The sequence below is a fragment of the Burkholderia sp. MR1-5-21 genome (assembly GCF_053427715.1).
Genome location: NZ_JBSAXD010000028.1, coordinates 1 through 114,404, shown reverse-complemented (window position 1 = coordinate 114,404; position 114,404 = coordinate 1). Strand labels below are relative to the sequence as shown.

Below are 114,404 nucleotides of genomic sequence, written 5' to 3'. Positions count from 1 at the left end.
AACGGCAGCGGATTGCGCGACCAGATGATCATCGCGGCGGTCTGCAGCAGGATCGACACGCCGATCGCGGTGATCAGCGGTGCGAGACGCGGCGCGCGGCGCAGCGGCCGGTATGCGACCCGCTCGATCGTGAAGCCGACCACTGCGCACACGGCCGCCGCGATGCCGAGGCCGATCGTCAGCGTCGCGACGTTGCCGAGCCCGGGGAAGTGGTTCTGCAGCACTGTGATCGCCGACAGCGCGACCATCGCACCGATCATTAGTACGTCCGCATGTGCAAAGTTGATGATGCCGAGAATGCCGTACACCATCGTGTAACCCAACGCGATGATCGCGTACACACTGCCGAGCACCAGCCCGTTGAGGATCTGCTGTATGAGAATGTCCACCGACGCTCCATAGCGCCCCACTTGTCGGGGCAAATTGAACGAACCCGCCAGCGCCAATCGCTGACATAACAACGCAAGACGAACCCCTTCCCGGAAGCACGCCAACAGGGCTACCGAAACGCCCTCCCGCTCCCTGGCCGCGCCCCTCCTTCGCCCTCAAAAATCTCCGAAAAAAATACTTTTTGCAAACTTTTCGCGTCGCGTATAGTTGCGTACAGGGGTTGACGCGAGCCATCACCCAGCACCACAATAAAAGACAAACACCTTATAAAACAGCATCTTATGCGTCACAAACGCAATATCACGAGGTGCTCCAGCGGAAAATTAATTTGTCTCTGTTGACAGCACTGTAAGACGTCACTCATCATATGTCAACGAACAAAAAGACAGCCACTCGGCGCACGTCGGAGACCGTGTGCGGGGTTGACAAGGATCGTGATGGGCAGCCTCTACGCCCCCACCACAATCCGGTGTTCGTAAATCGCGAATCCGCCTGGCATACGCCAGGCGCATGCAATGGTTTAAACAGGAGAGTCATGGTGGCCAGTCACGACAAGGCACGAGTCGGTGTTGATATCGGCGGAACCTTTACCGATGTCGCGCTTGAACTCGGTGGAAAGCTCTTTTCCACCAAGGTCCTTACGGATTACACGGCGCCCGAGCGCGCGATCATCAAAGGCGTCAGCATCGTCGCAAGCAAGGCCGGCATCGAGCTGAAGGACATCGGCGTCATCATTCACGGCACGACGCTTGCCACGAATGCGCTGATCGAGCGACGCGGCGCCAGGACGGCCTTCATCACGACGGAAGGATTTCGCGACACCATCGAGATGCGAACTGAAAACCGGTTCGAGCAATACGATCTGAACATCAAGCTCCCGCCGCCCCTTATCGAACGCTGTGACCGCTTCACGCTGAGCGAGCGCATCGATGCGCAAGGCGGCATTCTGCTCGCGCCGACCGACGTAAAAATCAACAGCGTCGTGGATCGCATCGAGCAAGGCGGGTACGAGAGCGTCGCCATCGGCTTCATCCACGCCTATGTCAACGGCGTGCATGAGCGCATGATGCGCGACGCAATCGAGAAGCGACTGCCAAATGTCTCGGTATCGATTTCGAGCGAAGTCTCGCCGCAGATCCGCGAATTCGAGCGCTTCAACACGGTCTGCGCGAACGCGTACGTCCGCCCGATCATGAAGTCGTATCTGGATCGCCTGCTTGGCCAGGTTCGGGCGGCCGGCGCCGTGTGCCCCATCTTCATCATTCACTCGGGCGGCGGCATCGTGTCGATCGAGAGCGCATCGGAATTCCCGGTGCGTCTCGTCGAATCGGGACCCGCTGGCGGTGCAATCTTCGCCGCAAATATTGCCGCGCGATACAGCCTGGACACCGTGCTGTCGTTCGACATGGGCGGCACCACGGCCAAGATCTGCCTGATCGACGACTTCACGCCCACGACCGCCAACACCTTTGAAGTCGCGCGCACTTACCGCTTCAAGAAGGGCAGCGGCATGCCGATTTCGATTCCGGTCGTCGAGATGGTGGAAATCGGCGCGGGCGGCGGCTCGATTGCCTCGCTCGACGTCATGAGGCAGATCCGTGTCGGCCCGCATAGCGCCGCGTCGGAACCCGGCCCCGCCTGCTACCAGCGTGGCGGCATGCAACCGACGGTGACAGACGCGGATCTTCTGCTCGGTCGTCTCGACCCGAACAACTTTGCCGGCGGTTCCATCCCGTTGTCGACCGACAACGCTTCGCGCGCGATGCTCGACGACATCGGCGCAGCGCTGTCGCTCAGCGCAGAAGAAGCGGCGTACGGCGTCGCCGAAGTCGTCGACGAGAACATGAGCAATGCCGCCCGCGTGCACGCGGTCGAAAGCGGCAAGGACATCGGCGACTACACGATGATCACGTTCGGCGGCGCCGGTCCGCTGCACGCGGCGCGACTGTGCGAGAAGAGCGGCATCGGGAAATTCATCGTGCCGCCCGGCGCTGGCGTCGGTTCGGCGATCGGATTCCTGCGCGCTCCGTTCGGGTACGAAAGCGTTCGCAGCGCAAGCATGCGCTTCAACGACTTCGACGCGAACGCACTCAACGAGATCGTCGAGCAGCTCGGCACCGAGGCGATCCACTTTGCGCGCCAGGGTTCGGGCGACGTCGAACCGGTAGTCGACGTGAAGGCCTTCATGCGATATGTCGGTCAGGGATGGGAGATCCCCATCGCGATTCCCTATCGCCAGTTCGGCGCAGACGATCGCGCCAACTTCTCCGAGCTGTTCACGAAGGCCTATACCCAGTTCTTCGGTCGACCGATCGACGGGCTCGATATCGAGATCGTGAGCTGGGCAGTCAAGGCAAGCTCGCCCCTGCCGCCGGTGGAGCGCCTGCAATGGGTCGATAGCCTCGATCCGGTCAGCGCAGCGAAGTCTCGCAAGATCTTCGACGCAGCGCTACATCAATTCGTCGATGCTGCCATTGTCGAGCGCGACACGCTGGGCGTGGGTGAAACGGTCGTCGGTCCGGCCATCATCGTCGAACCCGAGACCTCGACCCTCGTTACGTCCTCGTTCAACGCCACAGTACAACCCGACGGCTGTTTGCTCGTGACGTCCAAAGCATTGACTGCTGCTACTGCGAATCAGGAGTAATCATGTCCCTCAACAATATCGACACCATCCACATGCAGGTCATGTGGAACCGCCTGATCTCCGTCGTCGAGGAACAGGCAATGGCCCTGATCCGCACCGCGTTCAGCACCAGCGTGCGCGAAGCAGGCGACCTGTCCGCCGGTATCTTCGACAAGCGCGGACGCATGCTCGCGCAAGCGGTCACCGGCACGCCGGGTCACGTCAATACGATGGCGGAAGCCGTCGAGCACTTCATGAACGAGATCGGCGTCGACCGGATGTACGAAGGCGACGTCTATCTGACCAACGATCCGTGGCGGGGAACGGGGCACCTGCACGACTTCACGGTCGTCTCCCCGTCATTTCTCGACGGCGAACTGATCGGCTACTTCGCCAGCACCGCGCACGTGGTGGATATCGGCGGCCGCGGGTTCGGCCCGGATTCGCGCGAGGTCTACGAGGAAGGCCTCTTTGTCCCGATCATGAAGCTGATCGAACGCGGGAATGTCAATCGCGACCTCGTCAACATTATTCGCAACAACGTTCGCGAAGCGGACAAGGTCGTCGGCGACCTCTACGCCCTCGCCTCCTGCAACGAAACGGGCCACAAACGTCTGCTCGAAATGCTGAAGGAGTTCGGACTCAAGGATGTCGAAGGCATCGGCGAGTTCATTCTCGCGCGCAGCCGGGAAGCGACGCTCGAACGGATCGCCGCGCTTCCGAAGGGCACGCAGGCCAACGAAATGACGCTCGACGGCTACGACACGCCTGTCAGGCTGAACGTCACGCTGACGGTCGCCGACGATCACCTGCTCGCCGATTTCGCGGGATCGTCGCCAGCCAGCCCGTTCGGCATCAACGTGCCGCTGCTGTATGCGAAAGCCTACGCGTGCTATGGCCTGAAGTGCATCATCGCGCCGGAAGTGCCGAACAACGCGGCGTCGCTCGAACCGTTCCGCGTGCGGGCGCCGGCCGGCTGCATCCTGAATGCGCAACGCCCGAGTCCGGTTGCAGTGCGGCACGTGCTCGGCCACTTCGTTCCGGATCTGGTTCTCGGCGCACTCGACAAGATCCTGCCGAACCGCGTGCCGACCGAAGGCTCCGGCGCGCTCTGGAATCTGCACGTGAGCGCCCGGCCGGCACGCGAGGATTCGGGCCTCGAGGGCGCAGAGATCCTGATGTTCAACAGCGGTGGTACCGGCGCCCGGGCCGAACTGGACGGTTTGTCGGCGACGGCATTTCCGAGCGGCGTCCATGCGATGTCGGTCGAAGCGACCGAACAGGTCGGGCCGATCGTCGTGTGGCGCAAGGAGATGCGCTCCGGCTCGGGGGGCGCGGGCAAGCACCGTGGCGGTCTCGGCCAGATCGTCGAAATCGGGCCGCGCACCGGCTATCAATTCCGCTTCAACGCGATGTTCGACCGCATCGACCACCCCGCTCGCGGCCATGCCGGCGGCAAACCCGGCGCGGCCGGCCAGGTCACGTTGTCTGACGGGACGAAGATGAAGGGCAAGGGCACGCAGGCAGTCGGCGAATATCAGCGTGTCGTGCTGTCGCTGCCCGGCGGCGGCGGCGTCGGTTCGCCGGAGCAACGCAGCAAGGAAGAACTGCTGCGGGACATTCGCAACGAATACATCTCGGAAGCGCAGTTGCGCGACGACTACGGCATCACGCTCGACGCATTGAATGCGTCGGTCACCCAATAAGGAGCAGCCCCATGACTGACATCACCAAACCGCCGTTCAAAAACCTTCTGATCACGGGCGCGGGCGGTGCGCTGGGCTCCGTGCTGCGCGAGACGCTGCGCCCGTACGCCGAAACGCTGAGCCTGAACGCTCGCCAGTCGCTCGGCGACGTGCGCGAGGGGGAAAAGCACTTCATCTGCGATCTCGCCGATCGCGACGCGGTGTTCGAGATGCTGAAAGGTGTCGACATGGTTATCCATATGGGTGGCGCACCGCGCGAAAACACGTTCCAGGTCATCCTCGACTCGAACATCGTCGGCAGCTACAACATTTATGAAGGTGCGCGCCAGGCGGGCGTGAAACGCGTCATCTACGCAAGCTCCGTGCATGCGATCGGCTTCTACGAATGCACGCAGACGATCGATTCGAACGTGCCGCAGCGGCCCGACAGCCTGTACGGCGTCAGCAAGACCTTCGTCGAAAACCTGTCGCGCTACTACTTCGACAAATTCGGCATCGAATCCGTCTGCCTGCGGATCGGTTCGTGCTTCCCGAAGCCCGTCGACCGCCGCATGCTCGCGACCTGGCTTTCGTACGACGACTTTTCGCACCTGTGCATCCAGTCGCTGATGACGCCGAGCGTCGGCCATATGATCGTGTACGGCAATTCGAACAACAGCGCCAACTTCTGGGACAACACGCAGGCCGCCTATCTGGGCTATCGCCCGAAAGACACGGCCGACGTCTATCGCTCGGAGGTGTACGCGAACACGGGCGTGCCCGACCCGCGTCATCCCGCCGTCCGCTTCCAAGGCGGTCAGTTCGCGGCTGATGGTCACTTCGAGGATCCGAAGGTCGACTGAGCACCTCGACCGGGCACGACATTTTTGGAAGGCAAAGAGATGGCACAGCAAGCAGCGAAGGCTCACTATGACGTCGTCATCGTGGGTGGTGCGGTAGTCGGGAGCGCGACGGCTTATTTCCTCGCGAAGAATCCCGATTTCAAGGGCTCGGTGCTCGTCGTCGAGCGCGATTGGACCTATGCGCAGTCTGCGACAGCTTTGTCGAGCGCATCGATTCGGCAGCAATTTTCGAATCCGCTGAATATCAAGATCTCGCAGTTCGGGACCGAGTTCATTCGCAACTTCGACGAACTCGTCGAGGTCGACGGGGAGGCCCCGGAACTCGGCTTCAAGGAAAACGGCTATCTGTATCTCGGCGATGCGAACGGCGCACCGATGTTCGAGCGCAACTACAGGACGCAGCGGGAAAACGGTGCCGACGTCGTGCTCCTCGACCCGGAGCAGCTCAAGCAGCGCTTCCCGTGGCTCAACACGAACCAGCTGATCAACGGCGTCTACGGGCAAAGCGGCGAAGGCTGGTTCGACAGTTACGGCCTGCTCCAGGGCATGCGTCGCAAGGCGCGTTCGCTCGGTATCGAGTATGTCGAGAACGAGGTGGTCGACCTCGTCCGGGAAGGATCGCGCATCACCGGCGTGAAGCTCAAGACCGGCGAAACGATCGGATGCGGCCTGATGGTGAATGCGGCTGGCACACGCGGGCCGGCAATGGCTCGACTTGCGGGCCTGGACATTCCCGTGGAACCACGCAAACGGTGCCTCTTCGTATTCGACTGCCGCACCCCGCTTGCGGGCACGGTGCCGCTCACGATCGACACGACCGGAATCTTTTTCCGGCCGGAAGGGCAATACTATCTGACGGGCTGCTATCCCGACCCGGACCCGCTCGCGGACGTCAACGACTTCGATGTCGTCCACTCGGAGTTCGACGAAGTGATCTGGCCAGCACTTGCCGAACGCATCCCAGCATTCGAAGCCATCAAGGTCGTCAACTCGTGGGCCGGACATTACGACTTCTGCATGCTCGATCACAACGCCATCATCGGACCGCATCCGGAGGTCACGAACTTCTTGTTCGCCAACGGGTTCAGCGGTCACGGCCTGCAGCAATCTCCCGCGGTCGGCCGTGGTCTCAGCGAGCTGATCACCTATGGCGAGTACCGGTCGCTCGATCTCGGGCCGCTAGGCTACGAACGCGTCGTCGAGAATCGGCCGTTCCTCGAGGAAGGCGTGATTTGAATTCGCTGCGACACAGGAAAAAGGCAAGACCATGAATGCTCAACCGTACAAAGTTGCGCTCGTCACCGGCGCATCGAGCGGCATCGGACGTGCAATTGCACACCGGCTGGCCAGGGACGGCGTCAAGATCTACGCACTCGGACGCGACGCCGCCGCACTCGACTCACTGGCGAATGAATGCAACGCGACTCCGATTGCCGTGGATTTGCAGGATACGTCGCCGTTGCAAGCGTTGTTCGAGCGCGTCGAGATTGACGTCGTCGTCAACAATGCCGGACTGCTGCCGGCGATCGCGAATTTCGCCGAATGTTCGCCGACGGACATCGACCGCATGATCGATGTCAATCTGCGAGCGCCGCTGCACATTGCCCAAATGGCCCTCGAAGGCATGCTGAGGCGCAAGCGTGGCCACCTGTTCTTCGTCGGCTCCAGCGCTGGCCGCTTTCCACATCCGAACACCGCCGTGTACGGTGCCACGAAGGCCGCGATCAGTATGTTCTGCGACTCGCTGCGCTGCGACCTGCTCGGCAGCAAGGTTCGCGTGACCGAGATCGCGCCGGGCCGGGTTCAGACGAGCCTGTATCGCACGGCGCTCGGCGAAGCCGGCGCGAACGAGAAACTGTACGACGCCTATCGCTCGATTCAGCCGGAACACATCGCCGAGCTGATTGCGACCGCCATCGCGCTTCCCGACTACGTCGACGTTTCCCGGATGGAAGTGTTCCCGACGGACCAGGCGGCGGGCGGGTCGCAAATTGTGTCGGTCAGCTAGTCACCGCTTTTAGGAATGGAGAAATCCTGATCATGAAGAACCAACGCGTTGTAATCGTCGGCGGGGCATCCGGCCTCGGCTTGTCCGTCGCAAAATTGATGCTCGCCGACGGTGTCGAGCGAATCGCGCTCATCGACAAGAACGGCCCGCTGCTCGAAGAAACCGTCCGCAACCTGACTGCCGAAGGCCACCAGGTCTTCGGCGCCGAAGGCGACATCACGCGCAGGGACTCCGCTCACGCCGTCTTCAAGCACGCGCTGGAAGCACTCGGCCGCGTGGACTGCCTCGTCAACAGCGCCGCAATCTATCCGCGTCGTCCGTTGCTCGAAATCTCGGACGACGAGTGGGACCTCGAGAACGCCGTGAACATCAAGGGCACCTATCACATGATGGTTGCCGCAATCGAGCACATGCGCGCACGTCCGAAGGTGGAAGAGCACGTCGCGGGCCGCATCGTGAACATCACGTCGGTTGACGCGTTCAAGGCGCATCCGCAGAACGGACACTATGCCGCTACGAAGGCCGCGGTCGTCAGCCTGACCAAGTCGTTTGCTCAGGAAGTTGCGAAGGATGGCATCCTGGTCAACTCGGTTGCCCCCGCTGGCTTCGCAACCGACCGCGCGAAAAAGCTCGGCTTCCTCGGCGAACTCGCGGCCGCCAATCCGCTCGGCCGGGCGGCGGAACCCGAAGAAATCGCGCAATGGGTCGTGATGATGGCGAGCAGTCGCAACACTTACGCGACCGGCGAAAACGTCATCGTCAGCGGCGGCTATATCTACGCATGACGTAAGTCAAAGGACCGACACCCGCTTCGCACGAGTCTGCGCAGCGGGCGCCTGCATCGCCGCGACTATGTTAAAGTCATAATATGTCATACGGCGCAGGTCACACACAGACAACCGGGCGCCGGCGCGGTATGCCTGCATCCGACAATTGCAGAGCCTTCCTATCCTGTGTGGAGCACCCGGAATGTCTCTGGACGCTGAAACTCTTCTGAAGAATGCTGCAAGCTCTGGCCGGCGTCGCAGCCTGACCGAGCTCGTCATTCAGGCACTGAACGACAAGATCGACCGCGGGGAATACCCGCGAGGCTCCAAACTGCCGACCGAGCCTGAACTGTGTTCGGAATTCGGCGTCAGCCGGACCGTCATTCGGGAAGCGGTCGCCTCGCTCAAGCTCGGCCGCCGCTTGATTGCACGCCACGGCGTTGGCGTGTTCGTCGCCGATGAAACGGACCCGTCGTCGGAAATGAGCTTCATCGATTCGACGACGCTGAATAACTCTATGCACGTGCTCGAGCTGCGGATCGGTGTCGAATCGGAAGGCGCAGCCTATGCGGCCCGGCGGCGATCCGAGCCTCACCTGAAAGCGCTCAAGGAAGTCTATGCGCGCATGGAGATCGTCGCGATAGACAACGATGCCGAATGTGCCCGTGCGGACTTCGAATTCCATCTGGCCGTCGCAACATGCTCGGAGAATCCCCACTTCGTGGCGATCCTGCGCTCGCTTGGCCAGGAGATCATCGGCGATCTTCGGCTGAAGCACGCGAAAGCCAATCTGAAAGAGCGCAAGACTTATATCAAGCGTATCCAACGGGAGCACGGCGACATCCTCGAAGCCATCGAACGTCAAGATGAAAGCGGCGCACGTCGAGCAATGCGGCGCCATCTGCACGAGAGCCTCGAGCGCTACCATCACTTGACGAGCAGTCGCCCGGAATAATCCGATCGGAGGCGATCGCGACAGCCCGGAATCCAGGCTGTTGCTGCATCGCCAGCCCTGTCGCCGCAGGTCAATGGCGCTCTCGCCCCAGCAGCGCAATCGCCGCCACTCGAATCGATCATCCAATCCGTTCGGCCGGAATTCAATCGCGATTGAAACGCATCGACACCCGTTACGGACAGGTACGTGTCGATCGAAGCGACGGCACGTGTGGATCGCCACACCAGCAACGATAATCAGTGGCATCCGATGTACGGCATGTCCGATCCGATTCGCTGCCAACCATTGCAGAAAAAAGGCGGCTCCCGGACCACTCGCCCGGGAGCCGTTCAAGTCTCGCTTGGAGGACGTCTCTGGAATCGGCTTTAGAACCGGTGACGCAGGCCGACAGTCACGATAGCTTGTGAACGCTTCCCGGCGTCGATGTCCATCGATCCGATCACGGCTTGTGCGGAACCCGCACCGTTCTCGCCAGTCGCATGCCCGTACGATGCCACCGTATAGACGATACCGTACAGCGTGACCGTACTTTGCGCATATGCATGCGCAGCAATCATGCCCGCTGAAACGGCCGCGGCCCTAAGATATGGATTCCTCATTTTATCTGCCAAGCCCCCTGTTTCGTTTATCTTATGTTCTAGCCACTTGCTCCGACGACGACTGCGTCACCTTGCGCTGAACCGCCGTGTCGAAGTGCTCCCTACCGAGCCGATCCCGTCAGTTCTTGATCGGTTCAACCTTGTCGCCATATGCAATGGCCTGAGGCACCCATTTTCCGCCGATCACCTTGTAGAACGTCGCGGCGGGATCCTTCATGTCACCGTTCGGCATGAATGCAATGTTTCCGGAAACGCCTTCGAACGACACCGATTTGATGAGCGGCGCGTAGACCTTGGGATCGGTCGAATTCGCCTTCTGCATCGCATTGATCAGTACCCAGGTGGCGTCATAAGCGGATGGCGAATAGGCAACGACGCCCTCGTTGTACTTCGCCTTCATCTTCTGATCGAAGGCCTTTCCTGCCTTGAGTTTGGTCAGCGGCACGCCGTAGTCCCAGGACACGGCACCTTCTGCACTCTCGCCGGCCACTTTCAGGAACGTATCGTTTTCGAAGCTGCCGCCACCGAGCAACGTTGCCCGGATACCCAACTGGCGCATCTGCTTCATCACCATGCCAGCCTGCTGATCCAGACCTGCCCAGAACACCACGTCCGGGTTGAACGACTTGATCCGGGTAAGCTGCGCGCGGAAATCGACCGCCTTGTCGGTCGTGAATTCGCGGTCGACGACCTTGCCGCCAGCGGCATTCACACCCTTGACGAACTCGTCGGCCATGCCTTGGCCGAACGCGGTCCGGTCGTCCATCACCGCGATGCTCTTGCCCTTCAGCGTCTCCACGGCCGAATGACCTGCCAGTTGCCCCATCTGGGCATCCGAATTCGTCACGCGAAACACGGTCGCGAAGCCCTGCGAGGTCAACGTCGGATTGGTCGCCGTCGGGGAGACCATCGGAATCCCGGCGTTGTAGTAGATCCGCGACGCGGGCACGCTGGTGCCTGAGTTGAAATGCCCGACGATGCCAGCGACTTTGGAGTCGACGAGTTTCTGCGCGACTTGCGACCCCATCCGCGGATCGCCCTGATCATCCTCCGCATCCAGGACGAAATGCACGGGCTGACCGCCGATCACGAGTTTCTTCGCGTTCGCGTCATCGATAGCCAGTTCGACGCCTCGCTTCAGGTCGGCCCCGTAATGCGCTGACGCCCCAGTCAGCGGCGCGGCGAAGCCAATTGTGATATCCGCGGCGCTGGCCGCATGGCTGAACGACAGTCCCGCTGTAGCCAGCGACGCAGTCATTGCAATGTACTTAACGGAAAACGAGATCTTCATACGACACCTCAGTCAATTTGAGTAGGCCAACGCCGCCACATCAATGTTTTTGTCATACAAATACATTTCGACCGCTCACGAACAGAGCAGATCTAGCGCACTCCGCCCTTCCGCGCCGCCGAATCAGCGTGGGTTGGGGAATTCCAAATCAAGCCGCGTGGGGCAGCTCAGGCATCAAAGTATTAGGTGAGACGTCATATGTCAACAACTCAAAAAAAGACCCTTGATAGGGGTTTCCATCGATGATGGGCGTCTGGATCGAATAGGGAACGGCGCACTTGCAGCGCGGGTGTCGGCTATAACTACACTCGCTGACGGGGCCGGCTTCCGCGCGCTACAACCAGGTCAACCTCGGCTGCGACTACGCGCTGCCCAAGCGCACGGACCTGTACGCGCTGTTCGGCTACCAGAAGGCGAGTGGCCGGACGCTCAACGCGAGCGGCGCGATCGTGAAGGCCGCGGCGTCGGTCGACTCGTGCGGCGTGAACTCGGGCACCGACATGCAGGAACTGGCGATCGTCGGGATCCGGCACAAGTTCCGACTGCTTCGTCCCGGCGCGGGCGCGGGCGTTGCAGCCTGCGCCGCGTCTACGCCGAAGCAGCCCGATGCCGCATCACCGGCGCTTCCCACGACTGCGACCGGTCGCGGCTCGGCGGACATCCGAATCTCGCCTTGTACACGCGAGAAAAATGCTCGATCGATTCGAAGCCGGTCGCCGCGGCGACCTGCGACACGCTCAATTCGGTCTGCTGCAACAACTGATGCGCGGTGGCGACCCGCAAGCCCAGGTAGTACTGCAATGGCGCCGTCGCAGTATGCCGCTTGAATTGCCGCTCGAGCTGCCGCGTGGACAATCCCACCGCCTGCGCGAGCGACTCGCACGATATCGGCTCCGACATCGACTCGCGCATCAGCCGGATCGCTTCCCTGACCGACTCGCTCATCGGCGCCGGAACGGTTTCCGGTTCCGCGAGCTGAACTTCGTCGGTGCCGCGCGGCCGCGCATGCAGCAGATGCCGGGAAATCTCCTGCGCCAGCGCCCGGCCGTGCTCCAGGCCGATCCATTCGAGCATCATGTCGACGATCGCCGCGCCGCCCGCGCACGTGATCACGCGCGGCTCGATCGTATAGAACCGCGTCGTCGCACGGACCTTCGGATACGCTTCCTGAAAGCCCTCGACGTTGTCCCAATGCACCGCCGACGGACGGCCGTGCAGCAGCCCCGCCGCCGCGAGCAATTCCGTGCCGGTCTCGATCCCGCCGATCTGCACGCCGAACGCGAGCTGGTTCTGCAGCCACGTCCGCACGCCGCGGTGCTTCGCATGCCGTTGCGCCTCGAAGCTCGCGATCACGAAGATCGTCGCGAATGCGCCGCTTTCGGCAGCGATCGGCCGGGCCGGGGTCGACATCCCGTTGGTGGCCCGCACCGGCTCCCCATCGACGGACAGCACGGTCCATTCGTACAGCACACGCTGGCTGAGCCAGTTCGCGAGCGACATCGCTTCGATCAGCAGCGCGAGCCCCAGGTGCGAGAACTGGGGCATCACGAGCAATCCGACGCGGCGCGGCGCGTGCGCGGCCGGGAGTCTCGTGGACGGTGGCGGGTTCTGAGCGGTCATGTCGGTTTCGATCGGGGGCGGGACTGGCTGGCCGGACACGGCATCCGGTCAGTCGCACTCTGACGCCGATCCCGTCCGATGGCTTGATGAAATCCGACATTCCGATGTCGGATTCCGTCGTCCCGATTCCTCGCCACCGCTGACGAAGCACGTCACGCGCCGTCGCATTCGATCAAGTGCGCGGCAAGTGCCCACCTTATAGTCAGCTCGCGTTCCGTCCGAATCAGGCACGCGACAATCAAATTCGAAGCCGGCCCGATGCGCCGGCACCGTTCTCCAACGACACGGGAGCCCGACATGCTCACAGCGACTCAGCCCGCTCGACCCGGCCTCGCCCACCGCGAGATCCGTGCGGATCTCGCCTGCGCGTTCCGCTGGACCGCGCGCCTCGGCATGCATGAATCGATCGCCAATCACTTCAGCGTCGCCGTCTCCGACGACAACCGCACGTTCCTGATCAATCCGCGCGGCCGCCACTTCTCGCGGATCCGCGCGAGCGAACTGCTGCTCGTCGATGCCGACGATCCCGATACGATCCGCCGCGACGATGCGCCCGACATCACCGCATGGGCGCTCCATTCGGAGATCCACAAGCGGCATCGGCACGCGCGTTGCGTAATGCACGTGCATTCCCGATACGCGACGGTGCTGTCGTGCCTCGCGCAGCCTGCGCTGCCGCCGCTCGACCAGAACTGCATGCGCTTTTTCGAACGGGTTGCGGTCGACACCGGATTCGACGGCATGGGCCTCGGCGACGAAGCGTGCCGCGTGGCCGACGCACTCGGGGACAAGCCCGTGCTGCTGATGGGCCAGCACGGCGTGATCGTTGCCGCGCCGTCGGTCGCGCAGGCGTTCGACGATCTGTACTACTTCGAGCGCGCGTGCGAAACCTATGTGACCGCACTGCAAACCGGCCAGCCGTTGCGATTCGCAACCGACCGCGTCGCACGCAAGACGATGACGCAGTGGCGCGACGACTACGCCGGGTTCGCCGACCAGCACCTGGCGGAGCTCCGGGCCATTCTCGACGAGGAATCGCCTTCGTACGCGTGGTGACACAAGCGGCGCGTGGTTTTTCCACGCGCCGCCGCATGAGGATTGCCGTCGTGACGGTTGCACCGGCCCGCCATCGCGGGCGCCGGCGCTTCATTCGCATACCTTACCAGTCAGTCGGACGAGCGCACCAAGGCATTCGAACGCATGCTCAATTGGCGTTCAGCGCGGTATGGACGGCCGCGCCCGCATCATGTCCGTCGAACGTGCTGACGCCGGTGAGCCAGTCCTTCAGCACCGCCGGATGCTGGGCCAGCCACGCCTTCGCAGCGGCCTCCGGCTGCTTGCCGCCGACGATCGCCTTCATCACCTGATTCTCCATGTCGGTCGAGAACTGCAGATTGGCGAGCAGCCGCGCGGCGTTCGGGCAGCGCGTCGCGTAGTCGGGGGCCGTCATCGTGTACACCTTCGCTTCCCCGTAATTCGGGCCGAACAGATCGTCGCCGCCGGCCAGATAGCGCATCTTGTAGTCCAGGTTCATCGGATGCGGCTCCCAGCCTAAAAAGACGATCCACTCGTGATCGCGAATCGCACGCTTGACCTCGACGAGCATCCCCGCCTCGCTCGATTCGACGAGCTTGAACTTCCCGAGGCCGAACTGGTTGCCGCTGATCGCCTTGTGAATCAGTTCGTTGCCGTCGTTGCCGGGCTCGATGCCGTAGATCCGGAATTGCAGCTTGTCCGCAAACTTCGCGATGTCGTCGAACGAACGCAGCCCCGCGTCATACGCATACGCGGGCACGGCGAGCGTGTATTTGGCGCCGACGAGATTCGGACGGTCCAGCACCTTGACGGCCCCGCCATTGACGAACGGCGCGCTGACGGAATCCATCGACGGCCGCCAGTCCCCGAGGAACGCGTCGAGCTGCCGCGACTTGAGTCCGGCCAGCGCGATCGGAATGGAGGCCATCGTCTTGGTCGGCTGGTAGCCGAGGCTCGCGAAGACGGTCGAGGCGAGCGCGGTGGTCGCGGCGATATCGGTCCAGCCGATGTCCGCGAACCGCACGGCGCGGCAGGTTGCCGGTTCCGCTGCCGACACGCTGCTCGCCCAGACGGCGGCCAATGCAACACATCCGACGCATTTCTTGATGTTCATCGTGACTTCTCCACGCAGGTAAGGGGGACGGCCCCATTGACGACGTGACCGGACCGCCGGCCCGGTCAATGCACCGAGCCGGCATCCGGCCGATCCGAGGGTTTGCGACAGCACGCGGCGCAGTTCATCCCGTCCGTCGCGCCGCGCGGCGACGGTACACGGCACACCTGCAGTGCGTCGCTACAGGTCCAGCACCAGCCGCGTCGATTTCGCACGCGACACGCAGACGTAAATGACGTCGTTCCGGCTTTTCTCGCCGTCCGTCTGCAGGCAGTCGCGATGCTCGGCCTCGCCTGAGAGCAACGTCACCGCGCAGGTGCCGCAGACGCCTTCTCCGCAGACCGAATCGATCGCGATCCGCTCGCTGCGCAACACGTCGAGGATCGAGCGGTCCGGCGGCACCACCACGCAGCGGCCGCTGCGCGCCAGTTCCACTTCGAATGCCCGTGCATCGCTTTTCGCATCGTCGCTTGCCGGCGCGGCCGCGAAGCGCTCGAAGTGCACCGCGCCGGCGGGCCAGTCGCGCGCCGCGTCCAGCACGCTGTCGATCAGGCGGCCGGGCCCGCATACGTAGACCTGCGCGCCGCGCCGTGGCACACCCAGCAGCGCGCGCAGGTCCACCTCGCCGTGCGCGTCGCTGAAATGCAGTCGCGTCGTCCGCCGCAACGGCCCGCTCTCGATCGCGTCGAGCAGCGCGGCGCGTTCGCGCGCGCGCGTCAGATAGCACAGCGTGAATCGCTTGCCGATCGCGGAGAGCCGCCGCGCCATCGGCAGGATCGGCGTGATCCCGATGCCGCCGGCGATCAGCACGTATTCGTCCGCATGCTCGTCCAGCACGAAGTGATTTCTCGGCGGCGACAGGCGAACCGCGTCGCCGCGCGCGAGCCGCTCGACGATGTACGCGGAGCCGCCGCGCGAACGCGGCTCGCGCAACACCGCGATCCGGTAGGTCGAACCATCGGCCGCGCGTTCGACGATCGAGTACTGGCGCACCGTGCCGTCGGGCAACCTGACGTCGAGATGCGCGCCAGGCTCGGCCGGCGGCAGCCGCGCGCCGTCGGCCGCCGCGAATGCAATGCCGCGAATCTCGGGCGTGAGCATGGCCGCATCGACGACGATCGCGTCGATGCCCACGCGTGCCGGGGAAGAAAGGATCGCTTCCATCGTGCTCACCGTTGTCGTGTACGCCATTCGGGATGCATCCACACGGGCGCCGACGCTGGCGCGAGCGCCGCGCGCCCGAGCACGAGGTCGCTGCCCTTCTCGCCGATCATCACGGTGGGTGCATTGGTGTTGCCGCTGACGATCGTCGGCATGATCGACGCGTCGATCACGCGCAGCCGTTCGATCCCGTGCACCCGCAGATCGGCGCCGACCACGGCTTCCGGGTCGTCCGCCGGCCCCATCTTGCAGGTGCCGGCCGCGTGATAGCCCGTTTCGGTGATCTCGCGCGCCCACGCGTCGAGCGCGGCGTCGTCGGTCCTGGCCGGCCCCGGCGACAGTTCGTCGCCGAGCAGATCCCGGAACGACGGTTGCGCAAGAATCTCCCGCACGAGGCGCACGCCGGCCCGCATGTCCGCGCGGTCGCGCGCCGTCTGCAGGTAGTTGAACAGGATCTTCGGCGGCGTGCGCGGGTCGCCCGATCGCAACGTCACCGCGCCGAGACTCGTCGGACGCATCAGGTCGATATGCACCTGGAACGCGTGCGCACGCACGCTGTCGACACTGCCCGGCTGCACCGCGAGCGGCATGAACGTCAGCTGCAGGTCCGGATGCTCGACGCCCGCCCGCGACCGGATGAACGCGCCCGCCTCGAAATGATTGCTCGCGGCGAGCCCGGCCCGCTTCGCGAACCACGTCGCGCCGGTCAACCATTTGCGCGGCGCGACCGTCCACGGGTAGATCGATACGGGCTTCCGGCACAGATACTGAACCACCGTGTCGGGATGGTCGGACAACCTGCGTCCGACGCCCGGCAGGTGATGCCGCGCGCGGATGCCGGCGCTTTCGAGTTCTCCGGCCGGCCCGACGCCGGACAGCAGCAGCAGTTGCGGCGTATTGATCGCGCCGCCGCACAGCAGCACTTCGGCGTTCGCAAAGACCTGCCGCGTCGCGCCGTTGCATGCGTATTCGATGCCGATCGCGCGCGCGCCGTCGAACAGCACGCGCAGCACGAGCGCCCCGGTCTGCACCGTCACGTTGCCGCGTTCGAGCGCTTCGGCGAGATAGCCGCGCGCGGTGCTCCAGCGCGACCCGCCCCACGTCGTGCGATCCACGCGGCCGAAGCCTTCCTGGCGGTAGCCGTTCACGTCGTCCGTCGACGCATAGCCCGCATCGACGCCGGACGCGATGAAGGCCCGCGTGAGTGGCGTGTCCGTATTGCCCGCCGTGACGCGCAGGTGACCGCTGTCGCCGTGGTACGCGTCCGCGCCGAGTTCGTGCTTCTCCGCGCGGATGAAATACGGCAGCACCTCGCGATAGCTCCAGCCCGTACACCCTTGTTCGGACCAGCCGTCGTAATCGCGCGCGTGGCCGCGGATATAGACCATGCCGTTGATCGACGACGATCCGCCGAGCACGCGTCCGCGCGGCGTCGCGATGCGCCGCCGGTTCAGGAACGGTTCGGGTTCCGAATGGTACTGCCAGTTGTAGCGGCTGCCGCCGACCACGATGCCCATCGCGGATGGCATGTCGATCGACCAGTGCCGGTTCGACGGACCGGCCTCGAGCAGCAATACCCGCAGGTTCGGGTCCTGCCCGAGCCGGTTGGCCAGCACGCAGCCGGCCGATCCGGCGCCGACGATCACGTAGTCGTAGTCGCGGCGCACTTCATCATTTGCGTCTGGTTTCGTCATGGCTCGCTTGCAGTTGAACGTGATCTTGAGGGTCGCGCGTGCACGTCGCCCGGCGTGCTTCGTCCACGCTTCGTCCGCGCGCCGGCATTCGTCACGCGCCGTGAATGCCGTCGTGCACGAGCGTATGGAAGTGATGCACGAGGTGTTCGCTCTCGTTGCTGCGCTGCGGGTCGATCACGTAGCGTCCCTGGTTGTAGCCGACCGAATGCAGCCCCTTCTGCACCGTGATGTTCAGGCGAATGTCCTCGGGGCCGAGGTCCGCGTTCATCCAGTCCATGCACGCCTTCGTCACCGCGGGCATCTCGTCGTGCGTCGAGTAGTAGCCGAAGCGCAGCAGGGTCTTCTCCGCTTCGAGCGGAATGATCAGGAACGTCGCGAGGAAGTCCGAGTACGGGAACGTATAGAACGTGTTGTGCGGCCAGATGCCGATGTTGAAGAAGCACTCGTCCGGATTCTTGTCGGCGAGCGGCACGCCATAGGCGGTGGTCGCGTCGCGGTTCGCCGGCGCGATATAGGTCCACCACTTGTCGTGCTGCGTGAGCCGGTAGCCGGCGAAGTCGATCAGGCCGGCGAGCTCGACATGATGCGGGCCGGACAACGAGAAGTGATACCCCTCGATCGAGTTGTCCATGATCACCTTCCAGTTTGCCGGCACGATCACGTCCTTCTCGTCGAGCAGCCGATACGCATCGAGCCGCGGAAACACGCGCTTCATCTCCGCGTCGGCGCCGGGGAACAGGTCGCGCATCGACGGCGCGTTCGGGTCGAGATTGAAATAGTAGAAGCCGCCCATCTCCTCGACGCGCACCGGCGGAATGCGATGGGCCGCCGGATCGAAGCCCTCGATGCGCTCGGTACGCGGCGCGCTGCGCAGGCTGCCGTCGGCGCCGTAGCACCACGAGTGATACGCGCAGCGGAACACGCCCTTCTGCACGCCGCGCCGCGCGTCGACGAGGCGATTGCCTCGATGCTGGCACACGTTGTGGAACGCATGCACGTTGCCGTCGCGATCGCAGGTCGCAATCACGCTCTGGTCGAAGATGTCCGTCATCACGTATTGTCCGGGCGAACTCAGCTCCGACTTGTGCCCGATCACGTGCCATGCGGACATGAAGATGCGGTCGCGCTCGGCCGCGAACAGCGTTTCGTCGTAGAAGTACCGCGACGGCAGCGTCAGCGCGTTTTCCGGGCGCTGCTGCATCCAGCGGTCGGCGCTGACGAGATCCTGCTTCTTCACAACGGAGATGGTTTGCATGTTGGGGCTTCCCGTTCTGTTCGTTCATCGGAAGAGCGGCGTCGATGTCGGCAGGACATCCGCCATGAAGCGAACTGTAGGGGGGCTGATATTGCCGCACTTGATGTAATGCGACGTCGCGATGTCGGTCCGGGATTGTGCGATGCGCTCGGCGTGAACCGCAGAAATCGAAGCGTCGTGACGTGATGTGGTGATCGGGTCCGTCACGTGAAAATGGAAACGGCGGCGGGATGACATCCGCGCCGCCGTTTCAGGATTGCGCGCCGCCGCGTTGATCGGAACGCGGCGGCGAACCTGCAGACACCGCCTTCAAGGAATCATGTGCGCGTGATCGACACACCGCCGTCGACCAATGAAGCCGTCCCCGTCACGAAAGACGAATCGTCGGACGCCAGGTAGAGCGCCGACCGGGCGATCTCCTCCGGCTTCGCGACTCGCTTGAGCGCGTGCAGGCCTGTCACGAACGCCTGCGATTCGGCCGTGTCGTTCATGCCGCGATACATCTCCGTGTCCACGGCGCCCGGGAGGATTGCGTTGACCCGCACGCCCTGCGGACCGTATTCGGCTGCGAGCGCTTGCGTCAGTCCGATCAGCCCGGCTTTGCTCGCAGCATAGGCGGCGGTCCCCGGGAACGCGAACGAATAGCCGACGAACGTCGACGTGAAGATGATCGACCCGCCGCCTTGCTTGATCATTTCAGGAATCTGATGCTTGGCGCCGAGAAACGCGCTCGTCAGATTGGTGGCCAGTGCGGTTGACCAGCCCGCTTCCGAGATCCCGGTGGACGGTCCCATTTCACCGAGCATCCCCGCGTTGTTATACGCGATGTCGAGACGGCCGAAGCGGCTGACGGCGAGTTCGACCAGCGCTTTCGCGAATGCTTCGGACTGGACATCTCCTGCCAGCGACACGGCCGTTCCGCCATCGCGAGCGATCTCCGCCACGAGCGCGTCGAGCTCGGCTTCGCGGCGCGCCGCCACGACAACCTTCGCGCCCTCTGCGGCGAACAATTTTGCGGCCGCTCGACCAATACCTGCGCTGGCGCCCGTGACGATCGCGACTTTTCCTGTCAAGCGTTGCATGTTCAATCTCCTGCGTCATTGATGGACCGATGCCCCATGCGTCGGCTCCGTGAGTGACACTATATGATTCAGCTCTTGCAATAGAAAGATCAAAAATATGGCGCTATCATTCAGTTTTTGTGAATGACAAGCGAACGGATATGGACCGGCTGCGCGCATTTGAGGTCTTCATGACCGTGGTGAATCGGGGCAGCTTTGCGCGCGCGGCCGATGCGCTCGAAACGTCGCCCGCGAACGTGACCCGCTATGTGAACGAACTGGAGGCGCATCTCGGCACGCGATTGCTCAACCGCACGTCGCGCAAGCTGTCATTGACCGAAGGCGGCGAAACACTGTATTCGCGATGCAAGACGATCCTCGAAGACGTCGCGGAAACGGAAGGACTCGTGTCTGCAACATCGATCGAACCACGCGGACGGCTGCGTATCAATGCGCCGGTCAGCTTCGGCATCCTGCATCTCGCGCCGCTATGGCCGCGGTTCATGCAGCGATATCCGGACGTCGAACTCGACATCACGCTCATCGACCGCGTCGTCGATATCGTCGACGAGGGCTTCGACCTGGCCATTCGCATCTCGCGCGCCGGCACGGCCGACCATGCGGCCCGCAAGCTCGCGACGTCGACAAACATCCTGTGCGCGTCCCCCGACTATCTGAGGCGCAGCGGACATCCGGCGTTGCCGGCCGACCTGCTCGCACACCGATGCATCGGCTATACCTACGCCGCCACCGCAGATACCTGGCAGTTGATGGATCACGACGGCAAGACGCATGCTGTCGAGGTCAACTTTCACATGCGCACCAACAACGGCGACACGGCACGCGCGGCGGCGCTCGCAGGGCAGGGCGTGATCTGGCAGCCCACGTTCCTGATCGGCGACGATCTCCGCGCGGGCAGGCTCGTTCGGGTGCTGCCTGAATACCGCTTGCCGGACATCGACGTTCTCGCGCTGTATCCGAGCCGTCGCCACGTGAGTTCGAAAGTCCGTGCGGCAATCGATTTTCTGGTCGACGCGTTTTCAGGCGTGCCACCGTGGGACAGACCGTGAACGGACATGACCGTCGTGTCTCGCGTATCGGCCGACGCGACGCGGCGACGGCGGGAATATCGATGACGCAACCCGCGTTCCGTTGCCGATCGGCGCGCGTCGTGCAGTGGCCCGGGCGCGCTGTGTAGCGTTTGCGCTGTGTAGCGTTTGATTAACGCAGTGGCTGCCGCCACAATCATGAAGTCCGGTCGGGAGCAAGCGCCGAGTGATCCACTTGGCTGACGAAAGAACGCGTTGACGCCCGCAAGGATCTGTCCTTCACGATATGGTGCGAACAATGGTTACCATTCGGGGCAAGTCCAGGTTCAGCCTCTTCCTGCGCACCGGGATGGTTGCATTGGCGTATTACGCGGGCGCAAAGATCGGCCTTGCCTATGCGGTCGTGGGCGGCGCAGTCTCGCTGGTGTGGCCGTCCAGCGGCATCGCGCTGGTTGCGCTGCTCGCGCTGGGCTTCGCCGTTGCCCCGGGCATTGCGATCGGCTCCTTCCTGGCCAACGTGTCGGGGGGCGTGCCCGTAGGCGTGGCCGCGGTGATCGGCACCGGCGCCATGCTCGGAACGTTGACGGCAGCCATATTGTTGAACCGCGCGGTCCGCTTCCAGCTCACCCTCGATCGCATCCACGACGTGCTGGCCTTCATCGGCCTGGCTGCGGTGGCAAGCACGGCAGTCAGTGCACTGATCGGCGTAACCGCGCTGTTTGGCGCGGGCCTGGTGCCGCCTGCCGGGTACGGCTCAACCTTTCTGAAATGGTGGCTCGGCGACATGATGGGCGTCCTGGTCGTCGCTCCGCCCCTCTTCAGCATCCTCACGTATTCGAACCCCGTGCGCTCCACGGAGCAGGCCATCGAGGCGTGCGGACTGGCCGTCGCGACGTTCTGGGTGAGCTACCTCATCTTCGACGCCCCGCAACTTGCCGGGCACGGCTACTATCCTGCCGCCCTGGCGATCTTTCCGTTCATTGTCTGGGCGGCGCTGCGCTTCGGTCACCTGGGCATCAGCATCACGACCTTGATGGTCTCGGTCGTGGCCATCTGGGGTACCACCCACGGCACGGGCCCGTTCGCCGCCGACACGCCGGTGGACAGCCTCGTCGGATGGTGCATCTTCGCGAACGTCGTGGCGATAGCCGGACTGCTGCTGGTGGCGGCACGCGCCCAGGAGCAGCGCGTCCTCAGCCTGCTGCAGGCCTCCCGCATCGACCTGGAACGGCGCGTGCAGGCGCGAACCGAAGATCTGGAGAAGACCAACAAGGACCTCAAGGAGGAGATGGCGCAACGCCGTCTGCTGGAAGGCGAACTGATCCGGATCGGCGACCAGCAGCAGCGGCTCATCGGCCGGGAACTGCATGACGGACTCGGCCAGCACCTGACCAGCCTGGGTCTGTACAGCGCCGCGCTGAACCAGAAACTGCAGAGCCTCGGCCACCCGGCTGCCGCCGATGCCGCAACCATCGTCGGATTGGTGAAGCAGGCGTCCTTGATGACCCGCAGGATCGCCCATGGCCTGGACCCGGTCGCCATGGAATATGGTGGCCTTGCGGCCGGACTGCATGGGCTGGCGGAGACGGCTCGCACGCTCAATGGCGTGGAATGCGTGCTGCAGATCGCGCCGGATGTGGACTTGCTGGATCCGCTCACGCAGATCAACCTCTACCGCGCGGCACAGGAAGCGGTCAACAACGCGCTGAAATACAGCCAGGGCCGGCGCTTGTGGATCGACCTCGAGCGGACAGGCGGCATGCAGACGCTTTCGATCAGTGACGACGGCGTCGGCCTCGGCGAGGAAAAGATGGCGCATGCGTCGGGATCGGGACTTCACAACCTGCGTCACCGGGCAAGCCTTCTGGGCGGCTCCTGCACCGTGACCCGCAATGCTTTCGGCGGCACCACGGTCGCCATCCGCTATCCGCTGCCGGAGGGCCCGGGCGATGCACGTGAACTCGCCTAGTCCAGCCCCTGCGACTCGAATCCTGATCGTGGATGACCACCCCATCATCCGCGAGGGGATGACGCACCTGCTGAATCTGCAAGGGGACCTGAACGTCTGCTGTGTGGCCGGCAGCGCCGAAGAAGCGCTGGCGGCGATGGCCTGCCGGCCCGACATGGCCATTGTGGACCTCAGCCTGCAATCGGACTCCGGCCTGGATCTTGTCAAGACGCTCCGCCACCGCCACCCGGATCTGGCAATCCTCGTCCTCAGCATGCATGACGAAAGCCTGTTTGCCGAGCGCGCGCTGCGCTCCGGGGCAAATGGCTACCTGATGAAACTCGAGGCCACGGACCACGTCGTGAGCGCCATCCGCGAAGTGCTGGCAGGCAACATCTATTTGAGCGCCGCGATGCATGAAAAGCTGGCGCGGGCGCTCACGGTCCCCCGAAAAAAGCAGGAGGGCCCGATTGCGAACCTTTCGGAACGCGAATTCGAGATCCTGCACCTGATCGGACTCGGCTTCAGCAGCCGCGAAATCGCCGAGAAGCTGAATCGGAGCGTGAAGACCATCGAGGCGCATCAGGCCAACATCAAGGAAAAGCTGAATATCCGTAACGGCAAGGAGCTGATGCGCTTCGCCATTCAGTGGATCGACAGCCAATAGGGCGGCGCCCGTCCGCTGAATAAGGCAATCCCCTAGCCTCGTTTACGAAGGGCGCCCGATTCAAGCGCATGCGATCAGCGCATACAGTACATGGGTACCTGCCGGCGTGCCGCAATCCTTGGGCGTTGTGGGCAGGCGCAACCCAAACGCTTGATGGGGCCGCCGCCATGAACACCAAATTCCAGCGCACCATTGTCGTTCTGATTTCCGCACTCGTTCCCCCGACGGCCCGCTACCTCTGGCCGCTGTTTCGAGGTATCGCGGTGACGTGCGTCGTCGCGGGTCATGCGCTGGCTGCGCAGGCGGCAGGCGGGATCACGGGCGCCGGCTCGAGCTTCTTCGATCCGCTGATGCAGAAGTGGGCCGCCTCCTATTACGACAGGACCGGCCAACAGGTCAGTTTTCGCCCCGTTGGCTCCGGGAACGGCATCGATCAGCTGAAAGCGGCGAAAGTGAAATTCGGCGCGTCGGACATGCCGCTGAAACCCGACGAATTACGCGCATCGGGACTCATCCAGTTTCCGGTGGCGGCGGGCGGCCTCGTGCCGGTGGTCAACCTCGACGGCATTGCCGCGGGACAGCTCCACTTGACGGGCGCGCTGCTCGCGGACATCTACCTGGGCAAGATCACCGAATGGAATGACGCGGCCATCAAGGCGGTCAATCCTGGCCTCGCGCTCCCTGATCTGAAAATCGTCGTGGTGCATCGCGGTGATCGCTCGGGGTCGACCTTCAACTGGACAAACTACCTTTGCGCGGTGAGTGCGCAATGGCGCGAGCAGGTGGGCAGCGGCCTGACGGTCAAATGGCCGGTGGGGGTCAACGCCACGAACAGCCAGCTCGTCGCTACCTATGTCCGGCAGGTCAAGGGCGCGATCGGCTATGTCGAACTGGCCTACGCCGCGCCGGCGCACCTCGCCCATGCGATCGTCCAGAACCAAAGCGGCGCGTTTGTCGAGCCATCGGCCGCAAGTTTCAAGGCTGCGGTCGAATCCGTGGCGTGGGGCGGCGACGATGATTTCTACCAGATCGTGACCAATCCGCCTGGCGACCAGGCCTGGCCGATTCCTGGTGTCGTATTCATCCTGATGAAAGCCGATCCCAAGGACGAGGCTGGCTCGGCCGCAGCACTGGCGCTGTTCCGGTGGGCCATCGTCCAGGGCCGGGGAGACGCAGCCGCTCAAGGCTACGGTACCCCGCCGTCAGACCTGGTCGGGGAGATAGAAGCGTATTGGGCCCGGAAACTGGCCAACGGGCAGCAAGCCGGCGCCGTGGCCATGGTCGGCGCGCTGAAGAGCCGGGCAAGCGTGACCCGCGACACCAAGGCGTTGCCGCGAGGCTTGTGAGCGCACTTCACGATCCGAATCGACAAATCTGCCGGAATCGTGCGACGGGTGTAACAGACGGCGCCCCGTCGCATCACGCTGGAGGACTGACCATGCACGCACTCGACATCATGACTCCGTCCGTCGTCACCGCCACACCGGACATGACGATCTACGACGCGGCGAGACTGTTCGTCGACCACCATATCGGCGGCATGCCGGTCGTCGACGCGAACGGACAGGTCGTCGGCATCATCAGCCACAGCGACCTGCTGCATCGTGTGGAGAACGACACATGCCGCGGGAAGCGCCCGTGGTGGCTCGAATTCCTGTTGTCGTCGCCCCGCGAACAGGCTGCGCGGTATGCGAAGGAGCACGGACATGTCGTCCGCGACGTGATGTGCTCCGAGGTCGTTTCGATTGCCGAGGACATGCCGCTCCAGCAGATCGCGGATCTGATGGAGCGCAGGAATCTCAAACGCGTGCCGGTGCTGAAGGACGGCAAGCTGGTCGGCATCGTGAGCCGCTCGAACCTGATCCGCGCACTCGCCAGCGTCGCACCGGCCGCGGACTCGGCTGTGCACGACGATGCGAGCCTGCGCGACGCGATCGCCCAGGAAATGCACGGGCAGAGCTGGGGGTTGCCGAAGCAATGCGTGCACGTGAAGGACGGCGTCGCCCATCTATGGGGCGTGATCGAGTCCGACGAGCAGATGCACGCGATCCGCATCGCGGCCGAGGGCGTGCCCGGCGTCAAGCGCGTGGAGAGCCACCTGGTGTCGCCGAGCATCGTTCCGACGCTCTAGGGTTTGTTCACGCCTATACCGTACCGGGCCCTAGTCCGCACGCGGCCGCCAGATGCGTGCGCCGGCCGGGTCCCGGCTCGGTCCGAGCAGTGCCGCCAGCGCGAAATCCGCGAGCTTGCCGAACGGCGCACGCAGCAGACTCGGGAGACTCCAGCGGCCCTGAACGAACACCCCCTTGGCGTGGCTCATTGCACGGAATCCCTCGATGCCGTGATAAGCGCCCATCCCGCTCGGCCCCACGCCGCCGAACGGGAGGTCTTCCTGCGCGACATGCAGGATCGTGTTGTTGATGCCGACATTGCCCGACGTGGTTCGCGTCAGCAACGTTTCGCAGTCGCCGTTCCGGGCGCCGAAGTAATAGAGCGCAAGCGGCCGCGGGTGGGCGTTCACGTAGTCGATGGCCTCGTCGATCGTGCGATACGTGCGCACCGGCAGGATCGGCCCGAAGATCTCTTCCTGCATCACCGCGGTGTCGTCACTTGCGCCGACGATCAACGTGGGCGCAAGCGTACGCTTGCGGTTGGCCGCGTTCTGCGGACTCACGCCCGCCTCGATCACCCGCGCGCCTTGGCGTCGCGCGTCGTCGACGAGCCCTCTCAGGCGATCGAAATGCCGGTCGCTGACGATCGACGTGTAGTCCGAACTGGTTGGCCCGTCCGGATAGAAGCGGGCCACCGCGGCATCGTATTGTGCGACGAATGCGTCCAGATCGTCTTCGTGAACCAGCGCATAGTCGGGGGCCACGCAGGTCTGCCCGCCGTTCGACAGCTTGCCGAACACGATGCTGGACATCGTCCGGCCATCGACATGGCCCCTCGCAACGATCACGGGGCTCTTGCCGCCCAGTTCGAGCGTCACCGGCACCAGGTTGTCGCTTGCGGCCTTCATGACCTTGCGGCCGACCTGCGTGCTGCCGGTGAAGATCAGATGGTCGAACGGCAAGCCGCTGAAGGCCGCGCCGACCTCCGGGCCGCCGAGCACGACCGCGACTTCCTCGCTCGGGAAGGTGTCCGCGAGCATCCGCCGGATGACCTCGCTGGTGCGCGGCGTCAATTCCGAAGGCTTGAGCATCGCGCGGTTGCCGGCGGCCAGCGCGGTTGCGAGCGGAATGAACGTCAGCGAGAACGGGTAGTTCCACGGCGCCATCACCCCGACGACGCCGACGGGCTGGTATTCCACATGCGCGCGCCCGGCGCGATAGAAGATCCCGACGTGCCGGCGCTGGGGCTTCATGAAGCGACGCAGGTTTCGCGTCAGGTAATCGATCGCCTGGATCACGCCGACCAGTTCCATGATCGCCGTCTCATGGCGCGAACGATGCCCGAAATCGGCATTGACCGCCTCCTCCACGTCGCGGCGATGAGCGAGTACCGCGGCGCGCAGGCGGGCGAGCCGCGCCTTGCGCTGCTGCACGCTCGGCGGCCCCGCCCGGACGAATGCGCTGCGCTGGCGGGCCAGCAACGCCGCCGGGTCGATGCTCGAGCTGGATTCTGCGGAAACGGCCATGTTGCACCTCACGAGGTTGCGTCAATGTAGACACTGTCAACTTGCTTGACGCGGATGATAGGATCACAATGTGTTCCCTGTCAACATGGGAGCAACACGATGCCGTCAGACGCAGACGCCGGGCAAAAGACCTATCACCACGGGGATCTGCGGCGCGCGATCATCGAAACGGCGCTCGACACGCTGCACGAGCAACAGGGCTGGCAGTTCACGCTGCGCGAGATCGCGCGACGGGCGAATGTCAGCCACTCCGCGCCGTACCGGCACTTCCCGGACAAGGCGGCATTGCTTCACGAACTGGCGCTGATCGGGTTCGATCGCCTGCGTGAGGAGCTGGCCGCGGCCGTCGATCCTGCGTCGGAAACCCCAGCGGTCATGCGTGCGCTGGCGTACGCCTATCTCGCGTTCGGCAAGCGGAACCCGGATCTCTATCGCCTGATGTTCGCCGCGGATGCCGGGGAGCCTTCGGATATCCATCTCGATCCGCGTACGCAGGCGCCCTTCCTGCTGGTCGTCGACATCCTTGAGCACGGTCAGCGAGCCGGCACGATCCGCGCGCGCCCTGCGCTTGGCCAGGCGACCGCCTGCTGGGCGCATCTTCATGGCCTGACGCTGCTCGCGATCGACGGACGGCTGGTGCGCGAGAAAGTCGGCGATCATGCGATCGAAGATGCGTTGACGACGTTGCTGGACGGACTCGTGCTGCCTGACAAGCGCCCCGGCGCGGGAAAGACAAAAAGGTCTTGACCTTTAACTTCACTTAAAGGTTATGGTTTTCCTCGGCAAGCGTATCGAGGCCATGGGTATGTGTTCTGCCATCCGACAAAACGGCGGCCCGTCGAAGACGGCCGCCCGTGGCCGATGAAGAGGAAATCGCATCATGACCAAGCGCATCCTTCATGTCGTCAGCAACGTCGCGCACTACGCCGACCCGTCGCAACCGACCGGCCTGTGGCTGTCCGAGCTGACCCATGCCCATCACATCTTCGCCGCGAAGGGGTATGAGCAGCGGCTCGTGAGTCCGAAGGGCGGCGCGTCGCCGCTGGAGCCCCGCTCGCTCAAGTGGCCGCACGCGGACGCTGCCGCGAAAGCGTGGCGCGCCGACAAGGCCAACCAGGCGCTGCTCGCGACCACTGCCCGGCCCGACGAGATCGATCCGGCCGATTTCGATGCGATCTATTTCACCGGCGGCCATGCGGTCATGTGGGATTTTCCGGACGATGCCGGGCTGCAGCGGCTCACGCGCGAGATCTACGAACACGGCGGCATCGTCTCGTCGGTCTGCCACGGCTATTGCGGCCTGCTGAACACGAAGCTGTCCGACGGCACGCTGCTGGTCGCCGGACGCCGGGTCACCGGCTATTCGTGGGTGGAAGAAATCCTGGCCGGCGTCGCGAAGAAAGTCCCGTACAACGTCGAGCAGGAGATGGAGCGGCGCGGTGCGCGCTATGAAAAAGCGCTGCTGCCATTCACGTCGAACGTCGTCGTCGACGGTCGCCTGGTGACCGGCCAGAATCCGCAATCGGCAAAGGCAACGGCAGAGCAGGTCGCGGCACTCCTGTGACGCGGGCGTCCCGCTCACGTGCGGGACGCGACGTGACGCGTCGGCGACCACCTAGGACCGGGTCGTCCGGCGCCGAGCCGGCTTGTCGCGTTCCCCGGCGGCGGCTTCCTGGCCGGGGCGTGCCGTCGTCTCCTGCCGAATTTGCGGCAGCAGTCCCCTCGCATGGGTTGCGCAATCGAGCGTAGGCGGTTTCGCCCCGATTTCAGCGATGAGCGACACGACGTGCGCCTTGCGACGCGCAAGCCATGTTTCCAGCGCCTCGATGTCCTGCACCTTGCGGCAGAGCGCGTCGAGCAACGAACCGCATTGCCACTGCGCGAAGTCGGACGGAATCAGCGTGCGAATCTCGTCGAGACTGAAATCCGCCTTCTGCGCAGCCGTGATCAGATCGAGCACCATCGCCGCTTCCGGCGGATAGGTGCGATAACCGTTCGCTTCCCGCTCGACGAGCGTCAACAGGCCGATGCGTTCGTAGAAGCGGATCCGCGAAGGGGTAAGGCCAGTGCGTTCCGCCAGTTCCCCGATCTTCATGTTCCCGATGCTCCCCGGTCGAATCGGGTCCGACCATCAAACCAGCCGTGACAGTATCTTGTCTCCTCAAATTGATTCGGATTCCGACATTTCTTTTCTTCCCGTGTGGCCCGATCGCTTACCGCCGAGTCACGTCAACTCGAAACGCAACCCCGCATGGCGAACCAGGCGCTCGATAAAGCGCTCGTCGAACATCGTCGCCGGCGTCCAGAAGCCGCCGCCGCGCCCTGCCTTGGCGCCGTCCCTGCAGCAATCCAGTGCGAGACTGATCGCGGCCTGGCCCAGCATCTTGCCCGTGGAGCCGTAACCCGGATCGCGATCCCCGGTGACTTTGACGCGCAAGGTTCGCCCGTCGCTGGCGCGGCCGAAGAAACGCAAATCGTAGCGGCCGGACAACTGGGCCTCGGCGCTCGGGCCCTCGCCGGGCTTCGGCAGCAGGAAGCGCTCCATCAGGCTGCGCACCGGCTTGATGACGACGCCCACCATGAACGCACCCAGGCCGGCCACCATCGCTACGGCGGCGAGGCGGCCTTTGAGGCCCGTGCCGGTCATGACGGCTTCGTCATAGGTGAACCGGCTGCCATAGGCGTTGCCCGCAAGCGCATTGGAGCGATGCACGACGCGCTCGTTGATGGCCGCCATCACGAACGGGGCGATCCACGCATCGCAGTCGCCGTCGAATTCGGCCGATCTGACCGCGTGCTGCCGCACCGTGAATCCGTGCGCTTTCGGGCACAGCGCATAGGGATCGAGCAGCTCCCTGCGCAACGCGGGATCGGCCGCGGCTTCCCGAACGACGTTGATCACGCTCGCCACCGTTCCGCCCGATGCCCCGCCCTTCAGCGTCCTGACGCGCATCTTCACCTGCGCGGCCGGCGCACCCCATTGCCGGATGGCCTGTTGCTGCAGGAAAAAGACGCCCATGTCCGACGGAACTGAATCGAAGCCGCAACAATGGACGATGCGCGCCCCCGATTGCCGAGCCGCAGGCTCGTACTTTTCGATCATCCGCTTGATCCACTGGGTCTCGCCGGTGAGGTCGCAGTAGTCCGTGCCGCTTTCCGCGCAGACCTTGACGAGCGGCTCCCCATAAAGCGCGTAGGGCCCGACGGTGGACACGACCACCCGCGTTTGTGCGCACATCGCTTGCAGCTGCGCTTCGTCGGCCGCGTCCGCGACGATGATCGGCAACGACTGCCCCGCCGCGCCCAGCGACTCCCTGACCTGCCTGAGCTTCGTTTCCGACCGGCCGGCGATGGCCCAGCGCAGCGTGTCGCCGTCGCCCGACAGATGTTCGGACAGGTATCGGGTCAGGATCTGCCCGACAAAGCTGGTGGCGCCAAACGCGACGAGGTCATAGGCCGGCGTGGTCATGGACGATTCCTTCTGAGCGGGAGAGTCGAGGGCATCGCGCCGTTATCTTTGCTTTCCGGGTCCATCGAAGGTCTTCAAAGGCGTCGGCAGATTCAGGACCAGTTGCGCGTCCTTGACCACGTCGAGACGAACGATGGTGGATGCGCCCAACCCATCGAGCAGCTGGCTCAGCGGACCGCCATGCCGCACCAGCTCGACGTCTCGCGGCAACAGGCGCTGCGCGAACGACAGCGTATTGGTCTGCACCGAGCTCTGGTGCCATTCGCCGTCGATCAGATTGATCATGGTCGTCGTGCCCATCCGCGATTGGGGCGCAACGGTGCTCAGCGCAGGCAGCGGCGCGCGCAGGCTGAGATCCGGCCGCCCCCCCGGACCGGCGATGCGCGCGCTTGCGTCGGCGCCGATCTTCACGTCGATATCGGCGAGCCACTTGGGCAGCTGATAGCCGTATACGCCGCGAACCCGCGCGATTTCCGTCGTGACGGGAAGCGCCAGCACATGCGCAACGAAGCTCCGGCGGCGCATGGAATCGATCAGATCCAGCGCGTGCGACCCTCGCGCGCCGGGCCTGCGGATGACCACCGCGACGGACACTTCGTCGTACGGATCGTTATCGCAGACCGAATACGAAAAGAACGTCAGTGCCACCAGCCCATGCCCCGGAAGCGCCCGCAGCGGTTCGAGCGGCACCGGCAGCATGGCCCGCAAGCGTTCGAGAGGTGCAAGGAACAACAGCTGGATGTTGCTGGAACGGTAGTAGAAGTTCGGCGCCCATGTCGGGCCCACCCTCGACGCAACCAGACGCTTAGGTATCCGACGGAAAAAATCGATGTTCCCCGCGGCAGGATCCCGCGCCACCTCGTCCAGGTCCGGATTCATCCGGAATCGGTCGTAGTATCCGCCTTCGGGCACGTCGACCTTGTGCGGCCCGAATTCGACCTGTGTAAACCGCCTGTCCATGTTCGTTGCCTCTCCTCGATGATCGACCGTGGCAGGCAACGCCCGAAGCCTGCTGACTCACTGCCGTCAGCAAGCACTTTAAGATTGAACTCAACTTCAAGGTCAAGGGCCCGGATAGAGGAACGATTCGGTCGTCGCTTCGGCGACTTGCCGGCAGTCGTCCTTTCGTCGAATCATTTGGCGCTCGAGCGACGCCCCTTGCCCCGTATCGCCACCACCCCTTGATCGCGCAAGCGATCCATCACCCAGCGGGTCCGCTCGGAACAGTTCAATTCGGTCGGCCTGTTCCTGATGCTGTCGATGGCGACGAGCAGTTGCGCCTTGTTCTCCTTGAGGCGCTTCTGCATCGCGTCGATTTCGGCGACTTTCCGTTCGAGCGCTTCCACCAGCCCGTCATGCTGCCAGTTGCCGGCCCCCACCGGCAGCAGATGACGGATCTGCTCGAGCGAGAATCCTGCGCTCTGCGCGCTGGAGATGATCTCCAGCATCCACACTGCGTCCTCGGAGTAGTCGCGATAGCCATTCGTCCTGCGTTCGACGGCCGTGATCAGCCCTTCTGCTTCGTAGAAACGGATCCGGGATGCCGTCAGGCCGCTGAGCTTCGCCAGCTCCCCAATTTTCATGCTTGCCTCGTCAGCGTGTTGACATTAAACCTAACTTTAATCCTAGAGTCGGTGCGTCGCCAAGCGAGGCCGACGGCTGCATCCGTCGGACATGCTGCCGCTTGCCGCGACACACCGTGGCCAGGCGCGAGCGAATGATGGCGCCAGTCTGACCATTGCGGCAACGCGGCCTGCCGACTGCCACGTTGTCCTTCGTTCAACCCGCCATCGTCAGGAGCGCCACGTCATCACTGATCCGCAGCAACCGGAAAGCACGTCATTGATTGATATTGCCCACTGAACAGGAGCAAACATGGGATACGTCACAACGAAAGATGGTGTCGACATCTTCTACAAGGACTGGGGTCCGCACGACGCACAGGTGATCTTCTTTCATCATGGCTGGCCGCTCAGCGCCGACGACTGGGATGCCCCCAGATGCTCTTCTTCCTGGCCCAGGGCTACCGCGTGATCGCGCACGACCGTCGCGGCCACGGACGATCCAGCCAGGTCTGGGACGGCCATGACATGGATCACTATGCGGACGACGTCGCCGCGGTCGTGAATCACCTCGGCGTCCAGGGCGCCGTCCACGTCGGCCATTCCACCGGCGGCGGCGAAGTCATCCACTACGTCGCCCGTCATGGGGAAGACCGCGTCTCCAAGGCTGTGCTGATCAGCGCCGTTCCGCCGCTGATGGTCAAGACCGAGAGCAACCCCGGCGGCCTTCCCAAGGAAGTGTTCGACAACCTCCAGGCCCAGCTCGCGGCGAACCGGGCGCAGTTCTATTACGACATTCCGGCAGGCCCCTTCTACGGCTACAACCGTGACGGTGCGAAGCCGTCGCAAGGCGTCATCTGGAACTGGTGGCGGCAAGGCATGATGGGGAGCGCGAAGGCCCACTACGACGGCATCGTCGCCTTCTCGCAGACCGACTTCACCGAAGACCTGAAGAGCACCACGATTCCCGTTCTCGTGATGCATGGCGACGATGATCAGATCGTCCCCTATGCCGGTTCCGGTCTCCTGTCGGCGAAGCTGGCCAGGAACAGCACGCTGAAGACCTATGCGGGCTTCCCGCATGGCATGCCCACGTCCAACGCCGAAACGATCAACGCCGATCTGCTCGCGTTCATCCGCAGCTGAACGCAACGGATGCCAAGGGCCGCCCCCTGGCATCCGCGTTCCCTGCCGGCCCGGCCTTCGGTCTGCAAGCGCAGGCTGAAGGCCGCCTGCTCCCCGCTACCGCAACCCTACCCGAAGCCGCGCGTTCCGAACCTCAAACAAGGCGTTGACATTAAAGTTGACTTTAACCTTAAAGTCACGACATGCTCAAGCGAGGTGCCCCCATGAACGTGTTCGGCATCGGCACGGCGCTGGCCATCGATCCGAATCTGCCGCGCGACTGGCGGCTCGGCAAAGACAACGCGCCGCAACTGTCGCCTGTCGCTTGGAAGAACAAGGCATTGGCCTCGCTCGCGAACATGGCCGCCGTCAAGTTCCAGCTGCGCAAACTCAGTCTTGGCAGGACGCCCGATCCGGAGGTATCGCCGGTGCGGGCGCTGATCCTGCAACAGTTGGCGAATGCATGCCGGACCCGCCAGTACCGGCGCAGGATGGCGCAACGATCCTGATGACGATTCCGACGGCACGGCGGCGCGGTCTGCCTTTACCGTCGGATACTCGCGCGTCGACTGACCGGGTTGCCCATCGTGCTGCGGCCCATTCAGCCTTGTCTGCCTATTGAGACGATGCTTGTCAGGCCGAACCGCAGACCGCCCGGTGCCCTCGCAGCACGCTTCATCGAACTGCTCAAGGCCGAACGCGATGCCATTACGCCGGACGCGTAGCGCATTGGAAAACGCGGCCAATACCCCGCGCGTGCAGGGACGACCGATTTGCCGTCGATACCCGCCACTCGGTCGACGCCGAGTGCAAAGACTCTTTCAGGTCGGCTTCAGCTGACCGCGTCGGGCGGGTGTCGGCCATGTCCGGCCGTTGGCCAATCGAGGACCTCAGCCACTCGGACGTCTCTTGTATCCTGTTAACGGACATCGAGCGCTGCCTTCGCTCTCTACGCGGCTTCCATTCGGCGGTATTTCAATACATTCGATTGGGGATTTCGACCGTGAACCTCGCTTCTTGGCCGTGAATGCCCGCCTGTCGCCCTGACCAATGGAGCCGCAATGGCTCCGATTTCTGTAGATCAAAAGGGCAATGTCGAACGTGTCAAGCGTTGTCCCATCCGTGGCAAAATGCACTGTCAGCACGCTGTTCGGGCGGCGCTTATGCCAAACGCGACAGGAAGTCTGTTTATGGACGACGACGCGCATGCCTTTAACGGGCTCCGCCCCCGATTGCAGAAGATTGCCTATCGAATGCTGGGGTCTGTGGCCGAAGCCGAAGATATCGTGCAGGACGTCTGGCTGCGTTGGCATGCGGCGGCCCGCGAGAGCATCGATAACGCGGAAGCGTGGCTCGTCGCGGTCACGACACGGATGTCCATCGACCGTCTGCGCGCCGCGAAGATACAGCGCGAACACTACACGGGCATCTGGTTGCCCGAGCCGCAGATGACTGACTCACCCGCTACACCCGAGGAGGTCACGGAGCGTGCAGACGACGTCTCCGTGGCATTTCTGACGCTGCTCGAGCGGCTGACGCCGGAAGCGCGGGCAGCCTTTCTGCTGCGCGAGGTGTTCGACGCGGACTACGGGGAAGTCGCTGAGGCCATCGGCAAGACGGAGGCGGCGTGCCGGCAACTGGTAAGCCGTGCAAAAGCGCAACTGCGCGATGAACGCCCGCGTTACGAAGTGTCGCGCGAAACGCATCTTCGCCTGCTGCGGACCTTCGCGCAGGCGCTGGAGGACGGCGACTTCCATGCGATCAACGCGTTGCTGGCCGAAGACGCGATGCTGATTGGCGACGGCGGCGGCAAAGTCCCGAGCTCCCCACTACCGATGTTGGGGGGCCGGCGCATCGCGCAGCTTTTCTACGCGCCGTCGCTGCGTTATGGCAGCGAACTCAGCGTCAAGCTCGTGGTGCTCAACGGCCAGTGGGCGCTGCTGCGCTTTATCGAAGGCAAGCTCGAATCGGCACAGTCGTTCGAAACGGACGGCAAGCGCATCGTTCGTATCCATGTACAGCGCAACCCTGATAAGCTCGTCCGCATCGCGGCCGCACACTCCAACGGTTGAACGCCGATCACTCTCGGGCGCGGACGCGTCTCAACTCGTCGATTGGCGCCCCGCGTACAACACGGTGAGTCCGTTCGCATGCCTGTCACGAAACGCCGTGCCACCTACGATGACTTCTTGCGGCCGATGGTCGCCAACAGCGCCCGCGAAGCCCGGGGGCTCACTCATCGTAGCCGGGAGAAGTCACGACGCAACGTATCAACTACATTCAGCAATCGCCGGAGCTGTTCAAGAGGTTCCTCGAACTCAGCAATCTGCTGAAGGACAGCGCAATCGAGGAATCGATCCGTGATCTCGTGTCGGTCCGGGCGTCGCAGGTCAATGGTTGTGGGTTCCGCCTCGACGCGCACGTGAATAGAAGCCGACGGACCCTGTCACAAACGGCGGCGCTCGTACGTCTAGTCGTGCATGGACTCCACGACTCGCGCTTACATGTCAGATTACCCATCACGCCGCCTCTTTGTCGGCGCGGACGATCCGTTCGCAAGCAGCTTTGCGACCAGTTACGCCTGCGTCGTTTGCTTTCTGGCCGTCGCCAATGCAGGCAGCTTTGCCCGCGCGGGTGATCGCCTTGGCATCGGCCGATCCGCGGTCAGCCGCAATGTGCAGAAACTCGAGGCTCAGCTCGATGCGCGTCTTTTCCAGCGCACAACGCGCAGCACGTCGCTCACGCGCGAAGGAGAGCTTTTCTACGCGAACTGTCAGCCGGGCATAGAGCGCATCGCCCAGGCGCTCGAAGACATGCGGGAGCTGCGCAGTGGGCCGCCTCGCGGTCATTTGCGCATCGGCGCCACACCCGGCTTCGGCCGCAAGATCGTCGCGCCGCTGCTGCGCAGTTTTCACACACAATATCCCGAAATCATGCTGGAACTGCTGCTGAACGATCGCCCCGCCGACTTCACTGCCGATCGTATCGACGTCTCGTTTCGAGACGGACGCATGGAAGACAGCGGAATCGTCGCGCGGCAGCTGATCCCGATGCAGTTGATCGTCTGCGCATCGCCTGCCTATGCACGGATTCACGGCTTGCCGCACCACGTCGACGACTTGCTCGGCCATCGCTGCATCAACTTTCGCACAGCGTCGGGCCGCGTCAGGGAGTGGGAATTCAAGGTCGACGGTCTTGCACAGCGGCGCCGGCCTGTCGCGCAACATACGTTCAACGATGTGGATCTGATCCTGCAGGCAGTGCTCGACGGGCTGGGCATCGCGCAGTTGCCGGCCTATCAGGTGTGCGATCTGCTTTTCGAAGGCGAGTTGATCAGTTGTCTCGCGCAGCACGCACCCGAAGACGGCGGCCATTACATTTGCTATCTCAGCCGCAAGAATCTACCTGCCCGAATCCGTGTGTTCATCGACTATATGACCGAGCACGCGAGGGCGGTCGACCTGCAGCGTCTGACGACGATGACGACGTTATCGACCATCGAGTGACGACACCCCGAACGACGATGCGTTCCCCGCGTCTTCGCCTCTGCCAGACAAGCCGCGATTGATCTTCCCCATCGTTCCGTGATGCGCTTTAGCACGTTTCGTACCCCGGTGCTGGTATTGGCAAGTTCCAGCGAAAGGTTGCCTATCAGATTGGTGCCGACGCGGCAACTGAGTGCGCAACGTGGCGACACTACCGGCACCCTGTGTCGAAGTCTAGGATTCTCTCCAGGTAGTTTCTGCTCAGAATGTTTCGACGCAGGTTCGGTGAGTTCAACCTCCGCCTACTGATGAGGGGAAAACATGACGCAAGGTCTCAACTACTTTCAGCAATCCCCGGAACTGTCCACGAAGCTTCTGGAACTCTACATGCTGCTCTAGAGCGGCACCATCGAGGAGCCCATCGCTAACCTCGTCCAGATGCGTGCGTCTCGCCATTCATAAGCAACGCGCTCACGTGAATGAGCGCCCATCCAACGCCGCCGAGTGCGGTCAAGAAAGGAGTATGACCTATGTCTTCAAATAATCGCAGCCTCACCAAGGGCGTGGCACGGCGTAACTTGCTACTCGGCAGCGCTGCCGCAGCTGGCTCTCTTGTCGTGGCTAGCGTGCAGAGCCCGGCAATGGCCGCTCCGTCAGCAAAGGAGGCGCATCATGCAAAGGCAGGCGGGAAGGCCTCTGGCAGCTACATCGCGACAACCGACGGCGCGCAGCTCTATTACAAGGACTGGGGCGCTGGTCGCCCCATCGTGTTTTGTCATGGCTGGCCACTCAGTTCGGACAGCTGGGAATCTCAAATGATGCTCGTTGCATCGGACGGGTATCGTGCAGTCGCACATGATCGTCGTGGCCACGGCCGTTCAAGCCAGTCCTGGACTGGCAACGAGATGAACACTTATGCCGACGATTTGGCCGCCGTCTTCAACACCCTTGACCTGCGCGATGCCGTACTCGTGGGTTTCTCCACGGGCGGGGGCGAGGTGGCTCGCTATATCGGCCGGTACGGTACGCGGCGGGTCTCCAAAGTCGTGCTGGTTTCGGCAGTGCCGCCCTTGATGCTCAAGACGCCCGCCAACCCGCTTGGCTTGTCAATTGAAGTCTTCGATGGCCTGCGCGCCGCCCAGCTCGCCAATCGGTCCCAGTTCTACAAAGATGTGCCGGCCGGTCCGTTCTATGGCTTCAACCGTCCCGGAGCAAAGCCTTCGCAGGGGCTGATCGACGCTTGGTGGGCCCAAGGCATGCAGGGCGGTCACAAGAACACTTATGACTCGATCAAGGCGTTCTCGGAAACTGATTTTACCGAGGACCTGAAAAAGATCGACGTGCCTACCCTCATTATCCACGGCGACGATGACCAGATTGTCCCCATCGATGCCGCCGGACGCGCTTCGGCAAAGCTGATCAAAAACTCCAAGCTGATCGTCTACCCCGGCGCACCGCATGGATTGACGGATACGCATAAGGAAAAATTCAACGCCGACCTGTTGGCGTTCATTCGTAGTTGAAAGCCCGTCGACTCGATGGCTGACATTGCTTTTCGGTGCCGGCAGCTAATCCATCCAATCTGAGAGTCAATTCCCATGTGCAACCACCACAATTGCTATGCAGACCCCGTTGAACCGGCTTTGCCCACGAGCGATCTGACACTGGACCTCCCGCGGACGGCGCTGGTGGTCATTGACCCGCAAATCGACTTCATGAGTCCCGAAGGGCGTAGTTGGGAGGTCGTCGGCGAAAGCGTGACGGAGCAAAATCTGGTGCCCAACCTTATCCGCCTGTTCCAGGCTGCGAAGCGGGCGGGTATCACCGTCGCCATTTCTCCCCACTATTATTTTCCCCATGATCACGCATGGAAAGTGCACGGTCCCGCCGAGAAGTTTCAGCATGCCTTGGGCATGTTTGACCGACCTGGCGCGCTGACGCTGGACGGCTTTCAGGGTTCGGGGGCAGATTTTATGCCAGACTTCAAGCAGTACATCGAGGATGGAAAAACCATTATCTGCTCAACGCACAAGCTGTACGGCCCACAAGCCAATGACCTCGTTTTGCAGTTGCGCAAGCAGCGCGTCGATCAGGTGATCCTTGCAGGAATGGCCGCCAACCTATGCGTCGAGTCCCATCTGCGGGATCTGCTGGAGCAGGGCTTCGAAGTTGCGGTTGTACGCGACGCAGTGGCAGGACCGAAGGTGCCGGAAGGCGACGGATATCACGCGGCGCTAGTCAACTTCCGCTATATCGCGAACGCGCTCTGGGATACCGACGAAACCGTGCAGCGGCTGGCAGGAAGTGTTCGCGCAGCGGCGTAACCCCAGTGATTTCGATGTATGCCGCCTCCCCAAATTTGCGTTGCAGGCGACGCTATTCGCCCTTCGCAGAAACTCATGCAGTGCAGAGTTGACGGCAATGAACAGGATGGCGAAGCACCACCTATCAAACATGATCTTCGTCTGCTCAGGATCATGGGATGCCATCGATATACGTAACCATGGGGAGGCGGACACATGAATGTCTGGTTCAAAGGAAGAGAGATAATAAAAATGTTTAAGATGCCTTCACGCTACAGCCATTTCGCCTATGGCGTTATCCAAGCCGGATTAACCTGTTCCATCTCGGCGGCCATCGCAAGCATTCCATTTGCAGAAAAAGGCTTGTTCTTTCAGCAATGGCTCATGTCTTGGAGCACTTCCTGGCTTACCATGGTGCCGGTTGTTTTATTGGTGGCTCCGTTTGTTCGACGTATGGTAGAGAGAATGACAACCAATTCTTAGCATCACGACGTCGTCAATAATTGGATATCAAAGTACGTTCTTCTAAATTGAATTGGGATGAACGAGCACGGGAACTCGAGCCTCCACTATGTCCGAGGAAGAAGAAGCCCGCATGGTTGCCGTGCTGGGCGAGGTGTTCGACCTGGCGCGCAATGGCGATGCCACGACGCTGGCCGCGCTGATCGGGCGTGGCATGCCGCCGAACCTGCGCAACGAAAAAAGCGACACCCTGGTGATGCTGGCCGCGTATCACGGCGACGCCGGCGCACTACGCACGCTGCTTGAAACCGGCGCGTCGCCGGACCAGCGCAACGCGATGGGCCAGACCCCAACCACCGGCGCCGCCTGCAAGGGCTTCAAGGACGTCATCGAAATCCTGCTCGCGCACGGCGCCGACGTCGAAGGCGCTTCACCGGACGGCTGCACGGCGCTGATGACGGCGGCGATGTTCCAGCGCACCGAGATCGTGGATCTGCTGCTCGCAAACGGCGCCCATCCCAATGACAGCCATCCGTGGCAAGTCAGCCGAACGGTTCCGCTAAAACCCGGCGCCTAAACAAGCAGACGCCTTCTCGATAGAGGCGCGCCGCAGCATCTCGTACTTCATCTGTAAGGCATCGCGCGGATCGCAGAAGTGCAGGTGTTGCCGCGACTGGCCAGCATGACCAAACAATCGTCGCCGCACTGCGGTGGCACGAATATCCGATGGACCGTGGGAGCCGTCGCTAACCTTACGCTCGCCCCAACGGCCGAAGAGGGTCGGCACCAGCCGATCGAGCAAGACGGTAACCGGCCAGCAGGCGACGTTCGCTATCACTGAGTCGGTGTCATTCAGCCGATCCACTTCACGCATCGTGATCGTGATCGTCCCAGTCGCGTTCATCGCCGGCGCTCCCTGAGCATTTTCATTTAGCGGAAACGCGACATAATGAAATGGCCAGCCCGATCCCAGCGACCGTTCTACGATAGGGAGTTCGGTCCAAGGTAGCGGAGAGCGTCATGAGCGAGGTCACGCTGATCGGCATCGATCTGGGCAAGCATCTCTTTCATCTGCACACGCAGGACGCGAAGGGACACGAGATATTCCGCAAGAAGCTCGCGCGCGCGCAGTTGCTCCCGTTCTTCAGCAATCTTGCGGCGGCAACCTTCGTCGTGGAAGCGTTCGCCGGTGCGCACTGGTTGGCCCGCAAGCTCAATGCAATGGGTCACGAAGCGAAGCTGATCTCGGCGCAGTACGTTCGGCCTTCACGTTACCGTTCACACACGTTTTCGCTCTGGCGCCCGCGTAGGAGAGAAAGAACAGCTTCATCATCGGCTGTGAGCAGGTTCGTGCCCACGAGCTTTTCCTTACACACCGCTTCAGCCAGGCGCCGACCTCGATACTGCATGAGCCATCGGACAGGCCACACCCGCGCGGTCCCGTCAGCGGACGCGGTCACCACCCGCTGGCCGTCCGGGCTGAAGACGGCGGAATACACCCACCCCTGATGCCCGCTGAGCAGCGCGATCATCTGTCCGGTTGCCGCGTCCCACACCCGCGCGGTCTGATCCGCGGACGCGGTCACCACCCGCTGGCTGTCCGGGCTGAAGGCGGCGGAATAAACTGCTCCCTGATGCCCGCTGAGCTGGGCGATCCGATTGCCCGTGATCGCGTCCCACACCCGGCCGGTCCCATCCCAAGACGCGGTCACCACCCGCTGGCCGTCGGGGCTGTAGGCGGCGGAATCAACCGGCTCTTGATGCCCGCGGAGCAGCACAATCTGTTTGCCCGTGGCCGCGTCCCACACCCGCGCGGTCTGATCCGCGGACGCGGTCACCACCCGCTGGCCGTCCGGGCTGAAGGCGGCGGAATACACCCACCCCTGATGCCCGCTGAGCAGCACAATCTGTTTGCCCGTGGCCGCGTCCCACACCCGCGCGGTCTGATCCGCGGACGCGGTCACCACCCGCTGACCGTCCGGGCTGAAGGCGGCGGAATACACCCACCCCTGATGCCCGCTGAGCCGGGCGATCTGTTTGCCCGTGGCTGCGTCCCACACCCGCGCGGTCCGATCCGCGGACGCGGTCACCACCCGCTGGCTGTCAGGGCTGAAGGCGGCGGAATAAACTGCTCCCTGATGCCCGCTGAGCTGGGCGATCCGTTTGCCCGTGGCCACGTCCCACACCCGCGCGGTCCTATCCCCGGACGCGGTCACCACCCGCTGGCCGTTCGCGCTGAAGGCGGCGAACACAACCGGCTCCTGATGCCCACCGAGCAGCAAGATCTGTTCGCCCATCGCCGCGTCCCACGCGCGCGCGGTCCGATCCACGGACGCGGTGACCACCCGCTGGCCGTCCGGGCTGAAGGCGGCGGAGTTCACCGGCCCTCGATGTCCGATGAGTTGCGCGATCACCTGGCCGGTCTCCGCATCCCACACCCGTGCGGTCTTGTCATCGCACGCGGTCACCGCGCGCCGGCCGTCCGGGCTGAAGGCGGCGAAGCTCACCGGTCCCTGATGCCCGACGAGCGGCGCGATCAACTGGCCGGTCGCCGCATCCCACACCCGTGCGGTCTTGTCCGCGGACGCGGTCACCACGCGCCGGCCGTCCGGGCTGAACACGGCGAAGAAAACCGGACCCTGATGCCCGGTGAGCAGCGCGATCAACTGGCCGGTCGCCGCGTCCCACACCCGCGCGGTCTTGTCGTCGGACGCGGTCACCACGCGTCGGCCGTCCGGGCTGAAGACGGCGGAGAAAACCGGTTCCTGATGCCCGGTGAGCAGCGCGATCAACTGGCCGGTCGCCGCATCCCACACCCGCGCTGTCTTGTCCGAGGACGCGCTCACCACGCGCCGGCCGTCCGGGCTGAAGACGGCGGAGAAAACCGGTCTCTGATGTCCGATAAGCGACGCGATCAACTCGCCGGTCACCGCGTCCCACACCCGCGCGGTCCTGTCCGCGGACGCGGTCACCACCCGCCGGCCGTCCGGGCTGAAGGCGGCGGAATACACCCACCCCTGATGCCCGCTGAGCAGCGCGATCTGTTTGCCCGTCGCTGCGTCCCACACCCGCGCGGTCCTATCCCCGGACGCGGTCACCACCCGCCGTCCGTCCGGGCTGAAGGCGGCGGAATACACCCACCCCTGATGCCCGCCGAGCAGCGCGATCTGTTTGCCCGTCGCTGCGTCCCACACCCGCGCGGTCCTATCCCAGGACGCGGTCACCACCCGCTGGCCGTCCGGGCTGAAGACGGCTGAATCAACCGGCTCCCGATGCCCGCCGAGCAACGCAATTTGCATTGATGCGTGCGCGCCACGCATGAGTTCCAGTTCTGCTTCGGCCGACCCCGGCGAAAACCAACTCTTCCCCATCGCCAGCATGGCGAAGCGCATTCCGCGGTCATAAAGTCCCGCGTCGTTCGCCGTCATCGCGGCCGACGCCAATACAACGGAAGTCTGGCGTGCGACCGCCCGAGTCCGGTGAATGATCCACCCACCTGTCACAAGCAGAATGAACGCGATTACGCCCATCAGTACCTGGACCTTCGCACACCGACGCACGACCCTATCGCGTTCCATCCCACTCGAATCCTGGTCGCCGTTCCGCCTATTGAGAGGGACCGTGAATTTTGAACACGTTGTAGCCTGACGGTGAATCAGTGAACAGCATAAATACGACGTCGTCGCTGTCGGCTCGTCCAAGTGCCATGTGTGCGCACTGGCTCAGGCCAACAGCGGGGTCCATCTTTCGCATGGCGCCAACGGACCCGGATGGCGTGATCCAGACGATCGAGTTCTTGCTGTCAACGTCACATCCCCTCATGAAGTAGCCACCGGCGCGCAACGGGGACTGGCGATCAGCAAGACGCAGGTAATGAAATCGACTGGATTGCGCTTGGCTGCAGCGACCCAAGCTGCAGTGTGTGCTTGCATGGCCGCTCCATGTAATGAATGACTGATTTTCGATTGCGACCAGCACCTTGGCACTATTACCCTCGTTTGCACAGGAGCGGAATGCAGCGAGGATGACCGACTCCGGCCATGCTCCGCCAGTCGACAATCTTCCGGGACGTTGCGCACGTTCGACGTTATCGTCAGCGACTCCAGGCCGCCGCCATTCACAAGGATTATTGTGGTACTTCGCTTCGACATGCCAGCGCGTACTTACCCGGCGTCGTCACCTCACCAAGGCCTGCGGGACGACGCAGCGAGATCTCGCCATCAAGCAAACCGGGGGTGTCGAATGCCCGGTGCCGTCTACAGAGCTCGGCAAATGGCTACTGAATCGCCGAATGGCGATTTTCAATGCGCACAGGAAATCGCGTCGGGCGAACCGCCATCGGTCAGATTCGATGGGTAGACCCCATGACTTCGGAAGCGGTCGTTAGTGTCGGGCCGGTCCGACCGACCGGTCCGGGTCGAAAACACGCGTTCATGGGGCGGAAAGCCGACGTTCGGCGTTGGTGGCGGAGAGATGGCCGGTATAGGAATCTGAGCGGACGCTCGGGGTAGCCAGTGTGGATGACCGCAACGGCCGACAACGTGTCGGCCGCCGCGGACTCATGGATGGTCGTTGGACCTCGGAAGCCGCCGCTGATGACGCGACCGATCGAGTCGCGGTTGAGGGTCCGTTTCGATCCCCAACTTACTCCCGATCGATTCCGGCGGCCGCCGCGCGTAGCGCCAGCAGATAGCTCTGAATCCCGAAGCCGCAGATTTGCCCGCTGACGACGTCCGCGAACACGGAGCGATGCCGGAACGGTTCGCGCGCGTGGATATTCGACATATGCAGTTCGACGATGGGACAGGTCAGGATAGCCAGCGCGTCACGAATGCCGTAGCTATAGTGCGTCCACGCGCCGGCATTGATCAGCACGGCATCCTGGCGCGCGTCGAAGGCACGATGAATGCGCTCGCACATGGCCGCTTCGCTGTTCGTCTGAAAGGATTCCACGTGTACGCCGAGTTCCGCCGCGAGGGCTTGCAGTCGGGCGTCGATCTCCGCGAGCGTGATCGTTCCGTACTGCACCGGATCGCGCTTGCCGAACATGTCGTGATTGATGCCATGCAGCATCAGAATCTTTTTCATTCCGGATTCCTTTGTAAATTCAGTCAAACGGTACGGTAAGCCGGTCGATGACCGCGCCGGTTTCGGGACGGACGCCGCGCCACCAGTCGAACGCTTCGGCCGCCTGTTCGACCAGCATGCCGACGCCGTCCGCGATCCCGCGCACCCCCGCATTCTTCGCGAGCCGGAGAAATGGCGTGAGCCGCTTGCCGTACGCGAGCTCATAGGCCGTGCCTTCCGGACTGAACACGCTCGGCGGGACGGGCGGCAGGTCGCCGGTGAGACTGGCTGACGTCGCATTGACGACGAGGTCGAAACGTCCCGACGCTTCGAGATCGGCATAGCCGCAAGCGCGCAGCGGACCGCGTCCGGCAACGCGTGCCGTCAGCGCCCGGGCTTTCGCGACATCGCGGTTCGCAATGACCAGCTCCGCCGGGCCGGCCGCGAGGAACGGCAACAGCGCGCCTCGGGCTGCACCGCCGGCGCCGAGCAGCAGCACGCGCTTGCCGGCCAACGGCAGGCCGAGATTGACTTCGATGTCGCGAACCAGTCCGATGCCGTCGAAGTTGTCCGCCAGAATGCGTCCGTCCTCGAACTTGAGCGCGTTGACCGCACCCGCCAGCGCCGCGCGCTCGCTGCGCTCGTCCGACATCGCAAATGCCTGCAGCTTGAACGGCGCGGTGACGTTCATGCCCTTGCCGCCCGTCGCGGCGAATGCCCGGACCACGTCCGCGAAAGCGCCTTCCGGTTCCACCGGCCCTTCGATCGCCGTGTAGTTCATGTCCTGCTGCGTCTCCTGCGCGAAGAGACCGTGAATCAGCGGAGATTTCGTGTGTCCGATCGGATTGCCGATCACTGCATACTGGTCAGTCATCATTGGCTCGCTTTCGAATAGAGAACACCGTCGGCCTGCATCGAATCGATCTCGACCGGCTCGAACCCGAGCGAACGCGCGACTTCGGCGTTGTGTTGCCCCAGGTCGGGCGCGACGTCGCGAATCGTCGTATCGCAATCGGAGAACCGGAACGGCAGGTTGGGCAGGCGCAATGTCCCGTAGCGCGGATGCTGCTGCTCGACCACCATGCCCCGCGCCTGGATCTGCGGATCGGCCAGCACCTCGTCGATGCGCTGCACTTTCGCGCATGGAACGTCGATGCCATCCAGCAGTTCGAGCACCGCCGCAACGGTGCGGGCCGCCACCCACGGCTCGACCACCGACAGGATCTCCGGCCGGTGCGCATTCCGCCCGACGCTGTCATGGAACCGCGTGTCGGCGCCGAAATCCGCCGGGCCGCCATGCGCTTCGATCAGCGCTGCGAAGCGTTTCCACGCGTCGTCGACTTGCGCCGCGATGACGAGATCGCCGTCCGCCGCGCGGAATACGCCGTAGAGCGTCGAGGTCGGCATGTCGTGTCCGGTCTGTTCGGGCAGTACGCCCTGCAGCGTGTAGCACTGCACCGCGTATTCGTGCATCGACACCAGCGTGTCGTACAGCGCCATGTCGATGTGCTGGCCGCGGCCGCTCTTTACGCGGCCCAGCAGCGCGGCATTGATCGCCGCCACCGCGTGGATGCCCGTATACATGTCGCCCAGCGAGATGCGCAACAGCGGCGGCCGCTCGCCGGGCGTGCCGACCATCTGCATGATGCCGCTCTTCGCCTCGGCGATCAGCCCGAAGCCCGCGCGATGCGCATCGGGACCGGTGTGTCCGTACGCCGAAATCGAACAGTAGACGAGGCGCGGATTGCGTGCCGACAATTCGGCATGACCCAGCCCAAGCTTGTCCAGCGCGCCCGGCCGGTAGTTCTCGATGAACACGTCCGCCGAGTCGCACAGTCGTTGCATGAACGCCTTGCCGCGCGGATCCTTCATGTTGACGCTGACGCCCCGCTTGCCCATGTTGAGTTGCAGGAAGTAGCCGCTTTGCTGGTCGTCGAGCACGGTCGCGTGCTGGCGTCCGGCGTCGCCGGTGCCGGGCCGCTCGACCTTGATCACTTCCGCGCCGAGCGCCGCGAGGCAACGCCCGACATACGGGCCGGCAAGAAAGTGGCTGTAGTCGACGACGCGAATGCCTTCGAGAGGACGGGCCTGCATCAGCATGCTCCCGGACGGCGCGGCACCATCAGGCGGTGTTCGCCGCGCTGGACCACCTGGTCATCCTGATTGATCAGCTCGGACGGCAGCACGACGATGCCCCAGCCCGGGCGGCTCTTGCTTGCGCGCATCGAGCCGACGCGAAACTTCACATGCAGCACGTCGTCGACCTTGATCGGCAGCAGGAAGTCCCAGCTCCAGCCGAGCGACATGCCCGGCAGGAACCGGTAGTCGCTCTGGGTCTTCAGGCCGTCCGCGATCGACAGCCCGAACAGGCCATGTGCGACGAGGCAGCCGAAGTGGCTCGCGTTCGCATAGTCCTCGTCCACATGGACCGGCGTGTGGTCGCCGGTGAGTTCGGCATAGGCGAGAATGCGCGCCTTCGTCACCGTGTAATGCGGACTCACGCATTCGTCGCCCTCGCGGGCGTCGTCCCAGTATTTTTCGACGATCGTCATGGTTATGCCTCCGCGCGCGGGTTGATTGCCAGCGCCTGCAAGACGCAGGAAGCGGGCCTGGCCTGAATCAGTTCGACCGCGAGACCGTCCGGCAGGCGCAACCAGTTTCGCCCCTGCGGCATCTCGGTCACGCCGAATCGTTGCGCCGCGGCCAGCGCGGTCTCGAGGTCTTCGCACATCACGCCCAGATGGGCGAGCCGGCCTTCGGGGCCGTCATGTTCAGGCGAGTGAATGAATTGCAGGCCGCCGAGCGTCCAGTACTGTCGCGGGGCGTCGAGCGTGCCGTCCACTTCGCGCATGGCCATGCCCAGGACTTCCTCGAAGAAACGGATGTGCCAATGGATGTCCTTCACCCAGATGGCAACGTGCTCCAGATAGGCTTTCGGCGCGTTCATGCGGCTGCCTCCTCGCGTTGCCGGTCGGCCATCGCGCGCTCGATCCCCTTGATGCATGCGACGAGCGCCGCATTGACCGGGGTCGGCACGCCGTACCGCTGTCCCCAGCGCACGACCGAACCGTTGATGAAATCGATCTCGGTGACCGAACCCTTCTCCAGGCTCTGCAGCATCGAGGTCTTGAAGGCGGCGGGCAGCCCCTCGGCGGCAAGCGTCCAGGCCTGTTCGGGCTCCGTCATCGACAGCCTGACGCCGGCCGCCCGCGCGGCCGCAATCGCCTCGGCCACCGCCGCGAGCGACGTCGCCTTCAGCAGCGGCTCGTCATAGAGCTGTCCGTAGGTCAGGCCGGTGACGCCGGTGAGCGCACCGGTCGCAACGTTGACCAGCAGCTTGTCCCACATCGTGCCGACGATGTTGTCGCTGACGCTCGTCGCGAGGCCGGCCGCATTGAACGCATCGGCGATCGCCAGTACGCGAGGCGTGATGCGGCCGTCGAGTTCGCCGATATAGGTGTACTTGCCGACCACGCCGGACTCGATGTGGCCCGCACCGCGCAGCACGCCGCCGACGTAGGTCTTGCCCGCGAGCACGCGCTCGCGGCCGACGACGTCGGCGAGAATGTCCTCGTGTCCCAGGCCGTTCTGCAGCGACAGCACGCACGTATCCGGCCCGACCAAGCCTTGCGCGCCACGGATTGCCGACTCGGTGTGGAACGACTTGACCAGCACGATCACCAGATCGGCGGCACCGACCTCGTCCGCTTGCGTCGTCGCCCGGACGCGCACATGCCGGGCGCCGCCGGCGTCGTCGACCCGCAAGCCGTCGCGACGCATCGCATCGACATGCGCGGGCGAGCGGTCGATCAGCCAGGTCTCATGGCCGCCTTCGGTGAGGGTGGCGCCGATCGCGCAGCCGAGTGCGCCGGCGCCCAGAACTGCAATCTTCATTGGCTTCTCCTTGACGTGTCACCGTACGATAGGAGTCGCCGCACATACCGGCAATGCAATGACTACAATGATGCTATTGCGATAGACAATAACGCCATGCTTCCCGACGACCTGCCCGACCTGAAGCTGCTTCAGCTCTTCGATCTGCTGTACGACGCGCGCAGCGTCACGCGTGTGGCCGAGCAACTGGGGCAGAGTCAGCCGACGATCAGCATCTGGCTCGGGCGCTTGCGGGAATACCTTCACGATCCGTTGTTCATTCGAACGCCCGGCGGCATGGCACCGACCCCGCAGGCCGACGCGCTCATCGGGCCGTGCCGGGAAATCCTCGAGTCGTTGCGGCGCTTCGCTGCGTGGGAGATCGCGTTCGATCCCGCGACGGCCCAACGGCGGTTTCGCATCTGCATGACCGACGCGAGCCACATCACGCTGCTCCCGCGGCTGCTGGCCCATGTTCGCGCGCAGGCACCGGGCGTCCGGCTGGAAGCCGCGCGGATAGACGGCAACACCGAACGGGCGCTGGAGTCCGGCGAGGCCGACCTTGCGATCGGCTATGTGCCGTGGCTCGGCGGTGGCATCTACCAGCAGAAGCTGTACGACCAGGACTGGGTGTGCCTGGCCAATCGCCACCATCCGAGGGTCCGCGGCCGGCTCGGCGCAAAGCAATATCGAGCGGAAGGGCACGTGACGATTACGGCAGGCACAGGCGCGCAACTTCTCGAACAGGCGTTGATGCGGGAGCGCATCGAGCGCCAGGTGGTGCTGGAGCTACCGGGGTTCCTGGGGTTGGGGGCGATCATCCAGAGCACCGACCTGATCACGACGCTGCCTCGCCATATCGGCGAGACGCTTGCCCAGGCGAACGATGTCGTGGTTCATGCGTGCCCGATTCCGGTGGAGGGGTTTGCCGTTCGGCAGCACTGGCACGCGCGGTATCACCATGAAGCCGGAAATCGCTGGCTGCGCAGCGTGGTGGTTCAGTTGTTCGCGAGTCCGCGTTAGGCGCGGCCCCTCGCCCTTCCACAACGCGAACTTGCCGTGCGCGAGTCCCTGCTTCGAAAAACACCGCTGCCGGGGCGGAATCGCGCATGCGTTCTGAAAGCTGCCGAGCGTAGTATTCGCGGACCAAACGTCACGCGCCATGTCCGACGACCCGCGCGCCGCTCCGCCACACAGCATGGGACACCATGCAACGGCTCGGGCGACACGGTACCGACATGGCTACTCGCACACTGACGCCGGCATCAGCGCCGGCACGATTTCAGAGGCACGAAATGGAAACATACGTCTTGCTGGGCTGCGGATTCGGTCTTGGCTTGCTGATCGCTATCTGGGGAATCTGGTCGCTCAAGTAAGCTGCACATCATTCCGGCGCATACCACGCCTGCCAAACATACGCCAGGCCGACCGGCATTGGCAAAGGCGACGCTCGCGCTGCTCAGCGCGGTGCCCTCATGGAGAATGATGGAAGTCGCGGTGAACAACGGTCTGCCCGTTCCCCCGATCGACATCAGGCATTAACGAACTCGCCACCAGCCACTCTGTCGAAGTAACGTAGCTGGAGTTCATCGCATGAGGCCGCTTTACGCTACCGTTGCCCTGGTCGTGCTTGCTGCCGGCTGCTCGTCAGTGCCGGCCAACCAGCAAGCCGCCCGGCAGATCCCGCCCGAGACGCATCCATGCGCCCCGCGAGCCAGTCACTGTGCGACGCTCGCGGCCGCCACATCAAAACCACCCGTGCTCAGCGTTGGCGTCAGCGATCCCGATACGCAATTGATCCTGCCGTGGTTTCTCACCGACATCATCAACGCAGTCAACACGCACCAATCCGCCGGTGACTTCCTGCATACGATAAGAAGCGGCTTCTGACCCTCGTCGTTCCGCCTGGTAGTGCAAATCCGGCCCGGGAGGGTGTCCTCGAGCTCTGCCATGCGCGCGCGAATCTCAGCCAGTCCGGCCGCGCGCCCCGCCCGAAACGACGCGCCAACGCCTGGGACAATGCGCCGGTGGAAAACTACCTCACGCCAGTCGACCACGAAGTCCTACGCATCGCTGTATGAGATGCTGTACGCGATACCGAGGCAGGGTCAGTCATGCGCTTGCGCCTATTTCGACGCCTGCGCGACCCCGAGAACCGTCCATTTTCCGTTCTTTTCCTGGAAGAGCGTGGCATACGCAGCCTGTAGATCGCCATTCCTTTCGAAGGCTATCTTGCCGCTCACACCGTCAAAAGATATGTCGCGCAGCACCTCGATATACTTCTTCGGGTCTGTCGAATCCGCTTTCTTCATCGCATTGATAACGGCCCACGAAGCATCGTAAGCCTGAGGCGCGAACTGAACGATACCGACGCCGTATCGCGCCTTCATCTTCTTGTCGAGGTCCGCGCCTCGCGGCATTCTCGAAAGAGGCAAGCCGTACTCCCAACTGTACATTCCTGTTGCGCCACTGCCGGCAAGCTTCAGGAAGTTTTCATTTGTGAATCCACCCTCGCCCATGAACTTCGCGGCAATTTTCAGTTGCCGGATTTGCCTGGCGAGCCCCGCCGCCTGCACGTCCTGTCCAACGTAGAAGATCAGGTCCGGCGAAGCACTCTTGATCGTCGTCAGGATTGCCCGAAAATCGATCGCTTTGGAAGTCGTGTATTGTCTTGTGACCACCTCGCCGCCAGCCATACGGACCCCCTTCGAATACTCGGTTGCAAGGTTCGTCCCGTAATCCGTGCTGTCATCAATAACAGCGATTCGTTTCGCCCTCAGGTCCTTTACTGAGTAATTTGCGGCAAGGACGGCCATCTGGTCATCGTTGTTCATGGTTCGAAACGTCGTCTTGAACCCCTGCGCTGTGTAGACCGGTGAGCTGGATGCCGGCGAAATCTGCGGAATGCCCGCGCGCGAATAAAGCGCCGATGCTGCGATCGAACAACCCGAATTGTGATGACCGACGACGGCGCTGACGCCTTCGTCGACGAATCGCTGTGCCACCAGGACGGCCGTCTTCGGATCCCCGGCGTCATCCTGGAAGTCCACGTCGAATCGTATCTTTTGCCCACCGATAACGAGACCGGCCTGATTGGCTTCATCGAACGCCAGCCGAGCCCCATTTTCTTCGTCTTTCCCGTACGAGGCGGAGAATCCGGTAAGCGGCGCCGCGAAGCCGATCTTGACGACCTTCACGTCGTCCGCGCGAGCGCTGGCCATCATGCCGATACACGTTGCCAGAACCACAACCTGAAAAAACGTCCGACCTGACATCTCGATCCCCTGTCACTGTTTACTTCAGCGATCTCGCGACCTGTCTCCTGTGCGTCGCAGCTGCGGCGAAATGAGTCGTATAGCGATGCCTGGGTAAAGTGATTCGCCACCGGAACACTTCGCGTCGACCTCGACAAGAAGTGTCCTTCAACAAGAAAAAGCGGCTCCGCAAACTATCGTTCGGGAGCCGTTCAAACCTGCTTGGAGAACGCCTTTAGAACCGGTGGCGCAAGCCGACCGTCGCGATCGCCTGCGAACTTTTCCCCGCATCGACGTCAATCGAACCGATCACCGCTTGTGCAGGACCCGCGCCATTCTGGCCCGTGGCGTGGCCGTACGATGCCACGGCATAGACGTCCGTGCGCTTGCTCAGATTGTAGTCTGCGCCGATGCTGAACTGATGGTATTTGGCCGACGAATCACCCAGCGACCGCAGGTAGTTGTAGCCGATTTCGGTCAGCAGCGCCGGGCTCACTTGCCACACCGCATACACCGACCCGTTGTGATATTTCTCGGACCGGTTAAACGCCGATGCCGCATCCGGGTTGTATTGCGAATAGCTGTAATAGCCGCCCAGCGTAAAATTGCCAAGCGCGTAGCGCCCGCCCGCACGCGCAATGTTGACCGAACGCGCAGAAGCGTACGCGGCATTGACGCTGCTGTTGAACAGGGAATCGGCCGAGGTCTTGGCCCGTTGTGCGACGGAGCCGTTGCCATTGTCGACGTGCAGGAAGCCCGCCGCTACCGCCAGCGGCCCGTTCGTATATGCCGCAGCACCGCTGTACGTCTGCCCGGAGCCGATCGTCCCGGCTACACCGCCAAACGAGTACATTGCGGAGAGCTGCAGACCCGACCAGCTCGGACTCGACCACTTGACCGCGTTGTTGATACGAACGCTATTGTCGGCGTTATCGATATCACCCGGCGACGAGAAGAATCCACCGAGGTAGTTGTCGCCCTGCACCGGCTGCACGAGGTCGATCAGCGGATCGTACTGTCGGCCCAGCGTGACAGTGCCCCAGGTGCTCGCATCGGACAGCCCGACATACGCTTGCCGTCCGAACATGCGGCCACCTTGACCAAGGTTGCCCGAGGTGGAGTTGAAGCCATTCTCGATCTGGAATATTGTCTTCAGCCCGCCGCCGAGGTCCTCGCTCCCCTTCAACCCCCAGCGTGAACCGGACTCGGTTCCGCTGGCCATCATGAACTGCGTCGATTTCCCGCCACTGTTATGGATGTACATGAAACCGGTATCGACAATCCCGTAGAGCGTCACGGAGTTGTCCGCATGAGCATGCGATGCGAAAACACCGACTGCCACGATCATTGCTTTAACGCACGGACTTTTCATTTGTTCCCCTCAACCCTGTTACTTAATTAATACTACTTATTAAATCACCCACGGCGCGCTTTTGCTTTGCCTGCTCGATACGTTATCGGGGGTGACGCTTGGTGATTCCCGCCCGCCATCAATAGACACGTTCGACCTTGTCACCAACGTCTGTCGATTGAGGCTTCCACTTTCCGTCGACTACCTCACAAAAAAAGGCGATCGCCGGATTCTCCAAATCGTTGTCGGGCAGCAACCCAATACTCCCGGAAGTGCCGCCGACCGCCTCAATCCTGGAGTTTGACCATCCCGCGCAGCTCTCGAGGAAACAGAAGATCACGCGCGAAAGAGTCATCCTGCCGCAGCAAGTCAGCGGCCTCCGGAACGCCAAAGTATTCCAGGAACAACGGAGTCTGCAGTATCAGCATGTCGAAGCCCGGCAGGACTGTATTGCCTCGCGACATCGCCGCCTGAAGAAGCGGAGTCGGCTGATTCTTCATGAGGATGTCGCAAACCTGCGCCCCCGAGTCCAATCGATCGGGCGGCACGGGCAGCGGGTCGGTCGGCTTGAGGCCCAACGGGGACGCGTTGATCACGAGATCGAAGCCCGCCGGATCGTTGTCATTTTGAACCGACGTGTTCACGCCATACCGCTGTTCGACGGAAAACGCGAGTTCTTGTGCTTTTCGTGTCTCCGGGTCGAAGACAGCGATCCTTGAAACGCCTGCTTCTGCCAGCGCTGTCGCGATCGCGGAGGCCGCGCCGCCCGCACCGATCAGCAAGACAGCTTTGCCGCGATACTTCAGGGAATATCGATCCATCGACTTGACGAAACCAAGCCCGTCAAACAGATCACCCTCGAGCTCGCCCTGCTCGTTTCGGCGGATCGCATTTACCGCATTGGCAGTCGCCGCTCCCTTTGAACAGCGGTCAACCAGCTGTGCCGCTGCAGTCTTGTGGGGAATGGACAGCACCATGCCGCGCGTCGTAGTCGACCGAAAAAGCGAACGAACCGTATCCACCAGGTTCTCGGGCTTCACGTGAAGAGGGACCATGACGGCATCCATCCCGCAAAGCGGAAGCACTTTATTGAAGATCTCAGGTGTTCTAACTTGATCGATAGGATCCGCGACCATGAAGAAAACACCGGTTTTTCCGGTAATCATATGAACTCAATGTAAAAGAGGACCGCACATCTTGCGGAAGTTCGTCGCCCGGGACTGGCGAACGGCAGCAGGCCATCCGGGCGACGAGTCAAGGTGAATCTGCCCTTTTCAGGGGTTCGGGAATCCCTCGCCCCATGTATCGCTGAGCATGAACCCCTCGGCAAGGGGATCATCCGGGTCGACGCCCAGTTGCTCGACACTGTAAATCCACGCCCGCCCAGTCACCCGCGGAAGGACAGCAGGCCTGCCTCCGACTTCCGTGCGCCCCAGAAGCTCCACTCTGAATTCGCTACCAATCGTTGAGCGCGATGTCAGCGGGATGCCGACATCAACCGTCCCTCGCGCTGCAAGCGTCGCCAGATTCGCCGAGCTACCCGTACCGCACGGTGATCGGTCGACACGTCCGGGCGGCAATGTCGTGCAGGTTTGATATGTCGCCTCATCCACTCGATTGCGGAACATCACGTAGGCGATCTGGTTGATCTGCGGATAAAGGGGATGCTGGACATCGACCTGCGCATTGATCACGCTTCTCAAGCTCACACCAAGATCAGCAAGCCGGCGCGCGTTCCGAGGTGCGATTTCAATTCCCAGTTGGTCCACGTCGACCAACGCGTAATAGACACCACCAAAGGCGATGTCCACCTTGATCTCGCCGAACGCGTCGGTCGTCACCGGCACATCCAGCATTTCGACAAATGCCGGAACCATGTCAAGCGACACCCCAACGCAACGACCGTCCCGGCACGTTGCCCGCGCGGTAACGAGGCCCGCTGGCGTATCCAGGACCACGGTCGTTTCCGGCTCCTGCATGGGAACCATGCCCAGTTCAAGCAGCGCTGTCACCACGCAAATCGAATTGCTGCCAGACATGGGGTGTGCCTTGTCCGACTGCAGGACAATGAAGCCCGCGTCAGCTTCCGGACGCGTGGGAGGCAGGAGCAGATTGACGGACATCTGAAGGCAGCCGCGCGGTTCGAGTACGACGAAGCGCCGCAAACTGTCGTCCACTTCGTTGATGTAGTTCATCTTGTCCAGCATCGTCTTGCCCGGGATGTCGACAACGCCGCCGGTGATGACCTTGCCGATCTCACCTTCGCAATGCACACCGACCACCTGCAAACTCTTCTTCCAGCGCATGATTCACTCACTTCGGTTAATTTGTCCGCGGCCTCGACGCCACGAAGCCTGAAGCAGAAAGGCATCTTGCAAAGTAGCCGGCCCCGGTCCCGCAGGCCCGCTGTCCACGCCGGCTACGCCTCAGCAGCTAAAAGCGATAGGCACTAAACGGCGTCAAGTCCAGCTTCGATGGACGACCTGCGGCCAGATCTGCGATCAACCTCCCTGTCGTCGCGCCAAGCGTCAGGCCAAGCTGTCCGTGGCCGATCGCCAGCAATACGTTCGGCAGCCGCCGGGAGCGGTCAATAATCGGTTTCGTGTCGGGCAGGAAAGGACGATAGCCAACACCGAATTCCCGTTTGTCAGTACGCAGTTCGGGCAAGATCCGCTTTGCCTTGTTCAGGATGATCTCAGCCCGCTCGAAGTTGGGCGGAGCATTGCGACCTGCGAACTCGATCGTCCCTCCGATCTGAAGACCTCGCGTCATCGGCGTGAAGCAGAACCCGCCGTCCGCATAAATCACCGAATGCCTGAACTCAACCCCAGGATCGGCCAGAAGTGTTTGATAACCGGCCACACCTTCCAGCGGCACATTGACGCCCAATTGGGTAAAGAACCGACGCGCCCCAACCCCGGCTGCTACGACCACGTGTGATGCAGCAATCCGTTCGCCGTTCGAGAGCGTGACCCCGGTTGCTCGTCCGGACGATTCGTCAATACGGTCAGCACCAAAGCGAATACGTCGCCCGCCTTGTGACAGGAAGCTGTCGGTCAGCGCAGAGATGAACCCTTCAGTATCGTTGACGAAGCGCCACTGCGGCAGGAGCAGCCCATGCGAAAATCGCCCGGCCAGCGCCGGCTCGAGATCGGCGATATCGGATGCACCGAGCACCTCGGACGTGAAACCGAGCGACTGTCGAATCTCGTTGTGGGCCCGCTCGCGCTCGATCCCCGCGGCGCTGTCAAAGACCTCCATGATCGGTCGTTGCACGAGCAGCGCCTTGTCGCCGCACGCGTCGAGCAAAGGCGCGTAATCTGCAAACACCTCCTGCGTCAGCGAAGCCATCGCATGCGCGATCTCGCTGATACGTGCGTGAGTGGCGCATGACATGAATCGCAGAAACCACGGCAGGATTTTCGGCAACGCGCTCGGGCGCAGTGCGAGCGGCCCGGTCTGATCCATCAGCCATCCGGGAACCTTCATCAGGATGCCGGGTTTGGATAGCGGAATGATCTCCCCGACCGATAGCTGGCCGCAACTCCACTTCACCGTGCTATCCCCGATGTCGGCAGGGTCGACAAGCGAGACCGAATAACCGTTGCGCTGCAGATACAGCGCGCAGCACGTCCCGACGATGCCGCCGCCGATCACGACGGCGGACACCTTCTCGGCAGACTGCGCATCCGGGATGGAAGTCTGGACAATCGCGTTCAATTGACGAGCTCCAGCAGGTCGAAACCGTGCGCATAAGGTTGCGCGTCGTCCACGTAGTGCTCGCCGCGGCCCGTGATCCACGCACGCCCTTCGATACTCGGGTAGACCGCATCCAGCCCGCTCTGCAAACGGGTTGCCGCTTCGACACGCCCGATGAAATGGCTGCCGATGATGCTCTCGTGCTTGAATGTCTGCCCTTCGGCAAGCAACCCTCTCGCGAATCGCTGCGCGACCCGCGCGGAGGTGCCGGTGCCGCACGGCGAGCGATCGACGATACTGCCGCCGGCGATGACCACCGCACGTGCGTCGGAATCCGCCGCCAGCGGTTTCCCTGTCCACATGCAATGCTTGACGCCCCGAATCTGCGGGTGATCGGGGTGGACGACGTCGAGCGTTTCGTTCACGCGCCTTTGCATCGCGCGGCCCCATTCGAGCAGTTGCTCCGGCGTGAAATGCTCGCAGCCCGGATAGTTCGGCTGTACCTCGACGATCGGATAGAAGTTTCCGCCATACGCGATATCGACGACCAACTTGCCGAAATACGGATGCTCGATTTCGACGTCGCGGTGCAGAAGAAAACTCGGCACGTTCGTGAATCTCACCGACGTGACACGTTCACCGTCCCATTCGTAGCGAGCGGTCAACTGCCCGGCAGGCACGTCGACGACGACCGTGCCAGGCTGCTTCGGCACGACAAGACCCGACTCGATCGCAAACGAAACCGAGCCGATCGACGCGTGCCCGCACATCGGCAGACAGCCCGACGTTTCGATGAACAACAGGCTCATGTCGGCGTTGTCGCTGATCGGCGGATACAGGATGGTCCCGGACATGTTCGCATGGCCGCGCGGCTCGAGCGTCAGCGCACGACGCACCCAGTCATGGTGCTCGATGAAGAACAGTCTGCGATCGCCCATGGTCGCGCCCGTCAACGCGGGCGCCCCGTCGATCACCATACGGACCGGCATGCCTTCCGTATGGCCTTCGATGCATTTGAATACGTGTTTTGTCATTTCCGACGCCTCGTTCGTGACAGTGAGAGGGTTGGGTTAATAGGCAAAGCGCCTGAGCAGCCGCGACTCCACCACGCCAACGAGTCGCGTGAGCGGAAAAGCGACGGCGAAATAAACGAGTGCAACCGTCGTCAGGAATTCGACCGGATGCGCCGTGCTGTTGGAGATGTTCTGCCCGACGAACATCAGGTCCGCGACGCCTACCGACGAAATGAGCGCACTCTCCTTGAACAGGCTCACGATGTTCGACAGCAACGGAGGTATCGCTCGCAGCAAGGCCTGGGGGAAAATCACATAAAGAATCTTTGCGTGCGGCGTGAGGCTCAGCGCGATGCACGCGTCGTGCTGCTCGGACGAGATCGATTTCAGTGCGCCGCGGAAAGTCTCGCTGGTGATGGCCGCCATGTAGAGCGTCAGCGAAATCAGTACCGACAGAATCGGCGGAATCGGCAACCGGAACACGACCGGAAAGCAGAAGAACACCCAGAACAGCTGGATAAGCAGCGGCGTGCCGCGGAAGAATTCCACGTAGAGCGACGTCAGCCTCTTGAGCCAGCGCGATGGCGACATGCGAAGAAGACTGAGGGTGAATCCGCAGAGACTGCCGACAACAGCACACGTACTCGTGAATGCGAGCGTCAGCCCAAGGCCTTTCAATAGCACCTGCCAGTACGGCAGCACAATCGAGAAATCGAGAGACATGTTTTGCTCCTCAGCGCTGCATCGCGGCATCCTGACGACGCTCGATGACGTGAACCAGCCGGGCGATCGGCAACGACAGCGCGAAATAGATCAGCGCAACGACCGAGTACGTTTCCAGCGGCCGATAAGCCTCGGTCGCAAGACTCTTGGCGACGTACATCAGGTCTGCAACTGCGACGATCGCGACGAGCGCGCTTTGCTGCAGCGTACCGATGCCGTTGGTCATCAAGACCGGCATCGCGCTGCGCAGCGCCTGCGGAAGCACCACGTAGAACGTGCGTTGCCACGGCTTCAGTCCTAGAGCGACGCAGGCATCGAGATGCTCTTTCGGCACCGCCTGCACACCGGCGCGATACGCTTCGGCATTGAACGCGGTCAGGTTGAGCCCGAGCGCAAGCACGCCCATCGCAACAGGGTCGATAAAGACGTCGACCATCATCGGGATGCAGTAGAAGAACCAGACAATCTGCAGCAGTGCAGGCGTGCAGCGGAAGAATTCGATGAAGAGTTGAGCCGGCCACCGCACGATCGGCCAGCGGCTCATCACGACGAGACACAGCAGGAAGCCGAGCACGATGCCCATCATGTTCGCCGCGATCGCGAGCTCGAGCGTCACCCTCAAGCCTTCGAGCAGCTTGCCGACGCTGCCGGCCAGGAAATTGAAATCGAAGTGGTAGTTCATCGCCTCGGCCTCAATCGAGATGCAGGACTTTCTCGAGGAATTCGCGGGTGCGCAATTCCTTCGGGCGCTTGAACATCTCGGCGGGCGCCCCTTGTTCGACGATCTTGCCGCCCGCGCAGAACACGACGCGTGTCGCGATATCGCGCGCAAAGTGCATGTCATGGGTGACGATGATCATCGCCATCTTCTGCTCGGCGAGTTTCAGCATCACGTTCTGCACTTCTATGACCATCTCCGGATCGAGTGCCGACGTCACTTCATCGAACAGCATCAGCTTCGGCTCGAGCATCAGTGCACGAGCGATCGCGACGCGCTGCTTCTGTCCGCCGGACAGTTGGCTCGGGTACGCATGCAGCTTGCTTTCGAGGCCGAGACGCGCGAGATACATGCGGGCACGCTCCGTCGCCTCCGATTTCGACATGCCTCCGGCCTTTACCGGCGCGAGTATCAGGTTGCCAAGGACCGACAGGTGCGGAAACAGCGTGTAGTGCTGAAACACCATGCCGATCTGCTTTTGCAGCTTCGTGTCGATACGCTTCTTTCGGCCCGAGTCGGCACCATGGATGTACGGCTTGCCCTGGAACGCGATCTCGCCGCCCTGGATCCCCTCGAGCCCCATCATCACGCGCAGCAGCGAGCTCTTGCCGCTGCCGCTCGGGCCGATGATCACGAGCCGGTCGTCGGCACGCATGTCCAGGTTCATCTTGTCCATCACGACGAGGTGCTCACCGTAGGACTTGCATACGTCCCGAAGATGAACGAAACCACCTCGATTCGCACTGTTGACTTCTTCGATTGCGGGAGCGGATGTTTGCACGACTTTCACATGGGATGACAACATGGAAACTTCCTCTATCGAAACGCTCATCGGGCACTCGAGGTTCGAACCTCGCCTGACGACTCGGACCCGAGACCTTCAGATATGCCGCGTAATGCGGCATGGCAATCTCTCGCCACGCCGCCAACTCACGATATTCACTTGCCTTGCGCGAGCGTTTCCTTGATCGACGCCGCGAGCAAGCGGTCCCTGTCTCCCGACTTGATTTTTTCGTCGATGAACTTGTTCAGAACGGCGATATCGGCCGCAGGCGTGTCCTTCCGAACACCGAAACAGATACCCTGTTGGGCGAGCGGCGGATTCGGTTTGAAGACAACCGCCCAGTCCGGATGAGCTTCGGTCAGAAGTCGGTTCGTCATGATGTCGTCAGCCAACATGTCGGCGCGCTTCGACATGATTGCGAGTCTCGTCTCGTCAAAGCCCGGCAGCCGCATGATTTGCGCCTGCTTCAGCACGCCGGAAATGGCCTTGTCCTGCGCGGTACCAGACATGACCGTCACGATGACGCCAGGTTTGTCGATATCGGAGATGGCTTGAATGGTCTTCGGAAGTTTCGGATTGTTCTTGTTGTATGTAAGGGTAACGCTGTAGTCGATCGCAGCCTTGGAAAAGGAGATGGCCTTTTCACGTTCCGGCGTGTCGTTGAGCGACAACGACATATCCCACTTGTCGGACTGGAGACCGGCGACGATGTTGTCCCACGTGGTGTCCACGAATTCGACCTTCACCTTCAGGACCTTTTCCCCGAATTCCCGACAAATGTCAGAGAACATCCCGCTGTACTGGCCCGTCTTCGGATCGCGCATGACATATGGCGGCGAGGTCGCGGCACCGCAGCGAAGCACGCCGGCTTTCCTCACGCTCTGCCAGGTGGAACTGTCTTGCGCGTGTGAAGGCACGCTCGCGAACAGCGAAGTGAACACCGCGCCGCACACGAAAGCGTGACGCAACAATCTGGACATCCGAACCATTTTGAACCCCTCAAATGAAAGCAGTCCCCACCGGACTCAAACAAACGGCACATCACGCCGCTATTCCAAATTTTCGTTCAACGTCGCACTCGCATCGGGACGACAATGAATCTCCACGTCCCTTACGTTGATCGGTAACGCAGTTACTTAGTTTTACTTATTACAATACGAAGACAACGCAGATCCATTTACCCGACGCAATCCTTATCTCCGCCGCCTGCCCCTCCTCGAAGCTGCTTCCGATTCCTGGTCGACGATCTTGCGACCGTCTTCGCTTCATCCCGGTTGACGGGCGAGAGCCAAAGTCTTTCACGAACGCTTTGCGCTACTTGACGACGACCCCACCGTGCCGTCCGCTTCCACTGGCCACCCAAGCACAGGACTGGGACGGGAGCAACCCGTGCCTCGAGCCCCGTATTGGGCGACTGACGCCATATCCAGTGCAGCGTCCGTCCACATACACATTGTCGACCAAATGACGACATAGTCAACCGGAAAAAAAATGTTCGCCTCTCCGTGTGTCCACCCGCCCTTTCTGGGCAAGCCTCTGGCGTCATAGCTAGGGGAAACCCGATTCGGAAATGCACCTAGACCAGAGCCCGTTGCTTGACTCCTTTTGGGCCCGATGCAATGATACGTCGACATTACGTCGACCAAGAATCGGCAGATGAAGGACCGTGATTCGGGCTCGGAAGGCGCCCCTTTTGCTTGCGCGCGACAGGCGCAAAGGCCGGCCCGACAAGCTGAGACGTGAGCGCGGAGTGGCACGAAAGCACGCGCCTCAACCCGCATGGAGATGTAGTCGCTTACGGCTGCCCCGCAGCAAAACCGCAATTGACACATAGGAGGCTACATGCCAATCATTCGCCTTGAAATGCTTACCGGCAGAACACACGCGCAAAAGTCCGAACTCGCTGACGTCTTGACGCGCGAAACCGCGCGCATTGCGAAATGCGCGTTATCGGATGTGCAACTCGTGATTACAGAGGTCGACCGTTCGATGTGGTCGGTAGGAGGAACGCTGACTGAGCCGAAGCCGGCACACTTGACCGCACAGTAAATCCGGATGCGTCACAGCGGTATGTGACGCATCCGGATCGCACGATACGAACAGCCGTCGCGCTGTCTGCCGAGTCGCCCGCAGAGAGGCGGCTTTGCGTTGCCTTTTGCCTGGCAACTGACTCAAGTTGCGACCGGAGTCGCCGCCGCGCTAGCGAACGCTGGCGTTGAAGACAGGTCACTCCGCAGTCGTCGTCGACTTCTCGCGAGAGGCCGTATTGTAGGTAAGAGGCACACTCGCAGTAAGGTTACGGTCCATGAATTGCATGAATCGTCCCTTGAATTGCACCGCGTGCCGATGTGCACTCTCTTCCGCTTTGTCGGCGTCACCCCGTTCAATCGCTTCGACCATGTCGGTATGGTCGCTCGCCATTTCCTTGACGCTGATATCCGGGTCCAGGGCCTTGAATTCGAAGTGAAGGTGCAGCATCCGCCGTCCTTCGTCGAGTAAACGCCGGTAGAGATCGGCGAAGTAGATATTTCGCCCCGCCCGCGCGATCGTCATGTGGAACTCGTAATTGGATTCGATCATCGGGAGGCTGTCACCCAACTTGATGCTCGCGGCGATTCCTTTTTCGTAACCTTTTTGCGCTTCCCGAATTTTGGCGAGATCAGCCGCTGTACGATGCAGCGCGGCAAGACGCGTCGTTACGCGTTGCAACAGATCGAGCGCATCGAGATATTCAGGAATCCGGGCGAAATCCATCGGAGTCACAACGGTACTACGATTGGCAAGAATCGTTACCAGACCGTCTGCCGAAAGGCGGACCAACGCCTCCCGAACGGGTGAGCGCGACATCTCGAAACGTTCCGCCAAACCCACCTCGTCCAAAGGTATGCCTGGCGCAAGCTTCATCGTAAGAATCTCGTTCCGCAGGGTTGTATAAACCCGGACAGCGCCTGTTTCTTTGCCCGTGTGATTTTCGACTGGTGACCTGGCCATGTTACGTTTCCTGAAATTCAGCTCCGGACGCAGTGACGTTGCATGCACGAGCCGAGGTGTTCGGCACCCCGGAAGGGCACCCGAGCGAGGTCCCTCACCAGCTCGAACAGACCATCGTAGCACATCCGCCATCCGGCCCTTACGGAAGCCGGGGAAGCCGGCCCCACCCCTGCGCGTTCAGTTTCGCACGGGTGGCGACGCTCTCCGTGGGCTCTTCGCCCACCGACGCTGCCGGCAACGACGAGTCGGTTCCTGGGGGAGTCGATCAATCCATGCGAACACGAGACAGCTGCCATCGCACTCGCATATCAACGAAAAACGGTCGACTCACGACAGGTCGCAATGGCCGGGTTCCAGCAGATTTCCTCCCGAGGATTCCCAACCATCGTGTCAGGGCTGCGACGCATATGCCGAATAAGCAGTTGTGACAAGCCAGCCGCAATCGACCGGAAGGGTGACCCCGGTAATCGCGGACGCCTCTTCGGAACATAGAAAGAAGATAGCGGCAGCGACCTCTGCGGGACTGACGAAGCGCCCGAGGGCCGACTTCTGGATGACAGCGTCGGGATCACGTTCCCCTGACTCGATCCGGGCCTGCATCGCGGGAGTCAGCGTATAACCCGGAGCCACCGCGTTGATCCGGATTCCCTTGGGCCCCCACTCCGCAGCCATGACTTCCGTAAGCATCTTGAGGCCCGCTTTCCCGACCGCGTAGCCAATTTGGGCAGAAGGCCTGAACGTCGTCAAGGAACACAGATTGATGATCACCCCCTTTCCGTTTTCGCACATGGATTCGCCGAATGCACGCGAAGCCAGGAGGGTGCCTCGGACATTGATGTTCATCAGACGATCAAACTCGGCCATATCCATTTCGAGCAGACGTACCGCGTTCTGAAGAACGCCGCCCGAATTCACCAATGCGTCGGGCACACCGTGAGTCCTGAGAACCGCACCCGCGAACTCGTCGATCGATTTATCGCTCGCAAGATCCACCGGATAAAACACGACGTCGCGTCCGGCCTCACGCAATTCGTTGGCAACCTGTTGCCCCCGCTCCGCATTACGGTCGCCAATGACGACCCTTGAGCCTGCCTCCGCGAAGCGGCGGGCCGTGGCCTCGCCGATACCGCTTGCCCCGCCAGTCACAACAACCAGATTCGAATGGGTGCTCATGTATGAACCTCAGTAAGTGGCTGAGAGCGTCGACACGTGGCAAGTCGGGATGCGTACCTGCACAACCATCCGGACCAACAGGCCGACTTCTCGCCTGGACACTTTGCATAATCACAGTCGATCATGTGTCGACAATGATCGGATTCCGGGCACTGGATGTCAAGGAATCCCGGCCGAAACGCACGTCGTCTGCCGGCATGGTTAACCACTACCGATCCTCTGAGACCCTTTAAGCACGGTGGTTTTCGGCTGGCCCATCTCATATTTCAATTTTTGGCAGCTTGACATTGTCGGCATTTAGTCGACAATGCATCCACAGTGTTGTGTGACGGGTGGAGGTCGGTCGTGGCGGTTCTTAATTGGATGCTGGGTTCGACTACCGCTGCACTTTGTGCCGGCAGCCGGATGAATGCTCAGGCAAGCGCGCACCTCTGGCGACAAGGCGGGGCGAAGCGCGTGGTTCTGCGTCACACCGAGGCAATCGCAGCACCGGATGTGAACAGCGTGATCCAGAGGGGTCGGAACCTGTGGAGATTCGCCGCTCCTTGCCGTCGATTCGCCACCAAGGACTTCAGCGGGAGGACCACGATGGTACGTAGATGCTGGAAACGCCTTGTGGCCGGTTTGCTATCCGTCCACGGAACGGCTGTGACTTACACCCGGCCAGCCTGGCATTACGAGCGCGAGGCACTTTACGACCGAGCCGACCCGAAGACCCGCGATGCGTTCACGTCCATCGACGGCATCGACAAGGGCGAGACAGAGAAAGCGACGCAATAACCGCACACCGCAACCCAAGACGCTCGTACCGGCATTCACTTTTACATTTCGGACTCCCGAGCGAATTATTCAACGCACGCATTCTGAGCAATTACTGGACGGACGAAACTATGGCAAGCGCACGCATCGGCGTAGACATTGGCGGAACTTTTACCGACCTCGTACTTCTCGACGACAAAGGTCGGGTTACCTTCACGAAGGTTTCATCGACCCCCGCGGCTCCCGAAGAGGCTGTTCTGACGGGTGTCGAACGCATCCTGAAGCAGGCCGGCCTCAAGACGGACGACGTCACGGAAGTCCTCCACGGCACCACGGTCGGCTCGAACACCATGCTTCAGAAGGTCGGCGCGAAGTGCGGCCTGATTACCACGAAGGGGTTTCGCGACGTTCTCGAGATCGGGCGCGTTCGCACACCCACGATGTTCGATTTGACGTGGGACAAACCTGTTCCGCTGGTGGAGCGCCGCTACCGACTCGAGGTCGACGAGCGCACGCTGGCGTCCGGGGAAGTGCATCGTCCGACGCCTGTCGATGAAGTGCTGAAAGCCGGTGAGTTCTTCAGAAACGAAGGGGTCGAGTCCGTCGCGATCTGCTTCATCAACTCGTACAAGAATCGGGAAAACGAGGCGGCTGCCCTCGCCGCATTCCAGGCGCACTTTCCCGAGATCAGCGTCACGGCATCGATCTCGGTGCTGCCCGAACTTCGCGAGTACGAGCGCACGTCGACGACAGTCGTCAATGCCTATGTTCTGCCTGCGCTGCGCACCTATCTTCAGCGCCTCGAGAGCGGCCTCGAGCGTATCGGCGTAAGCGCACCACTGCTGGTGAGCAATTCGAACGGTGGCCTGTCCAGCGCACGCGTCGCGCAGGATACGCCCGTGTTCTTTATCTCGTCCGGCCGGTCCGCCGGTGTGGTCGGGGCCGGACGCCTCGGCGAAGCACGTCACGATACCGATCTCGTCGTATTCGACATGGGTGGCACGACCGCGTCGGCGTCGCTCATCCATGATGGCCAGCTCGCGCGGACCAACGAATATGAGTTTCGCGCAGGCATCTCGACACCGAGCCGCTTCATCAAGGCCGGCGGTTACATGATGCGCGTTCCCACGATCGACGTCGCCGAGGTTGGCAGCGGTGCGGGCTCGATCGCCTGGATCGATGCGGGCGGTCTCCTGAATGTGGGTCCGATTTCGGCCGGTGCCTATCCGGGCCCTGTCTGCTACGGCATCGGCGGCGAACGCCCGACCGTGACCGACGCCAACGCCATCCTTGGGTTCCTGCCGCAAAAGCTCGCCGGGGGAACGATGGAACTCAACCTCGCCGCTGCTCGCGATGCCGTCGACCGGATCCTCGCCAAGCCGCTCGGCATCTCGATCGAGGAAGCAGCCGTCGGCATCCGGGAAGTCGTCAACGTGAACATGGCGCGCACCATCAAGGCAGTTACGGTGGAGCGTGGTGTAGACCCGCGCGATTTCACGCTGATGGCCTTCGGCGGCTCGGGTCCCGTTCACGCCTGTGACCTCGCCCGCACCCTCGAGATGAAGCGCGTCGTGTTCCCCGCTGCGCCAGGTGTGTTCACTGCGATGGGCATGCTCGCAGGCGCCGTGGAGCGCTACTTCCTGCGCCCGTCCCTTCACCTTCTCGATACGCTCGATCTGGATGCGCTGGCACTGTGCATCTCGGAGATGCGGGTAGACGCCGCCAAGGCGCTCGCGGACGAAGGCTATACCGCCGATCGCATTCAATACGTGTTCGAACTGGATATGCGCTTCCGCGGCCAGGATTATGAAATCCCGGTGCCAATCCCGGGAACACTCGACGAAACCGCGCGGGAACAACTGCGCAAAGGCTTCCGCGACGCCTACACGGCAATGTACGGATATGCGTCGAACGATGCGATCGAATGCGCGAATGTGCGGCTCCTCGCCCGCGGAATCGCGACCAAAACGCTTGATTTCCGCGACATCCGGAGCACAGCAAACTCAACCTCGGAGCACACGCGCGCCAGCCGCCGCGTCTATTTCAACCGCGAATCCGGATGGGTGGATACGCCGATCGTCCCGCGCGCCCTGCTGGACAAGGAAATCGTCGGCCCGGTCATTCTCGAAAGCTCGGATACGACGATCGTCATTCCGCCTGGCTGGCGCGTCGGCACCGACACGGTGGGCAGTGTAATCGCATCGCTCGACTGAATCTCAAAGGAGTAGAACATGACACAACGTAAGGTCGACCCCATCACTTTTGCTGTCGTCAAGAATGCACTGGATACGATCGTCGACGACATGGCATTTGCCGTGATGCGTACCGCACGGTCACCGATCATCCGCGACGTCCTCGACTATTCCGTGACGATGTGCGATGCAGCCGGCCGGATTCTCGCGCAGGCCAAGACGGTCGCGCTGCACCTCGGCGCGGTGCCGGACGCCGTCGATGTGGTCATCAAGAAGTTTGCGCACAATGTCCAGCCCGGCGACGTGATCATTTTCAATGATCCGTACGAAGGCGGCATGCACCTTCCGGACATTTTCATGTTCAAGCCGATCTTCTTTGAAGACAGGCTTCAAGGCTTCTCCGTCGTCATCGCGCACCATTGCGACGTGGGCGGTCGCGTTCCGGGTTCCAACGCTGCCGACTCCACCGAAATCTTCCAGGAAGGGCTGCGCATTCCGCCCACGAAGCTGTATACGCGGGGCGAAGTGAACGAGACGCTGGTCAGCATCATCAAGAAGAATGTTCGTCTGCCCGACCTGGTGATGGGCGACCTGGACGCGCAGCTGGCCACGTGCAACATCGGCGAGCGCGAAATCGTGAAGATGATCCAGCGTTACGGCGAAGACGACCTCCGCCAGTATTTCGACGAATTGCTGGACTACGGCGAACGTCTGACCCGGCAGGCGATCACGGCGTGGCCGGACGGTGTCTACGAATTCACGGACTACATCGACAACGACGGCTTTACCCAAGACGCGATCCCGATCAAGTGCGCGATCACCGTGAAAGGATCGAGCGTGTCGGTGGACTTTGCAGGTTCGTCGCCGCAGGTGCGAGGCGCTATCAACTCGACGCTGTCTTTCGTGAAATCGGCGACCTATCTCGCTATCCGCTGCGCACTCGAAGCGGATGTGCCGAACAATGCCGGCGTCTATCGATGCATCGATATCACGGCACCCGAAGGGTCGATTCTGAATCCGCGACTGCCCGCGCCCGTCGCCGCCCGGGCGCTGACCGGCTACCGCGTAGTCGACTGCGTGTTCGGCGCGCTGTCGCAAATCGCACCGACCAAGGTCATGGCCGCCGGTGAAGGCGGAAACACCGTCATCGCGCTCAGCGGATACGACAAGCAGGCCAGCGAGCCGTTCATCCTGGTGGACATGATCAACGGCGCCTGGGGCGGACGCTTCAACAAGGACGGTATCGAAGGCGTGACGAATCCGTCTCAGAACATGTCGAACATGCCGATCGAAACGCTGGAAGCCCGCTATCCGATCGTCATGGAAGCGTACGGTTTCGCCGACGATTCGGGCGGCGCAGGCGAGTATCGCGGCGGACTCGGCCTCGTCCGGGAATACCGGATTCTGGCCGAAGAAGTCGTCGCCCAGATCCGCTCCGATCGCAGCGACCACGCGCCCTATGGCCTCTTTGGCGGGAGCACGGGCGCCACGTCGAAGAACTTCCTTCGAACGGAAGGAAAGACGGAACCGCTGCCGAGCAAATTTACGATGACGCTCCATCGCGGCGCGACGATCCGTCACGAACAGGCCGGCGGCGGTGGCTACGGCGACCCGACGAAGCGTTCGCTCGATCTGATCGAGGCTGATCTTGCAAACGGAAAGATCACGCGCGAGTACGCGCAGCAGTTTCACAAGGTTGCGTTCAAGGGCGAGAAACTCGATCGTGACGCGTCCGCGAAATTGCGCGGCGCCCTGGTTTGACGAGGTCCGAGATGAGTTTTGATCTTTCGCGATTTGCAATCAACCAGATCACGACGCCAAAGTGGTCGATGCCTGAGGCGCTGGAAGGATACAAACGCCAGGGCGTGAGCGGCATCGCTGTCTGGCGTCACTTCCTGGAAGATTACGGCGTCGCACAGACACGCAAGCATCTTCGGGATCTGGAAATGTGGGTGCCGTCGCTGTGTACGAGCGAATGGTTCAACGTCTCGGTGGCCAGCAGCATGTCCGGCGCAATCGATACCAACCGGCGATTGCTCGATGCAGCGGCTGAAATCGGCGCCGGCTGCCTGATGATGGTGGTCGGCGGGATGCCTCCGGACAGCAAGGACATCGCAGGCCAGCGCGCGCGGGTGCGCGATGCGCTCCTCGAACTTGCCCCCCATGCGCGGAAAGTCGGCGTCAAGCTGGGCCTCGAGCCGCTTCATCCGATGTACGCAGGTGACCGCAGCGTCCTCAACTCGATCAAGGTGGCAAACGACCTCTGCGATGAGCTCGGTGACGCCGCGGGACTAGTGCCCGACGTCTACCACTGCTGGTGGGATCCGATGTTCGAAGCAGAAGTCCGGCGTGCCGGCCCCGACCGGATCCTCACGTTTCACTACTGCGACTGGCTGGTGCCGACGCGAAATCTTCGCGATCGCGGCATGGTCGGCGATGGTGTGGTCGACATTCCGCGCATCAAGGGATGGCTTGACGAAATCGGCTATACGGGGCCGTTCGAACTCGAGATCTTCTCCGAGCTCGACTGGTGGGAGCGGCCACCTGAGGAAACGACGCGCGTCGCAATCGAGCGATGCGGTCCATACGTGCAGCAAATCCCTTCGCTTGGAGGTCAATGATGGGTGCAAGTCTCGAACAGCGGTTGCGCAATCTCGGCATCGAACTTTCCACTCCCGTCACCCCGGGGGCCAATTTTGCCGCGACCAAGCGGGTGGGTAATCTGCTTTATGTGTCCGGCCAGGTTCCGGTGTCCGGCGGCGTTGACCAATACGTCGGCAAGCTTGGTGCAGATCTTTCCCTCGAAGAGGGGCAGGCAGCCGCCCGAATCTGTGCGATCAATATCCTGACGCAGGTCAATCGGGCGGTCGGCGGTGATTTTGATCAGGTTGTCGGCTGCGTCAGGCTGGGCGGGTTCGTCAATGCTGCCGCGGATTTCAAGGACCACCCCAAGGTCGTGAACGGTGCATCGGATCTGATCATCGCCATCCTCGGCGAAGCCGGGCGCCATACGCGCGCCGCAGTCGGATGCAACTCCCTTCCTCGCGGCGTAGCCGTGGAGGTCGACGCGATTTTCGAACTGGCTACCCAGTAATGTCCGCGAAGAGGCGCTGTTGCTCGACAGTTCCTCTCCGACGCCGGCCCCCCGCGAAAGGCTGCCGACAGACACTGACCATCGAAAGTTCTTTTCTTACCGGAACACAACGAGTGTCCTAGCATGAAAAAGATTCGGAATACAGATCAAATACTCTCGCAAGGCGATGCGATATCCAGGCGAATCGTGCTCGAGATTGCCGACCGGACACTCGAGAAGCTGGACAGCTATCAGCGGATCCGGAGCATCATGCGCATGGAGGGCAGCGTGCTGCATATCGGCACACGCTCGTGGGATCTCGCGCGAAAGCGCAACGTTTATCTGATCGGCGCGGGCAAGGCCTGCAATCATATGGCGATGGCAGTGGATCATGTTTTGGGTGACCGCCTGACTCAAGGGATCGCCATCGTCAAGATCAGCGAAGAAACGGACCGATTCAACAAGACCGACGTATTCGTCGGCGGGCATCCGCTGCCGAACGCAGAAGGTCATCGCGCATCGAAGAAGATCATCGAGCTCGTCGATCAGGCTGGCCCCGACGACCTGTTCATTGCGGTGATCAGCGGCGGCAGCTCGGCATTGATGTCCTGTCCGATCGACGGCATCACCCTGCAGGATGAGATCGACACCACGGACGTGCTGCTGAAATCCGGCGCAGGCATTTACGAAATCAATGCGGTGCGTCGTCATATCTCGGCCCTCAACGGCGGAATGCTGGCGAAGCGCATCCAGGCTGTCGGCGCCGAGCTGATCGGTTTCGGCATCAGCGACGCGGTGGGCTCGCCTGCCACGGGCGATATCGCCGTGCCGTATGCGGCCTACAAGAGCACGCCGATCGGCCCCGACATGACGACGCTGGACGATGCGCGCGACACGATCATCAATCGCAATGTCGCGGATCGCCTGCCCAGGAGCGTCGTCGACTATCTGATGAGCGCAGGCCCGGAAGCGGAAACGCCCAAGGCATTCCCCGACAACACCTATTTCCTGCTCAACACGCTGCCGGATTCCTGCATTTACGCGAAGGAAATCTGTGAAGAGATGGGTATTCCGGCGATGATCGTGTCGTCCTTCCTCGAGGGCGAAAGCCGTGACGCCGGGACCTTCTTCGCCTCGGTCGCGCGCGAGATCCAGACATACGGCAACCCGATCAAGCCACCCTGCGTGCTGCTCAGCTCCGGCGAGGTCACGACGCTGATCGGCGACAACAGCGTGATCAAGGGTCATGGCGGCCCGGGCCAGGAAATGACCGTGAGCTTTGCGATCACGGCGGCCAAGACCAACGGGGCCTGCCTGCTGTCGATCGATAGCGAAGGCACCGATGGCACGGCGAAGGTCGCCGGCGGGATCACCGACTCCACCAGCTTCGACGCTGCGGCCAAAAAAGGAATCAGCCTGTATCAGGCACTGCGCGAGCACAGTTGCTTCGAGGCGCTCGACGCAGTGGGTTCTACCGTCTTTACCGGTAATACAGGCACCAACCTGTGCGACCTGAACATTCTTTATGTTCCGGAACTGAATGGGGGTGCCTGACATGGAAGACAGAATCGCATCCGTCCGGGCGCAGCAGATCATCGATTGCAAATGCCGTCCCGCTGTCGAAGTCGAGATCCGCACCGAAGGTGGCGCGATCGGTCGGGGCGCAGCGCCGACCGGCACCTCGGTGGGCATGCACGAGTCGTACGTGCTGCGGGATGGCGACCCTTCAACCTACAAAGGGCTCAGCGTTCATAAGGCAGTCGACCTCGCAACGAATGTCATTGGCCCGGCGCTGATCGGCATGAACGTGTTTGACCAGCGCGCCATCGACGAAAAGATGATCGCCCTCGACGGCACGCCCGACAAAAGGCGACTCGGCGGCAATACGATCTACTCGGTATCGATTGCGGCTTTCCGAGCAGCGGCGGACGCACGCTCCGTCCCGCTCTACAACCACATCGCAGGCCGCGACATCTGGACCGTGCCGGTCCCCTGCTTCAACGTGATCAACGGTGGGCGATACGACGGGTTGACCCAGGCATTCAACGAGTTCCTGATCGTGCCCTACGGCACCGACAGCGTCGATTATTCGATCGAGATGGCGGTGGCGGTATTCCAGAAACTCGCCGATGTGCTGACGGAGTACCTGGGGCACAAGCCGCACACCGCAAGTTCCTACGGCTACGCCGCACCATCGGACGACCCCGAAATTGTCCTGGCGCTGATGCAGAGAGCCATTGACGCATGTGGCTATACGGGCCGGATTGCCTTTGCGCTCGACTGTGCGTCGAGCGAGATGTACGACAAGGAAAGCGGCACCTACCTGCTGAAAGGCAAACGGGTGTCGTCGGACGAACTGATCGCCTATGCCCGATTTCTGACCGAAAGGTTCAACCTCGTCTTTATCGAGGATCTGCTCGATGAGAACGACTGGACTGGCTACAGCAAAGCGGTTCGCGAACTCAAGCGGACCATCGTACTCGGCGACGACCTCACCGTGACCAACCTCGAATTGCTGAGGAAGGCATACGAAACGCGCGCGGTCGACGGCTTCATCCTGAAACCCAATCAGGTCGGCACGATCACCGAGGCAATGGATGCGTATCGATTCGCCACGGCCCACGGGATGATTGCCGTGCCGTCCGGCCGCTCCGGTGGGGTCGTGGACGACGTCGTGATGGATTTTTCCGTTGGCCTCGAAGTTCCATTTCAGAAAAATGGCGCGCCGCGCTCGGGAGAGCGCATTGAAAAGCTGAATTTTCTGATGCGGGCGAATGCGCGTAATCCCGGTTGCCACCTCTACGACATCTCGCAGTTCCTCAGATTCTGACGCGGCGAATCTGTCGGCGATCAGCGCCACTCCCTATCACCTACTTGAAAGAGGTTAGCCAAATGTATCCGAAGATCGACTTTCTCTACCTTTCCGAACCGGACATGATTGCAGCCGGCGTTCTCGATGCCGAGCGTTGCGTTTCCGTTTGCGAGGAGACCTTCAGCCTGCTCGGCAAGGGCGATTACCTGATGGGTGGCGCCAATCACAACAATCACGGGATGAACATCGTCTTTCCGAAGGAGACGAAGTTCCCGAACATGCCCGTAGCGGGCCCGGACCGCCGCTTTGCCGCCATGCCCGGCTATCTGGGCGGACGTTTCGATGTCTGCGGCAACAAGTGGTACGGCTCGAATCACGCCAATGCCGACAAGGGACTGCCGCGCTCGATTCTCACGATGATGCTCAATGACAAGGACACGGGCGCGCCGCTGGCACTCATGTCGGCGAACCTGCTGAGTGCCGCGCGAACCGGCGCGGTGCCTGGCGTCGGTGCAAAGTACCTGGCAAACAAGGATGCGAGAACGGTTTCGGTCATCGGCTGCGGACCGATCAACAAAGCATGCTTCACCGCGATCATGACCCAGCTCGGCGCGGTCGGGAAGGTGATCTGCTTCGACGTCTTCCTGGACAAGGCGAACGAGTTTGCCGGCTGGGTCGAGGAGAAATACGGCATCAGCGCGATCGGCGTCGACGAGGCCGAAAAGGGTTTCCGTGATGCTGACGTGATCACCGTCGCCGCGTCGCGCCTGAAGCCGCTCTACTTCAAGGACGAGTGGATCAAGGAAGGGGCGACCATTCTGGTGTCGGGTCCGTTCAACACCGACGAATCGTTCCTGACCCGTTGCAAGATCGTCTTCGATCACACCCCGCTGCAAGAGGCGTATGTCGAGGACGCGATCGCGTCCGGCAACAAGGAAGCCTACTACAGCGGCGTGATTGGCGGCCCGTTCTACCGATTGATCGATGCCGGCAAATTGCCCTCGCTGGCGGATTCGACCGGCTTGGGCGATGTCGTCAACGGCGTGAAACCCGGCCGGGAGAGCGCCAAAGACCGGGTAATTTTCATTGCCTGCGGCATGTCCGTCTTCGACATCAGCTGGGGTTTCGAAATGTGCAAGAACGCCCAGCAGAAAGGGATTGGCCAATCGCTGAATCTCTGGGACAAACCCAGCGGCTTCTGACTTGCGCCACCTCATGCCGCCCCGGCTCTGCCGGGGCACAAGACTCGCGCTGCATGCCGGCCATCCAGTCACGCCTGGTTTGGCGAATCTGTTTGCCGACGACATTGTTTCGCGGACTTTCGACTGACAAGGTTCAACGTGATGGTCACGTCCTCCTATCGAACTACTCGGTCGGCAAAGCGGCCGGAAGACGCATCCGGTACAACGAAACCGCCTGTATCGCGAGCGTGCAAAGAATTGCGCTGCCGTATGCGGCAAGCATGTTTGTCCGCGTCAACATCATGCTCAGCACATAGAAGAACGACGCAAAGCCCACCAGCCCCGCGACCATGCCGCGTATCAATTGCTGCGCGGTCGCATGTCCGCTCATGCGGTGAGCGAACACCACAAGAATGATCAGCATGAACGGGAACGACGCGAGCACGCCGCTCGCTTCGGGCCCGACATAAGGCGCGATCAGCGTCACGCTGATCACGAGGCCGGCGATCAGCACCATGCGCAACGGCAGATCCCACCAGGAGGGAGCGAGCCTGCCGGTTCTGGTTGTGTTGTTCGAGATGAGATTGAGCGCGAGCGCGACGGCCAGGATGGTGACGATGAACAGGCCGATTTCCGGCAGCGCGCACCATTGCAGAAAGCCGGCCACGACGGAAAACGCAGCACAGGCGCCCGCCAGCGCCACCGGCCATCCACGGGTCGCCAGTCGGCAATAGGCCATGCAGAAGGCGACCTGTGCCGCTGTCGCGATCAGCGATCCCGCCGTGGCGTGCGCTGCAAACGCAGATCCGTGCTCCAGTGCCAGGAACACCGAGATCGGCCCCGACGTGAGCGGCAGGCTCACCAGAAACCCGCCGACCGCCTCACCCCAGCGGCGAGCGGCCATCGTTGCAGCCAACAACAGCAGCGGCGTGACGAGAAGCTTGAAAACAAGAAGATTCATGATCGGCAAATCAATACGAAAAACGGGAACTTTGAAGATCGCACGGGGCGTCACTGCTTCAAACGTCAAGCGCGAGCGCCATTCCGAAGCCAACGAACCTGCCACCGCCAGACGCAATTGAAACGCCATCCATCGCGGCCAACGACGCCGTGCGGCTACGTGCGGATATTGACGACGGCTCACTTGCCTGACAAACCATTTGTCGTCATATAATGCGTGAGCAAAACTCACACATGTCCCGACCGTGTTCGACCGGCTCCCCCCTCTGCAAACGCTGCGCGCCTTCGAAGCAACCGGGCGGCTATTGAGCATGACGCTGGCGGCGGACGAACTGCACGTCACGCACGGCGCGGTGAGCCGGCACATCAAGACGCTCGAAAGCCATCTTGGCATCGCGCTGTTCCAGCGCCTGACCCGGCGGATCGTCCTGACCGAAGCCGGCGCCGAGTTCCTGCTGGCCGTGACCCGCGTGCTCGCCGAGCTGACGAAGGAATCGGAACGCCTGCGTGCGCATGACAACGTTGCGCGCCTGAAGATCAACGCGAGCGTCTCCTTTGCGAACAAGTGGCTCGCGCCGCGACTGCATCGGCTGAAGGCCCTCCACCCCGAACTCGACATCCACCTCGACGTAACCGACACCTATGTCGACCTGAACGACGGAGACGTGGATGTCGCGATACGCTATGGAAGCGGCCGCTACCCGCGCGTGCTCGCCGAGCGGGTTCTGGAAGAGACCGTGACACCGGTCTGCAGTCCTGCCTATCGGGCAAAAATGGGCGGCATGGCGTCCGTGGCAAGCATTGCCGGCTGTACGCTGCTGCACGAGGACCGCATGCTGGCCAACTGGGAGCAATGGCTTGTGCTGGCCGGCGTGGCCGGCGTGCGTAGCGATCGCGGTCCGGCCTACAGTCACGGAAGCATCGCCATCGAGGCAGCGATCCGCGGTGAAGGCGTCGCGCTGGGGCGCAGCGTGATCGTCGCGGACGACATTGCGGCCGGGCGCCTGGTTGCGCCCTTCCCCCAGGTCCGCCTGAAGGCCGAGCGCGGCCACGATCTCGTCTATCGCATCGGCAACCGGGACGACCCGAAGGTGTGCGCGTTGCGGGACTGGCTCGCCGACGAGATCCGGCTGTTTCTCGCTCAGTCCGAGTGATCCCGACCGCGCCCTTCAGCGCCGTGTGCCATGCGCCGACGGCGCACGACGTTTTCTCTTCCCGGCCACGCGTGCGGCATTGGCGTCCGCATATTCGCGGATCGTGTCGATCAATGCGCGCAGCCCGGCGGGCACATGGCGCCGGCCCGGATAGTACAGGCACAACCCGTCCAGCGCCGGCGTCCAGTCTTCAAGCACCCGCACCAGCGTGCCGGCCTCCAGATCCGCATTGACGTTCCATTCGGTCAAGTACGCGAGGCCAAGCCCCGCGCGCGCCGCCGCAAGCATCAGGCCCGCATCGTCCAGCGTCATTGCGCCGTCGCCGTCGATGCGCAACGTCTCGCCGTGTCGCTCGAACTCCCACTGGTAGATGGCCCCGCTCGGCATCCGGCTGCGGATGCATCGGTGCGCGGCGAGATCCGACGGTGTGCGTGGAGGCTTGTTCCGCGCGAAATAGGCCGGACTGCCGACGACCGCAAAGCGCTGCCTGTCGCCGAACGGCACGGCAATCATGTCCTGCGGCACGGATTCCATCAGACGAATGCCCGCGTCGAATCCTTCGAGCACGATATCGATCAGCCGCCCTTCGGTGACGATGTCGAGCTTCATCTCGGGGTAACGCTCCAGAAACGCGATGAAGACCGGCATCACCTGATTCGCCGCGCCCGCCGACGTATTGATGCGCAACGTGCCTGACGGCGTGTCGCGAAAGCTGCCGGCCTGCTCGAATGCGGCCTGAATGGTCGACAGGGCCGGCGCGATGCTGCGCACGAACTGGTCTCCCGCCTCGGAGAGCGACACGCTGCGGGTCGTGCGATTGAACAGCCGTACACCGATGCGCGCTTCGAGCGCAGCCACTGCGTGGCTCAGCGCGGACGTCGACACGCTCAATTCGGTCGCCGCCGCGCGGAAGCTGCGATGCCGCGCAACGGCCAGAACGGCTTCCAGTTCGCCAAGTCCGGAGGTTTTCATTGTCCTATTCTGCTCAACAAGTCATCCACGATTGTACGGCTAGTCAGCGCAATGACGACGGCCTATCTTGCATGAACGACAACGCATTCCTGGACAGACCATGCAGACCATCGACCAGATCTACATCGACGGCGCGTTCGTGACGCCGCACGGCGACGAGCGCTTCGATCTTTTCAACCCGTCGACCGAGCAGGTGATCGGCCGCGTGCGGCTTGCCGACGCCGACGACGCGCGCGCCGCGATCGCGGCGGCCAAACGCGCATTCCCGGCGTTCTCGCGCACGGACAAGCTCGAGCGTGTGGAGATGCTGCGGCGCATGCATGCAGCCGTCGCCGCGAAAGAGGATGAGCTCTTCGAAGCGATCATCGACGAATACGGCGCCCCGGTGTCGCGCGGCCGCTGGATGGCCCGTCACGCGAGCGACGTGCTGCTGGAAGCGGCGAGGACCCTCGAGCAGTATTCGTTCGTCCGCCGCGCCGGATCGGCCGAGGTGGTGATGCAGCCGCTCGGCGTCGCCGGGCTGATCACGCCGTGGAACAGCGATGCGGGCTTCATCTGCGGCAAGCTCGCGGCGGCGCTCGCCGCGGGCTGCACGGCCGTGGTCAAGCCGAGCGAGATGAGCGCGATCCAGACGCGCGTGGTCACCGAGGCACTGCACGAAGCGGGTCTCCCGCCGGGGGTGTTCAATATCGTGACGGGCCGCGGCGACACGGTCGGCGCGGAGATCTGCTCGGACCCCGACGTCGCAAAGCTGTCGTTTACGGGATCGACGGCCGTCGGCAAGACGATCCTGCGCACGGCGGCAGACACGCTCAAGCGCGTGACGCTGGAACTCGGCGGCAAGTCGCCGATGATCGTGCTCGACGACGCGAACTTCGACGAAGCCGTGCCACTCGCGCTCGAGGCCGGCTTCATGAACAGCGGACAGGCATGCATCGCCGGCACGCGCATTCTGGTGCCGCAGGCCAGGCTTGCGGAATTCGAGGCGAAAATCGCCGCCGCGGTTGCGGACTACCGGTCCGGCGACCCGCGTGACCCGCGCACGCGCATCGGCCCGATGGTGAGCGAGCGGCAATGGGAGCGCGTGCAGCGCTATATCCGCATCGGCATCGACGAAGGCGCACGCCTGATTGCCGGTGGCGACGGGCGTCCCGATGGCGTCGACGCGGGCTGGTTCGTGCGTCCGACCGTGTTCAGCGACGTACGCAACGACATGACCATCGCGCGCGACGAGATATTCGGACCGGTGCTGTCGATCATCGCATACCGCGATACCGACGAAGCGATCGCAATCGCCAACGATACGCGCTACGGCCTGCAGGCGTACGTCTGCTCGTCCGATGCCCGGCGTGCCAGCGCGGTGGCGGCGCAGATCGAAGCGGGACGCGTGCTCGTCAACACGCTCGCACATGAACCGGCGGCGCCCTTCGGCGGCTTCAAGCAATCGGGCATCGGCCGCGAATACGGCACGTTCGGGCTCGAGGCGTTCCTCGAACCGAAGGCGCTGCTGGGCACGGCGTGATCGGGTTGCATGCCGGCACGACAGCGCGATCAGGGCGTCCAGCGATAAACGGTGACGCTGGAGCCCTTGACGTTGTTCTTCGTGACCACGTACTCGCCCGTCGATCGTCGATACGCCCTGATGCCGTACATCGAATCGAGCGCGCTGCTGGCGTCCACCGTCGTGCTGCTGGTGTTGACCAGCGTGGTGTCGAGGTTGCCTGTCGCGAGATTGAAGGCGTCGACGTTCGGCTTGGCTTGCCCGCTGCTGCTGTACCAGTAGCCGACGAACAGATGGTTGCCGGCCGCATCGATCGACTTGGCGCCGGAGCTCGTGAGATTGATCACCGGATTCGGCGTGGTGGTGTTGCCCGCGCTCCAGCCGTGATACACCTCGACCCGCGTGCCGATCGCCGTCCAGTCGGTACTCCCGACGATGCCCTGCGCGAGTATCATCGTGTCGCTGTCCGCGAGGTAGATGATGCGCGTCAGCGGCTGGATGCTCTGCGGAATGCGGATCGGAACACCGGGTCCCCACGTCGGCTTGCCGGTTGCGTCGAAACCGGTCAGCGGGTAGTGGTAGATGGAACCGGTCTTGTCCAGACCGGCCCACACGCCTCCGTTGCTGTCGACGCAGAATCCGTTCATGACCCGCTGGGTCGTATTGAACGCCGGCCCCGGAATCGACGCATCCGGAATCGCGATGTAGCCGTTCGCCGCGTTGAAATGGAAGAAGTAGAAGACCGCCGGGTTCTGGCCGGACGCCACGAGGATCCGGTTCGCGCCAACGGCGACAAGTTGCCCGAAATGCTCGTCGCGCTGCGGATCGTTCACGTTGATGCGCGGATCCGACGGGTAGGTGAACGGGTCGACGGTGTTCGCGACGAACGTGCCGCCCGCGCTGCCGGTATAGATGTTGGTGCCACCATAGAACAACGCGCCATCCGTGACCGGGTCCGGCGCGGCGACGCCCTCGAAGTTGAGGGACTGGAGTGTCCACCGCAGGTTGCCGGCACCGTCGTACGCGTGAATGTCGGTGCCGCCGTCGCGGCCGAGGTCCCAGCCGCCGCCCCACGGGTTGTTGAGCACATAGAGGTTGCCGGCGGTGTCCCTGCCGATGCCGGCGATGCGGGTGAAACGCTTTGCGCCGACCTGCCCTTTGATTCCCGTCGTGGTGTCGAGATAGCCGCCCCGAATGCCGAACGTATCGGCCAGCGCCGGCCTGCCCGTGAGCGTGTAGCGCTTGATGTTCATGTCGGGGCCCTCGTCCCCGACCATCAGTTGTCCCGATGACGCATCGAAATAGAGCGCCGACGGCTGCGACCCGCCTGGCATCCGGATCGTGTTCAGCAGCGCGCCGGTCGGACCGAACTCGACGATCGTGCCCGCACGCTTCTGGGCGACCCACACGTTGCCGGCGCCATCCACGGCAAGCGCACCGGGGCTCGACAGGTTGATGTCGCGCTGCCAGACACCGTCGGTGGTGTAGATCCGGACGCGATTGCCATAGAAGTCGCTCGCGTACAGAAGCGAGCCCGCGGTGGCGAGTCCGGTGACGACGTCGACCCGAGGCTGGTCGGTCGACGCAGTGACCTGAATGAGACGATCGCGCATCCGGGTGGTGCGGTTGTATCGCCCCACCGCGCCGCTTCCGTACGACTTGTTGTACTGGAGCGCCGCGAAAATCGAGGTGGCATTGCCGGTGATGGCGCTGCCCTGGAATTCACCGTGTACGCCGATCGAGCCGGCGCTGCGGCCGTTCTGGTAGATGGCGACGCCGCCCTCGTATTCGTCCCACATGGAGGCCGTATAGATCACGCCTTCGGGCGCGACCCACATGGCACGCGCGGTATTGCCCACGTGGGCCGCGAGCGTGCCATAGGTATTCGCCAGCCAGTCGGTGGTGTTATACGCGTGACAGGCCGGTGCAATCGTGGCGATCGCTGCGGCGAGAAGCGCAGCACGAATTTGTTTTTTTTCGACCATGAGTGATGCTCTCCTGAATTTGGCGATCATTCACGTGAATGGTTGGCCAGCCCGATTTATTGAAATCCGTGATCGGTGAAATCTTCCTCGAGACCATTCAGCGCAGTCTGTATGACGTGCAGCGTAACGTCGTCACGTTGCAGCGCGATGATGACCGCTTTAATTTCAGACGAATAGCAGGCAATTCGCGCCGCCGATTTTTTTCGATTTATTTTCCGGGATATTCCGGCGCTTCGTTCGATTCAATGCATTCCTTACGGTCACAAGTACCTTTTCCCGGAATGCATCGCGCGGGTCGCGAGTAATTTTTATCCGTTCGATACCGGCGTCGTGGTTCGAAAGCCCGCGCCGCAAGCAGCCGTTCGACGATGTTGACCTGCGCAGCCCACAGACGTTAGGATCGTCGTCATGCTCGCTCAAACCCGACTCCCCTCTTCGCTGGTCCGTGCATGTTGTCCGAACGTGCCAGGGGGAAGATGCGTCTAGCGATCTAGCTACGCATTCATTCAATTGCCTACTGGCCGCCCGTTGCAAAACCGGCGGCCTTTTTGTTTTGGCCCGACACCTTCGGGACGGAGAAACTCGATGCCGCTTGCGCTGTATGACACCTGGTCGCGTACCGTGCGCCCGTTCACGCCCATCGACGCCGGTCGGGTCGCCCTGTATTGCTGCGGCCCCACCGTCTACGACCACGCGCATATCGGCAATCTGAGAACCTACGTGTTCGAAGACATCCTGCGTCGCGCACTGATGCGCAACGGCTACGACGTCCGGCACGTCGTCAACATCACCGACGTGGGTCATCTGACTTCCGATGCCGACGAAGGCGAAGACAAGATGGAAAAAGGCAGCCGGCGGACCGGCGAGTCGGCGTGGGCCATCGCCCGGCGCTATACCGACGCGTTCGTCGCGGACTGGCGCGCGCTGAACCTGCTGGAGCCGACGGTATGGTGCCGTGCAACCGATCACATCGCCGAACAGATCGCGTTCATCGGCGAACTGGAACGCGGCGGCTATGTGTATCGGACCGATGACGGCATCTATTTCGATACGAGCAGGCAAGACGACTACGGCTTTCTGGCGCGACTCGACCCTGCTGGCCTGCAGGCGGGCAAGCGCGTCGCAGTCGGCTCCAAGCAAAACCCGACGGACTTTGCGTTATGGAAGTTCAGTCCGGCGGACGTCAAGCGGCAGATGGAATGGGACAGCCCGTGGGGACGCGGCTTCCCGGGCTGGCATATCGAGTGCTCGGCCATGTCGGCGAAATACCTCGGCGTCTGGTTCGACATCCACTGCGGCGGCGAAGACCACATTGCCGTGCACCACAGCAACGAGATTGCACAGACCCAGGCGGCCCACGGCACGCGGCTCGCGAACTTCTGGATGCATGGACACTTTCTGACGCTCGATGCCGACACGAAGATGTCGAAGTCGAGTGGCGATTTTGTTCGTCTGGAAACGCTGCAGACGCGCAACATCGACCCGCTCGCATACCGTTACCTGTGCCTGACGGCGCATTACCGGAGCAAGCTGCATTTCAGCTGGGCGTCCGTCGAGGCCGCGCAGACAGCGTTGAACCGGCTGCGGCAGCTCTATTCCGGGTGGCCCGAAGGCGGCCGCGTCGATCCGGATTTCGCCGCGCGATTCGACGCCGAAGTGGATGCCGACCTGAACCTGCCCAGGGCGCTGGCCGTGCTTTGGGAACTCGTCAAAAGCGACCTTCCGCCGGCAACCTTGAGAGCGACGGTGGACAGCTTCGATCAAGTACTGGGTCTTGGGTTGCGCGACTGGATGCCGGTTGCATCCGACGTTCCGGACAGCATCCGGGCGTTGCTCGCCGAGCGCGAGCGGGCCAGAGCGGAAAAGGACTGGGCAAAGGCCGATGAGATACGGGAGACGCTGAACGCGCAAGGCTGGCGAGTCGAGGACGGCAAGGAAGGACAACGCGTGGTCGGAATTCAACCGGCTCCGGTTGATGCCAGGAAAGCGTGACCGTAGCGTCAGCGCACGCCTGCGAGACCCGCGACGCGCATTCGTTACGCGCACGGGCAGACCTGTCATCGTTTATCGAGCCATTCACCAAACGACTCGCGTGTTCGGCAAGGCCGCCTTGAGCTCATCGACGTTGCTGGCCAGGGTGCCATAGAGAACGAGCTCTCGCAGTCCGGTCAGGCCTTTCAGTACCTCGACGTTCTGGACCGGCGTATTGGCGAGATAGAGTTCCTGCAAACCGGTCAGCCCCTTTAACGCATCGACGCTCCGAACCCTGGTGCGGAAGAGATTGAGCACCTGGAGGCCCGTCAGGCCACTCAGCGCATCGATGTTTTCGACCCGCGTGTCGGCGAGATTGAGTCTTCTCAGTCCCGTCAGGCCCTTCAGCGCATCGATGTCCGTGACTTGCGTGCGCGCGAGCACGAGCGTTTCGAGCTGGACCAATCCCCGCGTCGCAGCGACGTTCTCGACTTTGGAGCCGTCGAGCACGAGCGTGGTCAGCGCGGGCATTTCCGTCAGCAAATCGATGTTCCGGACTGGCGTGTTTGCCAGATAGAGCGCCTGCAGATCGTGCAGCTTCTTCAACGCATCGATGTTCTCGACTTGGGTCTCGTTAAGGTCGAGCGTCTTCAGGGTGGTGAGCCGGCCGAGTGGCGCGATGTCGCGGACATTCCTGGCACCGCCCAGTTTGAGTGTTTCCAGGTGAGGCAGTTTCCCGAGCGCGTCGAGGTCGCGAACCTGCGTGTCCCGAAGGTCGAGTTGCCGCAGGTCGGTCAGGTCCTTCAACGCATCGAGATTGGAGACCCGGGTCTCCCAGAGATTGAGCGATTGCAGGCCGGTCAATCCTTTTAGCGCAACGATGTTCTCGACTTTGGTGCGATGGAGTACAAGATTCTTGAGGGAGCGCGCTCCCTTCAGCGCATCGATGTTCCAGACCGGGGTGCCCGTGAGGTCGAGCGATTCCAGGCGATCCAGTCCGTTCAGCGAGTCGATGCTGTCGACCTCGGTGTCTGCCAGATTCAGCTCGAGCCTCAGGCCGAGCTTTCGCAGATGCGGCATCGCGGCCGCGACCTGCGCCGTCGTCGTTTCCGGCTTCGCCCGCAACGCCAGGCATCCTGAATCGGGCGCGGTACCTGATCCACCGCTGTCATTGCAGGTGCCCCTGGTAAATCCCAGGTCGGTCAGCGCCCGTTCATCCGATTTTTCCCGCAAAGGGCCGAAGACCGCCAGCAAGCTCGCGAGCAGAATGCCGATGCCGCCGCCGATGGCCCATGGCCTGGCACGACGCCAAGCCGATGTGCGCAAGCCTTCAGCAGCCGGCTTTGGGTTCGAGGGTGGGGTTTCGGCCACGCCGGTCTCCGCTTGTCCAAGGTTGCCTCCTTTATACACGAACAGCGAGGCCGTCCTGCGATGCAGGCGTCTGCAGGAGCACCGCTCTGCCAGGTTGACGTCGAGGTGGCGCCAAGTCGACGTCCGGCGTGGGTCCGCTGCGGCTGATCGCTTTTGAACACGCCGTCCGACGCGCAGGCTACCCATTAGGGTGGTGCGCGGCCGTCGCGCACCTGTCACTGTGGATCCACTCGTCTGCGCTTGCCGGTCCGGAATCTTCACGCCGGCCGGGCGAGCGAAGCGTCCATTCAGGTAGTACATGGCAGGAGTCGTCGCATGGAAACCCCAACCCCCAGCGCAAATCCCTTGCAGGATCTTTCCGACAACCTGGCGGCCATCGCCGAGCGGGTCGGTCAGCATGTTGTCGCGGTGCACGGGCGGCACCGCTTTCCGTCCAGTGGAGTAATCTGGCAATCCGGCGTAGTGGTCACGGCAGCGCATACGCTCAGGCGCGAGGACGGCATTGAAGTCACCCTGGCCGATGGCCGCACCGTGGCGGCCGTCCTGGCGGGACGGGACCTTGGCACCGACCTGGCGGTGCTGAGGCTTGACGGTGTGGAGCTGAGCCCGGTTGAGACCGGTGACGCGCGCTCCCTCAAGGCAGGCCACCTGGTGCTCGCGGTAGCACGCGTGGACCGGCTCGGCACGAGCGCGGATTTCGGTGTCGTCGGCACGGCCAGCGGTCCGTGGCAGACCTGGCGCGGCGGCCGGTTCGACGCCTTCGTGCGGCTGGACGGCGGGCTGCGCCCCGGATTCTCCGGTGCGGCCCTGGCGGATATGCAGGGGCGGGTCATGGGCCTGTGCACGTCAGCGCTCGCGCCTGGAGCCGGCATCGTGATTCCGGCGTCGACCGTGGCGCGCGTGAGCGACGAACTGCTGAGAAAGGGACGTGTGTCGCACGGCTACCTTGGCGTGGGCACACAGCCGGTGAACGTGCCGCAGGCGTGGGTGACGAAGCTGAATCTGGCTTCCGAGCACGGGCTGCTGGTCGTTTCGCTTGCGGCGGGCGGGCCCGCGGAGCATGCCGGGGTGCTGATCGGGGATGTGCTGATCGAACTGGATGGCAAGCCGTGCCGCGACATGGCCGACATGCACGCTGCGCTGGGCGGCGACCGGATTGGAAAGCCGATGAAGATCGGGCTGATCCGGGGCGGCGAGCGCAGCGAATGCACGGTCACGGTGGGCGAACGCCCGCAACGGAATGCGTGCCGCTGAGCATCGTGCAAGCCGTCGCATGTCGGGTGCCGAGATGATACAGATGAGCCCGGTCAGGGTCGCCGTCGTCGCCGCCTCACCGCAAGCGCGGGCGAGCCTGCAGGCGCTTGTCGACGCAGCGCCCGCGCTGGATTTCGCGGGAAGCGCGGCCGACACCGCTGCGATCTGCGACCGCTTTGCGGGCGAATTGCCGGATGTGGTCCTGGTCGAACTGGAGCCGCAGGGCGGCGACTTGCCGGCACCGGGAGCGGATCGCAGTCTCGCAACGCCGGCGCTCGTCCTGCTCACCGACGACGCGGACAGCGACTGGATTCATGAAGCGCTGGCAGGCGGCGCCACGGCGCTGCTGCCGCGCGGTGCGACGCCCGGCGAAATCATCGCCGCGATCGAAGCTGTGGCCGCGGGCCTTTGCGTGCTATCCGCGGAGATCCTCGCGCGGCTGCTGGCGGAGCGCACGGCGCCTCGCCCGCCGGCATCCGCGGCGCTTGTCGAAATGCTCACCCCACGCGAGCTCGAAGTGCTGACGATGCTCGCCGAAGGGCTCGGCAACAAGGAGATCGCGCACCAGCTCGACATATCGGACAACACGGTGAAGTTCCACCTGTCCTCCATTTTCGGCAAGCTCGGCGCAAGCAGCCGCACCGAAGCCGTCATGCAGGGCATGCGACATGGCCTCATCATGATGTAGTCGGAAGCCACGCGCTGTTCAGGAAATCCGGATGCCGGCCGTTTTGAGGATTGCCATCGCGCTCCGGCAAGCCAGATCAAGACGCGCCGGAGCGTCGAGCGATGGGAGCGGCATCTCCACACTGATTGCGGTGCGCCGTCCCGACGGGAGCGCTTGCAGTAACTCGACAAGCGGCAACGTGCCGGCGCCAGGCGCCAACCGCCCGTGGCGGGCTTCCGCAATCGTCGCCTCGTCACCCACGGGCGCTTGCGCGGACGCATCGCAAAGCTGGACGGATCGAACGACATCCGGACGCAATCCGGCCACATCGTCGGGTGTCCCGCCGGATCGCGACAGATGCAATGCATCGACAAGCACAGCACCGTTAGCCTTGCCTGCACCTTCAACGACAGTGCAGGCCTGCTGCAGCGTCCCGACATGGCGCCACTTCATGAACTCCATATCGACGCGCAGCCCAAAACGGTCGGCCAGGTCACACATCGCTGCGAAGTGTTCAATCAGGCGGCTCAAATCGGGATCGTCTCCCGACACAGTCACTGCACGAGCACCGAGATCCGCTGCGGCTTCCAGCACAGCTTCATACGATGACACGTCGATGTCCGGCACGAGCTGAATGAACTCGATGTCATGCAGCGCAACGCCTTCGCTTTTCAGCAGACTCCGCAACGCGATATGCGCCGTACTGCCGACCTTCGTCGGATACGCGGGCGCGCCGACTGCAACCGGGACGACGCGCAGGCCAACCGAACCGAATCCCGCTCTTGCCGCCTGCCTGACGAAAGTGACCGGCTCGAGTTCGAGCGCAGTGAGGTGCGCAACACCAAAGTCTTGCGGGTTCAATATGTCGCTCTCCCGCCCGTCAGGTCGAATGTGAAGCCGGTCGTGAAACTGCATGCCGGACTGGCGATCCAGCTGACCATGTCGGCCACTTCATCGGCTTGAAGAAGACGCCCCATCGGAATCTTCGCCTTGCTGGCTTCGATATGTTCCGTCGACATCTCGGCGAACAGCTCCGTTTCGACCATCGCGGGCGCGACGCAGTTGATGAGTACGTTATCCTTCGCCAGTTCTTTCGCAGCCGCCTTCGTGAATGCGATGACACCCGCCTTGGCCGCTGAATAGCCCGAAATGAACTGCACCCCCTCTTTGCCCGCAATCGAAGCGACGTTGACGATCCGTCCGCCACCACGCTTTTTCATGTGCGGTACCGCAACCCGACAGCCGTAGAACACGCTGTTCAGGTCGACGGCCAGCACACGCTCCCAGGCTTCGACGGGATATTCCCAGCACGGCGCAACCGGACCGTTGATCCCGGCGTTATTGACGAGTATGTCGACCTGCCCCAACGTCTCGACGGTGCCGGCAAACGCCTGCTCGACGGAAGCGAGTGACGATACGTCGACCTGTTGCACGCAATCCGGCGAAAATCCGATGCGCTGTGCGTCGCATCCGTCGGTGTTGAGATCCCAGATGGCGACGGACGCGCCTTCGGCCTTGAGCTTCCGTGCAATCGCCAGACCGATTCCGCGTGCTCCGCCCGTCACGACTGCAACCTTGCCTGCGAGAGAATTCCGATTCATTCCGTGTACCTGCCTTAGACGATGGGTTCGTCGAGCTCGATTCGCTTGATGTCGCCGACGATGAAAATGTATGAGAGCGCCCCGATCGACGTGACCGCCGAGATGAAAGCCAGCGCGTACACGAACGATCCGGTCGCGTTGACGATCAATCCGATGACGAGCGGCGTCACGATGCCCGCCGCGTTCGCAAACAGGTTGAAGATGCCGCCGCTCAATCCGAGGAGCCCCTTGGGCGCGATGTCCGAGACGATCATCCATGCGAGCGCCGACATGCCTTGGGCGAAATACGCGCAACAGAGAATGGCGATCACGGCCGCAGTGGAATCGACATAGTTCGCGAAGACGATCGTCGATGCGGCCAGCAGGCCGAAAATGACGGGCAGTTTGCGCGACCAGTTCAGCGACACGCCCCGGCGCAGCAACGCATCCGAAATCCAGCCGCCCGCCAGCGTGCCCACCGACGCTGCAATGAACGGCAGAACGGCAACCAGACCGACTTTCAGCCACGGCATATGGCGTTCCGTCACGAGATAGGTCGGAAACCAGGTCAGGAAGAACACGTTGGTCGAATTGCACGCGAACTGCCCGACGCAGATGCCGGCCATGCTGCGACGCTTGAGCAGCGCGCCGATGTACGACCAGCGGAAGTGCGTATGCTGCTTGCTGCCGTCCACGACACCGCCACCGCCGGCGATGTAGTCCAGTTCGGCCTGGTTGACCCGCCTTGATTGATGGGGCTCCCGGAAGCGCGTGGCCCACACGAGTCCGAACAGCACGCCGGCCGTTCCGACAATGCCGAACAGCGCCCGCCAGCCGTACCGATGTTCAAGCCAGAAGAGCAACGGGCTGAGGAACGCGAGACCGATATATTCGGCGAACGTGTAGATCCCGGTCGCTCGGGCCCGCTCGCTTTGCGGAAACCAGATCGCGACGACACGACTGTTGGTCGGAAAACACGGCGCCTCGAATATGCCGATCAGCAAGCGCATGATCAGCAGCGACACGAAGCCCACCGCGAGCCCCTGAAGCCCCGTGAAGAGCGACCAGAGCGTGAGCGCAAAGAAGTAGGTCCACTTCGTCCCGATTCGATCGAGCAGAATGCCGCCCGGAATCTGCGACGCCGTGTAAGTCCACGAAAACGCCGAGAAAATGACGCCAAGCAATGCCGGCGTGAGCCCAAGATCGTGACTCATGCTCGGCGCGGCGATTCCGGCGACACTTCGGTCCAGATAGTTGATCATCGTTCCGATAGCCAGCAGCGCGAGAATGCCGAATCGCACGCGAGAGCGTCGGGCGGTTGCTGCGACCCTGGCGGTCGCAGCCGGGGAATGAGTCGCCGGGTTCATCGTGTCTCCAGATTTGTTTGGCTGTGTGCCATTCTTTCGCGCCGGCCAGGTACATTGCACAATGCCCGCCACACGCTGTTCCACACGACGTCCTTCGATCGGAACGGTTGTCCGATCCAGTCCGTCAGGGCCAATAGTAGGAAAGTCCTCGCGCCCTGTGCTATACCGGAACGGCGGTAGGCTATAGCCTCAGGTTATTACCCGGCGTTGACCCCGATGCGCTTTAAACTCAGACAAATGGAAGTGTTTCGAGCGGTGATGCTCACCGGCTCGATCAATGCAGCCGCAAAGATGCTGTTCGTGTCCCAGCCGGCCGTCAGCAAGCTCGTGTCACACATGGAAACGACACTCGGGCTGCGGCTATTCGAACGGACGAAGAGCCGCCTGGTCCCGACCGAGGAAGCACATGCGCTCTTTCGCGAGGTCGAGCAGGTCTATCAGGCAGCGCTGCGGGTCGACGAGTTCGCACGCGCATTGGCGCTCGGACCGACGAGTTTGCTGCGTGTCTGCTGCAGCGACGTGCTCGCGACGTCAGTCGTCGCGCCAGCCATCCTCGCGTTGAAGAAGCAGTTGCCGGGGCTGACTATCGACTGGCACACGTCGTTGATGGGAGACATGCCGCAGGAAGTGCTGAGCAAGACCGTCGACATTGCGATGTCGGCGTTCCCGATCGAGCATGAGCATCTCGAATCCGTACCATTCTTGCGTGGAAGAATGGTTTGCGTGATGCCGCATCGCCATCGCCTGTCGTGCAAGAAGGCTGTTTCATTGGCCGATCTTGTCGATGAGAGCATGATCCTGTATCGACGCGACATTCCGAGCGGAACCATGATCGCGCGTGCGTGCCAGCAAATGGACGTCGAACTGAAGTCGGTCGTGGATGTCACTCGGGCGGAGCAGGCGCTCGCGCTTGTGCATGGGGGGCTGGGGCTCGCGATTGTCGACGAGTTCTCTGCACGGCGTACTGATGTCGATGTCAGACCACTCGTCGAGGACCTGGAGTTCGTATCGACATTTGTCTATTCGAAATTCGTACCGCCCTCTCGCAATGCGTCGTTGCTGATGGACGCGACACGGAAACAGGCGCACGCCCTCGGACGGCAGATCACGCCGAGAGCAAGCGCCAAATGATGTTCGGGGAGCAAATGATTGTCCAATGCTGGTCCGGGGCCTTGCATCGCGAAAGAACGGCTGCATTCACGACCGCCCTTCAATCGAACACCAGAGCAACATGACAATGCCTGCCGATCCCCGACCCGCCGTTCTCGCCGATCGCCAAGCAATCGAGGAGATCGTCCGCCACGCCATCGGGCAATCGCACGAGTACGGCCAGACCGGCCGTCGTTGACGCTACGCCAAGCTGCCTCAGCTTGCCGAAGAGCATAGTATGTCGTGAGCATCGTGAACATTTCCGTGCACGACGTTCCCGACACGAATCGCCCAGCGACGACCGCCACGACGACGCCAGCCACACTGCGAGGCTTTCCCGTGAACGACCCGTTGCGCCTTCAACCCGGCACGCTCTGGCCCGCCGTCCTGCGCCAGGCCGGGCACGCATTGGCCTGCGGTGCGCTGCGCCCGATCGAAACCACGCAGACGACGATCGACGACGGCGGCGTGCGCTTTCTCGTCCGCGAGGTGTCGAGCCTTGCACGCAAGGATGACGAAGGCCAGAAACGGCAAGCCCGGCAGCCCTCGGAGCGCGGCTCGATCGATCCGTTTCTGCCGTGCGACCCGGATCTCTTCGTTGCCGACATCACGGACACGCACGTCGCGGTGCTCAACAAGTTCAACGTGATCGACCATCATCTGCTGATCGTCACGCGTCGCTTCGAGCCGCAGGAAGCACTGCTGACCGCGGCGGACTTCACCGCGCTGTTCGCCTGCATGGCCGAGTTTCAGGGCGTCGGTTTCTACAACGGCGGCGCGGCGGCCGGTGCGAGCCAGTCGCACAAGCATCTGCAGATCGTCCCGTTGCCGTTTGCAGCGGGCGAGCCCACGCCGCCGATCGCGCCGCTTCTCGCTTCCGCACGCGACGACGGCTCGGTCTGTGCCGTCACGGGTTTCGCGTTTCCACACGCGTTTGCAAGGCTCGCGCTGTCACCCGGCACGCCGCAGACCGACATCGCGCAACGCGCGCTCCGCGTCTATCGCGACCTGCTGGATGCCACCGGTCTGCATGCGATCGATGTCGCCGGCGAAGCGCATCAATCCGCGCCCTACAACCTGCTCGTGATGCCGCAAGGCATGCTGCTCGTTCCGAGATCCATCGAACGCATCGACGGCATTTCGATCAACGCGTTGGCCTTTGCCGGATCGCTCTTCGTGCGTGACGCCGCGCAAATGCAGGTCATCAGGACACTCGGCCCGATGACCGTGCTGCAGCGCGTCGCAGGTGCGCCCGCTGCGGCATGACGGATCACACCCCCCCGCACAGATGTAACCGACTCTGACTGACCCGCCGCATCGAAACCGCCTCCCGTCCGGGTCGCATTCCCATGTGCCTGTCCGATGCCGCACAAAGCTGGTCGTGGCGATGGTCGCGCCCTGTGAAATGTGCGCTTACAAGTCGCCACAAGTTCGCGCGCCCGTCGTGGGTAGAGTGGTTTCACGTAGTTCGGAACAAGGAGGCTTCGATGCGTGTACGTTCCATTTTTTTCCCGCGCGGCATGGGTCGCGCTGATCGCAGGCAGTGCCTGGCTGACCGCGGGTCCAGCGATTGCTCAGGAAGGCTCGCGGCCCGAACCGTACGGTCAGGTGCAGCGGATGCCGGCCGACGTCAACGTCACCATCGGCATGCATGGTGACCGCTATTGGGATGGCCATCGATACTGGCGCCATGATGAATGGGCACATCGTCATCCGCACGATCGCGATCCGTGGCACCAGGACGACGACCCGCGCATGCGGCCTCATTACGATGAACCGCATCGCTATTGATCCGCTCATGAGTTGAAGCCTGCGAGCCGGGTACACGCGGAAGGCACGCGTGTCGTCGTGCGCCACGAGATTTCGCCGATGCCGTCAGGCAATGTCCGAGTCACGTACGGTACTGAAATCACGGGCCCGAACGCGGACGAATCCGGCCCTGTCGCTACCGGCGATTTCGGTGATGTCTTGACGGCGTTGAATTCTCTTGTGGAGCGTGACACCGCAGACTTTGATGGAAGCCGCTCATAGGCTGGGATCAACCGGCATGGCCCGTGGGTTTCAGTTCCGGTCAGGGCGACGCACAAGCAACCGCTGCGCGCCGATGCGCGTCGACAACGCCGAGCCGCGGTCGAGCAGGAACGCCATCAGCCGCTGCGGATAATCCGCTCGGGCTGCCGCGCGGACGGACGGCCGCTCGGCGAGCCGTTGCCGCCACGCGGCGACCTTCGGCACGCCCGCGAAGAAACCGAAGTCATCGATCTGCTCGAACACATCGAAGTAGCGGAACACCGGACCGAAGGCGGCATCGACGATGCTGAAGCGCTCGCCGCCGAAATACCGACCGGCACCCAGAGCACCCTCCAGTTGCTCGAATCGCGCGTGAATGTCCCGCGCGTTTGCGTTCAGGGACGATTCGTCCGCAGCGGTGTAGAAGCCCCAGATCGCATTCAGCAGCGCCGACGCAAACTCGATCCACGCGCGGTGCTGCGCGCGTTCGAGCGGGTCCCGCGGATGCAGACGCGGTTCCAGCGTTTCGTCGAGATAGTCGCAAATCACGGCCGACTCGAAGATCGGTATGCCAGCGACGACCAATACCGGCGTCTTGCCCAACGGTGAAATGTCGCGAAACCAGTCCGGCTTGTTGCTCAGATCGATATCGGTGCGCTCGAACGAAACACCTTTTTCCGTCAGCACGATGACTGCGCGCTGCACGTACGGACAGAGCACATGGCTGACGAGGTGATACGGGATTGGATTCATGGCCGTGCCTTTCCGGGAAGTTGGCAGTTCGCGCCCAATTTAGCATTGCACATACGCGCTCCATATGCGCACAAGTACAATCATCCATTGCACAAGTGCAATGGATGACGAACATGGAAATGCGATTCAAGCTCGGCGCCACGGACCTCGAAACCATCCTGACGCTCACTCGCGCCGGTACGCTGGCGCAGGCCGGCGAGCGACTGGGCGTGGATGCGTCGACGGTGTTTCGCAACCTGCAACGGATCGAGCGTGGCTTGGAGCAGCGCCTGTTCGAACGCACGCGCTCCGGCTACCGTGCAACGGAACTCGCGCTTGCACTGGCCGAGCACGCGGAGCAGGTGGAAGTCCAGATCGAGTCGGCCCGCTCGATCGCGCAACACGTTCCCGAGCAGGTAGCAGGTACGGTTCGCATTTCCACGACCGACACGATCCTGCACGCGCTGGTGGGGCCGGCGCTGAAGCAACTGGAAGCCACTCACCCGCTGCTGGCGTACGAACTGCACACGGGTAACGAAGTAGCCGACCTCGGGCGCCGGGACGCCGACATTGCCGTTCGCGTCACCACGCAGCCGCCTGAACACCTGGTAGGCAAGCACGTCGGCGCGATCCAGGTTGCGCTTTTCGCGTCCGCGCAATGCGGCGCTGCGCCGCGTTATGAAGACGTCGTAGCGGGCAAGGTCCGCTGGATCGCGCCTGACGATGCGTTACCGGGCCATCCGTCCGTCACCTGGCGCAAACGCCATTTCCGGAAGGTGATGCCGCACTACAAGGTCAACAGCATCCTGACCGTGATGGAGCTGGTCGCCCTGGGCATGGGCGTCGGCATCTTGCCGACGTTCCTGACGCGCGATCGCGCCGACCTCGTCCAGTTGACCGACGTGCTGCATGAATGCCAGACCGAGCTGTGGGTGCTGACGCACCGGGAATCCAGGCACTTGCGGCGGGTGTCGGCCGTGTTCAAGCACTTGTCCTCGACGCTGAAGATCTGACCGGGCAGACAGTGCATCCGGTGGGCGACGCGTTCATGAATCAAATCTCGTCGGCCAATTCGTCGAGAGACCGCTGCATCATGACGGCCGGCCAGTATCGACGGGAGGCTTGATCGGGTGTGACTTTTCTCGCGCGAGCAAGCGGTCGGGGTTTCGCTCGGGACTGTCGATAGCGGACGATGACCGACTGGTCAGGACGACTGAAATAGGCTGCGGCCGATGCAGGAAAAAACCTTGCGCACTGCCGACCCCCATTTCAGTCAAGATGGTGGATATCTCTGCAGTTTCGACGAATTCGGCGATGGTTTCCTTGCCGAGCACATTTGCGATTTCCTGAATGCACCTGACCACCGTCCTGTCGAGCGGGTCCTGATGAAGGTTCCTGATGAATCTCCCGTCAATCTTGAGATAGTTGACCGGTAGCGCCTTCAGGTATCCAAATGACGATGCGCCGCTTCCGAAATCGTCAAGGGCGAAGCGCACGCCATACTTCCTCAGCGCGTTGATGAATGTCGCCGCGATATCGAGATTCGTCACCGCGGCGGTTTCGGTGACCTCGAAGCAAATCTTGCTTCCGTTGAGCGGATACGTTCTCAACATATTCCTCAGGTAATCGAAGAAATCCGAATCGCCGATCGACTGGCCGGAAAGATTCACCGACACGTACTCGATGTGATCCAGCTTATCCGAGTGAGTGGCCATCCATCTGAAGACCTGATCGACGACCCACCGGTCTATGCGGCCGGCGATATTGAAGCGCTCCGCGGCCGGCAGAAATGCGGTGGGCGGGATGAGGTTTCCGTCTTCGCCAGAGAGCCTCAGCAGCACCTCGAATCGTTTTGCGGGGGCGGGCACTTGCAACGAAAAGATCTCCTGTGCGTACAGGACAAAGCGATTCTCGTCGAGTGCCTGCCTCAGCCGGCGCACCCAGTCCATCTCGATCATGCGCGCGAGCATCGTCTGATCCGTGCCGGACCATACATGAACGCGGTTTCGACCGGCATCCTTGGCGGCATAGCACGCACTATCGACATGCTGCATGACGGCATCCACCGAATCCAGGTTGCTGTCGAGCGGCACGACACCGATGCTCGCGCCGACACAGATGAGGCAGCCCTTGTATTCGAAACGCATCTCGTCTACGCGCTTGCAGAGGCGAGAGGCGATGTCCTCGGCCTCGTCGATCGTGCAATCCGGCAGGATGATGCCGAACTCGTCGCCTCCCAGCCGGGCGAGCGTATGAGGGATCTCGAGGCCCTCGTCGAGTTGTGACGCCACGCGTTTGAGCAGCGCATCGCCTGCCGCGTGGCCACATGTATCGTTGACGAGCTTGAATTGGTCGAGGTCGAGGTAGAAAACCGCACCAGGCTTCGGAGCACCGCGACCACCCGACAATGCCTGCTGGAGGCGGGATTCGAATTCGGTCCGGTTGATCAGGCCGGTCAGCGCATCGTGCGTCGCCCGGTATGCCATTTCCTTCGAAACCTGACGTTCGTCGGTGACGTCGCGAAAGACCAGCACGACGCCAGAAGTCACGCCATTCGAATCCTTGATCGGTGCGGCGGAATCTTCGATCGAGAAACGCATGCCGTTCCTGGACACCAGCACCATGCCGTCATCGAATTGAATGGCCCGATCCTCGTGCAGGCATCGCGAGATGGGGTTCGCCGCTTGAATGCCCGTGCGTTCGTCGAAGACATGGAACACGTTCTCGATGCGCCGGCCGTTGGCCTGTTCCGACAGCCAGCCCGTCATGCGCTCCGCCATCGGATTGAGGTACTGGACACGTCCTGCCGTGTCGGTCGCAATGACCGCATCGCCGATCGAGTGCAATGTCACGCGAATCTGCTCGTGCTGTTGCGCCAACGTTTCCTGCATCCGCTTGCGTTGCGTCGTCTCGTGAACGAGTATCGCGCACTGGCGCGTACCAGGGCGGTAGCAGACCATGTCGAACCAGCGGTCTCCCGGCCCCCTCAGGTTGGTCATTTCCTTGCGCATGCCGGTCTCGGCGGTTTCGCGCAGGATCGCCTCGCAAATCGCGGGGTCATGCACCAGTCCGGAAAGCACGCCGCCCGCATCCGCATTGACAATCCGGGATTGCGGCAGGCCGCACAAAAGCGAGAATTCCGGATTGACCGCCAGAAAAATCAATGCCGGTGTTGCGCCGCTCGTTGCATCGAGTTCGAGCAATGCAAATCCGGCCTGGACATGTTGAAAGAGCGCCCTGTAACGTTGCTCGCTCTCCAGCAACGCGCGATCGAGCTTCTTCTTGTCGGTGATGTCCCGGATGACCGCAATGGACCGAAACGGATTCCCGGACGCATCCCGTGTCAGCTTTCCGGACAGGAGCACGTCGATGATCGTTCCGTCCTTGCGGATCATCTGATATTCGACGTCGTCGCATCGCCCCGTCCGGAAGAATTCCGGAAGAACGACTTCGCGGGCATAGTCTCTCGACGATGCCGTCAGGAAATCCGATGAAAGGCGGCCGATGACCTCGCCCCGCGTGAAACCCAGTGTGGCGAGCCACATATCGCTGACCTGGATCAGGCGGCCCCTGGAATCGATCGAGTGCATCATGGCCGGCACGCAGCCGTAAACCTCGTCGAGCGTCGCTGGCTCGACATGGGGCTGGGGCTCCACATTTCCGGACGAAGCATCGTCGGGCTTGGGTGTTGTCATGTGCGCATCTCGTCCGCAATCGTGCTTCTGCCGTTGGTGGCGTAACGACCGCGACGTCGGAAATGCGCGGCCCCATACGGTGGATTTCAGAATTTCAGGCGATCAGGCGGCGATACTCGGCGTGGCCTCCAGCGTGAATTGCGGTGATCCCGAGAAATAATTAAAGCCGCCGCCAATGGAAAATTCAAGGCTCGGAAATAGTATGCCCGGTGTGCCGAAATTTAAATATCTTTCATTTTTCTCGCATGCTTTCACTCGATTCGACCCTTAAAAATTGCAAATATTCAAGTATTTCACTGGCAAATCTCGCCTCCTTTCGTGAATCCCGTGTGCTTGTCGCTGGTCGCGATCGGTGAATGAAAACGTTAGCCGTTGCCGGTATGGGGTTGCCGTACGCAAAAGATCGCATGCAACGGCTCGTGGCGTTACCGAACGACCGTACCACCACAACGTGAAAACGTTACGTACGTTACGTTACGTGTGCCGTGGATCACCGAATGTTCTACGACACATTAATGCCTGTATTTTTCCGCCAATTTTCGAGAATGTGCGAACAGCACCGCCCGAGTTGATTTGGCAAAGATGTTCAGTCGGCCATTCACGAATGGCGCAAAACTTGCGTGTCGCTCCGTCCGTGGCGGGAAACCGGGGGCTGAAATGAATCGCATTTTCAGCATGACGACGATTGTCATCTGTTTGTCGTCGCCGATCATTTGTCTGACGAAATTAAAAAGAACGCGCAATGCCCCGACCGTTGGAGCGCTCCACGCCGGGGATTGATCAACGCGACACGGAGCCCCTCCCTCGACGCGCACCCGATCGACCGTGCCATCAAACGGACTGACAGACGGTACGCAACCACGACAAGAAACGCTCTTGCTGTCGTTCCAAGGAAGTTTGTGCATGACGTCGACAGTTGTTTCGGCGACGGTCAACGAATCCGGGAGATACGCCATGTTCACAAGAGTTGTGTCAGTCGTCGCAGTGAGCCTTCTCATACCGATCGCGATACTCGGCAAGGTATCCGTAGCAATGGCGCAGTCGGCGCGACAGCTTGTCACACAGGTTGTCGACGACAGAAAGACGGTGCCGTTGCCAGGCAACATTCGTCCGGAGGTGAACGCTGTCAATGACCGCGGCCCGGTCGACGACACGCGTGTGCTCTCCCATGTGCAGCTTCTTCTGAAGCGGCCGGCGGAAAGGGATGCGGATCTCGCCAGATTCATCACGCTTCTGCATGATCCGAAATCGGCAGAATTCCATCAATGGCTGACGGCCGCGCAGTTCCGCTCGAGGTTCGGTCCGGCGGACGCGGATGTCAACGCGGTCAGCGATTGGCTTTCCCGGCATGGGCTCACGGTGAACGGTGTCCAGTCCGGCGGAATGGTGATCGATTTCTCGGGAACGGCGGGCCAGATACGTGACGCGTTCCGCACTGAAATCCATCATATTTCGGCCAATGGCGTGACGCATATTGCAAACGCAAGCAATCCGCAGATCCCGGTTGCACTTGCGGACGTCGTACGCGGAATCGTCTCGCTAAGCGATTTCACGCCGCATACGGATTTCAGGCCACGCGCCGATTACACCTTCGCCGGCGGCAACGCAACGCTCCATGCGGTGGTACCCGCGGATCTCGCGACCATCTACAACGCGAATCCGCTGCTTCGCGCAGGCATCTCCGGCAAGGGGCAGACGATTGCCGTCATCGAGAACACAAACGTTTACAGCATGGCCGACTGGGCCACGTTCCGCTCGGCCTTCGGTTTATCCGGCTATCCGAGCGGCGCATTCACACAGGTTCATCCGGCACCCGCGAGCGGCCCCAACAATTGCTCCAATCCCGGTGTCGTCCCTGCCAGCGAAAGAGAAGCCGTGCTCGACGCAGAATGGGCGAGCGCGGCGGCGCCTGGCGCATCGATCATGCTGGCGTCCTGCGGCGATACCAGCACGACGTTTGGCGGTTTGATCGCACTGCAGAACATCGTGAACGGCAGCAACCCGCCGGCGATCATCAGCGTGAGCTACGGGGAGTGCGAGGCGAAGAACGGCGCCGCCGCCAATGCGGCGTATTCCGCCATCTATCAGCAGGCAGCCGCACTCGGCATCTCGGTGTTCGTCTCGGCGGGAGACCAGGGTGCGGCGAGCTGTGACGCGGGACAGTCGAATGCGACACATGGAATCGGTGTCAGCGGCCTTGCTTCGACACCCTACAACGTTGCGGTCGGCGGAACCGATTTCGGCGATGCATCCGCGGACGTGAGCGGTTCTTACTGGAATTCAGGCAATACGTCGACCTATGGTTCCGCGATCTCCTACATTCCCGAAATCCCGTGGAACAATTCGTGCGCCAGCGTGCTGATCGCCAAGGCCCTCGGCTATAGCGCGACTTATGGCGCAAACGGCTTTTGCAACAGTCCGACGGGCAAGTCCTCGTTCCTGACGATATCGGCTGGCAGCGGCGGGCCGAGCGGTTGCGCGACAGGAAGTCCATCGCTGGGCGGCGTGGTCAGCGGAACGTGTCAAGGGTACGCCAAGCCCGTCTGGCAGGCGCTGGTAGCGGGCAATCCGATCGACGGGGTGCGCGACCTTCCCGATGTTTCGCTGTTCGCGGCCAGCGGCGTCTGGGGCCATTACTACGTAGTCTGCGACTCCGATACGTCCAACGGCGGCGCCGCCTGTACGGGCGCACCGAGCGGATGGTCCGGCGGTGGCGGAACCTCGTTCGCCGCGCCGATCTGGGCCGGGTTTCAGGCGCTCGTGAACCAGTACACCGGCGGGGCCCGCCAAGGCAATCCAGGCCCCGTCTATTACGAGCTGGCCGCCGTTCAGAACGTCCTGCTGGGCAGCAGCGTCTGCAATTCGAGCATCGGCAATCGCGTCGCCAGCAACTGCGTGTTTTATAACGTCACGTCCGGCGACATGGACGTGAACTGCTCGGGTTCGACCAATTGCTTTCTCCCGAGCGGCACGTACGGCGTGCTTTCGACGGGCAATGCCAGCTATGCGAAAGCCTATGGCACCGGCACCGGCTGGAATTTCGCGACGGGTATCGGGACGGTCAACGTCACCAACCTGGCAGTCAATTGGCTCAATGTGAATTATCTCGTCAGCCAGGTACTTCATTTGACCCCTATCCCCTGACAACGGCCCGGCTCCGGTTCACCGGGTAGCCGGCGGTCCGGACGGCCAGCGCGTCACGCATCGAGCCATAACGATCGTGACGTTCGACCCGTCCGGGCCCCGCTGTCGCGCCCTGCGGCGTACATCAGACGAATGCCGGCAACCGCGCGCGCCGCCCATCGGCGCCACGGGCGCAGCGCCGGCTATCTGCACCGGCCGTCGCCCCCGCATCGATCCCCCGCCCGTCTTGACCAATCCCGAATTCACCCCCTAAATTGCGTGCATCCGGGCCCGCAACCTGCCTGCCGACATGACGCCCGCGTGACAAGAACCGATAGTTTGCTATCGAATTGTTTTGCCCCTATCATCTCGGCCATGACAAACCTGCACGACCTCCGCCTCGCCGTCAGCAGCCTGCTCGTGCTATCCGCCCGCAAGTGGCGGCGCACGAGTGACGCGGTGCTGACCGCATACGGCGTTTCGGAAGCCTGCGCGGCACCGCTGCTGATGGTCGGGCGCCTCGGCGAAAGCGTGCGGCAAGGCACGCTGGCCGACTACGTCGGCATCGAAGGGCCGTCGCTCGTGCGGCTGCTCGACCAGCTCTGCGCGGCGGACCTCGTGCGCCGCGACGAAGATCCGAGCGACCGCCGCGCGAAAACGATCTCGCTGACCGACGCAGGCCGATCGGTCACCGCGATGATGGAAGAGGACCTGCGGACGCTGCGCGCCCGCGTGCTGAAAAGCGTGACGCGCGCCGACCTCGAAGCCGCGCTGCGCGTGCTGAACGCGTTCAACGAGCCCGGCGCGGACGATGCCGCGCCGCGTCACACCGATCCGCACCATCGCCCGTCATGACCTTCCCGAGCCTTCGCGACTGGCTGTTCTCGGTCAAGACGTTCGCGGCGTCGCAACTGGCGCTGTATCTCGCGCTGTACTTCCAGCTGCCGCGCCCGTACTGGGCGATGGCAAGCGTCTACATCGTCTCCAACCCGTTTGTCGGCGCGACGCGCTCGAAGGCGCTGTACCGCGCGCTCGGCACCGCGCTCGGCGCCGCCGCAGCGGTCCTGTTCGTGCCGCCGTTCGTCGAGACGCCATTCCTGTTCAGCGCCATCGTCGCCGCGTGGTGCGGGACGCTGCTCTACCTCGCGATATCCGACCGCACAGCGCGCAGCTATGTGTTCATGCTCGCCGGCTACTCGATGCCGCTGATCGCGCTGCCGACCGTCACCGACCCGACCACGATATTCGACGTCGCGATCTCGCGTACCGAGGAGATCGTGCTCGGCATCGTCTGCGCGAGCGTGGTCGGCAGCACGATCTTCCCGAGCCGGCTCGCGCCGATGCTGGTCGAGCGCACGGACACGTGGTTCAAGGATGCCGCGTTCTACGGCCGCGAAACGCTGTCCGGGCACATCGCCGGCAAGGCGCTGTCCGCGTGCCGCCAGCGTCTCGCGTCGACGGTGACGGGCCTCGAGTTCCTCGTGAGCCAGCTCGGCTACGACCACGCGCATCCGCGGATCCTCGCGCGTGCACAGGCGCTGTGCGGCCGGATGCAGCTGTTCCTGCCGCTGATGTCGTCGCTCGCCGATCCGCTGCTTGCGCTGATGCGCGACCTGCACCTGCGTCCTGCCGGGCTCGACGAGCTGCTGGCCGACGCGGCGAAGTGGTTCGACGCGCCGCTGCCGACAGTGAAGGCCGCGAGCACCGGCGACGTCGCCCATGATCCGGTCGCGGACCGGCTGCGCGAGCGCATCGCCGCGCTGCAGCCGCCGGACACCGCGCTCGCGAGCTGGGACGGCGCACTGCTGTCGAACGCGCTGTGGCGGCTGCGCCAGGTGGTCGACATCTGGCAGGACTGCCGATCGTTGCGCGCGCTGATCGCGAACGAATCGGGCGTCTGGCAGCCGCGCTACCGGCACTGGCGGCTCGGCGGCACCGAGCGTTTCTTCGATCGCGGGATGATGCTGTTCTCGACGCTGTCGGTGGTCTGCGCGATCCTGGCCGGCTGCTGGCTGTGGGTGAGCTCCGGCTGGCACGACGGCGCGGGCGCGGTCACGCTCCTCGCCGTTGCGTGCAGCTTCTTCGCGGCACTCGACGAACCGGCGCCGATGGTGTTCCGGTTCTTCCTCGCGACCTGCGCGAGCGTGGTGTTCGCGGGCCTGTACCTGTTCGTCGTGCTGCCGCACGTCCACGATTTCGAAATGCTCGTGCTGATGTTCGCCGGCCCTTTCATCCTGGTCGGCACGCTGCTGCCGCGCCCGCAGTTCAATATGGTGACGATGCTCGTCGCGGTCAACACGGCCACGTTCATCAGCATCCAGAGCGCGTACGAAGCCGATTTCCTCGTGTTCCTGAACAGCAACCTCGCGGGCGTCGCCGGGCTGCTGTTCGCGTTCGTGTGGACCCGCGCAACCCGCCCGTTCGGCGCGGAGCTGGCCGCGCGGCGCCTGTTGCGCTCGAGCTGGGAAGACGTCGCGCGGTCCGCGTCGACGCAGCCGCTCGACAACCAGCGCAACCACGCGTCGCGGATGCTCGATCGCGTGAACCTGCTGCTGCCGCGCCTCGGCGCGTCCGACGATCACCGCCATCCGTCGATCGAGAGCTTCCGCGACCTGCGCATCGCGCTGAATGCGCTCGACCTGCGCCGCACGCGCCGCAAGCTCGCCGGTGACTTGGCCGACGCGATCGACCGCGTGCTGGCCGGCGTGACCGACCACTTCACGCGCTGCGCGGCGGCGAACGAGCGCCAGCCCGTGCCGCCCGAGCTGCGCGAGACGATCGACGACGCGCTGCGCCGGGTGGCCGGCCGTAACCTGCCGGCGCCCGCGCCGGCGGCCGACGCTGCGCCCGGCGCACCGCCTGCCGCACGCGCGATGCACCGCTGGCTGCACGAAACACAGCATGCGCTCGTCGGGCTGCGGCTGTCGCTGTATCCTGCCGCGGCGGGACAGCCGCCGCAGGCGCCGGGTGGAGCGCAGCCATGATCCGGCTTTCCTTTTCCACGCTTTTGCGACCGCGACCATGATCGGCGAAATCGACATCTTCGGCGTATTCGTGCCGGCCCCGCTCGTGCTGATGCTGATCGCCTACCTGATCAACGTCGTGATCCGCGCCGGTCTCACGCGCATCGGCTTCTATCGCCTCGTCTGGCACCGTTCGATCTTCGACCTCGGCATCTACGTGTTCGTGCTGGCCGCCGTCGTGATCGTCTCCCACCATCTCGTGGCTACCTAACGTGAAAAAATCCTGGCTCTCCGCAGGACAGATCCTGCTCACCCTGATCGTCGTCGTCGTGGCCGGCCTCGTGCTGTGGCGGATCATCAACTACTACATGTTCTCGCCGTGGACGCGCGACGGGCGCGTGAACGCCGACGTGATCCAGGTCGCGCCGGACGTGTCGGGCCTCATCACGTCGGTGGACGTCGTCGACAACCAGCCGGTCAAGCGCGGCCAGGTGCTGTTCGTGATCGACCAGGCCCGCTACACGCTCGCCGAGCGCCTCGCCGAAGCGACGCTCGACCAGCGCCGCGCGACGCTCGCGCAGGCGAAGCGCGAATACGCGCGCAACCTGCAGCTCGGCAACCTCGTCGCGAGCGAGCAGGTCGAGGAAAGCCGCACGCGCGTCGAACAGGGCGAGGCCGCGCTCGCGGATGCGCAGGTGTCGCTCGACACCGCGCGCCTGAACCTGCAGCGCACGACGATCGTAAGCCCCGTGGACGGCTACCTCAGCGATCGCGCGCCGCGCGTCGGCGAATACGTGCCGGCCGGGCGCGCGGTGCTGTCGGTGGTCGACCAGCATTCGTTCCGCGTCGACGGCTACTTCGAGGAAACCAAGCTGCGCGGGATCCATATCGGCCAGCCGGTCGACATCACGGTGATGGGCGAGCCGCATGTGCTGCGCGGCCACGTGCAGAGCATCGTCGCCGCGATCGAGGACCGCGACCGCACGCAGAGCGCGAACCTGCTGCCGAACGTGAACCCGGCGTTCAGCTGGGTGCGGCTCGCGCAGCGCGTGCCGGTGCGCGTCGCGCTCGACGAGGTGCCGGACGACTTCCGGATGATCGCGGGCCGCACCGCGACGGTTGCGATGCGCACGCCGGATGCGCGCCGCGACGACAAGACGAAATCGAACGGCGCAAGCGGTGCAGCCGCTGCGCAGCCCGCCTCGGGCGCATCAGCAACGGCAAGCGCAGCCACGAGCGTGGCGGGAGCGTCGCAATGACGCGGCACGGCATCCGGCTCGCGGCGGCGCTTGCGCCGCTCGCACTCGCACTCGCACTCGGCGCCTGCAAATCGGTCGGCCCCGACTACCACCTGCCGCAACAGGCGTACGTGAACGCGCCGCTCGCGAACGGTGCGCTCGACGGTGCCGGCGGCACGCTCGTGTCGTACGACGCGTTGCCCGGCAACTGGTGGCAGCTTTACGACGACCCGGTCCTCGACGATCTGGTCCGGGACGCGTTGAAATCGAACACCGACCTGCGCGTCGCGGCTGCGAACCTCGCGCGCTCGCGCGCAGCGATCGACGTCGCGAACGCGCAGGGCGGGTTTTCCGGCGGCGCGGAAGGCGCCGTGCAGCGCGCACAGGAGTCGGCCGAGCAGTATCTGCTGGAAAACAAGCTGCCGGTCGTGAACGAAGGCACGCTCGGCATCAGCGTGTCGTATGAGTTCGACCTGTTCGGCAAGCTGCGGCGCGGCATCGAAGCCGCGCGCGCCGACAGCGAGGCCGTCAAGGCCGCCGGCGATCTCGCGCGCATCACGGTCGTCGCGGACGTCGTGCGTGCGTATGTCGAAGCGTGCTCGGCCGGCGACGAGCTGGCGATCGCGAAGGAGTCGCTTGTGCTGCAGAAGCAGCGCGTCGGCATGTCCCAGCGGCTGCGCGACGCGGGACGCGGCAACCAGACCGACGTGACGCGCGGCGTGACGCAGGTGCGCACGCTCGCTGCCGACATCCCGCGCTTCGAAGGCCGCCGCAAGGTCGCGCAATACCAGCTCGCCGCGCTGCTCGCGCGTGCGCCCGCGGATCTGCCGAAAGCGGTCGCCACCTGCGAACGCCTGCCGACGCTGCGCCAGCCGATTCCGATCGGCGACGGTACCGCGCTGCTGCGCCGCCGCCCCGACGTGCGCGAAGCGGAGCGGCAGCTCGCCGCGGCGACCGCGCGGATCGGCGTCGCGACGGGCGCGCTGTACCCGTCGGTCAGCATCGGCGCATCGGCCGGTACGACCGGCGTTGCCGCCGACCTGTTCTCGCCGGCAACCAACCGCTGGTCGTTCGGACCCCTGATCAGCTGGACGTTTCCGATCAACGGCCAGCGTGCGCGCGTGCGCGAAGCCGAAGCCGCGACCGGCGGCGCGCTCGCGCATTTCGACGGCATCGTTCTGAATGCGCTGCGCGAAACGCAGACGGCCCTCGCGACTTATGCAGCCGACACGCAGCGCGCGGACGCGCTGCAGACCGCGCTCGAATCGGCGCAGCGTTCGGCCGACGAAACCCACCGGCTCTATCTGGCCGGCCGCGAATCGTTCATCTCGGATCTCGATGCGACCCGCACGCTGACGAGCGTGCATGCGCAAGTCGCGGCGGCCGAGGGGCAAGTCGCCGCCGATCAGGTGCGGCTGTTCCTGTCGCTCGGTGGCGGGTGGGAAACGGATGCGGCACCGGACGCACAACGCGCGCAGCCGCAAGCGGCGACGGCTGCGACGAATCCTACGGCTGCGCACGAATGACGATCGCGACGTAATGACGCAATAGCGCAGTAGCGATCGCTACATAGCGATCGCGTCGCATCTGCATGATTTCAAGGGGCTTTCCTGATTGGTGAAATAGCATCCGCGTGGTGCCGGCCGAGCGTAATGGCGGTAAACTGGCCGATGCTTTCCCTTCACTTTTCGCTGCCTCCGGGCAGCGACATCCCCAGCGGAGATTCATCATGCGAACCAGCGCCCGTAATCATTTCGTCGGTCAGGTCGCAGCCGTCAAGGCCGGCGCCGTCAACGACGAAGTCACGCTTCGCACGCAGGACGGCCTCGACATCGTCGCAGTCATCACGCACGGCAGCGCTGCATCGCTCGGTCTCGCGACCGGCTCCGCCGCGTTCGCGCTGGTCAAGGCGTCGTCGGTTCTCGTGATGGTGGACGTCGACAGCAGCAAGGTTTCGGCGCGCAACTGCATCGCGGGAACGGTTTCGTCGGTCACGAAGGGCGCGGTCAACTCGGAAGTTTCGATCACCGCGGCAGGCGGCGCGCAGCTCGTCGCAATCGTGACCAACGACAGCGCCGAGCGCCTCGGGCTCGCGAGCGGCAAGGCGGCAACGGCCATCTTCAAGGCGTCGAGCGTGATCGTCGGCGTCGAGTAACGCATCAAAAGGACGAATGGGCCGTGCATGATCCGGGATCGGCGCACGGTCGTCTTTGCAGCATCGAACGCGTTTGAATCGCTCGCGCGACGGCCGGTGATCGATGGCCTCGCGCGAGCGTGATCGTGATCGTGATCCTCTCGATCGCGATTTTCGCGCGTCGTGAACATCGCGGCGCAGCGGACCCATTCCCTGTCGTCTGATACGAATGGCGAACTGCTTGCGTGCAGCGATCCGCCACCACGCCACCGTCACCTTCCGAACCGGCGCGCCGGCCGGCAACCGCCCCAATTTTGATCGTGGATTTCGTCGCCTTCCCCGCGTAATATACGTCCCGCTATAACGCCTGATCAGCCGCTTGGGATTCGATCCGGAGGTGGAAGGATGAGCATTGCCGCAGTATCGACACTGCCCACTGAATACGCGAGCCGCGACGGCATCGTCTGCGTGACGGGCGACGTGCTCCAGCCGTTGTCGCTGTCCGTCGACACGCTCAGGCAATACGAGAGCGCGACTGCCGATCCGTTCGAGCTGCGCTGCTTCCGCACGCACCGCTTCATTCGGGCAGTCGAAGGCTACCGCGGCGTGCGGCTGACCGACCTCATTTCCCGCGCGCAGTTGCGCTGCGACGAACCCGGCGACTTCAAGCGAACCGTGTTCCTCGCCGTCGGGCAGGACGGCTATACCGTCACGTTCTCGTGGCACGAGCTGTTCAACACGCCTGTCGGCGACAAGGTGATCGTCGCGTACGAACGTGGCGGCCAGCCGCTCGAGTTGGCCGACGGCGCGCCGGTGTTGTTTTCGGGTGCCGACATCTTCGCCGCGCCACGCCACGTGAACCGGCTCGCGCGAATCATCGCGCGGGTGGTCGCGCCGTGACGTCCGCCGATCCATCCGTCGCCGTGCAGGCTTGCGAGCGGCAACGGAACGCGCTGCTGGCCGCTGCGGCCGATGCCGGTTCGCCCGACGCGATCCTGTTTGCCGCGCTGATCGCGGCGCGCGCCGGCCGCGGCGAACTGGCTTTGCTTGGACTGCCGCGTGCGCAGCTGGCCGCCCTGCTCGCCCGGCATTTTCCGCGATCGGCAGTCGCCGGCGTGGCCGCGTTGCCGATCGCGATTGCGAATCTCGCGCATGCGGACTTCGTCGCGACGCTGCACGCATTGCTGCTGCGCGACGTCAGCAGCACGGTCCGGGACGATGACGCCGATTGCGTTGCGTCGATCATCGCGCACGCGTGCCTGCGTCCCGATCATCTGTGGCGCGATCTCGGCCTCGACGGACGCGAAGCCGTCACCTGCATGCTGGAACGCTATTTCCCCACACTGGCCGCGCGTAACGTGGAAAACCTGCGCTGGAAGAAATTCCTCGCGCGGGAAGTCGCCCGATCCGTCGGCGTGGCGCCCGCGCCGGCGCCCGGATGCCCTGGCTGCGAAGACTACAAGGTGTGCTTTCCGCCGCTCCGCTAGCAGCTCGAACGATCGGCCCGTACGCAGTCGCGCCGCCCGCGCACGCATGGCACGTTCGTGTATTCTGTCGCGCATGACGAAACCCAAGACCGAGCCCACCACCGAGCTTACCCCGGCCGCGACGCGGCCCGAGATCGACGCACCGCAGGTCAGTTTCCGCATGCGCATCCGCAAGGGCGACACGGTTGCACTCGGGCCCGGCAAGGTGTCGCTGCTCGAAGCGGTGCGCGAGCACGGTTCGATCTCGGCTGCCGCGCGCAGCCTCGGCATGTCGTACCGCCGGGCCTGGCTGCTGATCGACGAACTGAACCGCTCGCTGACGTCGCCTGCCACCGTATCGGAGCAAGGCGGGCACAGCGGCGGCGGCTGCACGCTGACGCCGGTCGGCGAAGAAATCGTCCGCGTCTATCGCGAGATCGAGCGCCAGGCGCAGGAACATTGCGCGAAGCAGATCGCGGTGCTCACCGGACTCATGCAGCGCTGACGCAAGCGCGGCGCTATCCGTGCCGCAGGCAGAACGCCGACACGCGCGTGCAGCTCGACGGCGGCACCCCATCCTCCTGGCCGTCGCTCATCAGGTCGACGAAGCTGGCGACGCTCGCGGTCCTGAGCGGGCGATAGGCAATCCGATGCCGCTCGCACACGCGCTTCAGCGTATTCATCGAATCGTGGTCGATGCAGTCGACCGGGAACACGACCAGGTCTGCGCCGGGAATCAACGCCGCCAGCTTGCCTTTGCGGTCTTCGATGCCGCCGTCGTGAACGGTCAGCGTGCCGCCGGCGGATTCCACGAGCCGCCGGATCACCGCATTCGATCCGGGACGGCCGCCGACGTACACGATGCGCTTGCCCTGCGCGCGCTCGAGTGTCGCCGGCATACTCTCAGGTTCGGCGATTGTGCGCAGGACGGTTTGTTCCATCGCATGCGCTTCGCTCTTCATTGTCGCGATCGTGTCGCGACCCTCGTCGAGCTGCGCGCGTAAAGCCTGCACGCGCAGCTGTTCTTCCTTCAGCCGATCCTCGGCGGCCCGGCAACGGCTCGCGTGCAACGCGACGATCGCGTCACGTTCGCTCGCCGCATCGCGCAGCCGTGCAAGTTCCGCGTGCAGGTCGTCGTCCGCCGGCCGCGCGCGCCGGTTCGCCGCCGCAGTCAGCGCGTCGGTCGTCGCGCGCAGCGCACGCATGTCGGCATCGCGTTCGACGGCCAGCGTCTGCAGCCGGCTCTGCTGGCGCTCGATCTTGTTCCGGAGCCCCGCGTTCTCCTCTTCGAGTGCGACGAGGCGCCGGATGTCGGCGCGGTTGGCCGCGCCCACCAGATGCGACAGCATGTGGACATCGCCGAACGCGAGCTGCCGCACCACCAACGTGGCGGCCGGATGCGTGACGATGGCCCAGTACGCGGGCGGTATGTCGCCTGTCTTCAGCGCATCGGCCCACAACGCGCGCAGCGCGTCGGCGTCTTTCGCGAGACCGAAGCGCTTGATCGCGGTCGCGTAACGTTGATCGAGCGCCTTGTGCAGCGCTTTCGCGCCGTCACCGCCCTGCGCCGCCAGTTCGACCGCCGCATGATGGATCTGCAGGTCGGACGCGTGTTCGCGGTCCACGTCGGCGTAGCGCGGCACGAGCTTGCGCAGTTCCGCGGTCGTCAGGCACGTGCCGATCACCGAGCAGTGAACATGCGTATCGAGCTCGGCAAGACGCGTCCTGCGAAGCGCCGCGGACCGCTCGACCGGCGCGGGCGCGGATGGCGGCTCGCAGCAACGATCCTGCAGCGGACGGAACAGCTTCGAATCGGACGAGCCGGATGCCAGCCGGGACAGTCGAAACGGGGGCGTCTGCATCGCAAGCCTCTTTCAGTGAGCGACTCAGGCGAACGCGTCGATGCCGCGAGGCGGGATCGCGGCCGCTGTCGCACGTGTCGGCAGCGCGGATTGCGAATGGCATTCCAGCACGTGCGCGACGCACAGCGCGACCAGTTCCGCATCGAGCCGTTCCAGCGCCGTCGCTGCATCGCGCAGCTCGGTGTCGCCGGCAGGCGGCGACTGCGCGAAGATCACGTCACGGTGCCGTTCCGCGAGCGCGGCGCGCTCGAGATACCGGTTCAGCTCGGACACGCGGCGAAACCCGGCCTTCCCGGCCTGTCGCGACAGCAACGCGAGCAGGCTGTCGAAGCGCAGCGCATCCGTATCGTCGGGCGGCGGGACGGCCGCGCCGTGTGGCGCGAGCATCGCGATAAAACGCAGCACGCTGCCGCGCAGACGCCCGAACGCATCGACCACGTTCGCGATCCGCTCCGCGCGTGGCCCGTCCTCGCGCCGCCTCAGCGGCACGATCGTTGCGGACAGCACGCCGCACCTGTCGGCGGCGTCCCGCATCTGCTTCGCTCGTTCACCCATACCACCCTCGCTGCGATCGAGCCTGCGCACGCCTTCGATGGCGTACGACGCGCGATCGCCTGTCGCATTTCCATGGGTTCGTAATATACAGCAGAATATAGCGGCGGTTGAAATTCTTCGTTTTCAATTGGGGGGAAGCGGATGGTTCGAGCGTTGGGGCAGCGTGGCGGGCCGGCGTATCCGTTGCTCAGGAAACCTGCTGCGCCGAGCGTCACTCGTCACGCGTCGTCCGCGCTAGGCCGCCGCTGCAACGCTGGCCGATGCGTGACGCGCCTCGCTCGGCGTAAACGCGAAGCGTTGCCTGAACTGCTTGCCGAATGCCGACTGGTCGGAGAAGCCGCACATGTCGGCGATCTCTCCGATGCTGAGTTGCGGACTGCCTGCTTGCAGATAACGCAGGCTTCGCGCCAGCCGCGCTTCCTTGATGGTTTCCCCGACACTCATCGATTGCTCGCCGAACACACGGTAGAGCTGCGCGCGCGAGCAGTTGAGCGCACGGGCGATCTCCGCGGGCGTCAGGTCATGCCGGTGCAGGTTGTTCTCGATATAGCGCCGCGCGACGGCGAGCCGCGCTTCGGTTGGCGGACCCGCATCGCACGTGCCCGAGCCGAACTCGGCGCGGATCAGATCGACCGCCAGATCGACAGTCGCATCGAGGATGGTCGCGAGCGCGTCCGGCGTCAACGCGCTGCCCCGCATATCGAGCTGCGCCATTTGCGCCTGCAGGAACGGAGCCAGTTGCGCGTGATCGAGCAGGAACGCGATTCGCCCGAGTACGCCGGGGTCTCGTCCCATGGCCTCGTGAATGAGACTGCGCGGCAGGCGGAGATAGCTCGCACGCCCGTCGCTGCGCTGCGACCGCATCATCCGCCCGCAATCGAGCATGAAGAGCTGGCCCGCGTGAAACCGGTACTGCCGGCCATCCGATTGCTCGACCGCATACGTGCCGGCATGGATCTGGCAAAGCGCGATGTGCCCGTCCGACGGCCCCATGCGCAAACGGCTCCGCGTGGTCGCCGCCTCGACAGCAGCGTGCTGGCTGCACACGAACTGGGCGCGCGGACAGGAAAAGACCGCGCGGCGCCAGTAGAGATCGTCCGACGGGACACGCGCATCGACCGCCTTGAATGCATGGGCAATCGAACGATCCTTGCGCGAAGATGCAGGCAGACCGCCCATCGAAAGTCGCGCGAAAGCGGATTGCATTTCGACTGCAGGCTTGTTCTTTTTCGATTCCGAAGCCATCGAACTACCCCGTAAGCTGCGGCCGCGTCGAGCGCAATCTGCACGGCCATCCCTGACTTCGTCATCGGCAGGGATATCGGCATCTGGCGAGTTGCCGAACTCCCTGCTCCCCCGGAACGATGTCGGATACCTTTCCCTGACCGAACGCATCGTTGACGAACCGGCCAGCAAACCGGCACGCTTCGTCTTATCTTAACTGCCGGGTTAGCGGGCGGAAATACCGCGAATGCGGTAGTTCAGGGTCGGGGATCCCTGTGGCGACGGTACGCCGGGGACGCGCCCGGGTTCATCGAACATTTCACGTCGACGCCGGCGCTGTTCGCCGATCACGCGTTGTCGTTCGGGGCGATCAACTTGCCGGCGTGTAGGTCACGCCGCCGATCGTCATCGTGGGCGTATTGTTCACCGTCGTAAAGATGGCCTCCCACAGATCGCGACCATTCAGGCCCGGAATCTTGATGGCCATCCCGGCCCGGTCGTCGGCCAGCGGCAGCAGCATCTGCCAGGTGGGATTGCCACTATCGTCGCAGTTGCGCATCAGGATGTAGCCCGGCGCAGTCGTCAACTCACCGAGCCTGGCCTGCAGCACACCCGCGTGCGTCGTATAGCGGATCGTCGCGGGCGACTCGTTGCCCACCTGCCATGGCTTGCTCATGCGAGCCTTCCAGGTGTCGTCGAGCGCAGGCAGGTTGGTGGCGAGTTGTTGAAAGACGGGAGCCGTCAGATAGTCATAGCCGGCATTTTCGGTCGTGCGCGCCATCAGGTAGCGGTAGCTGTTGCCCGCGTCGTCCGGGTCGGGCACGACGGCGAAACCGAAGTTGGGCCCGCTGCCGCTCGCGCTCCACCACCAGCCGTCGCTGCCGTACCGGAACGGGCTTAGCGCATGCGCCACCCAGCCGGTGTCCGTCCAGACGTCCAGCGTCAGCGTATTCGCGTCGAGGCTCACCTGCACGACCGTATCGAAACTGGCGTAGATGCCGTCCGCCCCGCTCATTGCAGGCGCCGCGGCCGGTGCGGCTTGCGTGTTGCGGACCTGTGCGGGCAGCGCGGCAATCGTGCCGTCTTCCACCAGCGCGCGCAGCAGGATGTTTTCGGCGAGCGCCGCCGGCGTGAATCCCGCGTAGCCCGAGATCATCAGCGCCATCCGTGCGTCGGGCAACACGAAGAGCGTACTCGAGAAAGAGGTGTCGCCGTTCTTCTGCCATGCGGTGACGCCCACGCCATGAAGGGCCCTTTCCGCGCCGGTGTCCCACCCGAGCCCCCACGCATAGTCGGACGGCGGGTCGAGCTTCACGCCGACGATCCGCGTCTGGTCGAGCGCCATGCCGGCAATGCCGGCCGCCGACGCAATCCGCTGCCCCTGGTACACGCCCCGCGCGAGCAGCATCTGCGAGAACTTCATCATGTCGCCCGGCGTCGAGCTGATGCCGCCTGCGGCATACGCATTGACATACTCGGACGACGCATACCACGTGCCGCCCAGCCGCGCGTTCGGTGCGAGTCCGGGAGACGGCGCGGCGCCGGGGAATCCGGAACGCGTCATGCCGAGCGGGTCGAAGATGTTTTGCTGTACGAATGCGGGAAAGCTTTGCCGGGTGACGGCGAGAACCACCTGCTCGAACAGCGTGAAGCCATCGTTGCAGTACACGGCCAGTTCGCCGGGCGAGTGCTTCAGGTGGACATTCCTGAGTTCTGCATAGGTGTCGTCCGCGTAACCGGGCAGTCGCGCGAGCGACAAGAAATTATGGGAATTGTTGCCGGGCAGTCCGGATGAATGCGACAGCAGGTGACGCGTCGTGATGTTCACGTATTGCGGCGAGCGCATCGAAAACCCCGGCACGTATTCGACGATGGGTGTATCGAGCGCGATCAGATTCCGGTCCTGCAGGATCACGGCCGCGAGCGCGGCGAATACCTTGCTGACCGACGCGATATTGAACGGGGTCTCGACAGTGGCAGGCGTACCGGCTGCCGAGATCGCGCCGAACGCCTGTTGCCAGACGACGGCGTCGTTCTTGAGCAGCGCAATCGAGATCGCGGGTACGCCTCGCGCGAGGGCCGCCGCAATCTCCTGCTGGCCCCATGCGACGGTCTGGCCGTACGAGCTAATGGTATTGCCCCCGCAGCCTGGCAGCAGCGTCGCGAGCATCCCTGCCCCCGCATAGCCGAGGAATTGCCGGCGGCTCGTGCCGTCCGGATGCCCGGAATGATGGTGAGGTTCTGCAAGAGTAGGCTTCGGCACGCTGGTCACTTCCTGTTCTTATGGCCGGCACACCGGTATCGAAGCACCGGACGGCACGGCGGGCAATACGGCCCGAACGGCGCGACGCCACACAGCGATACGTGGCGTCGCGCCGTTTCCTGCCGTTTCGACGACAGGTCCCCTGGCCGGCTCGTTCCGTTCCCCATGTCCGGCAACCGAAGCGCTCCACGCTTCTCACGGACACCGGGCATCGTGGCACGAATGGGGCGGGAATCGTTAGTCGATCGGTCTCAATCGATTGGTCGGCGCGTTCCGTGCTGCGTTGCGGGGGACGCGACGACCATCTGCGCACCGAAAGATGAAACGCACCGACCAATCGATCGAGACGCATCAACTAACGCGTTCCGCCACGTGCGTGCCAGCATGGGGCACGCAGGGCGCCACGTCGTGACGGCCAGGTAACGGGGACCGGGGATCGGGTGGCCAGCGGTTGCGCGGCTGCAGGCGTACGCATGGGCGTCATGCCGTCAAAACACCAATCGGGAAAAAGACCATGAAGCATCCTGAACGTGCAGCCCTATCCGCCCACACCGCTGCAGCAACGTCGGCCGGTGTCAACCGCCGGCAATTCCTCGGCTATGCGGGAGCGGGCCTGCTGGCCGCCGCGTTGCCGGGCTGCGGCGACGCGATGAGCGCCACGCCCTATCGCAACACCATCGCGGCGGCCAGGCAATCCATCCAGGCCGCGCTGGG

General features: G+C 63.0%; 101 protein-coding genes and 5 pseudogenes. 56 read left to right on the top strand and 50 right to left on the bottom strand.

The features are described 5' to 3' along the window. Positions 1 to 389 (bottom strand): branched-chain amino acid ABC transporter permease (locus ACV229_RS30790; RefSeq protein ID WP_448086857.1); only part of this gene is annotated, 389 nt, incomplete at its 3' end. A 536-nt stretch (positions 390 to 925) separates the two neighbouring features. Here ACV229_RS30790 and ACV229_RS30785 point away from each other — a divergent pair. The 7 genes from ACV229_RS30785 to ACV229_RS30755 all read left to right on the top strand — a co-directional run bounded on the left by ACV229_RS30785 (position 926) and on the right by ACV229_RS30755 (position 9,294). Then, positions 926 to 3,037, top strand: coding sequence for a hydantoinase/oxoprolinase family protein (locus ACV229_RS30785; RefSeq protein WP_448086856.1), 2,112 nt, complete (start codon positions 926 to 928; stop codon positions 3,035 to 3,037). 2 nt (positions 3,038 to 3,039) lie between these two features. Then, complete coding sequence (locus ACV229_RS30780; RefSeq protein ID WP_448086855.1) at positions 3,040 to 4,722, top strand: hydantoinase B/oxoprolinase family protein; 1,683 nt, start codon at positions 3,040 to 3,042, stop codon at positions 4,720 to 4,722. Positions 4,723 to 4,733: 11 nt separating this feature from the next. Next, complete coding sequence (locus tag ACV229_RS30775) at positions 4,734 to 5,564, top strand: NAD-dependent epimerase/dehydratase family protein (RefSeq protein ID WP_448086854.1); 831 nt, start codon at positions 4,734 to 4,736, stop codon at positions 5,562 to 5,564. Positions 5,565 to 5,603: 39 nt separating this feature from the next. Continuing rightward, positions 5,604 to 6,800 (top strand): NAD(P)/FAD-dependent oxidoreductase, encoded by a 1,197-nt coding sequence (locus ACV229_RS30770; RefSeq protein WP_448086853.1) that lies wholly within the window; start codon positions 5,604 to 5,606, stop codon positions 6,798 to 6,800. A gap of 31 nt (positions 6,801 to 6,831) precedes the next feature. After that, positions 6,832 to 7,572 (top strand): SDR family oxidoreductase, encoded by a 741-nt coding sequence (locus tag ACV229_RS30765; RefSeq protein WP_448086852.1) that lies wholly within the window; start codon positions 6,832 to 6,834, stop codon positions 7,570 to 7,572. A gap of 32 nt (positions 7,573 to 7,604) precedes the next feature. Continuing rightward, entirely contained in the window at positions 7,605 to 8,357 is a 753-nt protein-coding gene (locus ACV229_RS30760) for an SDR family NAD(P)-dependent oxidoreductase (RefSeq protein WP_448086851.1), read from the top strand. A gap of 184 nt (positions 8,358 to 8,541) precedes the next feature. Beyond that, positions 8,542 to 9,294, top strand: coding sequence for a FadR/GntR family transcriptional regulator (locus ACV229_RS30755; protein WP_448086850.1), 753 nt, complete (start codon positions 8,542 to 8,544; stop codon positions 9,292 to 9,294). A gap of 365 nt (positions 9,295 to 9,659) precedes the next feature. On the opposite strand, the gene ACV229_RS30750 is transcribed toward ACV229_RS30755, so the two are convergent. Both ACV229_RS30750 and ACV229_RS30745 read right to left on the bottom strand, forming a co-directional pair. Continuing rightward, positions 9,660 to 9,905, bottom strand: a complete 246-nt coding sequence (locus ACV229_RS30750; protein WP_448086849.1) for a hypothetical protein — start codon at positions 9,903 to 9,905, stop codon at positions 9,660 to 9,662. A 106-nt stretch (positions 9,906 to 10,011) separates the two neighbouring features. After that, entirely contained in the window at positions 10,012 to 11,184 is a 1,173-nt protein-coding gene (locus ACV229_RS30745) for a branched-chain amino acid ABC transporter substrate-binding protein (RefSeq protein ID WP_448086848.1), read from the bottom strand. Between the two features lie 285 nt (positions 11,185 to 11,469). Between ACV229_RS30745 and ACV229_RS30740 the strand changes: the two are divergent. Next, positions 11,470 to 11,723: pseudogene (locus tag ACV229_RS30740) on the top strand (porin); the annotation flags it as partial. A gap of 49 nt (positions 11,724 to 11,772) precedes the next feature. On the opposite strand, the gene ACV229_RS30735 reads toward ACV229_RS30740, so the two are convergent. Continuing rightward, complete coding sequence (locus tag ACV229_RS30735) at positions 11,773 to 12,804, bottom strand: GlxA family transcriptional regulator (RefSeq protein ID WP_448086847.1); 1,032 nt, start codon at positions 12,802 to 12,804, stop codon at positions 11,773 to 11,775. Positions 12,805 to 13,101: 297 nt separating this feature from the next. On the opposite strand from ACV229_RS30735, the gene ACV229_RS30730 reads away from it, so the two are divergent. Then, positions 13,102 to 13,860: a class II aldolase and adducin N-terminal domain-containing protein gene (locus ACV229_RS30730; protein ID WP_448086846.1), complete on the top strand. Its 759-nt coding sequence runs from the start codon at positions 13,102 to 13,104 to the stop codon at positions 13,858 to 13,860. A 148-nt stretch (positions 13,861 to 14,008) separates the two neighbouring features. Here the strand turns inward: ACV229_RS30730 and ACV229_RS30725 are convergent, their stop codons facing one another. The 5 genes from ACV229_RS30725 to ACV229_RS30705 all read right to left on the bottom strand — a co-directional run bounded on the left by ACV229_RS30725 (position 14,009) and on the right by ACV229_RS30705 (position 20,145). Beyond that, positions 14,009 to 14,953, bottom strand: a complete 945-nt coding sequence (locus ACV229_RS30725; RefSeq protein ID WP_448086845.1) for a choline ABC transporter substrate-binding protein — start codon at positions 14,951 to 14,953, stop codon at positions 14,009 to 14,011. A 180-nt stretch (positions 14,954 to 15,133) separates the two neighbouring features. Beyond that, on the bottom strand, positions 15,134 to 16,144 hold the full coding sequence (locus ACV229_RS30720; RefSeq protein WP_448086844.1) for a PDR/VanB family oxidoreductase: 1,011 nt from the start codon (positions 16,142 to 16,144) through the stop codon (positions 15,134 to 15,136). Then, on the bottom strand, positions 16,123 to 17,808 hold the full coding sequence (locus ACV229_RS30715) for a choline dehydrogenase (RefSeq protein WP_448086843.1): 1,686 nt from the start codon (positions 17,806 to 17,808) through the stop codon (positions 16,123 to 16,125). The genes ACV229_RS30720 and ACV229_RS30715 overlap by 22 nt, the downstream gene beginning before the upstream one ends. 91 nt (positions 17,809 to 17,899) lie before the next feature. Next, positions 17,900 to 19,063, bottom strand: coding sequence for an aromatic ring-hydroxylating oxygenase subunit alpha (locus ACV229_RS30710; RefSeq protein ID WP_448086842.1), 1,164 nt, complete (start codon positions 19,061 to 19,063; stop codon positions 17,900 to 17,902). A 317-nt stretch (positions 19,064 to 19,380) separates the two neighbouring features. Then, complete coding sequence (locus tag ACV229_RS30705; protein ID WP_448086841.1) at positions 19,381 to 20,145, bottom strand: SDR family oxidoreductase; 765 nt, start codon at positions 20,143 to 20,145, stop codon at positions 19,381 to 19,383. 140 nt (positions 20,146 to 20,285) lie between these two features. On the opposite strand from ACV229_RS30705, the gene ACV229_RS30700 reads away from it, so the two are divergent. From ACV229_RS30700 to ACV229_RS30680, 5 genes are all read left to right on the top strand, one after another. Further along, a complete protein-coding gene (locus tag ACV229_RS30700) occupies positions 20,286 to 21,194 on the top strand; it encodes a LysR family transcriptional regulator (protein WP_448086840.1) in 909 nt (302 codons plus the stop codon). Between the two features lie 277 nt (positions 21,195 to 21,471). Further along, positions 21,472 to 23,142 carry an MASE1 domain-containing protein gene (locus tag ACV229_RS30695; protein ID WP_448086839.1) on the top strand — a complete coding sequence of 557 codons (1,671 nt, stop codon included), beginning with the start codon at positions 21,472 to 21,474 and terminating at the stop codon, positions 23,140 to 23,142. A 28-nt stretch (positions 23,143 to 23,170) separates the two neighbouring features. Beyond that, a complete protein-coding gene (locus ACV229_RS30690) occupies positions 23,171 to 23,788 on the top strand; it encodes a response regulator (protein WP_448086838.1) in 618 nt (205 codons plus the stop codon). A 167-nt stretch (positions 23,789 to 23,955) separates the two neighbouring features. Next, positions 23,956 to 25,134, top strand: a complete 1,179-nt coding sequence (gene pstS / locus ACV229_RS30685; protein WP_448086837.1) for a phosphate ABC transporter substrate-binding protein PstS — start codon at positions 23,956 to 23,958, stop codon at positions 25,132 to 25,134. A gap of 92 nt (positions 25,135 to 25,226) precedes the next feature. Beyond that, on the top strand, positions 25,227 to 25,919 hold the full coding sequence (locus ACV229_RS30680; RefSeq protein ID WP_448086836.1) for a CBS domain-containing protein: 693 nt from the start codon (positions 25,227 to 25,229) through the stop codon (positions 25,917 to 25,919). A 30-nt stretch (positions 25,920 to 25,949) separates the two neighbouring features. On the opposite strand, the gene ACV229_RS30675 is transcribed toward ACV229_RS30680, so the two are convergent. Next, the gene (locus tag ACV229_RS30675) at positions 25,950 to 27,425 is read right to left on the bottom strand and encodes a coniferyl aldehyde dehydrogenase (RefSeq protein ID WP_448086835.1); all 1,476 of its coding nucleotides are present in this window, start codon (positions 27,423 to 27,425) and stop codon (positions 25,950 to 25,952) included. A gap of 99 nt (positions 27,426 to 27,524) precedes the next feature. On the opposite strand from ACV229_RS30675, the gene ACV229_RS30670 reads away from it, so the two are divergent. Next, the gene (locus tag ACV229_RS30670) at positions 27,525 to 28,172 is read left to right on the top strand and encodes a TetR/AcrR family transcriptional regulator (RefSeq protein ID WP_448086834.1); all 648 of its coding nucleotides are present in this window, start codon (positions 27,525 to 27,527) and stop codon (positions 28,170 to 28,172) included. Positions 28,173 to 28,305: 133 nt separating this feature from the next. Then, positions 28,306 to 28,989, top strand: a complete 684-nt coding sequence (locus ACV229_RS30665; RefSeq protein WP_448086833.1) for a type 1 glutamine amidotransferase domain-containing protein — start codon at positions 28,306 to 28,308, stop codon at positions 28,987 to 28,989. Positions 28,990 to 29,040: 51 nt separating this feature from the next. Here the strand turns inward: ACV229_RS30665 and ACV229_RS30660 are convergent, their stop codons facing one another. The 4 genes from ACV229_RS30660 to ACV229_RS30645 form a co-directional block, all read right to left on the bottom strand. Continuing rightward, on the bottom strand, positions 29,041 to 29,520 hold the full coding sequence (locus ACV229_RS30660; protein ID WP_448086832.1) for a MerR family transcriptional regulator: 480 nt from the start codon (positions 29,518 to 29,520) through the stop codon (positions 29,041 to 29,043). Between the two features lie 129 nt (positions 29,521 to 29,649). After that, positions 29,650 to 30,894 carry a saccharopine dehydrogenase family protein gene (locus ACV229_RS30655; RefSeq protein WP_448086831.1) on the bottom strand — a complete coding sequence of 415 codons (1,245 nt, stop codon included), beginning with the start codon at positions 30,892 to 30,894 and terminating at the stop codon, positions 29,650 to 29,652. Between the two features lie 42 nt (positions 30,895 to 30,936). Further along, complete coding sequence (locus ACV229_RS30650; protein ID WP_448086830.1) at positions 30,937 to 31,854, bottom strand: acetoacetate decarboxylase; 918 nt, start codon at positions 31,852 to 31,854, stop codon at positions 30,937 to 30,939. Between the two features lie 173 nt (positions 31,855 to 32,027). Continuing rightward, positions 32,028 to 32,477 carry a MerR family transcriptional regulator gene (locus ACV229_RS30645; protein ID WP_448086829.1) on the bottom strand — a complete coding sequence of 150 codons (450 nt, stop codon included), beginning with the start codon at positions 32,475 to 32,477 and terminating at the stop codon, positions 32,028 to 32,030. 292 nt (positions 32,478 to 32,769) lie between these two features. On the opposite strand from ACV229_RS30645, the pseudogene ACV229_RS30640 reads away from it, so the two are divergent. The 9 genes and pseudogenes from ACV229_RS30640 (at position 32,770) to ACV229_RS30600 (ending at position 40,408) form a co-directional block, all read left to right on the top strand. Continuing rightward, a pseudogene (locus ACV229_RS30640) lies at positions 32,770 to 33,602 on the top strand (alpha/beta fold hydrolase). A 215-nt stretch (positions 33,603 to 33,817) separates the two neighbouring features. After that, positions 33,818 to 34,090, top strand: a pseudogene (locus ACV229_RS30635) (2,4-dienoyl-CoA reductase); the annotation flags it as partial. Positions 34,091 to 34,771: 681 nt separating this feature from the next. After that, a complete protein-coding gene (locus ACV229_RS30630) occupies positions 34,772 to 35,653 on the top strand; it encodes an RNA polymerase sigma-70 factor (RefSeq protein WP_448086828.1) in 882 nt (293 codons plus the stop codon). Positions 35,654 to 35,850: 197 nt separating this feature from the next. Beyond that, a pseudogene (locus tag ACV229_RS30625) lies at positions 35,851 to 36,087 on the top strand (carboxymuconolactone decarboxylase family protein); the annotation flags it as partial. Then, the gene (locus tag ACV229_RS30620; protein ID WP_448086827.1) at positions 36,086 to 37,087 is read left to right on the top strand and encodes a LysR substrate-binding domain-containing protein; all 1,002 of its coding nucleotides are present in this window, start codon (positions 36,086 to 36,088) and stop codon (positions 37,085 to 37,087) included. The pseudogene ACV229_RS30625 and the gene ACV229_RS30620, both read left to right, overlap by 2 nt. Positions 37,088 to 37,596: 509 nt before the next feature. After that, complete coding sequence (locus ACV229_RS30615; RefSeq protein ID WP_448086826.1) at positions 37,597 to 38,589, top strand: alpha/beta fold hydrolase; 993 nt, start codon at positions 37,597 to 37,599, stop codon at positions 38,587 to 38,589. 75 nt (positions 38,590 to 38,664) lie between these two features. Then, on the top strand, positions 38,665 to 39,390 hold the full coding sequence (locus tag ACV229_RS30610) for a cysteine hydrolase (protein WP_448086825.1): 726 nt from the start codon (positions 38,665 to 38,667) through the stop codon (positions 39,388 to 39,390). 195 nt (positions 39,391 to 39,585) lie between these two features. After that, positions 39,586 to 39,852 (top strand): DUF2798 domain-containing protein, encoded by a 267-nt coding sequence (locus ACV229_RS30605; RefSeq protein ID WP_448086824.1) that lies wholly within the window; start codon positions 39,586 to 39,588, stop codon positions 39,850 to 39,852. Positions 39,853 to 39,940: 88 nt separating this feature from the next. Next, on the top strand, positions 39,941 to 40,408 hold the full coding sequence (locus tag ACV229_RS30600; RefSeq protein WP_448086823.1) for an ankyrin repeat domain-containing protein: 468 nt from the start codon (positions 39,941 to 39,943) through the stop codon (positions 40,406 to 40,408). Here ACV229_RS30600 and ACV229_RS30595 read toward each other — a convergent pair. Next, positions 40,391 to 40,735 carry a hypothetical protein gene (locus tag ACV229_RS30595; protein WP_448086822.1) on the bottom strand — a complete coding sequence of 115 codons (345 nt, stop codon included), beginning with the start codon at positions 40,733 to 40,735 and terminating at the stop codon, positions 40,391 to 40,393. The genes ACV229_RS30600 and ACV229_RS30595 overlap by 18 nt on opposite strands. Positions 40,736 to 40,851: 116 nt before the next feature. On the opposite strand from ACV229_RS30595, the pseudogene ACV229_RS30590 reads away from it, so the two are divergent. Next, positions 40,852 to 41,097: pseudogene (locus tag ACV229_RS30590) on the top strand (IS110 family transposase); the annotation flags it as partial. Between the two features lie 5 nt (positions 41,098 to 41,102). On the opposite strand, the gene ACV229_RS30585 reads toward ACV229_RS30590, so the two are convergent. The 7 genes from ACV229_RS30585 to ACV229_RS30555 form a co-directional block, all read right to left on the bottom strand. After that, positions 41,103 to 43,259 (bottom strand): WD40 repeat domain-containing protein, encoded by a 2,157-nt coding sequence (locus ACV229_RS30585; protein ID WP_448086821.1) that lies wholly within the window; start codon positions 43,257 to 43,259, stop codon positions 41,103 to 41,105. 1,216 nt (positions 43,260 to 44,475) lie between these two features. Next, entirely contained in the window at positions 44,476 to 44,919 is a 444-nt protein-coding gene (gene aroQ, locus ACV229_RS30580; protein ID WP_448086820.1) for a type II 3-dehydroquinate dehydratase, read from the bottom strand. A gap of 19 nt (positions 44,920 to 44,938) precedes the next feature. Beyond that, positions 44,939 to 45,772, bottom strand: coding sequence for a shikimate dehydrogenase (aroE, locus tag ACV229_RS30575; protein WP_448086861.1), 834 nt, complete (start codon positions 45,770 to 45,772; stop codon positions 44,939 to 44,941). Beyond that, the gene (locus tag ACV229_RS30570; RefSeq protein ID WP_448086819.1) at positions 45,772 to 46,992 is read right to left on the bottom strand and encodes a CaiB/BaiF CoA transferase family protein; all 1,221 of its coding nucleotides are present in this window, start codon (positions 46,990 to 46,992) and stop codon (positions 45,772 to 45,774) included. The genes aroE and ACV229_RS30570 overlap by 1 nt, the downstream gene beginning before the upstream one ends. Beyond that, complete coding sequence (locus ACV229_RS30565) at positions 46,992 to 47,450, bottom strand: MaoC family dehydratase (RefSeq protein WP_448086818.1); 459 nt, start codon at positions 47,448 to 47,450, stop codon at positions 46,992 to 46,994. The genes ACV229_RS30570 and ACV229_RS30565 overlap by 1 nt, the downstream gene beginning before the upstream one ends. Positions 47,451 to 47,452: 2 nt before the next feature. Continuing rightward, positions 47,453 to 47,845 carry a VOC family protein gene (locus ACV229_RS30560; protein ID WP_448086817.1) on the bottom strand — a complete coding sequence of 131 codons (393 nt, stop codon included), beginning with the start codon at positions 47,843 to 47,845 and terminating at the stop codon, positions 47,453 to 47,455. Beyond that, positions 47,842 to 48,792, bottom strand: a complete 951-nt coding sequence (locus ACV229_RS30555; RefSeq protein ID WP_448086816.1) for a ketopantoate reductase family protein — start codon at positions 48,790 to 48,792, stop codon at positions 47,842 to 47,844. The genes ACV229_RS30560 and ACV229_RS30555 overlap by 4 nt, the downstream gene beginning before the upstream one ends. Positions 48,793 to 48,873: 81 nt before the next feature. Between ACV229_RS30555 and ACV229_RS30550 the strand changes: the two genes are divergently transcribed. Further along, positions 48,874 to 49,794, top strand: coding sequence for a LysR family transcriptional regulator (locus ACV229_RS30550; protein WP_448086860.1), 921 nt, complete (start codon positions 48,874 to 48,876; stop codon positions 49,792 to 49,794). A 570-nt stretch (positions 49,795 to 50,364) separates the two neighbouring features. Beyond that, positions 50,365 to 50,661, top strand: a complete 297-nt coding sequence (locus ACV229_RS30545; protein WP_448086815.1) for a hypothetical protein — start codon at positions 50,365 to 50,367, stop codon at positions 50,659 to 50,661. 236 nt (positions 50,662 to 50,897) lie between these two features. Here ACV229_RS30545 and ACV229_RS30540 read toward each other — a convergent pair whose 3' ends face one another. The 10 genes from ACV229_RS30540 to ACV229_RS30495 all read right to left on the bottom strand — a co-directional run bounded on the left by ACV229_RS30540 (position 50,898) and on the right by ACV229_RS30495 (position 61,302). Beyond that, positions 50,898 to 51,995, bottom strand: coding sequence for a branched-chain amino acid ABC transporter substrate-binding protein (locus tag ACV229_RS30540; RefSeq protein ID WP_448086814.1), 1,098 nt, complete (start codon positions 51,993 to 51,995; stop codon positions 50,898 to 50,900). A 265-nt stretch (positions 51,996 to 52,260) separates the two neighbouring features. Further along, entirely contained in the window at positions 52,261 to 53,397 is a 1,137-nt protein-coding gene (locus ACV229_RS30535; protein ID WP_448086813.1) for a porin, read from the bottom strand. A 266-nt stretch (positions 53,398 to 53,663) separates the two neighbouring features. Beyond that, positions 53,664 to 54,542: a shikimate dehydrogenase family protein gene (locus ACV229_RS30530; RefSeq protein ID WP_448086812.1), complete on the bottom strand. Its 879-nt coding sequence runs from the start codon at positions 54,540 to 54,542 to the stop codon at positions 53,664 to 53,666. 108 nt (positions 54,543 to 54,650) lie between these two features. Next, positions 54,651 to 55,682, bottom strand: coding sequence for a proline racemase family protein (locus ACV229_RS30525; RefSeq protein WP_448086811.1), 1,032 nt, complete (start codon positions 55,680 to 55,682; stop codon positions 54,651 to 54,653). Between the two features lie 127 nt (positions 55,683 to 55,809). Further along, positions 55,810 to 57,087 carry an NAD(P)/FAD-dependent oxidoreductase gene (locus ACV229_RS30520; protein WP_448086859.1) on the bottom strand — a complete coding sequence of 426 codons (1,278 nt, stop codon included), beginning with the start codon at positions 57,085 to 57,087 and terminating at the stop codon, positions 55,810 to 55,812. Positions 57,088 to 57,092: 5 nt separating this feature from the next. Continuing rightward, positions 57,093 to 58,109, bottom strand: a complete 1,017-nt coding sequence (locus tag ACV229_RS30515; protein ID WP_448086810.1) for a 4-hydroxyproline epimerase — start codon at positions 58,107 to 58,109, stop codon at positions 57,093 to 57,095. Positions 58,110 to 58,145: 36 nt separating this feature from the next. Beyond that, positions 58,146 to 58,811, bottom strand: a complete 666-nt coding sequence (locus tag ACV229_RS30510) for an amino acid ABC transporter permease (RefSeq protein ID WP_448086809.1) — start codon at positions 58,809 to 58,811, stop codon at positions 58,146 to 58,148. A 10-nt stretch (positions 58,812 to 58,821) separates the two neighbouring features. After that, positions 58,822 to 59,493 carry an amino acid ABC transporter permease gene (locus ACV229_RS30505; RefSeq protein ID WP_448086808.1) on the bottom strand — a complete coding sequence of 224 codons (672 nt, stop codon included), beginning with the start codon at positions 59,491 to 59,493 and terminating at the stop codon, positions 58,822 to 58,824. A gap of 10 nt (positions 59,494 to 59,503) precedes the next feature. Beyond that, positions 59,504 to 60,334 (bottom strand): amino acid ABC transporter ATP-binding protein, encoded by an 831-nt coding sequence (locus ACV229_RS30500; RefSeq protein WP_448086807.1) that lies wholly within the window; start codon positions 60,332 to 60,334, stop codon positions 59,504 to 59,506. A gap of 134 nt (positions 60,335 to 60,468) precedes the next feature. Further along, positions 60,469 to 61,302 carry a substrate-binding periplasmic protein gene (locus tag ACV229_RS30495; protein ID WP_448086806.1) on the bottom strand — a complete coding sequence of 278 codons (834 nt, stop codon included), beginning with the start codon at positions 61,300 to 61,302 and terminating at the stop codon, positions 60,469 to 60,471. Between the two features lie 853 nt (positions 61,303 to 62,155). On the opposite strand from ACV229_RS30495, the gene ACV229_RS30490 reads away from it, so the two are divergent. Beyond that, a complete protein-coding gene (locus tag ACV229_RS30490; RefSeq protein ID WP_448086805.1) occupies positions 62,156 to 62,362 on the top strand; it encodes a tautomerase family protein in 207 nt (68 codons plus the stop codon). 177 nt (positions 62,363 to 62,539) lie between these two features. Here the strand turns inward: ACV229_RS30490 and ACV229_RS30485 are convergent, their stop codons facing one another. Together ACV229_RS30485 and ACV229_RS30480 are read right to left on the bottom strand one after the other, a co-directional pair. Then, positions 62,540 to 63,304 carry a GntR family transcriptional regulator gene (locus tag ACV229_RS30485; RefSeq protein ID WP_448086804.1) on the bottom strand — a complete coding sequence of 255 codons (765 nt, stop codon included), beginning with the start codon at positions 63,302 to 63,304 and terminating at the stop codon, positions 62,540 to 62,542. 390 nt (positions 63,305 to 63,694) lie between these two features. Then, entirely contained in the window at positions 63,695 to 64,477 is a 783-nt protein-coding gene (locus tag ACV229_RS30480) for an SDR family NAD(P)-dependent oxidoreductase (RefSeq protein ID WP_448086803.1), read from the bottom strand. 890 nt (positions 64,478 to 65,367) lie between these two features. On the opposite strand from ACV229_RS30480, the gene ACV229_RS30475 reads away from it, so the two are divergent. The 7 genes from ACV229_RS30475 (at position 65,368) to ACV229_RS30445 (ending at position 74,515) form a co-directional block, all read left to right on the top strand. Beyond that, on the top strand, positions 65,368 to 67,449 hold the full coding sequence (locus tag ACV229_RS30475; protein ID WP_448086802.1) for a hydantoinase/oxoprolinase family protein: 2,082 nt from the start codon (positions 65,368 to 65,370) through the stop codon (positions 67,447 to 67,449). An 18-nt stretch (positions 67,450 to 67,467) separates the two neighbouring features. Then, positions 67,468 to 69,189 carry a hydantoinase B/oxoprolinase family protein gene (locus ACV229_RS30470; RefSeq protein ID WP_448086801.1) on the top strand — a complete coding sequence of 574 codons (1,722 nt, stop codon included), beginning with the start codon at positions 67,468 to 67,470 and terminating at the stop codon, positions 69,187 to 69,189. An 11-nt stretch (positions 69,190 to 69,200) separates the two neighbouring features. Next, entirely contained in the window at positions 69,201 to 70,049 is an 849-nt protein-coding gene (locus tag ACV229_RS30465; RefSeq protein WP_448086800.1) for a sugar phosphate isomerase/epimerase family protein, read from the top strand. Next, complete coding sequence (locus ACV229_RS30460) at positions 70,049 to 70,522, top strand: RidA family protein (RefSeq protein ID WP_448086799.1); 474 nt, start codon at positions 70,049 to 70,051, stop codon at positions 70,520 to 70,522. Before ACV229_RS30465 ends, ACV229_RS30460 begins: the two co-directional genes overlap by 1 nt. Before the next feature lie 123 nt (positions 70,523 to 70,645). Beyond that, the gene (locus tag ACV229_RS30455; RefSeq protein WP_448086798.1) at positions 70,646 to 72,055 is read left to right on the top strand and encodes a glycerate kinase type-2 family protein; all 1,410 of its coding nucleotides are present in this window, start codon (positions 70,646 to 70,648) and stop codon (positions 72,053 to 72,055) included. A gap of 1 nt (position 72,056) precedes the next feature. Further along, positions 72,057 to 73,331 (top strand): phosphopyruvate hydratase, encoded by a 1,275-nt coding sequence (gene eno / locus ACV229_RS30450; protein ID WP_448086797.1) that lies wholly within the window; start codon positions 72,057 to 72,059, stop codon positions 73,329 to 73,331. Positions 73,332 to 73,393: 62 nt separating this feature from the next. After that, positions 73,394 to 74,515, top strand: a complete 1,122-nt coding sequence (locus ACV229_RS30445; RefSeq protein WP_448086796.1) for a tyramine oxidase subunit B — start codon at positions 73,394 to 73,396, stop codon at positions 74,513 to 74,515. 163 nt (positions 74,516 to 74,678) lie between these two features. Here ACV229_RS30445 and ACV229_RS30440 read toward each other — a convergent pair whose 3' ends face one another. Then, the gene (locus ACV229_RS30440; protein ID WP_448086795.1) at positions 74,679 to 75,584 is read right to left on the bottom strand and encodes a hypothetical protein; all 906 of its coding nucleotides are present in this window, start codon (positions 75,582 to 75,584) and stop codon (positions 74,679 to 74,681) included. A gap of 115 nt (positions 75,585 to 75,699) precedes the next feature. Between ACV229_RS30440 and gcvA the strand changes: the two genes are divergently transcribed. Next, complete coding sequence (gene gcvA, locus ACV229_RS30435; RefSeq protein ID WP_448086794.1) at positions 75,700 to 76,608, top strand: transcriptional regulator GcvA; 909 nt, start codon at positions 75,700 to 75,702, stop codon at positions 76,606 to 76,608. Between the two features lie 15 nt (positions 76,609 to 76,623). Here gcvA and ACV229_RS30430 read toward each other — a convergent pair whose 3' ends face one another. Then, positions 76,624 to 77,580 (bottom strand): LysR substrate-binding domain-containing protein, encoded by a 957-nt coding sequence (locus ACV229_RS30430; protein WP_448086793.1) that lies wholly within the window; start codon positions 77,578 to 77,580, stop codon positions 76,624 to 76,626. Positions 77,581 to 77,680: 100 nt separating this feature from the next. Here ACV229_RS30430 and ACV229_RS30425 point away from each other — a divergent pair, with 100 nt between their 5' ends. Further along, positions 77,681 to 79,102 carry an aldehyde dehydrogenase family protein gene (locus ACV229_RS30425; protein WP_448086792.1) on the top strand — a complete coding sequence of 474 codons (1,422 nt, stop codon included), beginning with the start codon at positions 77,681 to 77,683 and terminating at the stop codon, positions 79,100 to 79,102. Positions 79,103 to 79,131: 29 nt separating this feature from the next. On the opposite strand, the gene ACV229_RS30420 is transcribed toward ACV229_RS30425, so the two are convergent. Both ACV229_RS30420 and ACV229_RS30415 read right to left on the bottom strand, forming a co-directional pair. Continuing rightward, positions 79,132 to 81,066 (bottom strand): SMP-30/gluconolactonase/LRE family protein, encoded by a 1,935-nt coding sequence (locus ACV229_RS30420; protein ID WP_448086791.1) that lies wholly within the window; start codon positions 81,064 to 81,066, stop codon positions 79,132 to 79,134. Between the two features lie 165 nt (positions 81,067 to 81,231). Further along, positions 81,232 to 81,486 (bottom strand): hypothetical protein, encoded by a 255-nt coding sequence (locus tag ACV229_RS30415; RefSeq protein WP_448086790.1) that lies wholly within the window; start codon positions 81,484 to 81,486, stop codon positions 81,232 to 81,234. Between the two features lie 165 nt (positions 81,487 to 81,651). Between ACV229_RS30415 and cysS the strand changes: the two genes are divergently transcribed. Next, entirely contained in the window at positions 81,652 to 83,058 is a 1,407-nt protein-coding gene (gene cysS, locus ACV229_RS30410) for a cysteine--tRNA ligase (protein WP_448086789.1), read from the top strand. A gap of 84 nt (positions 83,059 to 83,142) precedes the next feature. Here cysS and ACV229_RS30405 read toward each other — a convergent pair whose 3' ends face one another. Then, positions 83,143 to 84,408 (bottom strand): leucine-rich repeat domain-containing protein, encoded by a 1,266-nt coding sequence (locus ACV229_RS30405; protein ID WP_448086788.1) that lies wholly within the window; start codon positions 84,406 to 84,408, stop codon positions 83,143 to 83,145. Between the two features lie 315 nt (positions 84,409 to 84,723). Here ACV229_RS30405 and ACV229_RS30400 point away from each other — a divergent pair, with 315 nt between their 5' ends. Further along, complete coding sequence (locus tag ACV229_RS30400; protein ID WP_448086787.1) at positions 84,724 to 85,662, top strand: S1C family serine protease; 939 nt, start codon at positions 84,724 to 84,726, stop codon at positions 85,660 to 85,662. A gap of 43 nt (positions 85,663 to 85,705) precedes the next feature. After that, a complete protein-coding gene (locus ACV229_RS30395) occupies positions 85,706 to 86,350 on the top strand; it encodes a LuxR C-terminal-related transcriptional regulator (RefSeq protein WP_448086786.1) in 645 nt (214 codons plus the stop codon). Between the two features lie 18 nt (positions 86,351 to 86,368). Here the strand turns inward: ACV229_RS30395 and ACV229_RS30390 are convergent, their stop codons facing one another. The 3 genes from ACV229_RS30390 to ACV229_RS30380 are packed head-to-tail and all read right to left on the bottom strand — an operon-like array spanning position 86,369 to position 89,276. Next, entirely contained in the window at positions 86,369 to 87,190 is an 822-nt protein-coding gene (locus tag ACV229_RS30390) for a sugar phosphate isomerase/epimerase family protein (RefSeq protein WP_448086785.1), read from the bottom strand. Next, entirely contained in the window at positions 87,187 to 87,930 is a 744-nt protein-coding gene (locus ACV229_RS30385; RefSeq protein ID WP_448086784.1) for an SDR family NAD(P)-dependent oxidoreductase, read from the bottom strand. The genes ACV229_RS30390 and ACV229_RS30385 overlap by 4 nt, the downstream gene beginning before the upstream one ends. 14 nt (positions 87,931 to 87,944) lie before the next feature. Beyond that, positions 87,945 to 89,276 (bottom strand): MFS transporter, encoded by a 1,332-nt coding sequence (locus ACV229_RS30380; RefSeq protein ID WP_448086783.1) that lies wholly within the window; start codon positions 89,274 to 89,276, stop codon positions 87,945 to 87,947. Between the two features lie 216 nt (positions 89,277 to 89,492). Here ACV229_RS30380 and ACV229_RS30375 point away from each other — a divergent pair, with 216 nt between their 5' ends. Then, positions 89,493 to 90,407: a LysR family transcriptional regulator gene (locus ACV229_RS30375; protein ID WP_448086782.1), complete on the top strand. Its 915-nt coding sequence runs from the start codon at positions 89,493 to 89,495 to the stop codon at positions 90,405 to 90,407. A gap of 79 nt (positions 90,408 to 90,486) precedes the next feature. Here ACV229_RS30375 and ACV229_RS30370 read toward each other — a convergent pair whose 3' ends face one another. Next, the gene (locus ACV229_RS30370; RefSeq protein WP_448086781.1) at positions 90,487 to 90,660 is read right to left on the bottom strand and encodes a hypothetical protein; all 174 of its coding nucleotides are present in this window, start codon (positions 90,658 to 90,660) and stop codon (positions 90,487 to 90,489) included. A 104-nt stretch (positions 90,661 to 90,764) separates the two neighbouring features. Between ACV229_RS30370 and ACV229_RS30365 the strand changes: the two genes are divergently transcribed. Together ACV229_RS30365 and ACV229_RS30360 are read left to right on the top strand one after the other, a co-directional pair. Beyond that, the gene (locus tag ACV229_RS30365; protein ID WP_448086780.1) at positions 90,765 to 91,691 is read left to right on the top strand and encodes an ATP adenylyltransferase family protein; all 927 of its coding nucleotides are present in this window, start codon (positions 90,765 to 90,767) and stop codon (positions 91,689 to 91,691) included. A gap of 225 nt (positions 91,692 to 91,916) precedes the next feature. After that, positions 91,917 to 92,216, top strand: a complete 300-nt coding sequence (locus ACV229_RS30360; RefSeq protein ID WP_448086779.1) for a hypothetical protein — start codon at positions 91,917 to 91,919, stop codon at positions 92,214 to 92,216. Positions 92,217 to 92,486: 270 nt separating this feature from the next. Here ACV229_RS30360 and ACV229_RS30355 read toward each other — a convergent pair whose 3' ends face one another. Next, the gene (locus tag ACV229_RS30355; protein ID WP_448086778.1) at positions 92,487 to 93,188 is read right to left on the bottom strand and encodes a glutathione S-transferase family protein; all 702 of its coding nucleotides are present in this window, start codon (positions 93,186 to 93,188) and stop codon (positions 92,487 to 92,489) included. A 119-nt stretch (positions 93,189 to 93,307) separates the two neighbouring features. Between ACV229_RS30355 and ACV229_RS30350 the strand changes: the two genes are divergently transcribed. Beyond that, positions 93,308 to 94,180 (top strand): LysR family transcriptional regulator, encoded by an 873-nt coding sequence (locus tag ACV229_RS30350; protein WP_448086858.1) that lies wholly within the window; start codon positions 93,308 to 93,310, stop codon positions 94,178 to 94,180. Between the two features lie 78 nt (positions 94,181 to 94,258). Here the strand turns inward: ACV229_RS30350 and ACV229_RS30345 are convergent, their stop codons facing one another. Then, the gene (locus tag ACV229_RS30345) at positions 94,259 to 96,862 is read right to left on the bottom strand and encodes an EAL domain-containing protein (protein ID WP_448086777.1); all 2,604 of its coding nucleotides are present in this window, start codon (positions 96,860 to 96,862) and stop codon (positions 94,259 to 94,261) included. Between the two features lie 512 nt (positions 96,863 to 97,374). Further along, on the bottom strand, positions 97,375 to 97,797 hold the full coding sequence (locus ACV229_RS30340; protein ID WP_448086776.1) for a hypothetical protein: 423 nt from the start codon (positions 97,795 to 97,797) through the stop codon (positions 97,375 to 97,377). Between the two features lie 19 nt (positions 97,798 to 97,816). Between ACV229_RS30340 and ACV229_RS30335 the strand changes: the two genes are divergently transcribed. The 10 genes from ACV229_RS30335 (at position 97,817) to ACV229_RS30290 (ending at position 108,291) form a co-directional block, all read left to right on the top strand. Next, positions 97,817 to 100,006, top strand: coding sequence for a S53 family peptidase (locus tag ACV229_RS30335; protein ID WP_448086775.1), 2,190 nt, complete (start codon positions 97,817 to 97,819; stop codon positions 100,004 to 100,006). Positions 100,007 to 100,360: 354 nt separating this feature from the next. Beyond that, the gene (locus ACV229_RS30330) at positions 100,361 to 100,840 is read left to right on the top strand and encodes a MarR family winged helix-turn-helix transcriptional regulator (RefSeq protein ID WP_448086774.1); all 480 of its coding nucleotides are present in this window, start codon (positions 100,361 to 100,363) and stop codon (positions 100,838 to 100,840) included. After that, entirely contained in the window at positions 100,837 to 102,969 is a 2,133-nt protein-coding gene (locus ACV229_RS30325; protein WP_448086773.1) for an FUSC family protein, read from the top strand. The genes ACV229_RS30330 and ACV229_RS30325 overlap by 4 nt, the downstream gene beginning before the upstream one ends. Before the next feature lie 37 nt (positions 102,970 to 103,006). Further along, complete coding sequence (locus ACV229_RS30320) at positions 103,007 to 103,219, top strand: DUF1656 domain-containing protein (RefSeq protein ID WP_448086772.1); 213 nt, start codon at positions 103,007 to 103,009, stop codon at positions 103,217 to 103,219. Position 103,220: 1 nt separating this feature from the next. After that, positions 103,221 to 104,207 (top strand): efflux RND transporter periplasmic adaptor subunit, encoded by a 987-nt coding sequence (locus tag ACV229_RS30315; RefSeq protein ID WP_448086771.1) that lies wholly within the window; start codon positions 103,221 to 103,223, stop codon positions 104,205 to 104,207. Then, entirely contained in the window at positions 104,204 to 105,712 is a 1,509-nt protein-coding gene (locus ACV229_RS30310; RefSeq protein ID WP_448086770.1) for an efflux transporter outer membrane subunit, read from the top strand. Before ACV229_RS30315 ends, ACV229_RS30310 begins: the two co-directional genes overlap by 4 nt. Before the next feature lie 203 nt (positions 105,713 to 105,915). Next, entirely contained in the window at positions 105,916 to 106,341 is a 426-nt protein-coding gene (locus ACV229_RS30305) for a TOBE domain-containing protein (RefSeq protein ID WP_448086769.1), read from the top strand. A 384-nt stretch (positions 106,342 to 106,725) separates the two neighbouring features. Further along, entirely contained in the window at positions 106,726 to 107,220 is a 495-nt protein-coding gene (locus ACV229_RS30300) for a molybdopterin-dependent oxidoreductase (protein ID WP_448086768.1), read from the top strand. Then, positions 107,217 to 107,807: a nitrogen fixation protein NifQ gene (locus ACV229_RS30295; protein ID WP_448086767.1), complete on the top strand. Its 591-nt coding sequence runs from the start codon at positions 107,217 to 107,219 to the stop codon at positions 107,805 to 107,807. The genes ACV229_RS30300 and ACV229_RS30295 overlap by 4 nt, the downstream gene beginning before the upstream one ends. A gap of 73 nt (positions 107,808 to 107,880) precedes the next feature. Beyond that, entirely contained in the window at positions 107,881 to 108,291 is a 411-nt protein-coding gene (locus ACV229_RS30290) for a winged helix-turn-helix domain-containing protein (RefSeq protein ID WP_448086766.1), read from the top strand. Between the two features lie 13 nt (positions 108,292 to 108,304). Here the strand turns inward: ACV229_RS30290 and ACV229_RS30285 are convergent, their stop codons facing one another. The 4 genes from ACV229_RS30285 to ACV229_RS30270 form a co-directional block, all read right to left on the bottom strand. Then, complete coding sequence (locus ACV229_RS30285) at positions 108,305 to 109,648, bottom strand: DUF2325 domain-containing protein (protein ID WP_448086765.1); 1,344 nt, start codon at positions 109,646 to 109,648, stop codon at positions 108,305 to 108,307. 24 nt (positions 109,649 to 109,672) lie between these two features. After that, complete coding sequence (locus ACV229_RS30280; RefSeq protein WP_448086764.1) at positions 109,673 to 110,203, bottom strand: hypothetical protein; 531 nt, start codon at positions 110,201 to 110,203, stop codon at positions 109,673 to 109,675. Positions 110,204 to 110,437: 234 nt separating this feature from the next. Further along, complete coding sequence (locus tag ACV229_RS30275; RefSeq protein ID WP_448086763.1) at positions 110,438 to 111,619, bottom strand: helix-turn-helix domain-containing protein; 1,182 nt, start codon at positions 111,617 to 111,619, stop codon at positions 110,438 to 110,440. A 178-nt stretch (positions 111,620 to 111,797) separates the two neighbouring features. Further along, on the bottom strand, positions 111,798 to 113,690 hold the full coding sequence (locus tag ACV229_RS30270) for a serine hydrolase domain-containing protein (protein WP_448086762.1): 1,893 nt from the start codon (positions 113,688 to 113,690) through the stop codon (positions 111,798 to 111,800). A 514-nt stretch (positions 113,691 to 114,204) separates the two neighbouring features. Between ACV229_RS30270 and ACV229_RS30265 the strand changes: the two genes are divergently transcribed. Further along, positions 114,205 to 114,404 (top strand): twin-arginine translocation signal domain-containing protein (locus tag ACV229_RS30265; RefSeq protein ID WP_448086761.1); only part of this gene is annotated, 200 nt, incomplete at its 3' end.

What these genes read in the sequence shown, in the direction of transcription:
- ACV229_RS30785 (WP_448086856.1), top strand. Translation starts at nt 926, where the DNA reads ATGGTGGCCAGTCACGACAAGGCACGAGTCGGTGTTGATATCGGCGGA.
- ACV229_RS30780 (WP_448086855.1), top strand. Translation starts at nt 3,040, where the DNA reads ATGTCCCTCAACAATATCGACACCATCCACATGCAGGTCATGTGGAAC.
- ACV229_RS30775 (WP_448086854.1), top strand. Translation starts at nt 4,734, where the DNA reads ATGACTGACATCACCAAACCGCCGTTCAAAAACCTTCTGATCACGGGC.
- ACV229_RS30770 (WP_448086853.1), top strand. Translation starts at nt 5,604, where the DNA reads ATGGCACAGCAAGCAGCGAAGGCTCACTATGACGTCGTCATCGTGGGT.
- ACV229_RS30765 (WP_448086852.1), top strand. Translation starts at nt 6,832, where the DNA reads ATGAATGCTCAACCGTACAAAGTTGCGCTCGTCACCGGCGCATCGAGC.
- ACV229_RS30760 (WP_448086851.1), top strand. Translation starts at nt 7,605, where the DNA reads ATGAAGAACCAACGCGTTGTAATCGTCGGCGGGGCATCCGGCCTCGGC.
- ACV229_RS30755 (WP_448086850.1), top strand. Translation starts at nt 8,542, where the DNA reads ATGTCTCTGGACGCTGAAACTCTTCTGAAGAATGCTGCAAGCTCTGGC.
- ACV229_RS30745 (WP_448086848.1), bottom strand. Translation starts at nt 11,184, where the DNA reads ATGAAGATCTCGTTTTCCGTTAAGTACATTGCAATGACTGCGTCGCTG.
- ACV229_RS30735 (WP_448086847.1), bottom strand. Translation starts at nt 12,804, where the DNA reads ATGACCGCTCAGAACCCGCCACCGTCCACGAGACTCCCGGCCGCGCAC.
- ACV229_RS30730 (WP_448086846.1), top strand. Translation starts at nt 13,102, where the DNA reads ATGCTCACAGCGACTCAGCCCGCTCGACCCGGCCTCGCCCACCGCGAG.
- ACV229_RS30725 (WP_448086845.1), bottom strand. Translation starts at nt 14,953, where the DNA reads ATGAACATCAAGAAATGCGTCGGATGTGTTGCATTGGCCGCCGTCTGG.
- ACV229_RS30720 (WP_448086844.1), bottom strand. Translation starts at nt 16,144, where the DNA reads ATGGCGTACACGACAACGGTGAGCACGATGGAAGCGATCCTTTCTTCC.
- ACV229_RS30715 (WP_448086843.1), bottom strand. Translation starts at nt 17,808, where the DNA reads ATGACGAAACCAGACGCAAATGATGAAGTGCGCCGCGACTACGACTAC.
- ACV229_RS30710 (WP_448086842.1), bottom strand. Translation starts at nt 19,063, where the DNA reads ATGCAAACCATCTCCGTTGTGAAGAAGCAGGATCTCGTCAGCGCCGAC.
- ACV229_RS30705 (WP_448086841.1), bottom strand. Translation starts at nt 20,145, where the DNA reads ATGCAACGCTTGACAGGAAAAGTCGCGATCGTCACGGGCGCCAGCGCA.
- ACV229_RS30700 (WP_448086840.1), top strand. Translation starts at nt 20,286, where the DNA reads ATGGACCGGCTGCGCGCATTTGAGGTCTTCATGACCGTGGTGAATCGG.
- ACV229_RS30695 (WP_448086839.1), top strand. Translation starts at nt 21,472, where the DNA reads ATGGTTACCATTCGGGGCAAGTCCAGGTTCAGCCTCTTCCTGCGCACC.
- pstS (WP_448086837.1), top strand. Translation starts at nt 23,956, where the DNA reads ATGAACACCAAATTCCAGCGCACCATTGTCGTTCTGATTTCCGCACTC.
- ACV229_RS30680 (WP_448086836.1), top strand. Translation starts at nt 25,227, where the DNA reads ATGCACGCACTCGACATCATGACTCCGTCCGTCGTCACCGCCACACCG.
- ACV229_RS30675 (WP_448086835.1), bottom strand. Translation starts at nt 27,425, where the DNA reads ATGGCCGTTTCCGCAGAATCCAGCTCGAGCATCGACCCGGCGGCGTTG.
- ACV229_RS30670 (WP_448086834.1), top strand. Translation starts at nt 27,525, where the DNA reads ATGCCGTCAGACGCAGACGCCGGGCAAAAGACCTATCACCACGGGGAT.
- ACV229_RS30665 (WP_448086833.1), top strand. Translation starts at nt 28,306, where the DNA reads ATGACCAAGCGCATCCTTCATGTCGTCAGCAACGTCGCGCACTACGCC.
- ACV229_RS30660 (WP_448086832.1), bottom strand. Translation starts at nt 29,520, where the DNA reads ATGAAGATCGGGGAACTGGCGGAACGCACTGGCCTTACCCCTTCGCGG.
- ACV229_RS30655 (WP_448086831.1), bottom strand. Translation starts at nt 30,894, where the DNA reads ATGACCACGCCGGCCTATGACCTCGTCGCGTTTGGCGCCACCAGCTTT.
- ACV229_RS30650 (WP_448086830.1), bottom strand. Translation starts at nt 31,854, where the DNA reads ATGGACAGGCGGTTTACACAGGTCGAATTCGGGCCGCACAAGGTCGAC.
- ACV229_RS30645 (WP_448086829.1), bottom strand. Translation starts at nt 32,477, where the DNA reads ATGAAAATTGGGGAGCTGGCGAAGCTCAGCGGCCTGACGGCATCCCGG.
- ACV229_RS30630 (WP_448086828.1), top strand. Translation starts at nt 34,772, where the DNA reads ATGGACGACGACGCGCATGCCTTTAACGGGCTCCGCCCCCGATTGCAG.
- ACV229_RS30620 (WP_448086827.1), top strand. Translation starts at nt 36,086, where the DNA reads ATGTCAGATTACCCATCACGCCGCCTCTTTGTCGGCGCGGACGATCCG.
- ACV229_RS30615 (WP_448086826.1), top strand. Translation starts at nt 37,597, where the DNA reads ATGTCTTCAAATAATCGCAGCCTCACCAAGGGCGTGGCACGGCGTAAC.
- ACV229_RS30610 (WP_448086825.1), top strand. Translation starts at nt 38,665, where the DNA reads ATGTGCAACCACCACAATTGCTATGCAGACCCCGTTGAACCGGCTTTG.
- ACV229_RS30605 (WP_448086824.1), top strand. Translation starts at nt 39,586, where the DNA reads ATGAATGTCTGGTTCAAAGGAAGAGAGATAATAAAAATGTTTAAGATG.
- ACV229_RS30600 (WP_448086823.1), top strand. Translation starts at nt 39,941, where the DNA reads ATGTCCGAGGAAGAAGAAGCCCGCATGGTTGCCGTGCTGGGCGAGGTG.
- ACV229_RS30595 (WP_448086822.1), bottom strand. Translation starts at nt 40,735, where the DNA reads ATGAACGCGACTGGGACGATCACGATCACGATGCGTGAAGTGGATCGG.
- ACV229_RS30585 (WP_448086821.1), bottom strand. Translation starts at nt 43,259, where the DNA reads ATGACGGCGAACGACGCGGGACTTTATGACCGCGGAATGCGCTTCGCC.
- aroQ (WP_448086820.1), bottom strand. Translation starts at nt 44,919, where the DNA reads ATGAAAAAGATTCTGATGCTGCATGGCATCAATCACGACATGTTCGGC.
- aroE (WP_448086861.1), bottom strand. Translation starts at nt 45,772, where the DNA reads ATGACTGACCAGTATGCAGTGATCGGCAATCCGATCGGACACACGAAA.
- ACV229_RS30570 (WP_448086819.1), bottom strand. Translation starts at nt 46,992, where the DNA reads ATGCAGGCCCGTCCTCTCGAAGGCATTCGCGTCGTCGACTACAGCCAC.
- ACV229_RS30565 (WP_448086818.1), bottom strand. Translation starts at nt 47,450, where the DNA reads ATGACGATCGTCGAAAAATACTGGGACGACGCCCGCGAGGGCGACGAA.
- ACV229_RS30560 (WP_448086817.1), bottom strand. Translation starts at nt 47,845, where the DNA reads ATGAACGCGCCGAAAGCCTATCTGGAGCACGTTGCCATCTGGGTGAAG.
- ACV229_RS30555 (WP_448086816.1), bottom strand. Translation starts at nt 48,792, where the DNA reads ATGAAGATTGCAGTTCTGGGCGCCGGCGCACTCGGCTGCGCGATCGGC.
- ACV229_RS30545 (WP_448086815.1), top strand. Translation starts at nt 50,365, where the DNA reads ATGAGGCCGCTTTACGCTACCGTTGCCCTGGTCGTGCTTGCTGCCGGC.
- ACV229_RS30540 (WP_448086814.1), bottom strand. Translation starts at nt 51,995, where the DNA reads ATGATGGCCAGCGCTCGCGCGGACGACGTGAAGGTCGTCAAGATCGGC.
- ACV229_RS30535 (WP_448086813.1), bottom strand. Translation starts at nt 53,397, where the DNA reads ATGAAAAGTCCGTGCGTTAAAGCAATGATCGTGGCAGTCGGTGTTTTC.
- ACV229_RS30530 (WP_448086812.1), bottom strand. Translation starts at nt 54,542, where the DNA reads ATGATTACCGGAAAAACCGGTGTTTTCTTCATGGTCGCGGATCCTATC.
- ACV229_RS30525 (WP_448086811.1), bottom strand. Translation starts at nt 55,682, where the DNA reads ATGCGCTGGAAGAAGAGTTTGCAGGTGGTCGGTGTGCATTGCGAAGGT.
- ACV229_RS30515 (WP_448086810.1), bottom strand. Translation starts at nt 58,109, where the DNA reads ATGACAAAACACGTATTCAAATGCATCGAAGGCCATACGGAAGGCATG.
- ACV229_RS30510 (WP_448086809.1), bottom strand. Translation starts at nt 58,811, where the DNA reads ATGTCTCTCGATTTCTCGATTGTGCTGCCGTACTGGCAGGTGCTATTG.
- ACV229_RS30505 (WP_448086808.1), bottom strand. Translation starts at nt 59,493, where the DNA reads ATGAACTACCACTTCGATTTCAATTTCCTGGCCGGCAGCGTCGGCAAG.
- ACV229_RS30500 (WP_448086807.1), bottom strand. Translation starts at nt 60,334, where the DNA reads ATGTTGTCATCCCATGTGAAAGTCGTGCAAACATCCGCTCCCGCAATC.
- ACV229_RS30495 (WP_448086806.1), bottom strand. Translation starts at nt 61,302, where the DNA reads ATGGTTCGGATGTCCAGATTGTTGCGTCACGCTTTCGTGTGCGGCGCG.
- ACV229_RS30490 (WP_448086805.1), top strand. Translation starts at nt 62,156, where the DNA reads ATGCCAATCATTCGCCTTGAAATGCTTACCGGCAGAACACACGCGCAA.
- ACV229_RS30485 (WP_448086804.1), bottom strand. Translation starts at nt 63,304, where the DNA reads ATGGCCAGGTCACCAGTCGAAAATCACACGGGCAAAGAAACAGGCGCT.
- ACV229_RS30480 (WP_448086803.1), bottom strand. Translation starts at nt 64,477, where the DNA reads ATGAGCACCCATTCGAATCTGGTTGTTGTGACTGGCGGGGCAAGCGGT.
- ACV229_RS30475 (WP_448086802.1), top strand. Translation starts at nt 65,368, where the DNA reads ATGGCAAGCGCACGCATCGGCGTAGACATTGGCGGAACTTTTACCGAC.
- ACV229_RS30470 (WP_448086801.1), top strand. Translation starts at nt 67,468, where the DNA reads ATGACACAACGTAAGGTCGACCCCATCACTTTTGCTGTCGTCAAGAAT.
- ACV229_RS30465 (WP_448086800.1), top strand. Translation starts at nt 69,201, where the DNA reads ATGAGTTTTGATCTTTCGCGATTTGCAATCAACCAGATCACGACGCCA.
- ACV229_RS30460 (WP_448086799.1), top strand. Translation starts at nt 70,049, where the DNA reads ATGGGTGCAAGTCTCGAACAGCGGTTGCGCAATCTCGGCATCGAACTT.
- ACV229_RS30455 (WP_448086798.1), top strand. Translation starts at nt 70,646, where the DNA reads ATGAAAAAGATTCGGAATACAGATCAAATACTCTCGCAAGGCGATGCG.
- eno (WP_448086797.1), top strand. Translation starts at nt 72,057, where the DNA reads ATGGAAGACAGAATCGCATCCGTCCGGGCGCAGCAGATCATCGATTGC.
- ACV229_RS30445 (WP_448086796.1), top strand. Translation starts at nt 73,394, where the DNA reads ATGTATCCGAAGATCGACTTTCTCTACCTTTCCGAACCGGACATGATT.
- ACV229_RS30440 (WP_448086795.1), bottom strand. Translation starts at nt 75,584, where the DNA reads ATGGCGTTTCAATTGCGTCTGGCGGTGGCAGGTTCGTTGGCTTCGGAA.
- ACV229_RS30430 (WP_448086793.1), bottom strand. Translation starts at nt 77,580, where the DNA reads ATGAAAACCTCCGGACTTGGCGAACTGGAAGCCGTTCTGGCCGTTGCG.
- ACV229_RS30425 (WP_448086792.1), top strand. Translation starts at nt 77,681, where the DNA reads ATGCAGACCATCGACCAGATCTACATCGACGGCGCGTTCGTGACGCCG.
- ACV229_RS30420 (WP_448086791.1), bottom strand. Translation starts at nt 81,066, where the DNA reads ATGGTCGAAAAAAAACAAATTCGTGCTGCGCTTCTCGCCGCAGCGATC.
- cysS (WP_448086789.1), top strand. Translation starts at nt 81,652, where the DNA reads ATGCCGCTTGCGCTGTATGACACCTGGTCGCGTACCGTGCGCCCGTTC.
- ACV229_RS30400 (WP_448086787.1), top strand. Translation starts at nt 84,724, where the DNA reads ATGGAAACCCCAACCCCCAGCGCAAATCCCTTGCAGGATCTTTCCGAC.
- ACV229_RS30395 (WP_448086786.1), top strand. Translation starts at nt 85,706, where the DNA reads ATGAGCCCGGTCAGGGTCGCCGTCGTCGCCGCCTCACCGCAAGCGCGG.
- ACV229_RS30385 (WP_448086784.1), bottom strand. Translation starts at nt 87,930, where the DNA reads ATGAATCGGAATTCTCTCGCAGGCAAGGTTGCAGTCGTGACGGGCGGA.
- ACV229_RS30380 (WP_448086783.1), bottom strand. Translation starts at nt 89,276, where the DNA reads ATGAACCCGGCGACTCATTCCCCGGCTGCGACCGCCAGGGTCGCAGCA.
- ACV229_RS30375 (WP_448086782.1), top strand. Translation starts at nt 89,493, where the DNA reads ATGCGCTTTAAACTCAGACAAATGGAAGTGTTTCGAGCGGTGATGCTC.
- ACV229_RS30370 (WP_448086781.1), bottom strand. Translation starts at nt 90,660, where the DNA reads ATGCTCTTCGGCAAGCTGAGGCAGCTTGGCGTAGCGTCAACGACGGCC.
- ACV229_RS30355 (WP_448086778.1), bottom strand. Translation starts at nt 93,188, where the DNA reads ATGAATCCAATCCCGTATCACCTCGTCAGCCATGTGCTCTGTCCGTAC.
- ACV229_RS30350 (WP_448086858.1), top strand. Translation starts at nt 93,308, where the DNA reads ATGCGATTCAAGCTCGGCGCCACGGACCTCGAAACCATCCTGACGCTC.
- ACV229_RS30345 (WP_448086777.1), bottom strand. Translation starts at nt 96,862, where the DNA reads ATGACAACACCCAAGCCCGACGATGCTTCGTCCGGAAATGTGGAGCCC.
- ACV229_RS30335 (WP_448086775.1), top strand. Translation starts at nt 97,817, where the DNA reads ATGTTCACAAGAGTTGTGTCAGTCGTCGCAGTGAGCCTTCTCATACCG.
- ACV229_RS30330 (WP_448086774.1), top strand. Translation starts at nt 100,361, where the DNA reads ATGACAAACCTGCACGACCTCCGCCTCGCCGTCAGCAGCCTGCTCGTG.
- ACV229_RS30325 (WP_448086773.1), top strand. Translation starts at nt 100,837, where the DNA reads ATGACCTTCCCGAGCCTTCGCGACTGGCTGTTCTCGGTCAAGACGTTC.
- ACV229_RS30320 (WP_448086772.1), top strand. Translation starts at nt 103,007, where the DNA reads ATGATCGGCGAAATCGACATCTTCGGCGTATTCGTGCCGGCCCCGCTC.
- ACV229_RS30310 (WP_448086770.1), top strand. Translation starts at nt 104,204, where the DNA reads ATGACGCGGCACGGCATCCGGCTCGCGGCGGCGCTTGCGCCGCTCGCA.
- ACV229_RS30305 (WP_448086769.1), top strand. Translation starts at nt 105,916, where the DNA reads ATGCGAACCAGCGCCCGTAATCATTTCGTCGGTCAGGTCGCAGCCGTC.
- ACV229_RS30300 (WP_448086768.1), top strand. Translation starts at nt 106,726, where the DNA reads ATGAGCATTGCCGCAGTATCGACACTGCCCACTGAATACGCGAGCCGC.
- ACV229_RS30290 (WP_448086766.1), top strand. Translation starts at nt 107,881, where the DNA reads ATGACGAAACCCAAGACCGAGCCCACCACCGAGCTTACCCCGGCCGCG.
- ACV229_RS30285 (WP_448086765.1), bottom strand. Translation starts at nt 109,648, where the DNA reads ATGCAGACGCCCCCGTTTCGACTGTCCCGGCTGGCATCCGGCTCGTCC.
- ACV229_RS30280 (WP_448086764.1), bottom strand. Translation starts at nt 110,203, where the DNA reads ATGGGTGAACGAGCGAAGCAGATGCGGGACGCCGCCGACAGGTGCGGC.